The organism is Arthrobacter sp. BK1 (assembly GCF_056680055.1).
This window is the reverse complement of sequence record NZ_CM155263.1, coordinates 57672-170177: the sequence shown is the minus strand read 5'-3', so window position 1 is coordinate 170177 and position 112506 is coordinate 57672. Positions and strand designations below refer to the sequence as shown.

106 protein-coding genes and 5 pseudogenes (2 of these 111 running past the window's edge) are annotated in these 112506 nt (G+C 65.0%); 40 read left to right on the top strand and 71 right to left on the bottom strand.

The window, feature by feature from the left end; genetic code table 11:
- The 4 genes from AC1MCA_RS00770 to AC1MCA_RS00755 form a co-directional block, all read right to left on the bottom strand.
- Positions 1–952 carry the 5' portion of an ABC transporter substrate-binding protein gene (locus AC1MCA_RS00770; RefSeq protein ID WP_479800488.1) on the bottom strand. 368 nt of this gene lie to the left of the window's left edge, so 952 of the gene's 1320 nt are visible here — the first part of the coding sequence; its start codon is at positions 950–952; its stop codon lies off the left edge, out of view.
- Positions 953–1354: 402 nt separating this feature from the next.
- A complete protein-coding gene (locus tag AC1MCA_RS00765; protein ID WP_479800487.1) occupies positions 1355–2122 on the bottom strand; it encodes an SCO1664 family protein in 768 nt (255 codons plus the stop codon).
- Positions 2122–2676, bottom strand: a complete 555-nt coding sequence (locus AC1MCA_RS00760) for a DUF3090 domain-containing protein (RefSeq protein ID WP_479800486.1) — start codon at positions 2674–2676, stop codon at positions 2122–2124. Before AC1MCA_RS00760 ends, AC1MCA_RS00765 begins: the two co-directional genes overlap by 1 nt.
- A gap of 24 nt (positions 2677–2700) precedes the next feature.
- Positions 2701–3393, bottom strand: a complete 693-nt coding sequence (locus tag AC1MCA_RS00755; protein ID WP_479800485.1) for a histidine phosphatase family protein — start codon at positions 3391–3393, stop codon at positions 2701–2703.
- A gap of 166 nt (positions 3394–3559) precedes the next feature.
- Between AC1MCA_RS00755 and AC1MCA_RS00750 the strand changes: the two genes are divergently transcribed.
- The 3 genes from AC1MCA_RS00750 (at position 3560) to AC1MCA_RS00740 (ending at position 9565) form a co-directional block, all read left to right on the top strand.
- Positions 3560–4591, top strand: coding sequence for an NADPH:quinone reductase (locus AC1MCA_RS00750; RefSeq protein ID WP_479800484.1), 1032 nt, complete (start codon positions 3560–3562; stop codon positions 4589–4591).
- A gap of 552 nt (positions 4592–5143) precedes the next feature.
- Positions 5144–9211 (top strand): PKD domain-containing protein, encoded by a 4068-nt coding sequence (locus tag AC1MCA_RS00745; protein ID WP_479800483.1) that lies wholly within the window; start codon positions 5144–5146, stop codon positions 9209–9211.
- A 165-nt stretch (positions 9212–9376) separates the two neighbouring features.
- Complete coding sequence (locus AC1MCA_RS00740) at positions 9377–9565, top strand: hypothetical protein (protein WP_479800482.1); 189 nt, start codon at positions 9377–9379, stop codon at positions 9563–9565.
- A gap of 34 nt (positions 9566–9599) precedes the next feature.
- On the opposite strand, the gene AC1MCA_RS00735 is transcribed toward AC1MCA_RS00740, so the two are convergent.
- The 3 genes from AC1MCA_RS00735 to AC1MCA_RS00725 all read right to left on the bottom strand — a co-directional run bounded on the left by AC1MCA_RS00735 (position 9600) and on the right by AC1MCA_RS00725 (position 11657).
- Positions 9600–9980: a RidA family protein gene (locus AC1MCA_RS00735; RefSeq protein ID WP_479800481.1), complete on the bottom strand. Its 381-nt coding sequence runs from the start codon at positions 9978–9980 to the stop codon at positions 9600–9602.
- Between the two features lie 315 nt (positions 9981–10295).
- On the bottom strand, positions 10296–10811 hold the full coding sequence (locus AC1MCA_RS00730; RefSeq protein WP_479800480.1) for a cyclophilin-like fold protein: 516 nt from the start codon (positions 10809–10811) through the stop codon (positions 10296–10298).
- A gap of 6 nt (positions 10812–10817) precedes the next feature.
- Positions 10818–11657, bottom strand: coding sequence for an SDR family NAD(P)-dependent oxidoreductase (locus AC1MCA_RS00725; RefSeq protein WP_479800478.1), 840 nt, complete (start codon positions 11655–11657; stop codon positions 10818–10820).
- A 149-nt stretch (positions 11658–11806) separates the two neighbouring features.
- Here AC1MCA_RS00725 and AC1MCA_RS00720 point away from each other — a divergent pair, with 149 nt between their 5' ends.
- Positions 11807–12712, top strand: coding sequence for a helix-turn-helix transcriptional regulator (locus AC1MCA_RS00720; protein WP_479800477.1), 906 nt, complete (start codon positions 11807–11809; stop codon positions 12710–12712).
- Positions 12713–12775: 63 nt separating this feature from the next.
- On the opposite strand, the gene AC1MCA_RS00715 is transcribed toward AC1MCA_RS00720, so the two are convergent.
- On the bottom strand, positions 12776–13810 hold the full coding sequence (locus AC1MCA_RS00715; protein ID WP_479800476.1) for an NAD-dependent epimerase/dehydratase family protein: 1035 nt from the start codon (positions 13808–13810) through the stop codon (positions 12776–12778).
- A gap of 117 nt (positions 13811–13927) precedes the next feature.
- Between AC1MCA_RS00715 and AC1MCA_RS00710 the strand changes: the two are divergent.
- The 3 genes and pseudogenes from AC1MCA_RS00710 to AC1MCA_RS00700 form a co-directional block, all read left to right on the top strand.
- Positions 13928–14140 (top strand): annotated as a pseudogene (locus tag AC1MCA_RS00710) (MmyB family transcriptional regulator); the annotation flags it as partial.
- Positions 14137–14340 carry an NAD(P)H-binding protein gene (locus AC1MCA_RS00705; RefSeq protein WP_479800474.1) on the top strand — a complete coding sequence of 68 codons (204 nt, stop codon included), beginning with the start codon at positions 14137–14139 and terminating at the stop codon, positions 14338–14340. The pseudogene AC1MCA_RS00710 and the gene AC1MCA_RS00705, both read left to right, overlap by 4 nt.
- 92 nt (positions 14341–14432) lie before the next feature.
- The gene (locus AC1MCA_RS00700; RefSeq protein ID WP_108600722.1) at positions 14433–14636 is read left to right on the top strand and encodes a hypothetical protein; all 204 of its coding nucleotides are present in this window, start codon (positions 14433–14435) and stop codon (positions 14634–14636) included.
- A 91-nt stretch (positions 14637–14727) separates the two neighbouring features.
- On the opposite strand, the gene AC1MCA_RS00695 is transcribed toward AC1MCA_RS00700, so the two are convergent.
- Positions 14728–15696: a hypothetical protein gene (locus AC1MCA_RS00695; protein ID WP_479800473.1), complete on the bottom strand. Its 969-nt coding sequence runs from the start codon at positions 15694–15696 to the stop codon at positions 14728–14730.
- Between the two features lie 599 nt (positions 15697–16295).
- On the opposite strand from AC1MCA_RS00695, the gene AC1MCA_RS00690 reads away from it, so the two are divergent.
- The 5 genes from AC1MCA_RS00690 to AC1MCA_RS00670 all read left to right on the top strand — a co-directional run bounded on the left by AC1MCA_RS00690 (position 16296) and on the right by AC1MCA_RS00670 (position 22363).
- Positions 16296–16760 carry a phage tail protein gene (locus tag AC1MCA_RS00690; protein ID WP_479800471.1) on the top strand — a complete coding sequence of 155 codons (465 nt, stop codon included), beginning with the start codon at positions 16296–16298 and terminating at the stop codon, positions 16758–16760.
- Positions 16761–16951: 191 nt separating this feature from the next.
- Positions 16952–18577, top strand: a complete 1626-nt coding sequence (locus tag AC1MCA_RS00685; RefSeq protein WP_479800469.1) for a pyridoxal phosphate-dependent decarboxylase family protein — start codon at positions 16952–16954, stop codon at positions 18575–18577.
- The gene (locus tag AC1MCA_RS00680) at positions 18574–19923 is read left to right on the top strand and encodes a lysine N(6)-hydroxylase/L-ornithine N(5)-oxygenase family protein (protein ID WP_479800468.1); all 1350 of its coding nucleotides are present in this window, start codon (positions 18574–18576) and stop codon (positions 19921–19923) included. Before AC1MCA_RS00685 ends, AC1MCA_RS00680 begins: the two co-directional genes overlap by 4 nt.
- Positions 19920–20498: a GNAT family N-acetyltransferase gene (locus AC1MCA_RS00675; protein ID WP_479800467.1), complete on the top strand. Its 579-nt coding sequence runs from the start codon at positions 19920–19922 to the stop codon at positions 20496–20498. The genes AC1MCA_RS00680 and AC1MCA_RS00675 overlap by 4 nt, the downstream gene beginning before the upstream one ends.
- The gene (locus AC1MCA_RS00670; protein ID WP_479800466.1) at positions 20495–22363 is read left to right on the top strand and encodes an IucA/IucC family protein; all 1869 of its coding nucleotides are present in this window, start codon (positions 20495–20497) and stop codon (positions 22361–22363) included. Before AC1MCA_RS00675 ends, AC1MCA_RS00670 begins: the two co-directional genes overlap by 4 nt.
- Here AC1MCA_RS00670 and AC1MCA_RS00665 read toward each other — a convergent pair.
- A complete protein-coding gene (locus AC1MCA_RS00665; RefSeq protein ID WP_479800464.1) occupies positions 22326–22892 on the bottom strand; it encodes a GNAT family N-acetyltransferase in 567 nt (188 codons plus the stop codon). The genes AC1MCA_RS00670 and AC1MCA_RS00665 overlap by 38 nt on opposite strands.
- 242 nt (positions 22893–23134) lie before the next feature.
- On the opposite strand from AC1MCA_RS00665, the gene AC1MCA_RS00660 reads away from it, so the two are divergent.
- The 3 genes from AC1MCA_RS00660 (at position 23135) to AC1MCA_RS00650 (ending at position 25280) form a co-directional block, all read left to right on the top strand.
- On the top strand, positions 23135–23653 hold the full coding sequence (locus tag AC1MCA_RS00660) for a flavin reductase family protein (RefSeq protein ID WP_479800462.1): 519 nt from the start codon (positions 23135–23137) through the stop codon (positions 23651–23653).
- Positions 23654–23719: 66 nt separating this feature from the next.
- A complete protein-coding gene (locus tag AC1MCA_RS00655) occupies positions 23720–24226 on the top strand; it encodes a hypothetical protein (RefSeq protein ID WP_479800461.1) in 507 nt (168 codons plus the stop codon).
- A gap of 76 nt (positions 24227–24302) precedes the next feature.
- On the top strand, positions 24303–25280 hold the full coding sequence (locus tag AC1MCA_RS00650; protein ID WP_479800460.1) for an amidohydrolase family protein: 978 nt from the start codon (positions 24303–24305) through the stop codon (positions 25278–25280).
- A 31-nt stretch (positions 25281–25311) separates the two neighbouring features.
- Here the strand turns inward: AC1MCA_RS00650 and AC1MCA_RS00645 are convergent, their stop codons facing one another.
- The 7 genes from AC1MCA_RS00645 to AC1MCA_RS00615 all read right to left on the bottom strand — a co-directional run bounded on the left by AC1MCA_RS00645 (position 25312) and on the right by AC1MCA_RS00615 (position 30660).
- The gene (locus AC1MCA_RS00645) at positions 25312–26271 is read right to left on the bottom strand and encodes an urease accessory protein UreD (RefSeq protein ID WP_479800458.1); all 960 of its coding nucleotides are present in this window, start codon (positions 26269–26271) and stop codon (positions 25312–25314) included.
- Complete coding sequence (gene ureG, locus AC1MCA_RS00640) at positions 26268–26885, bottom strand: urease accessory protein UreG (RefSeq protein WP_479800456.1); 618 nt, start codon at positions 26883–26885, stop codon at positions 26268–26270. The genes AC1MCA_RS00645 and ureG overlap by 4 nt, the downstream gene beginning before the upstream one ends.
- A 12-nt stretch (positions 26886–26897) precedes the next feature.
- The gene (locus tag AC1MCA_RS00635; RefSeq protein ID WP_479800453.1) at positions 26898–27563 is read right to left on the bottom strand and encodes an urease accessory protein UreF; all 666 of its coding nucleotides are present in this window, start codon (positions 27561–27563) and stop codon (positions 26898–26900) included.
- 207 nt (positions 27564–27770) lie between these two features.
- Positions 27771–28256: an urease accessory protein UreE gene (ureE, locus tag AC1MCA_RS00630; protein WP_479800451.1), complete on the bottom strand. Its 486-nt coding sequence runs from the start codon at positions 28254–28256 to the stop codon at positions 27771–27773.
- Between the two features lie 22 nt (positions 28257–28278).
- Positions 28279–30024 (bottom strand): urease subunit alpha, encoded by a 1746-nt coding sequence (gene ureC / locus AC1MCA_RS00625; RefSeq protein ID WP_479800449.1) that lies wholly within the window; start codon positions 30022–30024, stop codon positions 28279–28281.
- Positions 30021–30350: an urease subunit beta gene (locus AC1MCA_RS00620; RefSeq protein WP_479800447.1), complete on the bottom strand. Its 330-nt coding sequence runs from the start codon at positions 30348–30350 to the stop codon at positions 30021–30023. Before AC1MCA_RS00620 ends, ureC begins: the two co-directional genes overlap by 4 nt.
- 7 nt (positions 30351–30357) lie before the next feature.
- Positions 30358–30660, bottom strand: coding sequence for an urease subunit gamma (locus AC1MCA_RS00615; RefSeq protein WP_479800445.1), 303 nt, complete (start codon positions 30658–30660; stop codon positions 30358–30360).
- A gap of 246 nt (positions 30661–30906) precedes the next feature.
- On the opposite strand from AC1MCA_RS00615, the gene AC1MCA_RS00610 reads away from it, so the two are divergent.
- Positions 30907–32265, top strand: a complete 1359-nt coding sequence (locus AC1MCA_RS00610) for a protein kinase domain-containing protein (protein ID WP_479800443.1) — start codon at positions 30907–30909, stop codon at positions 32263–32265.
- Between the two features lie 24 nt (positions 32266–32289).
- On the opposite strand, the gene AC1MCA_RS00605 is transcribed toward AC1MCA_RS00610, so the two are convergent.
- The 12 genes from AC1MCA_RS00605 to AC1MCA_RS00550 form a co-directional block, all read right to left on the bottom strand.
- Positions 32290–33054 carry an ABC transporter permease gene (locus AC1MCA_RS00605; RefSeq protein ID WP_479800441.1) on the bottom strand — a complete coding sequence of 255 codons (765 nt, stop codon included), beginning with the start codon at positions 33052–33054 and terminating at the stop codon, positions 32290–32292.
- Positions 33051–33827, bottom strand: coding sequence for an ABC transporter ATP-binding protein (locus AC1MCA_RS00600; protein WP_479800439.1), 777 nt, complete (start codon positions 33825–33827; stop codon positions 33051–33053). The genes AC1MCA_RS00605 and AC1MCA_RS00600 overlap by 4 nt, the downstream gene beginning before the upstream one ends.
- 25 nt (positions 33828–33852) lie before the next feature.
- Positions 33853–34218 carry a DUF1048 domain-containing protein gene (locus AC1MCA_RS00595; RefSeq protein WP_479800437.1) on the bottom strand — a complete coding sequence of 122 codons (366 nt, stop codon included), beginning with the start codon at positions 34216–34218 and terminating at the stop codon, positions 33853–33855.
- A 2-nt stretch (positions 34219–34220) separates the two neighbouring features.
- Positions 34221–34571, bottom strand: coding sequence for a PadR family transcriptional regulator (locus AC1MCA_RS00590; RefSeq protein ID WP_479800435.1), 351 nt, complete (start codon positions 34569–34571; stop codon positions 34221–34223).
- Positions 34572–34668: 97 nt separating this feature from the next.
- Positions 34669–36720 (bottom strand): DNA/RNA non-specific endonuclease, encoded by a 2052-nt coding sequence (locus AC1MCA_RS00585; RefSeq protein WP_479800433.1) that lies wholly within the window; start codon positions 36718–36720, stop codon positions 34669–34671.
- A 52-nt stretch (positions 36721–36772) separates the two neighbouring features.
- Positions 36773–37885, bottom strand: coding sequence for an O-antigen ligase family protein (locus AC1MCA_RS00580; RefSeq protein ID WP_479800431.1), 1113 nt, complete (start codon positions 37883–37885; stop codon positions 36773–36775).
- Positions 37885–39018, bottom strand: coding sequence for a hypothetical protein (locus AC1MCA_RS00575; RefSeq protein WP_479800429.1), 1134 nt, complete (start codon positions 39016–39018; stop codon positions 37885–37887). Before AC1MCA_RS00575 ends, AC1MCA_RS00580 begins: the two co-directional genes overlap by 1 nt.
- Entirely contained in the window at positions 39005–40222 is a 1218-nt protein-coding gene (locus AC1MCA_RS00570) for a trypsin-like serine peptidase (protein WP_479800427.1), read from the bottom strand. Before AC1MCA_RS00570 ends, AC1MCA_RS00575 begins: the two co-directional genes overlap by 14 nt.
- Before the next feature lie 21 nt (positions 40223–40243).
- Positions 40244–41473 (bottom strand): S8 family peptidase, encoded by a 1230-nt coding sequence (locus tag AC1MCA_RS00565; RefSeq protein ID WP_479800425.1) that lies wholly within the window; start codon positions 41471–41473, stop codon positions 40244–40246.
- A gap of 218 nt (positions 41474–41691) precedes the next feature.
- Positions 41692–43731 (bottom strand): DUF8189 domain-containing protein, encoded by a 2040-nt coding sequence (locus AC1MCA_RS00560; protein ID WP_479800423.1) that lies wholly within the window; start codon positions 43729–43731, stop codon positions 41692–41694.
- Positions 43724–44107 carry a hypothetical protein gene (locus tag AC1MCA_RS00555; RefSeq protein WP_479800422.1) on the bottom strand — a complete coding sequence of 128 codons (384 nt, stop codon included), beginning with the start codon at positions 44105–44107 and terminating at the stop codon, positions 43724–43726. Before AC1MCA_RS00555 ends, AC1MCA_RS00560 begins: the two co-directional genes overlap by 8 nt.
- Before the next feature lie 127 nt (positions 44108–44234).
- Positions 44235–44621, bottom strand: a complete 387-nt coding sequence (locus AC1MCA_RS00550; protein WP_479800421.1) for a hypothetical protein — start codon at positions 44619–44621, stop codon at positions 44235–44237.
- Positions 44622–44778: 157 nt separating this feature from the next.
- Between AC1MCA_RS00550 and AC1MCA_RS00545 the strand changes: the two genes are divergently transcribed.
- The 3 genes from AC1MCA_RS00545 to AC1MCA_RS00535 all read left to right on the top strand — a co-directional run bounded on the left by AC1MCA_RS00545 (position 44779) and on the right by AC1MCA_RS00535 (position 49618).
- The gene (locus AC1MCA_RS00545) at positions 44779–46431 is read left to right on the top strand and encodes a LuxR C-terminal-related transcriptional regulator (RefSeq protein WP_479800420.1); all 1653 of its coding nucleotides are present in this window, start codon (positions 44779–44781) and stop codon (positions 46429–46431) included.
- 290 nt (positions 46432–46721) lie between these two features.
- On the top strand, positions 46722–47513 hold the full coding sequence (locus AC1MCA_RS00540; RefSeq protein ID WP_479800419.1) for an AfsR/SARP family transcriptional regulator: 792 nt from the start codon (positions 46722–46724) through the stop codon (positions 47511–47513).
- A gap of 521 nt (positions 47514–48034) precedes the next feature.
- Positions 48035–49618 (top strand): esterase/lipase family protein, encoded by a 1584-nt coding sequence (locus tag AC1MCA_RS00535; RefSeq protein WP_479800418.1) that lies wholly within the window; start codon positions 48035–48037, stop codon positions 49616–49618.
- A gap of 42 nt (positions 49619–49660) precedes the next feature.
- On the opposite strand, the gene AC1MCA_RS00530 is transcribed toward AC1MCA_RS00535, so the two are convergent.
- The 3 genes from AC1MCA_RS00530 to AC1MCA_RS00520 form a co-directional block, all read right to left on the bottom strand.
- Positions 49661–50077 (bottom strand): GlcG/HbpS family heme-binding protein, encoded by a 417-nt coding sequence (locus AC1MCA_RS00530; protein ID WP_479800416.1) that lies wholly within the window; start codon positions 50075–50077, stop codon positions 49661–49663.
- Between the two features lie 29 nt (positions 50078–50106).
- A complete protein-coding gene (gene fdhA / locus AC1MCA_RS00525; protein ID WP_479800414.1) occupies positions 50107–51327 on the bottom strand; it encodes a formaldehyde dehydrogenase, glutathione-independent in 1221 nt (406 codons plus the stop codon).
- A 136-nt stretch (positions 51328–51463) separates the two neighbouring features.
- The gene (locus AC1MCA_RS00520; RefSeq protein WP_479800413.1) at positions 51464–52255 is read right to left on the bottom strand and encodes a PIG-L deacetylase family protein; all 792 of its coding nucleotides are present in this window, start codon (positions 52253–52255) and stop codon (positions 51464–51466) included.
- A 90-nt stretch (positions 52256–52345) separates the two neighbouring features.
- On the opposite strand from AC1MCA_RS00520, the gene AC1MCA_RS00515 reads away from it, so the two are divergent.
- Positions 52346–53587, top strand: coding sequence for an NAD(P)/FAD-dependent oxidoreductase (locus tag AC1MCA_RS00515; protein WP_479800411.1), 1242 nt, complete (start codon positions 52346–52348; stop codon positions 53585–53587).
- A 25-nt stretch (positions 53588–53612) separates the two neighbouring features.
- Here AC1MCA_RS00515 and uraH read toward each other — a convergent pair whose 3' ends face one another.
- The 8 genes and pseudogenes from uraH to ligD form a co-directional block, all read right to left on the bottom strand.
- Positions 53613–53951, bottom strand: a complete 339-nt coding sequence (gene uraH, locus AC1MCA_RS00510; RefSeq protein ID WP_479800409.1) for a hydroxyisourate hydrolase — start codon at positions 53949–53951, stop codon at positions 53613–53615.
- Complete coding sequence (uraD, locus tag AC1MCA_RS00505; protein WP_479803500.1) at positions 53948–54445, bottom strand: 2-oxo-4-hydroxy-4-carboxy-5-ureidoimidazoline decarboxylase; 498 nt, start codon at positions 54443–54445, stop codon at positions 53948–53950. Before uraD ends, uraH begins: the two co-directional genes overlap by 4 nt.
- Before the next feature lie 3 nt (positions 54446–54448).
- A pseudogene (gene allB, locus AC1MCA_RS00500) lies at positions 54449–55780 on the bottom strand (allantoinase AllB); the annotation flags it as partial.
- Entirely contained in the window at positions 55781–56611 is an 831-nt protein-coding gene (locus AC1MCA_RS00495; RefSeq protein WP_479800407.1) for a bifunctional allantoicase/(S)-ureidoglycine aminohydrolase, read from the bottom strand.
- The gene (locus AC1MCA_RS00490; RefSeq protein ID WP_479800406.1) at positions 56608–57900 is read right to left on the bottom strand and encodes a DUF6986 family protein; all 1293 of its coding nucleotides are present in this window, start codon (positions 57898–57900) and stop codon (positions 56608–56610) included. The genes AC1MCA_RS00495 and AC1MCA_RS00490 overlap by 4 nt, the downstream gene beginning before the upstream one ends.
- Positions 57901–57903: 3 nt before the next feature.
- Positions 57904–59502: a malate synthase A gene (gene aceB, locus AC1MCA_RS00485; protein ID WP_479800404.1), complete on the bottom strand. Its 1599-nt coding sequence runs from the start codon at positions 59500–59502 to the stop codon at positions 57904–57906.
- 45 nt (positions 59503–59547) lie between these two features.
- Complete coding sequence (pucL, locus tag AC1MCA_RS00480; RefSeq protein ID WP_479800403.1) at positions 59548–60456, bottom strand: factor-independent urate hydroxylase; 909 nt, start codon at positions 60454–60456, stop codon at positions 59548–59550.
- Between the two features lie 79 nt (positions 60457–60535).
- On the bottom strand, positions 60536–61780 hold the full coding sequence (ligD, locus tag AC1MCA_RS00475) for a non-homologous end-joining DNA ligase (RefSeq protein WP_479800401.1): 1245 nt from the start codon (positions 61778–61780) through the stop codon (positions 60536–60538).
- 108 nt (positions 61781–61888) lie between these two features.
- Here ligD and AC1MCA_RS00470 point away from each other — a divergent pair, with 108 nt between their 5' ends.
- The 7 genes from AC1MCA_RS00470 (at position 61889) to AC1MCA_RS00440 (ending at position 69897) form a co-directional block, all read left to right on the top strand.
- Positions 61889–62383 (top strand): hypothetical protein, encoded by a 495-nt coding sequence (locus tag AC1MCA_RS00470; protein WP_479800399.1) that lies wholly within the window; start codon positions 61889–61891, stop codon positions 62381–62383.
- A gap of 200 nt (positions 62384–62583) precedes the next feature.
- A complete protein-coding gene (locus tag AC1MCA_RS00465) occupies positions 62584–63078 on the top strand; it encodes a nucleoside deaminase (protein ID WP_479800398.1) in 495 nt (164 codons plus the stop codon).
- Between the two features lie 95 nt (positions 63079–63173).
- A complete protein-coding gene (locus AC1MCA_RS00460) occupies positions 63174–64430 on the top strand; it encodes an XdhC family protein (protein ID WP_479800396.1) in 1257 nt (418 codons plus the stop codon).
- A complete protein-coding gene (locus AC1MCA_RS00455) occupies positions 64421–65335 on the top strand; it encodes an FAD binding domain-containing protein (protein WP_479800394.1) in 915 nt (304 codons plus the stop codon). Before AC1MCA_RS00460 ends, AC1MCA_RS00455 begins: the two co-directional genes overlap by 10 nt.
- 2 nt (positions 65336–65337) lie before the next feature.
- On the top strand, positions 65338–68184 hold the full coding sequence (locus AC1MCA_RS00450; protein WP_479800392.1) for a molybdopterin-dependent oxidoreductase: 2847 nt from the start codon (positions 65338–65340) through the stop codon (positions 68182–68184).
- A 49-nt stretch (positions 68185–68233) separates the two neighbouring features.
- Positions 68234–69214 carry an aldo/keto reductase gene (locus AC1MCA_RS00445; RefSeq protein ID WP_479800390.1) on the top strand — a complete coding sequence of 327 codons (981 nt, stop codon included), beginning with the start codon at positions 68234–68236 and terminating at the stop codon, positions 69212–69214.
- Between the two features lie 29 nt (positions 69215–69243).
- The gene (locus AC1MCA_RS00440; RefSeq protein WP_479800388.1) at positions 69244–69897 is read left to right on the top strand and encodes a uracil-DNA glycosylase; all 654 of its coding nucleotides are present in this window, start codon (positions 69244–69246) and stop codon (positions 69895–69897) included.
- Here the strand turns inward: AC1MCA_RS00440 and nboR are convergent.
- Positions 69894–70520 (bottom strand): nicotine blue oxidoreductase, encoded by a 627-nt coding sequence (gene nboR, locus AC1MCA_RS00435; RefSeq protein ID WP_479800386.1) that lies wholly within the window; start codon positions 70518–70520, stop codon positions 69894–69896. The genes AC1MCA_RS00440 and nboR overlap by 4 nt on opposite strands.
- Before the next feature lie 141 nt (positions 70521–70661).
- On the opposite strand from nboR, the gene AC1MCA_RS00430 reads away from it, so the two are divergent.
- The gene (locus AC1MCA_RS00430; protein ID WP_479800384.1) at positions 70662–72131 is read left to right on the top strand and encodes a CotH kinase family protein; all 1470 of its coding nucleotides are present in this window, start codon (positions 70662–70664) and stop codon (positions 72129–72131) included.
- 49 nt (positions 72132–72180) lie between these two features.
- Here AC1MCA_RS00430 and AC1MCA_RS00425 read toward each other — a convergent pair whose 3' ends face one another.
- Entirely contained in the window at positions 72181–72582 is a 402-nt protein-coding gene (locus tag AC1MCA_RS00425; RefSeq protein ID WP_479800383.1) for a RidA family protein, read from the bottom strand.
- A gap of 122 nt (positions 72583–72704) precedes the next feature.
- On the opposite strand from AC1MCA_RS00425, the pseudogene AC1MCA_RS00420 reads away from it, so the two are divergent.
- Positions 72705–73315: pseudogene (locus AC1MCA_RS00420) on the top strand (dihydrofolate reductase family protein).
- 32 nt (positions 73316–73347) lie between these two features.
- Here AC1MCA_RS00420 and AC1MCA_RS00415 read toward each other — a convergent pair.
- From AC1MCA_RS00415 to AC1MCA_RS00405, 3 genes are read right to left on the bottom strand one after another with little or no spacing between them, the layout of a single operon-like run.
- Positions 73348–74865 carry a carboxyl transferase domain-containing protein gene (locus AC1MCA_RS00415; protein ID WP_479800382.1) on the bottom strand — a complete coding sequence of 506 codons (1518 nt, stop codon included), beginning with the start codon at positions 74863–74865 and terminating at the stop codon, positions 73348–73350.
- Between the two features lie 2 nt (positions 74866–74867).
- Complete coding sequence (locus AC1MCA_RS00410) at positions 74868–76127, bottom strand: CaiB/BaiF CoA transferase family protein (protein ID WP_479800381.1); 1260 nt, start codon at positions 76125–76127, stop codon at positions 74868–74870.
- A gap of 58 nt (positions 76128–76185) precedes the next feature.
- A complete protein-coding gene (locus tag AC1MCA_RS00405) occupies positions 76186–77586 on the bottom strand; it encodes an SLC13 family permease (protein ID WP_479800379.1) in 1401 nt (466 codons plus the stop codon).
- A gap of 120 nt (positions 77587–77706) precedes the next feature.
- Between AC1MCA_RS00405 and AC1MCA_RS00400 the strand changes: the two genes are divergently transcribed.
- Entirely contained in the window at positions 77707–78414 is a 708-nt protein-coding gene (locus tag AC1MCA_RS00400) for a FadR/GntR family transcriptional regulator (protein WP_479800378.1), read from the top strand.
- Positions 78415–78418: 4 nt separating this feature from the next.
- Here AC1MCA_RS00400 and AC1MCA_RS00395 read toward each other — a convergent pair whose 3' ends face one another.
- The 5 genes from AC1MCA_RS00395 to AC1MCA_RS00375 form a co-directional block, all read right to left on the bottom strand.
- Positions 78419–78811, bottom strand: coding sequence for an NAD-binding protein (locus AC1MCA_RS00395; RefSeq protein WP_479800377.1), 393 nt, complete (start codon positions 78809–78811; stop codon positions 78419–78421).
- Entirely contained in the window at positions 78808–79119 is a 312-nt protein-coding gene (locus tag AC1MCA_RS00390; RefSeq protein WP_479803497.1) for an NAD(P)-binding domain-containing protein, read from the bottom strand. The genes AC1MCA_RS00395 and AC1MCA_RS00390 overlap by 4 nt, the downstream gene beginning before the upstream one ends.
- Before the next feature lie 98 nt (positions 79120–79217).
- Positions 79218–79409, bottom strand: coding sequence for a carboxymuconolactone decarboxylase family protein (locus AC1MCA_RS00385; protein WP_479800376.1), 192 nt, complete (start codon positions 79407–79409; stop codon positions 79218–79220).
- 123 nt (positions 79410–79532) lie between these two features.
- Complete coding sequence (locus AC1MCA_RS00380; RefSeq protein WP_479800375.1) at positions 79533–80732, bottom strand: acyl-CoA dehydrogenase family protein; 1200 nt, start codon at positions 80730–80732, stop codon at positions 79533–79535.
- The gene (locus AC1MCA_RS00375; protein WP_479800374.1) at positions 80732–81985 is read right to left on the bottom strand and encodes a CaiB/BaiF CoA transferase family protein; all 1254 of its coding nucleotides are present in this window, start codon (positions 81983–81985) and stop codon (positions 80732–80734) included. The genes AC1MCA_RS00380 and AC1MCA_RS00375 overlap by 1 nt, the downstream gene beginning before the upstream one ends.
- Positions 81986–82091: 106 nt before the next feature.
- Here AC1MCA_RS00375 and AC1MCA_RS00370 point away from each other — a divergent pair, with 106 nt between their 5' ends.
- Complete coding sequence (locus tag AC1MCA_RS00370) at positions 82092–82988, top strand: LysR family transcriptional regulator (protein WP_479800373.1); 897 nt, start codon at positions 82092–82094, stop codon at positions 82986–82988.
- Here the strand turns inward: AC1MCA_RS00370 and AC1MCA_RS00365 are convergent.
- The 4 genes from AC1MCA_RS00365 to AC1MCA_RS00350 all read right to left on the bottom strand — a co-directional run bounded on the left by AC1MCA_RS00365 (position 82939) and on the right by AC1MCA_RS00350 (position 86087).
- Positions 82939–83718: an alpha/beta fold hydrolase gene (locus AC1MCA_RS00365; protein WP_479800372.1), complete on the bottom strand. Its 780-nt coding sequence runs from the start codon at positions 83716–83718 to the stop codon at positions 82939–82941. The two genes, AC1MCA_RS00370 and AC1MCA_RS00365, sit on opposite strands and share 50 nt — an antisense overlap.
- A gap of 63 nt (positions 83719–83781) precedes the next feature.
- Positions 83782–84441, bottom strand: coding sequence for a dihydrofolate reductase family protein (locus AC1MCA_RS00360; RefSeq protein ID WP_479800371.1), 660 nt, complete (start codon positions 84439–84441; stop codon positions 83782–83784).
- A 90-nt stretch (positions 84442–84531) separates the two neighbouring features.
- Positions 84532–85854: an alpha-amylase family protein gene (locus tag AC1MCA_RS00355; protein WP_479800370.1), complete on the bottom strand. Its 1323-nt coding sequence runs from the start codon at positions 85852–85854 to the stop codon at positions 84532–84534.
- Positions 85851–86087, bottom strand: coding sequence for a hypothetical protein (locus AC1MCA_RS00350; RefSeq protein ID WP_479800369.1), 237 nt, complete (start codon positions 86085–86087; stop codon positions 85851–85853). Before AC1MCA_RS00350 ends, AC1MCA_RS00355 begins: the two co-directional genes overlap by 4 nt.
- Before the next feature lie 86 nt (positions 86088–86173).
- Between AC1MCA_RS00350 and AC1MCA_RS00345 the strand changes: the two genes are divergently transcribed.
- Positions 86174–86611: a VOC family protein gene (locus tag AC1MCA_RS00345; RefSeq protein ID WP_479800368.1), complete on the top strand. Its 438-nt coding sequence runs from the start codon at positions 86174–86176 to the stop codon at positions 86609–86611.
- A 12-nt stretch (positions 86612–86623) separates the two neighbouring features.
- Here AC1MCA_RS00345 and AC1MCA_RS00340 read toward each other — a convergent pair whose 3' ends face one another.
- Together AC1MCA_RS00340 and AC1MCA_RS00335 are read right to left on the bottom strand one after the other, a co-directional pair.
- Positions 86624–87307, bottom strand: coding sequence for a hypothetical protein (locus tag AC1MCA_RS00340; RefSeq protein ID WP_479800367.1), 684 nt, complete (start codon positions 87305–87307; stop codon positions 86624–86626).
- Between the two features lie 304 nt (positions 87308–87611).
- Entirely contained in the window at positions 87612–87944 is a 333-nt protein-coding gene (locus AC1MCA_RS00335) for a hypothetical protein (RefSeq protein WP_479800366.1), read from the bottom strand.
- Between the two features lie 187 nt (positions 87945–88131).
- Here AC1MCA_RS00335 and AC1MCA_RS00330 point away from each other — a divergent pair, with 187 nt between their 5' ends.
- Entirely contained in the window at positions 88132–88851 is a 720-nt protein-coding gene (locus tag AC1MCA_RS00330) for an SDR family NAD(P)-dependent oxidoreductase (RefSeq protein WP_479800365.1), read from the top strand.
- Positions 88852–88971: 120 nt separating this feature from the next.
- Here AC1MCA_RS00330 and AC1MCA_RS00325 read toward each other — a convergent pair whose 3' ends face one another.
- Entirely contained in the window at positions 88972–90045 is a 1074-nt protein-coding gene (locus tag AC1MCA_RS00325; protein ID WP_479800364.1) for a DNA polymerase IV, read from the bottom strand.
- 581 nt (positions 90046–90626) lie between these two features.
- Positions 90627–91697, bottom strand: a complete 1071-nt coding sequence (locus tag AC1MCA_RS00320) for a hypothetical protein (protein WP_479800363.1) — start codon at positions 91695–91697, stop codon at positions 90627–90629.
- A 477-nt stretch (positions 91698–92174) separates the two neighbouring features.
- Between AC1MCA_RS00320 and AC1MCA_RS00315 the strand changes: the two genes are divergently transcribed.
- Positions 92175–93017, top strand: a complete 843-nt coding sequence (locus AC1MCA_RS00315; protein ID WP_479800362.1) for a VOC family protein — start codon at positions 92175–92177, stop codon at positions 93015–93017.
- 49 nt (positions 93018–93066) lie between these two features.
- Here the strand turns inward: AC1MCA_RS00315 and AC1MCA_RS00310 are convergent, their stop codons facing one another.
- The gene (locus AC1MCA_RS00310) at positions 93067–94074 is read right to left on the bottom strand and encodes a helix-turn-helix domain-containing protein (RefSeq protein ID WP_479800360.1); all 1008 of its coding nucleotides are present in this window, start codon (positions 94072–94074) and stop codon (positions 93067–93069) included.
- A 276-nt stretch (positions 94075–94350) separates the two neighbouring features.
- Between AC1MCA_RS00310 and AC1MCA_RS00305 the strand changes: the two genes are divergently transcribed.
- Positions 94351–94617: a hypothetical protein gene (locus AC1MCA_RS00305; protein WP_479800358.1), complete on the top strand. Its 267-nt coding sequence runs from the start codon at positions 94351–94353 to the stop codon at positions 94615–94617.
- Positions 94618–94709: 92 nt separating this feature from the next.
- Here AC1MCA_RS00305 and AC1MCA_RS00300 read toward each other — a convergent pair whose 3' ends face one another.
- Positions 94710–95570, bottom strand: a complete 861-nt coding sequence (locus AC1MCA_RS00300) for a hypothetical protein (RefSeq protein ID WP_479800356.1) — start codon at positions 95568–95570, stop codon at positions 94710–94712.
- Positions 95571–95701: 131 nt separating this feature from the next.
- Positions 95702–95987, bottom strand: a pseudogene (locus tag AC1MCA_RS00295) (3-hydroxyacyl-CoA dehydrogenase family protein); the annotation flags it as partial.
- Here AC1MCA_RS00295 and AC1MCA_RS00290 point away from each other — a divergent pair.
- From AC1MCA_RS00290 to pntB, 3 genes and pseudogenes are all read left to right on the top strand, one after another.
- Positions 95988–96347 (top strand): annotated as a pseudogene (locus tag AC1MCA_RS00290) (3-oxoadipyl-CoA thiolase); the annotation flags it as partial. It abuts the pseudogene before it with no gap.
- Between the two features lie 153 nt (positions 96348–96500).
- Positions 96501–98057 (top strand): Re/Si-specific NAD(P)(+) transhydrogenase subunit alpha, encoded by a 1557-nt coding sequence (locus AC1MCA_RS00285; protein ID WP_479800355.1) that lies wholly within the window; start codon positions 96501–96503, stop codon positions 98055–98057.
- The gene (pntB, locus tag AC1MCA_RS00280) at positions 98054–99526 is read left to right on the top strand and encodes a Re/Si-specific NAD(P)(+) transhydrogenase subunit beta (RefSeq protein WP_479800354.1); all 1473 of its coding nucleotides are present in this window, start codon (positions 98054–98056) and stop codon (positions 99524–99526) included. The genes AC1MCA_RS00285 and pntB overlap by 4 nt, the downstream gene beginning before the upstream one ends.
- A gap of 81 nt (positions 99527–99607) precedes the next feature.
- Here pntB and AC1MCA_RS00275 read toward each other — a convergent pair whose 3' ends face one another.
- The 7 genes from AC1MCA_RS00275 to AC1MCA_RS00245 all read right to left on the bottom strand — a co-directional run bounded on the left by AC1MCA_RS00275 (position 99608) and on the right by AC1MCA_RS00245 (position 108352).
- On the bottom strand, positions 99608–102088 hold the full coding sequence (locus AC1MCA_RS00275; protein WP_479800353.1) for a glycoside hydrolase family 2 TIM barrel-domain containing protein: 2481 nt from the start codon (positions 102086–102088) through the stop codon (positions 99608–99610).
- A gap of 93 nt (positions 102089–102181) precedes the next feature.
- On the bottom strand, positions 102182–103180 hold the full coding sequence (locus tag AC1MCA_RS00270) for a LacI family DNA-binding transcriptional regulator (protein WP_479800352.1): 999 nt from the start codon (positions 103178–103180) through the stop codon (positions 102182–102184).
- Positions 103181–103249: 69 nt separating this feature from the next.
- Positions 103250–104284 (bottom strand): AAA family ATPase, encoded by a 1035-nt coding sequence (locus AC1MCA_RS00265; RefSeq protein ID WP_479800351.1) that lies wholly within the window; start codon positions 104282–104284, stop codon positions 103250–103252.
- Between the two features lie 578 nt (positions 104285–104862).
- Positions 104863–105093 (bottom strand): hypothetical protein, encoded by a 231-nt coding sequence (locus AC1MCA_RS00260; RefSeq protein ID WP_479800350.1) that lies wholly within the window; start codon positions 105091–105093, stop codon positions 104863–104865.
- A 1544-nt stretch (positions 105094–106637) separates the two neighbouring features.
- Positions 106638–107030: a hypothetical protein gene (locus tag AC1MCA_RS00255; protein WP_479800349.1), complete on the bottom strand. Its 393-nt coding sequence runs from the start codon at positions 107028–107030 to the stop codon at positions 106638–106640.
- A 192-nt stretch (positions 107031–107222) separates the two neighbouring features.
- On the bottom strand, positions 107223–107840 hold the full coding sequence (locus AC1MCA_RS00250) for a hypothetical protein (protein ID WP_479800348.1): 618 nt from the start codon (positions 107838–107840) through the stop codon (positions 107223–107225).
- Between the two features lie 269 nt (positions 107841–108109).
- Complete coding sequence (locus AC1MCA_RS00245) at positions 108110–108352, bottom strand: hypothetical protein (protein ID WP_479800346.1); 243 nt, start codon at positions 108350–108352, stop codon at positions 108110–108112.
- A gap of 520 nt (positions 108353–108872) precedes the next feature.
- Here AC1MCA_RS00245 and AC1MCA_RS00240 point away from each other — a divergent pair.
- Complete coding sequence (locus AC1MCA_RS00240) at positions 108873–109463, top strand: hypothetical protein (protein WP_479800344.1); 591 nt, start codon at positions 108873–108875, stop codon at positions 109461–109463.
- An 85-nt stretch (positions 109464–109548) separates the two neighbouring features.
- Here the strand turns inward: AC1MCA_RS00240 and AC1MCA_RS00235 are convergent, their stop codons facing one another.
- The gene (locus AC1MCA_RS00235; protein WP_479800342.1) at positions 109549–109980 is read right to left on the bottom strand and encodes a DUF309 domain-containing protein; all 432 of its coding nucleotides are present in this window, start codon (positions 109978–109980) and stop codon (positions 109549–109551) included.
- A 293-nt stretch (positions 109981–110273) separates the two neighbouring features.
- Here AC1MCA_RS00235 and AC1MCA_RS00230 point away from each other — a divergent pair, with 293 nt between their 5' ends.
- Complete coding sequence (locus AC1MCA_RS00230; RefSeq protein ID WP_479800340.1) at positions 110274–110513, top strand: PLDc N-terminal domain-containing protein; 240 nt, start codon at positions 110274–110276, stop codon at positions 110511–110513.
- A 35-nt stretch (positions 110514–110548) separates the two neighbouring features.
- Here the strand turns inward: AC1MCA_RS00230 and AC1MCA_RS00225 are convergent, their stop codons facing one another.
- Positions 110549–111742: a VWA domain-containing protein gene (locus AC1MCA_RS00225; protein ID WP_479800338.1), complete on the bottom strand. Its 1194-nt coding sequence runs from the start codon at positions 111740–111742 to the stop codon at positions 110549–110551.
- A protein-coding gene (locus AC1MCA_RS00220; RefSeq protein WP_479800336.1) for a DUF5682 family protein crosses the window boundary here: on the bottom strand, positions 111739–112506 show its end. The gene runs 1566 nt beyond the window's last position; the window shows 768 of its 2334 coding nt (coding positions 1567–2334); its start codon lies beyond the right edge, outside the window — the gene reads right to left on this strand; the stop codon is at positions 111739–111741. The genes AC1MCA_RS00225 and AC1MCA_RS00220 overlap by 4 nt, the downstream gene beginning before the upstream one ends.

The following is a 112506-nucleotide window of genomic DNA, read 5'->3' as shown; positions in this document are numbered from 1 at the left end:
CACCGTCGACCTTGGGGAACGGCATGAAGCCGATGTTTTCCTCGCCGATCTTGTTCTGGGCCTTGTCGTTGAAGTTGGAGAGGATCCAGCTGCCCATGTAGAACATGCCGGCCTTGCCGCTGAGGAACTGCGAGGCGGCGGTGTCGTAGTCGATGGAGCCGATGCCCTGGCCGAAGTAGCCCTTGGCGCCGAGGTCAGCGACCGCTTCAGCTGCCTTGACGTATTCGGGGTCCGTCAGCTTTGCCTGGCCGTCGGCGACCTTCTTCAGGGCATCCGGTCCCAGATCACTGAAGAGGTACCCGCTGACGAGGCGGGTCAGAGGCCAGCCCTGCTTACCGGACGCGGAAAGAGGGGTGACTCCGGCGGCCTTAAGCTTTTCACCGGCTGCAACGAAATCGTCCCAGGTCTTCGGTGCCTCGATACCGTTCTCAGCAAAGAGCTTTTTGTTGTACCAGACCCCTTCGACGTTGTACTGGTAAGGCAGGACGTTGAGCTTGCCGCCGTAGAGGGACTTGATGGTGGACGCGGCACCGGGCAGGATGGCGTCGGAAATGTTCAGGTCCTTGAGTGCCTTCTCAAAGTCAAGGATGTTCCCGGACTTGTCCAGGTCCTGCGTCAGTGCGGGAGCGTTGCCGGCAGCGAACTGGGTGGGAAGCGCATTCTGGCCGGCGAGCAACTGCAGCTTCTGGTCCAGGCCGGTCTGGGGGACCGTTTCGATCTTCAGCGGAGCGGCGTCGTTTTCCGCTTTACACTGATCCTTGCTCAGGACTTCGAGCTCACCTCGGATGGTGGTGTTTTCGACGTTTGTCAGGTAAGTGAACTCTTTGGACGCTTGGGCGGATACTCCGCCACCGCCTGCGCCGCATCCCGTCAGGAGCAGGGTCAGGGCACCGACTGAAGCGATGACGGGGGCTATTACGCGGGACTTGGGCCGCGACAGAACAGAAACCACAGTTCCTCCTTGAAGTGTGCTCCGGATTGAAGCGTTTCAAGTTTGAGTATGGGTGCAGGCGGGGGCATGTGTCAAGCGTCACGCAGCAACAAATTTAAGCGCTTCAAGAAGATTCGAGTACCGCTCAGTGTTATTCGAACATGGACATGAACATCCGCGGCTAAGAAGTCGGTGGCCGCCGTCCGGGTTGCGCTTATTGCCGTGGCGCACGGCTCACTTCAATAGCCCGGCGTCGTGGTTCGCAAGGTAGTCCAGGCCAGCGTCGATGCCTGAGACCGTAAAATCGCATGTCGACGGGCCCGGGCGGGTTTGGCTTGGGGGAAGAGGCAACTGATTCAGATGTCACCGAACGGTGACAGCTGAATCTGTGACACCGCCTGCGAGCCGGTAGCCGTCATCCGCTTAGAACAGCGGCCAGGGGACCGCCGGCATCTCACCGCTTGGAGACGGAAACCGCCCCGCCGAGCGCAACCGGGCGCAGCGCGCGGCGAGCGATGCGATTTCTTCCGCGCTGAGCAAGTCTGCCAGCTTTCGGCCCAGCACACCCTGCAGTCCTTCGCTGACACGATCGACGCCGTCGCGCTCCTCTGCGGTCAGTGCGTCTCCCAACCATCCCCACAGCACGGTGCGCAGCTTGTGCTCACGGTGAAAGGTGAGCCCGTGGTCCACGCCGTGCCGGCGTCCGTCGGTGATGGCAAGGATGTGATCGCCTTTACGGTCCGCGTTGTTCACGACGACGTCGAACACCGCCATGCGCCGGAGCGCCGGAGTGTCTTCGTGGACAAGGGCGACCACCCGTCCATTCTCATCCTGGCCCTCGAGGACGTGTTTCCAGCCGTTCTCCGGTAGCTCGTCCGACACAACGAGATCCACCGCGTTCTGGTCGGTGTCTGTCTCCTGCCACAGTTGCACCATCCCTTCACCGAACGGACCATCGCGCAGCCAGGTAGGCGGCACCACATTCCAGCCGAGGGCCTCTGAAACCAGGTAGGCGGCAACCTCCCGGTGGGCTAGGAAGCCATCGGGAAAATCCCACAGCGGTTTCTCTCCGGCTATCGGCTTATAGACGACTTTCGTGTCCCCGATGCTGCCCAGGAAGGTGGCGTTCGACGCTGTCGTTATGCGCCCAGTGAGCGTCAGCTCGGCCGTAAACAGGTCGGGCGCCGGCATCAGACCTCGGGCCGGGTGCAGACGTGCCCGTCGGCGTCTACGGGGTAACCGCAGAGCGGGCACGCGGGACGCCCGGCGCCCACAACCTCACGCGTGCGCTGAGCGAATGCGCGGGCGGAGCCAACCGGCATCCGCACCAGCAGCATTTCGGGCACGTCAGCGCCGTCCAGATCAAGCGATTCGGTGTTGTCATCAGCGTCGACGTCGGTGATCGGGTAGGCCTCTATCACGACCTGCGCCGTCGTCGGGTCCCAACCTAAACTCATGGCACCGGTGCGAAATTGTTCCTGAACGGCCTCGAGCTGGTCATTGTCAACCAATTCAACGGGGGTACTGGTGGGAACGCTATGGGGGTTGCCCTCGACGGTGAGGAGCTGGTCGAGCATTTCGTCGATCTTCTCCGCAAGCAGAGCCGACTGCTGCTTCTCCAGGGCGATACTCACGATCTGCGTCCCTGCGCGCACTTGCAGGTAGAACGTACGCGCCCCCGGAAGGCCAATGGTTCCGACAACGACCCGATCAGGCCAGGCAAACTCGTGAACACGTGTAGGCATGTCAGTATTTTAGGCACAAGAGACTCATGGCGCCTTTTTCCCTGCACCGCCGCCCACCGGCGCATCGTCAGAATGGATGACGTTCGACAGCCACGACAGATCACCCGCGTCGGTGTTGGTTGCGTAGACGCTCGGCCGGCTCGCGCCGTAGCGCACGATCGATACTGAGGCGGGGCCTACGTTAATACGCTGGAACAGGTCAAGGTGCATGCCCAGCGCGTCGGCGAGGATTGACTTGATGATGTCACCGTGACTCACCGCCACCCACACGGCCCCTGGCCCGTACTCGGCTTCGAAGGCTGCATCGTGGCGTCGAATCGCTGCCACCGACCGGGCCTGCATCGCGGCCATGGATTCACCGCCGGGAAAGACGACGGCGGACGGTTGGGACTGCACAACCGGCCACAAATCCTCGGTCGCGAGATCACTCAGCGTGCGGCCCTGCCACCGGCCGTAATCGCACTCGGTGAGATCGGGATCGACCGGCGCGTACGGCATGCCGGCCTGGCGATCGAGGATGAGCTGGGCGGTCTGCTGACAACGCTCAAGAGGGCTCGACACCACCCCGACCAGGGGCACGGCCGCGAGGCGGTCTCCGGCCAGAGCCGCCTGGTTGCGCCCGATCTGGTCCAGGCTGACGCCGACGGCCCGGCCAGCCAGCAGTCCAGTTGCATTGGCTGTGGTGCGGCCGTGCCGCACGAGAATAACTGTCGCCATCCACCCAGCCTAACCACCACTCGATGGGTGTATGAACCGTACCGGGTCGCGCGCACCGGGAGCAGATCCTGAGCTCAGCGCGGCGGATAGCTGATACTGGTCATGCCATTGGGACCCGGGTGCAGGCGGCGGGAATTTTCGGTCCGGTCCGGCGTTAGGTCTGAGTATGAAAGCTATCGTGTACCGTGCCACCGGTGGTCCGTCTGTCCTCGAGCTTATCGACCGTGGCATCCGCGACCCGGGGCCCGGGGAGGTACGCGTGCGGATCATGGTGTCCGCGGTGAACCCCACTGACTGGAAGTCGCGCCGGGGCGCCAAGCCGGGCGAGTCCTTGCCTTTCGCGGAGGTCGTACCCAACCAGGACGGCGCCGGAGTGGTGGATGCCGTCGGATCCGGCGTCGAGAGTCTCCACGTCGGTGACAGGGTTTGGCTGGCCCTGGCCGCCTACCAGCGCGCCGACGGCGGGACAGCCCAGGAGTTCGCCGTCCTGCCGGCCGAGCGGGTCTTCCCGCTGCCGGAGAACGCAGGGTTCGACCTCGGCGCAAGCCTGGGCGTTCCCGCGGTTACCGCCCATCGTGCCCTGACCATTGCCGAGGATGGCCCGCGGCGGCTGCACCCGGGAGCCTTGGATGGCAAAGTGGTTCTCGTCGCGGGAGGAGCCGGCGCCGTGGGTCACGCGGCGATCCAGCTCGCCAAGTGGGCCGGAGCCTCTGTGGTCACGACCGTGAGCGGACCAGCGAAGGCTGCGCTGGTCACGGCCGCCGGCGCCGATCACGTCATCAATTACCGGGAATCCGACGCGGCCGCGGAGATCCGCCGGATCGCTCCCGACGGCGTCGACCAGATCGTAGAGGTCGCACCCGCGCAGAACGCGGAACTCGACCTGGCAGTGATCCGCAACCGCGGCTCCATCGCCGTCTACGCTAACAATGGCGGCGACCTGGTGAGCCTGGACGTGCGAAGGCATTTCAGCCTCAATGTCCGCTACCAGTTCGTGCTGCTCTACACCGTCGGCATGGCGGCGGTGAAAGCCGCAGCCGAGGACATCAATGCGGCCATCGCCGACGGCGCCCTCCCGGTGGGAGAGGCCGCAGGCCTGCCGCTGCATCGCTTTGACCTGGTTGACACGGCCGCGGCCCACCAGGCGGTGGAAGGGAGCATCGTCGGCAAGGTGCTGATCGATGTGTCAGCGGGCTAGCCGATAACGGATCGAGTCCTGGACCTCGGCTCAGTTGCGTCTGTCATGTAGTTCCAGGCCGTCAGGCCATGAAGGATATGTCACTGTAGCTGCAGCTCAGAGGAGTCATCAGCAGACAGGTCCCTGTGCGGGTCGTTGCACCGGTGCCCTGAGCTTCGACTACAGGACTCACGGTTCGAAGACCGAGGTCAGTAATAAAAAAGCGAGTACAGACTACTCGGGTCATGCGAACCTGACCGGCTTACTGTGGGCGGATGAGTATTTTGAGCTGTCCTACTCAGATTTGTTGTCCGGCGGAGCTTCCGCGCTTCGTCGGCTCATTGATCGGTGTACATATTTCAACGTGTGGTGCCGCCACGTTCCGCCGGAATCCGGAAACATCCCTGCGTGCCTTCCGCGCGCTAAGGGGCGGAGACGCGGAGATTAACGGGCTGGCCACCTGCACTGAGGCGCTTTCTCCTTGTTAGAAACTCCCCTGGAGCAACTGTGAAAATGATCGAAAGTGCCCCCACGACAAGTAGCCGAGGTCGCAGGACGTCCTGGCTTGGCGTCATGCGGGGAGCCGGTCGCCCGGCCGGTCCTCGCCTACGGGGGTCGCAGAAGCTGCGGTTCCCTTCACTGCTGACAGCGCTGCTGCTCGCGCTCGGTGTCCTGGTGGCGCCGGTCGCGGCATCGGCTGCACCGGGGGATGTCGGTGTTGAGGGCCCGTCGCATTCGGGGACGGGGTCACCGACCGGCACGAAGCGTGCCACGAGTGCGTTGTGGTTCAACGACGGGTCCTGGTGGGGGAACCTGTGGGACACCGCCAGCTCGGATTTCCATATCTTCCGGTTCAATGCCGCGACAAATTCGTGGGTCGATACGGGTGTGACAACCGAGACGCGCTCGAACACCCATCACGACGTGTTGTGGGACGGGACGACTTTGTATGTGGCGAGTTATCGGTTCCTGAGCGCCGACCCCTCACCGGCTGAGCCGGGTTTCCCGACGACGATGCGGCGTTACAGCTACAACGCCAGCACAAAAACCTACGCGCTGCTGGGTTCTTCACAGATCAACAACTACCGTGTTGAGGCGCTGACCATCGATAAGGACTCCAGAGGCCGGGTGTGGGCCACCTGGCAGCAGGGGAACAAGATTTACCTGAACGTCACTGACCTTGATGGCGCAACCTGGGGGACGCCGTTCCCGCTTCCTGACTCGTTGGGCAACGTGTCTGTGGACGACATTTCGGCTGTGATCGCCTTCGGACCCGGCAAGATGGGTTTAATGTGGAGCCGGCAGGTCGGTGATTCCACCGACGGCATGTATTGGAGCTATCACGTCGACGGAGCGCCGATCACCGACTGGACCGCCCCGGTGGCGGCGGTGTCAGGGCAGCGCACTGGTGATGACCACATGAACCTGAAGTGGCTGGACTCCTCGGGTGGGCGGGTGTTCGCGGCTGTTAAGACGTCGTTCATAGCGGCGTCCCAGCCGCTGATCCAGCTGTTGGCATTGAATGGGACTACGTGGACGCCGCACACCATCGCGACTGTGTCGGAGTGCCCGAACCGGGTGATGCTCCTGATTGATGAGAGCACAGAGATGCTGCGTACCTTCGCCACCTATCCAAAGCCGGGCGGCACAACGAACGCCGGTGCCTGCTCCAACTCCGGGGGCGCTATCTACGAGAAGTCCGTGCCGCTGAGCAATATTGATTTCAGCACTGCGACGAAGACGCTCCGCATCCTGGACGCCGACCAGTATGCCCACAACGTGACGTCGACGAAGCAGAACCTCAACAGTCCGCGGGGCACGGCCAACAGCGGCCTGCTGGTGCTCGCCGACGTGGACGACACAAGCCGTTACTGGCATTACTACGACGCGAGCGGTGGAGATACAACGGCACCGACGGTGACGGTTACGTCTCCAACTTCTGACGCGACTGGTGTGGCGGTGGGCGCGGATGTGACGGGGACCTTCTCGGAAGCGATGACTGCCTTGACGGTCACGTCGGCCGCGTTCACGTTGACGGCAACGACGCCCGGCGCGGCGCCCGTGCCTGCAGCTGTGACCTACAACGGCACAGGCAACGTAGCAACGTTGGACCCCGCAGCGGATCTGGCGGCGGGTACGACGTACACGGCGACGATCAAGGGCGGCGCCAGCGGGGTCAAGGATGCTGCCGGTAACGCGTTGGCGTCGGACAGGACCTGGACGTTCACCACGGCTTACCCGGCGCCGGTTTCCTCGTTCACGGCCACGCCCACTTCGGGGACCGCCCCGCTGGAGGTGTCCTTCACGGATACTTCCACCGGTTCGCCGACGTCGTGGTCCTGGGACTTCGGCGACGGCGGCACGTCCACTGTGCAGAGCCCTGTCCACACGTATTCCGCCGACGGAACCTACACCGCGACCCTGACCGCTACCAATGGCACCGGTTCAAATTCGTCCAGTTCGACCATCACGGTCAGCCCGGTGGCGCCCCCGGCGCCGGTTTCCTCGTTCACGGCCACGCCCACTTCGGGGACCGCCCCGCTGGAGGTGTCCTTCACGGATACTTCCACCGGTTCGCCGACGTCGTGGTCCTGGGACTTCGGCGACGGCGGCACGTCCACTGTGCAGAGCCCTGTCCACACGTATTCCGCCGACGGAACCTACACCGCGACCCTGACCGCTACCAATGGCACCGGTTCAAATTCGTCCAGTTCGACCATCACGGTCAGCCCGGTGGCGCCCCCGGCGCCGGTTTCCTCGTTCACGGCCACGCCCACTTCGGGGACCGCCCCGCTGGAGGTGTCCTTCACGGATACTTCCACCGGTTCGCCGACGTCGTGGTCCTGGGACTTCGGCGACGGCGGCACGTCCACTGTGCAGAGCCCTGTCCACACGTATTCCGCCGACGGAACCTACACCGCGACCCTGACCGCTACCAATGGCACCGGTTCAAATTCGTCCAGTTCGACCATCACGGTCAGCCCGGTGGCGCCCCCGGCGCCGGTTTCCTCGTTCACGGCCACGCCCACTTCGGGGACCGCCCCGCTGGAGGTGTCCTTCACGGATACTTCCACCGGTTCGCCGACGTCGTGGTCCTGGGACTTCGGCGACGGCGGCACGTCCACTGTGCAGAGCCCTGTCCACACGTATTCCGCCGACGGAACCTACACCGCGACCCTGACCGCTACCAATGGCACCGGTTCAAATTCGTCCAGTTCGACCATCACGGTCAGCCCGGCAGTGCCCCCTGATGCACCCACGTTGGACGCACCCCCTGTCGTCAACCTTGCCAACGTCGCCGCCGCGTCCGTCTCCGGCACCGCCGGGGCGGCGAACACCGTGAGTGTCACAGTGTCCGACGGCGCGGGCCATGCCGTGAGCGGAACGGCCACGGCCAGCTCCACCGGAGCCTGGGCCCTACCCACGCTTAACCTCGCGGGCCTCGACGACGGCACCGTGACCCTGACCGCAACCGCGACCGATGCGGCGGGCACTACCAGCCCAACGACGACGGTAACGGTCGCCAAGGACACCGTGCCCCCGGCCGTGCCGTCGCTGACGGTCCCGGCCACGGTCACCGGCGCGACCGTCACGTCCGTGACGGTCAGCGGCAGCGCCGAGGCCGGAGCGACCGTCACTCTCAGGGTCGCGGACGGCGATGCCGTTCACACCGTCACTGCGACCACGGCTGCAGACGCAGCCGGGAACTGGACCACGACGGCGAACCTGACGAGCCTGAGCGACGGCCAGCTCACTTACACGGCCACCGCGACGGACTCCGCGGTCAACACGGGCGCCCCCGCAACGCAGACCGGAACCAAGAAGACAACGGCAACAGCACCGCAGTTCACGGGCCTGCCGTCCTCGATCACCGGCGACACCATCGGTGCCGTCCCACTCACCGGGACCGCTGATCCGGGGGCAACAGTGGCCCTCACGGCCATTGATTCCGCCAGCCACAGCGTATCGGCCACGGTAGCCGCAAATGGCTCCGGTAACTGGTCTGCGACGATGAACCTCAGCACCTTCGACTCAGGATCGGTGGCGTTCTCGGCCCAGGCCACCGACGCCGGTGACAATGTCAGCACAGTGACGACCGGGACCAGTCGTATCGGCCCGAGGGTCGTGTCCGTCACGCTCGTGAACGGCGGAACCGCCGGCACAGCCGACACCAACGACAAGGTGGTGGTGGTGTTCAACGAAGCCATGAGCCCGGGCTCGTTCTGCAGCACCTGGACCAGTCCCGCGGGGCCGTGGACACAGAGGAGCAACAGCGTCAGCGTACTCATCAGCCGCAACACGTCCGCACCCAACGACACCCTGACTCTCTCGTCGGGTTGCACGACCAACAACTTCGGAACGGTCAACCTCGGCGCCCGCTACACCACCAGCACCGGCGGAAACCTCACCTTCAAGGGCACCGGCACCCGCCCACCGTCCTCCGTTTCGCTCAGCGCGGACGGCAAGACCCTCACCATTACCCTCGGAGTCCTCAAGAGCGGCACCCCGGCCGCCGGCGTCACTGCCGGCATCCCCACCTACCAGGGGACCGCGAACGGCCAAACCGGCATCGCAACCGACACGAACGGAGTCCCGCTCGGAACCAAACCCTCCGGCCCGGGCACTGCCTCAGGCCTCTGATCCACACCGGGTGCGGTGAGCAAGCACTGAGAGGCGTATGCACGGGGAAAACGGCAGCGGGTAAACAGGTTGCTGACCGGTACCAAGGGCAGACGTCCAACGGACGCGGCTTTGCCCCACTCATCCCTCTTCTGTTGAGGTGGTGCGAGGGCCATCATTGAGTCAATGAGCGCTGCGATTAAGCCGGAGTTGGCCATGATCCAAACCATGCTGTGCAAGCTGAATCTCCGCCACGATTGGCACGTCGAACACGCCGAGGACGGAGGGCTATACACGCGTTGCCGGCGCTGCGGTAAGGACGGCGACAGCGGGGACGGCGCCAAAAACGGCTGGGCACTGACGAGGTGGTGGTAGCTTCGGTGCCTGGGGCACAGTCTGCCGGGGTGCCTCAGCTGATGAAGGCTGTCATGCGGATTGAAACGAGGATTCCGGGCAGGTCGACGCCGAGCTTGGCAACGTAGCGTGTCGGCGGGTCTTGCGGAAACCACCGTGCGTACTCTTCATTCAATCCCGGAAAGTCCGAAGGCTCGGTCAGCAGCACGCCCACCTCGACGACGTTTTCCAACCCTGCCCCTGATGCTTCAAGGATGGCCTCACAGTTGGCAAGAGCCTGCCGCGTCTGCTCCTGAATGCTGTGGCCCGCGAGCTGGCCGTTGCTCGGATCGGTACCGACGGTCCCCGACACAAAAACGAATGGTCCGGCTTTCACACCCTGGCTGAAGAACGGTGAACCCGGTGCCTTGGCCGACCTAACGATTTCCCTCGCCATGACAGATCCTTTCAGGGAGTTCAGTGGATTGTGGCAGCAGAATGGCAGTCACCGCTGTACAACGCAACCCCTGGCACGTCCGCCGTCGAATACTCACCATAAAATTAGTAAGCAGGAGCGCGGGCCGGAAACGGCAGGGAACAACCTGGATTAGTGCGCTGGCCGTGTTGGGCGCATGGCTTCCTGTAGTCATACCGGTGGTTCAGGTGGCCCGCACTCTTGCGCTGTGGTTCGTCTAAAGGCGGTCCGAACTGCTGGCCGCCAGAGGCCTGGCTTTCCTGCGCGGGGTAACACCGCCTGAACGGGAATGGTGCCCTACCCGAGTTCGATGCGGAGCTCGACGTCGTCGGGGAGGTGCTCGAAAACGCTCAGGTCCGAGGAAGTGATCTCGCCCATTTTTGTGAGGGTAGGGACGGAGCCGGTCTCCTCGTAGATGATGGTGATGCTGTCGAGCGGGTTGTAGTACACGATGTCCCCGGGTTGAACGTCGGTGTAGAACGGGCCTGTCTCGGTCATCGGGGCGGGAAGTTCCGTGATGTACTCGATGCCGGCGTTGCGGAACCAGGGCAGGGTCACCGGGAGGGTGGCGGCGAAATCCTGGGAAACTTGGCTGTCGTTGAGGGTCGCGGTCATGACGACATCTTCGGCAATGATGGTGATCGGGGTTCCATTCGTGGACGCCTCGGCCGGTGCCGCCGGGGACCCGGTGGCGGGTGGGGCGGCGGCTGCCGTCGGGGATGTGGTGCTGTTCCCGGCCAGGGGAGCCGAACATGCGCCGAGGGACATCGCGGCCACAGTACCGAGGGCTGCAAGAGACAGTCCTTTCTTCATCATTTCCTAGGCGTTTTCGAGGGACATGGCGGAGGACAGTTCGCGATGCGCGTTGACCTGGTCGAGGAGCAGTCGGGCCTTGTGTTCGACGCCGGCGACGACGTCTGCTCCGGCGACGAAGCGCAGGGGAGGGGTCTCCAGGGCGGCGATGGTGACAAGGGCTGTGCCGAGCTTTGCAGGGTCGCCGCCCTGCTGGCCGTTCATGCTCTTCCAGGCGGCGATGGTCCCGGTGGTGCGCTCGGCGTAGTCGTCGATGGAGAGTTCGGGCCAGATCGAGGATGCACCCTCGACGAGGAGCTCGGTGCGGAAGAAGCCGGGTTCGACGATGGTGGTGTGGATGCCGTAGGGCTGCACGTCGTACTGGAGGGACTCCATCCAGCCTTCCAGCGCGAACTTTGATGCAGCGTAGGCCGCGCAGAACTCCTGGCCGATGATGCCGGCGGCGGAGGTGATGGTGATGACATGGCCGCTGCGCCGCGTGCGCATGACCGGCAGGATCGCCCGGGTGACGTTCAGCGGGCCGAAGAAGTTGGTCTCCATCTGCGCCCGGAACTGGGCGTCGCTGATCTCCTCGAAGTAGCCGGCGTAGAAGTTACCGGCATTGTTGACGAGCACATCGATGCTTCCGAAACGCCCGACGGCGGCATGTGCGGCGGCTGCTGATGCTGCGGCATCGGTGATATCGAGTGAGAGGGCGAGGAGGTTTTCGTGTTCGCCGAGGGCGGCGGTGACATTGGCGGCGTCGCGGGCGGTGGCGACGACACGGTGGCCGGCGTCCAGGGCGGCCTTGGCCAGGTCGACGCCCATGCCGCGGGCGGCTCCGGTAATGAACCAAACGTTGGTCATGATGATTGCCTTTCAAAAGTGGCGGCCGGCCCGTTCGGGGCGGCTGATGTTTCAAGTCAACAGGTCGGCGCCGGACCCAGCGAGACCCTGCTTAGAGGTTCCCCAGCAGGGCCCCTCTAGGTCGCGCGATCAGGGGTACCGTCGATTCCATGGACAACCAGGACGACCTTAGCCAGTTCCTCAGCTCGCGCCGGGCCAAGCTGACCCTGCAGCAGGTGGGCCTGCCTGACTTCGGCGGACGGCGGCGTGTTCCCGGCCTTCGGCGGGAAGAAGTCGCCCTCCTGGCCGGCATGAGCTCGGAGTACTACAAACGGCTGGAACGGGGCAACGCCAAGGGCGCATCCGAGGCCGTAATTGATGGGGTCAGCCGCGCCCTCCAGCTGGATGAAGCCGAGCACTCACATCTCTACGAGCTCATCCGCTCAGCCAATGCGGGAGCCCATCCACAGCGCAGGCGCCCGGCACGCAAAACGCAGATGAACCCGGCCCTGCAGCGGACGATTGACGCGATGTCGACCGTTCCGGTGTTCGTGCAGAACGGCCGGCTGGACGCAGTTGCAGCCAACCGTCTCGGCCGGGCTCTCTTCTCGGAAATGTTCGACGACGCCCGGCAGCCGGTGAACGCTGCGCGCTTCGTGTTCCTCGATCCCAGGGCGCAGGCCTTCTATCAGGACTGGGAGTCCAACTCCCGCCAGATCGTCGCCCTCCTCCGGGTCGAAGCGGGCCGTTCCCCCTACGACCGGCAGCTCAGCGACCTGGTGGGCGAACTCTCAACCCGGAGCGAGCTCTTCCGTAAACTCTGGGGCGCCCACGACGTCCGCGAACACCGCACAGGTATCAAGAGCATCCACCACCCCATCGTGGGGGACCTCGACCTGACCTTCCTCGGACTGGACCTCGCCACAGACCGCACACTCCAGATGCTGGTATTCTCCGCGGAACCCGGGTCCTCGTCCCACGACGGGCTGCAGCTGCTGGCCAACTGGGCGAGCACGCAGGGCCCGGCGGTGAACGCGCTCGGCCAAGCAACCACTCAGAACACCACCGGGCCCTGATGCTGCTACTTTTGCGGGCTTTGGGGGCTCAATCCTGACTCCGGTACTGAGGCCGCCGAACCGTCAACGCGGGGCAAGCGGGGGAGAGGCGCGCTGGCCAGTGCCCGCGCCAAGACCGTCCAGCATTTCCGTCAGCGACTCAAGCGATGAGCGTTGTGGCGTCCAATCCAGAATCCCTCGCGCCCGGGCGGTGTCCATGATGGGTGCGCCGGCTGCCATATCGATCCACCCGCCGTCGGTCGACTGCAACCGCAGGCGCCAGCTCATTTCGACGACGGCGCGCAGCACCGGCAGCGGCAAAGGCAACAGCCGCTTGGCGTGCAGAACCCAACCCAGCGCATTGGGATCCAGCACGGGCTCGGCTGCGATGTTGAATGCGCCGGCCGCCCGACTATCCAGCACACGCCAGTAGGCGTCTGCCACGTCATCGGCGTGCACGGCCTGGAAGACCAGCTCCGGTGGAATGGGCAGGATGGGAATCGAGGGCTTACGCGGTACGAGCCGTGCCAGAAAATGCCCCAGGAAGTATCGCCCCACCTCACTGCCGGCCTGGGCACTGAACGTCAACGCAGGCCGGAGCCGTGCCACAACGACGTCGGGGTTCTCCCGGGCAAAGGCATCCAGTAGGCGTTCCTGGGCGGCCTTATCCACGCTGTAGTGGGATCCGTCAACGCCCGCCGTTGGCCAATCCTCGTTGGTCCGCTGCTCCTTGGGAGCCGGCGAATAAGCGCCCACCGATGAAGCGCACACAATATGCCCGACGCCGGCTGTCCGGGCTGCCCGGAGAACGTGGTCGGTTCCGGAGACGTTCGTCCGGCGAAGCTGCTCCCGATCATGGTTGGGCTGAATAAGCCAGGCCAGGTGGACCACGGCGTCAGCCCCGGCGAAGGCACTTTCGAGTGCCGGCAGGTTACCCGGATCCCCAACGTCCACGCTGCGCCACATCACATCGCGGTATGGTTCAGCGTCCTGATCCGGTTCGCGGCGGGCAACGCCGACGATCTCCAGATCAGCACCCGCTTCGGAGCGGGCTTGGTGAAGGCGGTTAAGCACTGCCGTGCCAACGTGGCCGGTAGCGCCGGTGAGCACAATCCGCATGGGCTTCTCCTCAGTATGGATCTGTGGCAGTACCCGCCCAGCCTAGGAGCGGGCAGGCTGCGGTGTAAATGAGCAAGTGTATAGCCGCCGTGGCTCCTCCACCCGGAAACGCGGCGAGGACGCACCGGCCGCAAACGGCTCCACCACCCGATAGTGGGTGACCTGGACCTGAGCTTCGAGGCCCTGGAGCTCCCCGCGGATCCGGGACTTCGCATCAACGTGTACACGGCGGATCCCGCGACACCTTCAGAGGACGCACTGAAAGTCCTTGCCAGCTGGGCCGCCACCCAGCGTACCGCCGACGGAATCCCCGTCAAGGAGAAGAAATGAACGGCCGCCCTTCCACTGTCCTGATCATCGGTGCCACCTGCAGCATCGGCCGTCACGCCGTGAACGAGGCGCTGAAGCAGGGCTACCCGGTGCGGGCCCTCGTTCGTGACAGGAACCGCGCTGCCCGCACCCTTCCCGACGGCGTCGAAATCGTCGTCGGTGACCTGACCCGCCCTGACACCCTCGGCCCTGCCGTCTAGGGAGTGCAGGCGTTCCGTCAGGACCTCGCAACGATCTCGGCCGGACACTCTTTTCAGGGGTAGGGTTTGCGTTAGTCGACGAAGGGGTCACCATGAGCTACAAATATCGAACCGTCCGGGTCCGGGGTACCGAGCTGGTTGGAACAATTGCCAGAAAGCACGGGAGTGCGGCTGAGATCTACGAGACATCCAAGGACCCGAGCACATCGGTGGTTCCGGTATTCTTCGAGGCAACGGGCGAGGTCCGTTTTTTCGACAGGTCAGTGCTGGAGGACGTAGTGCCGCCAGCCAGTTGACGGCGCAGGTGTACGAGCCCAGCGGGTGAAACCACGTGCCGCAGCCGGTCCATGTCCAAGCTTCAGTTGCCAATTTTCCTTTTAACAGTCATTAGTTAGCCACTGTGAAGGGAATCACGGTCACCCCGGAGTTTGTCGATCCCAGTTTGTTGTCACGGCATGACGTTCGCAGGTGTAGCTTGTGTACGCCATTGGTCAGAGTCCTGGTGTCGATCGAGATGGGGGCGGACCCGAAGGGCCCGGGTCCGTATGCACCTGCAGCGTCCCAGAGTACGGTTCCGGCGTTGGACGGAACGCCGTGGAAGTCCGGGTCTATCGAGATAAATGAGTGAGTCGCCGGGAGCGAGCCATCGGGGTGGGTGGACAGGCCCACCACGGGAGTCCAGACTCCTGATACCGGACTGTCTGGAAGGGGAACTGCACGGACCGAGGCCTCACAGTACAGGGCGTGGGTGTACCAACCCTTGCCCCGAAGGAAAGCATGCCTCGAAACGTTGGAGAGTGACCTGCCGTTTTCGATGTTGGCCTGCCAGTTGAAGCTGGTTTGCATTTCGTTGCCGTCCGGCTCCGGGACGAAAGCGCGAAAGCGGATTTCCTGCGCGCCTGAATGGTTGAATGCAGAGATTGGCCGCGAGAACGTCAGCCAGCGCTCACAGGTTCCGGAGCACACGAAGTCGCCCTCCCCTGTGCTGGACGGGCCGGGGCAGGTGAAGTCTGCTGCTGTCGCCCGCAGGTAACACTTCTGGACGGTCGTTTCGGTGTCTGAGGTTTTGAACACCATTGCGACGTAGTTGGCCTTGCCCGGGTTGTCGTGGAGGACCACCCGCACATTCACCGTGAGGTTTCCCGAACTGATCGTTTCACCTTCAGGGATGCATGCCCCCAAGTGAACATGGCCGGTATTGGTGGTGGAGTTGTTGGCTTGGTCGGCGTCCGGCATCCACCACGCTTGAGTATCCACGAACTGCCGGGTTTCGGTGTACGTCGTGCTGTCGGCGGCGGGGGCACCTATGCACGGTCCGGTCACAGCCCGGGCAGCACCGGGACTCAGCGCAGTCATCAGAGCACAGGTCATCGCAACACCAATTCCCAGTCCCAGGAATCGTCTCATGGCCGTCCAGCCTTCCAAGTGATTGTTTGCGTCTCTTGGTTGTCCCGCTCGTTGGGGCTTCCTGTATGCCCCCGTTCTTTCCGGGTGGGGGCCTGTGCGGTAATCGTGGCGCGTCGCCGCTGCCTGGCGTGGTGATTGCCGGATTTATTAAGGTTTCGGCGCCTCTCCGGATTCCAGGCCCGGAGGGGGCGGAGTATGCGATTCGGGAAACTGCGCGCTGACGTACTGCCAGTTGCCGGCGTCCCAGCGACGAACCTTGGAATTTTAGGCCAAAGGAGACTCGGCCATTATAGGCCCGGGATAAGAGGCAAACCAGAGTGTCAAGACGCTCCGGTGCTCATTATTTGGGTGGTGAGGCCCGTTGTCACCGACGGACATCGTGGTGTGCACCTGGGTCCTGAATGATGCGGTCTTGATCCTGTTGCGCGGGGGAGCGGCCTCAGGAAGCCTCAGCACCACTGAGCGCTCCAGGTGCCCGCCGCGTGCAGCCGGGGCAGGGGTGGCCGTCACGTTATCGTGGGTCCAACACATCCAGTCAGGAGCCCTGCATGCCGTACGTCGTTGATTTCAAGAACGTTTCTACAGCCGGCCTCGAGTCGTCTCCGGTCGCCGAGGCGCTCGCGGGGTTGCGCGCCAATGAGGCCCGGTATTACAGCACCAAGTACGGCCACGCTTTTACCGTCAACCCTGCCGGCGAGGTCCCTGAAGTGGTGGACCGCGTAAGCCGGATCCTCCAGGGAGAGCGGGACATCGTCTTTGGCTCCCGCCCGCTCGAAGCAGCGGCTTTCGACGTCGAGGGTTTACGGATGAGCTATGTGTTCTACGAGTCGGGGCTGGCTGTCAACGTTATGTACAGCATCGAGGACGGCGGCAAGCGTGCGGTGGGATTCAAACTGGCCGACGGCATGGAGGTGCCGGAGGAGCTGGCATCAAAATTCAAGTTTGCCCGCCAGAAATCAAAGCTCGCAGGTGTCATCCGTGGCTCCTACATCGTGATCAAGGGCGAGTACTGATGTGCACCTCGTGCGGGGGGATGATGATCGCTCCTCTCGGGTGAATCTTCCAGTCAATGACAGGCTCCTGACGCAAAAATAACGACGATCAGACAATTCCCGACAAATACATCACATTAGTTTGACTAAAAGGGTGTCCTAAGTAAGGCTTGCCTTGCTAAAGACCACTTCTGTTGACCTAAGGATGACCTGTGCCACTGCTGCCAACTGTTGACGAGATACGCACGGATCCGAACCGGGTAGACCGTGCCCTCCCCGGCCACGATTTCGGTTCCCGGGTGGAGCTTGCCCTCGCGGCCACCAACCATCTGTTCAACTCACGCAACTCGACCCGCTACGTGGCACAGGTGCTGCAGGGCGTCAACACCGTGGCCACCAAACTGGACCGCACCACACGCCCGTTCACCGGTGTCGGACCGTCCGAGATGAGGGACCGCATCGGCGCGGTCGATCTTGACCGCCCGCTTCCGGACACCGCCGCAGCGCTGGAAGAGCTCGAGTCCGTCTACCTCCGGGATGCCGTCTACTTTTCTGATGCCAAGTACGCCGCCCACCTGAACTGCCCCGTGGTGATTCCGGCGCTCGTGGGGGAGGCCATCCTGTCCGCGGTGAACTCGTCGATGGACACCTGGGACCAGAGCGCGGGCGCCACCATGATCGAGCGCCGGCTGATCGACTGGACCACGGAGCGGCTGCAGCTGGGGCCCGCCGCCGACGGCGTGTTCACCTCCGGGGGAAGCCAGTCCAACCTGCAGGCGCTGCTGATTGCCCGGAACCACGCCGTCGCCGGGCTGCGGCAGGAACCGGCCAGGGCCGGAGACCGGCTGCCCGCCCTGCTGGAAAAGTTGCGGATTTTCACGTCCGCCGACAGCCACTTCAGCATCCAGAAATCGGCCTCCATACTGGGCCTGGGCTTCGATGCCGTGATCTCCGTCCCGTGCACCCCCGAACACAGGATGGATCCCGCCGCCCTCGCGGGGGCCATGGCGGAAGCACACGACGCCGGACTGGTGCCGATGGCGGTGGTGGCCACGGCCGGGACTACCGATTTCGGCGCCATTGATCCCCTCGCCGAACTCGCCGCCCTGGCCCGTGCTTACGGCGCCTGGTTCCACGTTGATGCAGCGTACGGCGGCGGGCTGATGGTCTCCAACCGGTACCGCCACCTGCTGGACGGAACGCGGCTGGCCGATTCCGTCACCGTGGATTTCCACAAAACGTTCTTCCAGCCGGTCAGCTCCAGCGCCCTCCTGGTCCGGGACCGCACCATGCTGGAGCACGTCACCTACTACGCGGACTATCTGAACCCGGAAAGTGCAGCCCTGGCCAGGGTCCCCAACCAGGTGGACAAGAGCATCCAGACCACGCGGCGCTTTGACGCACTCAAGCTCTGGCTGACCCTGCGCATCATGGGCGCTGACGCGATCGGCGCACTGTTTGACGAAGCCATCGATCTCGCCACCCGGGTGGGGTCCCTGCTGGCAGCCGACGACGACTTCGAGCTCGCGGCCGATCCCCAGCTCAGCACCCTGGTCTTCCGCTACAGGCCACGCATCCCCGGTTCCGGTCCCGCCAACCCCGGCCACATGCTCTCCGAGGATGCAGCCGACACCCTCAACCCGGCCATCCGCGCAGCAGTTTTCGCCTCCGGCGAGGCCGTGGTGGCCGGCACCAAAGTGGCCGGCAGGCACTACCTCAAGTTCACCCTCCTCAACGCCGAGGCCAGCCTGGGGGACATCAGCGACATCATCGGACTGCTGCGCCGCACCGGCGCCCAACTGCTTGCCAGCACAGCCACAGCGGAGGCAACCGCATGAGCACCTCCACTGAACCCCACATTTACGATCTGGCCGGCATCGGCGTCGGGCCCTTCAACCTCGGCCTCGCCGCCCTCAGCGAACCGGTGGACGGGCTGGACTGCATTTTCCTGGAACAACGCGGCACCTTTGACTGGCACCCCGGCATGATGCTGGAACCTGCGCACCTGCAGGTGCCGTTCATGGCGGACCTGGTGACGCTCGCGGACCCCACCTCGCGGTACTCGTTCCTGAACTTCCTCAAAGAGACCGGGCGCCTCTACCGCTTCTATATCCGGGAAAACTTCTACCCGCTGCGCGCGGAATACAACCAGTACTGCCAGTGGGTGGCCGGCCAGTTGCGGTCCGTCCGTTTCAGCACCGCCGTGGTTGATGTGGCGTACGACGGCGGCGTGTACCGGCTGTCCGTGGAGGATCCCCGGGGGCCTGAGGTACTGCTGGCGCGGCGGTTGGTGCTGGGCACCGGCACGTCACCGTTCGTCCCGGCGTCCTGTGACGGAATAGTCGATGCCGCGGTGAACGGGGGCGGGGGACTGGTCCTCCACAACACCGACTACCTGTCGAGGAAGAGTGAGCTGCAGGCAAAGCGCAGCATCACCATCGTGGGCAGCGGCCAGAGCGCCGCGGAAATCTACTGTGAGCTCCTGCAGGAGATCGACGTCCACGGCTACCAGCTGAACTGGGTCACCCGGTCCGGGCGTTTCTTTCCGCTGGAGTACACCAAACTAACGCTGGAAATGACGTCGCCGGAATACGTGGATTACTTCCACGGGCTGCCGCAGGACCAGCGCGACGGCCTTATCAGGAGCCAGAAGAACCTGTACAAGGGCATCAACTCCGAGCTGATCGATGCCATTTACGATCTCCTCTACACCAAGAGCCTTTCCGGGCTGGTGGACACACAGCTCCTGACGCACTCGTCGCTGACGGGCGCCAGCTGGAACGCGGCGGGAAGCTCCCACACCCTGCAGCTCCGGCACGAGGAACAGGGCGCCGATTACACGCTGGACACCGAGGCCGTGGTCCTGGCCACCGGCTACACCTACCGCGAGCCGGGCTTCCTCACCGGCATCCGGGACCGCATCGCCCGGGACTCCGCGGGCAGGTTCGCCGTGGCACGCAACTACAGCACCGGCGTCGAACCCGGCGAAATCTTTGTCCAGAACGCCGAGCTGCATACGCACGGCTTTGTCACCCCCGATCTGGGCATGGCCGCCTACCGCAATTCCTGCATCCTCCGGGACATCACCGGCCGCGAGGTCTACCCGGTGGAGCGCAGCATCGCGTTCCAGCACTTCGGCGCACCCCAGCCCGTCCCCACCCGGGCAGTGGAGGTGTCAGCATGAGCTTCACGTTCCGCTGCCTTGACGCGGTCTCTGATGCACCCATCCTCCACAGCTGGGTCACCCAGCCTTACGCCTCGTTCTGGGGAATGCAGTCCGCCACGGTTGAAGGGGTTGTGGAGGAATACTCGCGGATCCAGTCCAGCGGGCATCACCATGCGTTGCTGGGGCTCGACGGCGGAGTCCCCGCCTTCCTGATGGAGGAGTACCTGCCGTCCGCCTCGCCACTTGCCGCTGCTTATGCCGTGCACGACGGCGACATCGGCATGCACCTGCTGGTGGCGCCGCCGTCGGGAGTTCCCACGCCGGGTTACACGGCCGCCGTGATGGATGCAGTGCTGAACCGGCTGTTCCTGAAGCCCGGAGTGGACCGCGTGGTGGTGGAACCCGATGCCCGGAACGCCAGAATCCACGTTCTCAACGGGCGGTTCGGCTTCCAACCGGCAGGGCTGGTAACGCTGCCCGGCAAGGAAGCGCTGCTCAGCTTCTGCACGGGCCAGGACTACCTCGACGCCCGCGCGGCGCTCCACAACACCCATGACCTTTCCACCCCGATCCACCAGGGAGCCACACTGTGAACACCACCGAACTGGACGCGGCCACCACAACCAACGCCGTCCCGCACCTCGCGCCGGAGCGCTGGGCCGCAGCCAACCGCCACCTGGTCCGGAAGGCCCTCGCCGAATTCCTGCACGAACGCATCCTCGTGCCGCAGCGGCTGGGATCCGGGGCCGGCACGGCAGGCCCGGACGAACCGGCAGTCTACGTGGTGCGCAGCGACGATAACTCAGCGGCGTACTCTTTCACGGCGCGGGTCCTGGAACTCGAGCACTGGGCGGTGGACGCCGCCTCCATCCGCTGCACGCGGGGCGGGGAGGACGCCACTCCCGATGCCCTGCGCTTCATCACCGAGTTCAAGGGCACACTGGGCATCCGTGAAGAGATGCTTCCGGTCTACCTCGAGGAAATCAGCAGCACCCTTGCCGGCCACTCCTACAAACAGTGGCTTGCGCAGCCCTCGGCCCGGGAGCTTGCCGCTGGCGTCACCGGCGGAACCGATCCGGCAGCCGACTTCCAGTCCGTCGAGCGCAGCATGACCGAAGGGCATCCCTGCTTCGTAGCCAACAACGGCCGGCTGGGCTTCGGCATCAGCGACTACCGTGCCTTCGCCCCGGAAATCGGTGCGCCCGTCCGGCTGGAATGGATCGGGGTCCACCGAAGCCACGCCGTTTTCACGGCCAGCGCAGGGCTGGACTGCCGCGCCCACCTTGAGGCCGAACTCGGTGCCGGAGTGCTGCGATCGTTTGACGCCGAGTTCACGGCCCAGGGAGTGGAGCCTGCGGATTACTTCCTGATGCCCGTCCATCCCTGGCAGTGGGAGAACAAGCTCACCGTCACATTCGCCGCCGACATCGCACAGCAGCACATCATTCACCTTGGAACGGGCAGCGACGGCTACCAGGCCCAGCAGTCCATCCGCACGTTCTTCAACACCAGCGCCCCTGCCAAGAGCTACGTCAAGACCTCCATGTCGGTCCTGAACATGGGCTTTATGCGGGGACTTTCGCCCGAGTACATGAAGGCCACCCCCGCCATCAATGACTGGCTACAGGACCTGATCCGGGCAGACAGCGCACTGCAGAAGCGCGGCCTGGGGATGATCAGCGAGATCGCGGCCATCGGCTATCACAACAGGTACTACGAGGCCGCCGCCGCCAAGGGCTCGCCGTACCGCAAGATGCTCTCCGCGCTGTGGAGGGAAAGCCCCCTCCCGCTCCTGGCGGAGGGCCAGCAGCTGGCCACCATGGCCTCACTGCTGCACGTCGACCCGGCCGGCAAACCGCTGGTGTCAGCGCTCATGGAGCTGTCCGGACTGGAACCCGCAGAGTGGCTCCGCCGCTACTTCGAGGCGTACCTCGTCCCGCTGGTCCACTGCCTCTACCGTTACGAACTCGCGTTCATGCCGCATGGCGAAAACGTGATCCTGGTTCTGGAGAAGGGAGTGCCTGTCCGGGCGGTCATGAAGGACATTGCCGAGGAAATCGTGGTGATGGGGGACAGGCTGGACCTGCCCGGGGAGGTTGCCCGGATCCGGGTGGAGATTCCCGACGGAGAAAAGGTCCTGGCTATCTTCACGGACGTCTTAGACTGCATTTTCCGCTTCCTTGCCGCGCTGCTGGTCGAGGACGGAAAGCTCAGCCAGACGGAATTCTGGGGTACCGCGGCCGCGGTCATTCTGGAATACCAGGCGGAGCACCCGGAGTTGGCTGACCAGTTCACCCGCCACGATCTGTTCGCTCCTGACTTTGCCCTTTCGTGCCTGAACCGGCTTCAGCTGCGCAACAACCAGGAGATGCTGGACCTTGCGGACCCGTCCGGCGGGCTGCAGATGGCGGGGCGCCTCGTCAATCCGCTCGCACGGTTTGCCCCGGCGGGGAGTTGAGTTCGGACGGGGCGGCGCTGCGGTCACGCTGCTGCAGGTCCAGTGTGTAGACGGCCAGTGGGGCTTTGGGAGGCTGCCGTCGCACGTCCCGTTCGGTCTGGTGCTGGAAGCCAAAACGGAGGTAGAGGCGCTGCGATCGCACGTTGTGCTGCGCGGTATCCAACACCAGGCGTTCGGACCCCATGCCGCAGCAATATCTGCACCTTCTGCCAGGAGCGCTCCGCCAAGACCCTGCTTGCGGGCCTCGGGCAGGACGGCGAGCAGGCGCCTCCGCTTCGCCGTCGCGGGCCTGGCGGGCATAGGGGACTCCTTGGGGAAAGATGCTGGCCGTCCCCAGGAGCGTGCCATCTGTCCCTTCGGCAACCAGCATCACGCCCTGGCGGTCCCGGCCTGCGGCGTCCAGCAGCAAAGCGAGGCGTTCCACCTCCGGCAGCGCGGAGCCTGGTTCCATATGGCCAAAACCGGCCAGCGTCAGTTGGCCAATATGTTGGTATTCGTCCGGGCGTGCCCGGCGGACAAGGAAAGTCATGCGCCTACGATACGGTCCGGAGAATCCGCAGCGGAAAACCATTGAGCGGCGTTTCCCCCGGTTGCGCCGTATGGCCGGTGCGACCATTCCCTCACTAAAGGCGCTGGTCAGGAGCCGTCTTCATTACCTCATGCTTCTGGCTGTGAAGTCAGGTTGCGTTGCGCGTCGGTGCATTTCACACCCGTTAGAAGGCGGCCGGGACGGGTGGTTGGTTGGACGTATCGGCTTTGAAAGGAACGAACATGACGGAATATTTTGATCTCACCCCGCAGCGTCTGCGTCACGTCCTGGGCCACTTTGCCTCCGGGCTGACGGTAGTCACCGCAGCAACGGACAACGGTCCGGCGGGCTTCACCTGCCAGTCGTTCTCCTCCCTCTCCCTGGACCCGGCCCTGGTGACGTTCAGTCCCGCCCGCAGCTCCAGCACCTGGCCTTTGCTGCGCAAGGCCGGGCGCTTCACGGTGAACATCCTCCCGGCCGAGCACCAGCACCTTGCCGGCCAGTTCGCCCGGTCCGGCACCGACAAATTTGCCGGTGTGGATTACAGCGCTTCGCCGCTGGGAAACCCCGTGCTGGACCAGGCACTCGCCTGGGTGGACTGCGAGCTTCATGAGGAGTACGACGGCGGCGACCACACCATTGTGGTGGGGGCAGTCCGGGCACTCGGTTCCAGGGACGGGGCGGAGCCTCTACTGTTCTTCAAGGGCGGATACTTCGCCGGCGTGCCGGCCCGGGCCGCTGTGCTGGAGAGCGTCGCATGACGGCGGTCAGTTGCGAAGCCGCCGTCGGCTATGGCTTCACTATCTACTCCTGAAGGACTTAAGCGCATGATCGGGACACTCACCCACAGGATCCACATGATCTGCGGCGACGAGCTCTCCGTGCTTCGTCGGCAGATGTATGCGCTCGGCCGGCTGGACATCCACGACGGCGGTGTTGAGGGGGCCGCGACGGCCATGGCCCGCAAGCCCTCCTGCGTGAATCACGGCGTCAGCGTTGACATTGTCTGCTTCGCACAGCGTTCCACCACAGACGTAGCCTCGATCATGATCTCCGTGGCCATGCATGTTCACCCCGACCGCCGGCCCGGGGACGTGTACTGGGAGGAAGCCGATGCATGGGCGCAGGCGGTCGCCGGGAGTGACCGTTACGGCGTGGAGCCCCGTGGCGGACTTGAGAAGCCAGGCAGCAGGATCTTCCACTACGCGCTTACTGCTGACGAACCTGCAACCGGAGCTCATCGACTGGGTTTCCCCGCAGTTCGCCAGCGTACGGCACAGCCTTGGATTCCGGAAGTCTGGCCCAAGCGCATCCTGGCGGCGCCGAGCCAGTGAGCTTCGGCTGAGCGGAGCGGGACGTTGTGCCCTGACTGGGGAAGCCGCGGGCGCGTAGATTGAGGCCGGATCAAGGATGGGATTTCGGATGAGCGGGCCGCGGCGCATCGACACGCACCAGCACATCATTCCGCCTGAATATGCGCGCTGGATGCATGAAAAGCGCGTCCGCCCAGGGGGCTTGGGCATGCCTTCATGGTCGCAGCGTTCTGCGCTGAAGTTCATGGACAGCAACGAAATCCAGGCCGGCATCCTGTCCCTGTCCACACCGGGTGTCTACTTCGGGGACGTCCTGGAGGCGCGGCGCTGGGCACGCGAGGTCAATGAGTACAGCGCGCAGGTGGTGGCCGGCAGGCCGGAGCGGTTCGGGTTCTTCGCAACAGTGACTCTGCCGGACGTGGACGGCGCCCTGGCGGAGGCTGAGTACGCCCTGGACACGCTGCATGCTGACGGCATCGCGCTATTGGCCAGCAACGATGGCCGCTACCCGGGCGATCCCGGCTTCGAGCCGCTGCTGGAGTTCCTGGACGGGCGCCATGCCGTGGTGTTCATCCACCCCGGTGAGCTTCCCGCTCCGGCGGTGCCTGGCATCCCCACCTTCGCTGCGGACTTCCTGCTCGACACCACCCGCGCCGCCATCAGCCTGATCCTGTCCGGTGCGATGGACAAGTACACAAGAATTAAGTTCCTGCTGGCCCATGCTGGCGGCTTTGTGCCGTACATAGCTTTCCGGATCCTGCTCACGATGCTCAACAACAGGGAGCTGGCCCTCACAGCGTTGGCGGCGCTGGCGGATGAGAAGCAATCCGTCCTGCGGCGGTTCTACTATGACATCGCCCTGTCTGCCACCCCGTCGGCGCTCCCCAGCCTGCTTGAGGTCGCCGACCCCGGGCGCATCACGTTCGGCTCGGATTTCCCCTTCGCCCCGTCGATGGCGATCGGATTCCTGAATATGCAATATGAGAACTACCCGCTGGACCGATCGTTGCGCACGGCGATAGACCGCGGCAATGCGGAGGCGCTGTTTCCGCGGCTGAGGCAGAGCCGCGGCTGAACCCGCCGGACGCCGTCCGGTCCTGTGCGGGTCAGTACTTCCGTAGGTTGAGGGGTTCTTGTCCGTGCCACCGTTCCCGGAGGAGGGCTGTGCACGCGCCGAGCAGCAGGTTCAGTTCCGCCGTGCTGTTGGAGAGTGAGCGCAGGACCAGTCCGGTGGTTCCGGCCAGTGTGCGGGTGAGCGAGATGCCGGTGTGTGCCTTGTAGCCCGCGGTGAGTGCATGAAGTCCGTCTGCCAGCGACTGGTTAACGCGCGCGTCCACCACCACCAGTGAGCCCAAATGGCTGAAGCCCTCCATAAAGCCCATGCCTGTGACGTCACCGGCGGGCGGCCGGATCAGCAGGTTGTCCAGCGCCAGCAGCCGTCCGCCGTCGTCGGTTTCCACCAGGATTTCATTCCGGAGCCGAAGCTCTTCATACCGGAACGACGCACCGTCCGGCGACCAGCCGGGAGTGATGACCTCAGCCATGACCAGGCTCGACGACGGCCGCACGGTGATGTGCGTGTTCTGCCGGTAGCTGGCCTCCCGGTAGGCGATCAGCTGGTCCGGGGCCAGCTCCAGCCGTGCCCCCTCGCCGAGCCGCAAGGTCATGCGCTGCTCCGCAAAAGACCCCGGAGTCCGGTAAATCTTGGTCGCCGACTGCGTCGTCAAAAGCAGGTCGGCCCCGTCGCCCACCTCCACGTCAACAAGAAAGAGATCGGCCCCGAGATAGGCCCCGCCAGGATTGACGAGCACATAACAAACCTGCCCGGAATCGTCGAGGTAGTGCGGCCGCAAAACCCGAAGGGCGCCTTCATGGTACTGATGCGTGGCAACCGACCGTCCGCTCCGTTCACTAACCACGAGCTCAAGAACACCGCGCGGCGAGCCGTCCCCCGAGGCGGCGGAGCCGGATGTAAGGGGCCGCGGCGTGGTGGGCACCGCGAAGCGGGCACGGCCCCTTACATCCGGTGAAGCCGCCGGTGTCACGTAGGCCGCCGTCGTGCTCATGGCGCGAGGTCGAGCATCAGGACGTCCCTGCGCATCCATTCGATGACGGTGTCGAGCCCTTCGTCGGTTTTCAGGTTGGTGAAGCAGAAGGGCCTGGTTCCGCGGAATTCCTTGGAATCCCGTTCCATGACTGAGAGGTCGGCGCCGACGTGGGGTGCGAGGTCGGTTTTGTTGATGATGAAGAGATCGGACTTGATCATGCCCTGGCCGGCCTTGCGGGGGATCTTTTCACCTTGGGCCACGTCGATGATGTAGATGGAGAAGTCCACGAGTTCGGGGCTGAAGGTGGCGGAGAGGTTGTCGCCGCCGGATTCGACGAAGATCACCTGCAGGTCCGGATGGCGGGCTTTGAGTTCCTCGATGGCGGCGGTGTTCATGGAGGTGTCTTCGCGGATGGCGGTGTGTGGGCAGCCGCCGGTTTCTACCCCGATGATCCGGTCCTCGGGGAGGATGCCGTTGGCGGCCAGGATTTTGGCGTCCTCGATGGTGTAGATGTCGTTGGTGATGGCGGCCATGGAGATTTCGCGGCTCATGTGGCGGGTGAGCCGCTCCACGAGCTGGGTTTTACCGGCGCCTACCGGGCCGCCGATGCCGATCTTGATGGGTTCCGTCATGTGGTCCTCCTGCTAGCTCATGAACATCCGGGCACGTTGACGCTCGTGCCTCATCTGCGAAATTTCCAGTCCGGGACTGACGGCCCCGAAGTCGTCCGGCGTCAGGAGCGCTATCCGCTCGACGGCGGCAGCGACGTCGTCGGCCGCTGTCCGCAGCAGCCGCTGCCCGGCGTTCTGGCCAAGCGGGATGGCGCGGACGGCATTCTGCGTCAGGGACGTGACAGTGGCGAAAAGGTACGCGGAGAGCGCTTCGGTAAGCGGCACGCCGAGGGAACGGGCGACGACGGCGAACGCCAGCGGCTGGTGCCCGGCGGCCGCGCCGGTGCTCACCAGGTCCCGGTACCGTCCCAGCCCGGCTGACGGAAAAACGTCAGTCCCGATTTCCAGCAGCCGGCCACCCATCTTCACGCTCGCCTCCCGAACCTGCCGGGGCAACAAAGAAGCAGAGAGCAGCGAATCCAGCTCCCCAACATCCCACCCCTCATACAAGAACCGAATGGCCAACCCGTCCGAAAAGGTCAACTGCTGCGAGATGAAGGCAGCCAGCCACCGACCAAACCCAGCCTCATCAGCGACCACCCCGGCGTCAACATAGGTCTCGAACCCCAGGGAGTGAGCAAAAGCCCCAGTAGGCAGCGCAGAGTCAACCAACTGCTGCAGGGCAAGCTGATAACTCATGTAAGGCACCTCGACGGAAGGCGACCTTTCGAATCGGCGGAGGCGGGAGATAGGGGCCGCGGCGTGGTGGCACTCGTGGGGGGCCCACTGCCGCGAGGGTCCCGACTCGAGCTTGCGAGAGTTGGGCGCGGCTGGGGACGGGCACGGCCCCTATCTCCCGCCAAAGCCCCCGAGGCGCACACGGTGAAAGGAGCCGAAGGCGATGGATTAATGCGAGTGTTCAGCATGGCGGAAAGGCACAGGCATGACGCGTTCCTGACGGGAGTAGGGCACGGAGGCGTGACGAAGGTAGTCCTCGACGGTGTGGTCGTAGGCGCACACCATGACTTCGGCGCCGTATTCCGAGGACGCGTCGAAGAACTGGGCCTGCAGGTGCCGGTTGCCGAGCGAGTGTGCCACGACGCCCATCTCGTGGACGGAGCGCGGTGCCACCACGAGGACGTCGGTGGGGAGAACTGAGACCACGATCATGTTGGCTTCGGCCACGTGCAGGATGTCGCCGTCGCGCAGGTCGCCGGAGCCGGAGGGCAGCCGGATCCCGATTTCCTTGCCGTGGTCGGTGATGACCCGCTGGATGCGCTTGACCAGCTGGGCGCTGGGAAGCACGACTTTTTCGCGGTGCAGCCCGGTGTAGGCGGCGAGGTCCGTTGCAGGCAGCTCGTGCAGGTTGCCGAGGACTTTTTCGATGATCACGTCAGGCTCCGGATGGTGGGGGTCAGAAGAGGAAGTAGCGCTGGGCCATGGGCAGGACGTCTGAGGGTTCACAGGTGACTTCCTCACCGTCCACGGTCACCTGGTACGTTTCCGGGTCGACCTGGATGTCCGGGGTGGCGTTGTTGTACTTCAGGTCCGCTTTGGTGAGTGTCCGGATGCCGGAAACGGGCCGGATGATCTTCTCGAGCCCGAGTTCCTGGGGGACCCCGGCCTCGATCGCCGCCTGGGACAGGAACGTGATGGAGGACTGCTGCACCGCCTTGCCGAACGCGGCGAACATGGGCCGCATGGTCCGTGGCTGCGGGGTGGGAATGGAGGCGTTGGCGTCACCCATCAACGCGTAGGCGATCTGGCCACCCTTGAGGACCAGTTCAGGTTTGACACCGAAGAACGCCGGGTCCCACAGAACAAGATCGGCAAACTTGCCTTCCTCCACGGACCCGATGGAATCGGCCATGCCCTGCGCGATGGCCGGGTTGATGGTGTACTTCGCCACGTAGCGCTTGATGCGGAAGTTATCGCTCTGCGGACCCAGACCCTCGGCGGAGCCGTGAGTGCCGCCGTCGGGATCTTCCAGGACGCCGCGCTGCTTCTTCATCTTGTCCGCCACCTGCCAGGTGCGGGTGATCACCTCGCCCACGCGGCCCATGGCCTGGGAGTCGGAGGAAGTGATGGAGAAGATCCCGAGGTCCTGCAGGACGTCCTCGGCGGCGATGGTCTCGGCCCGGATGCGGGAATCGGCGAACGCCACGTCCTCCGGGATGTCCGGGTTCAGATGGTGGCAGACCATGAGCATGTCCAGGTGCTCTTCGATGGTGTTCCGCGTGTACGGCAGGGTGGGGTTCGTCGACGCCGGGAGGACGTTGGGCAACCCGGCGATCCTGATGATGTCCGGAGCGTGCCCGCCGCCGGCGCCTTCGGTGTGGAAGGTGTGGATGACCCGGCCGTCGATGGCGCGGATCGTGTCCTCCACGAAGCCGCATTCATTAAGCGTGTCCGTGTGGATGGCCACCTGGACGTCGTACTCGTCGGCCACCTTCAGGGAGGTGTCGATGGAGGACGTCGTGGAACCCCAGTCCTCGTGGACCTTGAGCCCGATGGCGCCGGCGCGGATCTGCTCGGCGAGGGGCTCGACGGCGGAGGCGTGGCCCTTGCCCAACAGACCGATGTTGATGGGCAGTCCCTCGGCGGCCTGCAGCATACGCTGGATGTGCCATTTACCGGGGGTGACGGTGGTGGCCTTGGTGCCTTCGGCCGGCCCCGTTCCACCGCCCACCATGGTGGTCACTCCGCTGGTGAGGGCGGTGGGCACCTGGTCCGGTGAGATGAAGTGGATGTGGCTGTCCACGCCGCCGGCGGTGAGGATCTTCCGCTCGCCCGCGATGATTTCGGTGCTGGCGCCGATGATGATGTCCACGCCGTCGGTGATCTGCGGGTTGCCGGCTTTGCCGATCCTGAAGATGTGTCCGTCCCTGAGTGCGACGTCGGCCTTGTAGATGCCGGTGTAGTCCAGGATGACGGCGTTGGTGATGACAGTGTCCGGGACGTCTTCCTCCCGGGTGGCCTGGCCGTTCTGGCCCATGCCGTCGCGGATCACCTTGCCGCCGCCGAAGACCACTTCCTCGCCGTAGACGGTGAGGTCCTTCTCGATCTCAAGGAACAGTTCGGTGTCCGCCAGGCGGATGGCGTCACCGGTCGTCGGCCCGTAAAGATCCGCGTACTGCCTGCGTGGAAGATCGAAGCTCACTTGCCACCTTCCTTGCCTGCATCAAGGCGGCCGTTCACGGCATTACTGAGCCCGAACACCTCGCGGCGGCCAGCCAGTTCAATGAGCCTGATGGTTTTGCTGTCTCCCGGCTCGAACCTCGCCGCCGTGCCGGCGGGAATATCCAGCCTGCGGCCGTGGGCTGCCCCGCGGTCGAATTTGAGTGCGTTGTTCGCTTCGGCGAAGTGGAAGTGCGAGCCCACCTGCACGGGCCGGTCGCCGGTGTTGGTGACGACGACGTCGATCGCCTGGCGCCCGGCGTTTACCGTTACGGGCGCGGACCTGAGGATGTATTCGCCTGGAATCATGGCCGCCCTATCGGATCGGATCGTGGACGGTGACGAGCTTGGTGCCGTCAGGGAAGGTGGCTTCGATCTGGACGTCGTGGATCATCTCCGGGACGCCTTCCATCACGTCTTCCCGCCTCAGTACGGTGGTGCCGTAGCTCATGAGGTCTGCTACCGTGCGGCCATCCCGGGCGCCCTCGATGAGTTCGTAGCTGATGATGGCCACGGCCTCGGGAAAGTTCAGTCTGAGGCCGCGGGCCTGGCGGCGGCGGGCAAGGTCAGCCGCCACCACAATCATGAGCTTTTCCTGCTCTCGGGGCATCAGGTGCAATGGTTTTCCTTCCGTAGCCTCGCCGGCGTGTAACCAGAGTAAGCCGCCCAGGTTTCGGGGGAGTTTCAGGATATCCGCCGCCACATCGCCGGATCTCGCTTACGATATAGGGCGAGCCGTTATTACCCCCGTTTCCTGCCAGGAGGCGGACGGACGAATGTCTTGGTTTGCGCCCAGCCCGGTAGTGGCATCATTGTCCTGCCGGCGGCGCGGGCCCTGGGTCAGTTAAGGATCACGGGTGTGGGTATGATGCGGCGCGGACACCTCTTGAGCGGGCGCTACAGGATAGAAGAGCTGATCGGCTCCGGCGCGCAATCGAGTGTCTACCGGGCCGTTGACGAGCTGCTCCAGCGGGATGTTGCGCTGAAACTGTTCCGCAGGAACCGGGCCGACGTCGAGCAGATCCGCAGGCAGGAGGCGGAGGTCCGCATCCTCGCGGGCATGAGCCACCCCGCGCTGGTGACGTTGTTCGACGCCGGTGCGGATCTGAGCGATCCGCAGGACCCGCACAGCTACCTGGTGATGGAGCTGGTCCGGGGCCCGGACCTTCGCGAGCGGGGCAGCCTGGGGTCGATGTCGGCGGCCCACGTTGCGCATATCGGGCATGACCTTGCGGACGGTCTGGCCTATATTCACCATCACGGCATTGTCCACCGGGACGTGAAGCCGGCCAACGTCCTACTCGTTGACGACGGGAGCGGGGACAGCAGGCCACGCGCCAAACTCAGTGACTTCGGCGTCGCGACGCTGCTGGCTGAAGGGTTCGACACCTTGTCGGGCGGCTCGTCGGGGACGCCCCACTACCTCAGCCCCGAACAGGCTGCCGGTGAGCCGTCAGGGACGCCCGGTGACGTCTACTCGTTGGGGCTCGTGCTGCTGGAAGCTTTGACGGGTCGCGTTGTCTATCCTGGTGCTCCCATCCAGTCGGCCCTGGCACGGCTGCTGCGCGATCCGCACATTCCGGAGGAGGTAGCGCCCAGATGGGCGAAGCTGTTGACCTTCATGCTCGCCCGGGATCCCGCTGCACGCCCGGACGCCAAGGATGTATCCCTGTCCTTGCGGCAGGAAATCGCAACGGGTGCAGCGAGGCACCGGGGCGGATCACAGGAAACGGGCGGCGCCGAAGACGCCAGAATGCGGGCCGTGCAACGGTACCGGATCCTCGATACCCTCCCGGACGGGACCTTTGACCGCGTGGTGGCTGTCGCGGCCCGGATGTTTGCCGTCCCGGTAGCCATCGTGAGCATTGTGGACCATGACCGTATCTGGTTCAAAGCCCGGTACGGCACCGATATCGAACAGATCGGCAGGGATCCGGGGCTGTGCGCCTCGGCAATCCTTCAGGACGATGCCTGGATTGTGGAGAACGCCGCTACCGATCCCCGCACTCTGGCCAACCCGCTGGTTGCCGGCGACGCCGGGATGCAGTTTTACGCGGGCGTGCCGTTGCGCACGCCCGACGGATACAACCTCGGAACCCTGTGCGTGCTGGACACCCAGCCGAGGCAATTCAGCGAGGACGACACCAAAACCCTCGAGAACCTCGCAGGGATCGTCATGAACGACCTCGAACTAAGGCTCCAGACCAGGCGCAGCCTCGCGTAGTGGGCCCGGCCGGGAATTCACGGGTCAGCGTATCTTGCGGCGGTAGGTGGCGATTGCGAAGGCGTAGGCGACCACAAGGAGGCCGACAAGCCAGGCGAGGGCGGTCCAGATGTCAGTGCCGACCGGTTCCTGGGCAAACAGGTTCCGGATGCTGTTCACCACTGAGGTGACGGGCTGGTTCTCGGCAAACCATGCCACCGGGCCGGGCATCGAGTCGGTGGGCACGAACGCGGAGCTGATGAACGGCAGGAAGATCAGCGGGTAGCTGAACGCGCTGGCGCCGTCGACGGTCTTCGCGGACAACCCTGCTATGACAGCGATCCAGGTCAGGGAGAGGGTGAACAGGATCAGGATGGCGGCGACGGCCAGCCAGGCGCCCACTGATGCGCCGGTCCGGAAGCCCATGATCAGCGCGACGCCGATCACGATTGCCACAGAGACCAGGTTGGCGGCCAGGGAGGTGAGGACGTGCGCCCAGAGCACGCTGGACCGTGCAATGGGCATGGACGCGAAGCGTTCGAAAATGCCGCCCTGCAGGTCCAGGAACAGCCGGTAAGCCGTGTAGGCAACGCCGGAGGCGATGGTGATGAGCAGGATGCCGGGGAGCAAATAGTTGACGTACGACTCGTCGGATCCGGTGTTGATCGCTCCGCCGAACACGTAGACGAACAGCAGCATCATGGCGATCGGGGTGACGGCGGTGGTCATGATCGTGTCCGGGCTGCGGAGGATGTGGCGCAGGGAGCGGGCGGTCAGGACACCGGTGTCGCCGAGGACATGGTTGGTCATCGTGGTTCCTTTCGTGCGACGAGGGCGAGGAAGACGTCCTCAAGGGAGGGCTGTTTCTCGACGTATTCGACCTTGGCCGGCGGGAGGAGTTGCTTGAGTTCGGCCAGGGTCCCGTTCTGGATGATCGTGCCCTCGTGCAGGATCGCGATCCGGTCCGCGAGCTGTTCGGCCTCCTCGAGCTGCTGCGTGGTGAGCAGCACGGTCGTGCCCTGGCCGGCGAGCTGCTTGACGGTCTGCCATACCTCGAGGCGGGCCTCGGGATCGAGGCCGGTGGTTGGTTCGTCGAGGAAGATGATGGGGGGATTCCCGATCAGGCTCATCGCGATGTCGAGCCGGCGCCGCATGCCGCCGGAGTAAGTAGAGGCCTTCCGGTTCCCTGCGTCGGTGAGCGTGAAGCGGGCGAGCAGGCCGTCGGCGATCGCACCCGGGTTCTTCAGGTGACGCAATTTGGCGACCAGCACCAGGTTCTCCCGGCCGGTGAGCACCTCATCGACGGCGGCGAACTGGCCGGTCAGGCTGATCGATTCGCGCACGTCACCGGGCTTTGTCCCGACGTCGAACCCGTGGACCGTGGCGGTGCCGGCGTCGGCCTTCAACAGCGTCGACAGGATCCGCACCAGCGTGGTCTTGCCGGCGCCGTTCGAGCCCAGCAGCGCGAATATGCTCCCCGCCCCCACCTCGAAAGTGACGCCCCTCAGCACGTGCAGGTCCTTGAACGATTTCACAATGCCTTGGACGCGGATCGCGGGTTCCAGGAAATGGTCAGCGGTCATGGCTGGTTCTCCTCAGTTGATGCGTTTACGCATCGTCGCCGGCGGCCTGATCGATGGCATCGGTCAGGCGCTTGCGCTCCTTGTTGATCCACTGGCCGTCCGAGTAATTCCGGATAAAGGTATCGGCGAACTCCACCGGGTCATCGCCGACGATGTCGCGGATCGGGGTGCCGTCCACAGCAGCCCGCTCAATCAGGTCTGCGAGGTCCTCGAGCATCTGCATGAGCACATCGCCTTTGACGATCGAACCCGCGTACATGAAGTATCGTTCGAGTCCGTCGATCGCGGTCCGGTAGCCCGGCGGGAACCCTTCCTTGCGGGCCTTGTACCGACGCCAACGTTTCTTGTCCTCGAATGAGCCAGTAATCGTCTCGATCCATTTTGCGGCCATGATTATTCTCCTTCGCCCTGCGGGCGTTCGATGTGGAGGCGGAGCTGCCCGATCCGGTTTTCCAGGAAGCTCCAGGACCTCCAGAACTCGTCGAGGTACTCGCCGCCCAGCGCGTTCAGCGAATAGACCTTGCGCGGCGGGCCCTTCTCGGACGGGACCTTTTCCACGTCCACGAGGCCGCGCTGTTCGATCCTGACCAGCAACGCGTAGACGGTGCCTTCGACGATGTCAGAGAAGCCCTGGTCACGCAGCCGTGCCGTGATCTCATAGCCGTACGCCGGCTGCACGGCCAAAATGGCGAGGACAATGCCCTCCAGCGTGCCCTTGAGCATCTCGGTCATCTGCTTGCCCATGGATCCAGTCTCCAACTACCTAGTGATGCTTACTACCACTAGATAGTATCGCTGAATAGTGGATTGGCAAGGGCACCCGGCACCACGGACTGACGGCTTAACGTCCGATGAAGCGGATCTGCCGGGCGTCGGTCAGCTCCGAAACCAGACCCTCGGTGTCCTCGATGGGGTCGAGTGCGGCAAGCGGCCCGAACGAGAGTCCGGTGCGTTGCTCGATGGAGGCGATGGATCGCTGCGAGGTTTTGTGCTTGCCGAAAACAAATTCTTCTTCACGCAGGAAGTCCTGCTGGGACATTGTGTAGCCGGTGGCACACAGCTGCCCCGTCTCGTCATGAATGAACGCAATGACCTTCCAGAACTCTGTCGGGATCTGCACACCAAACCTGATGGGGTCCCCGTCCGTCAGGAAGGGACCGGTAAAGACCGAGATCCTCATGTCGTCCTTGCGTGCGTTCTGGAGCGCGTAATTCTCGAGCTCGAGCCAGACTCCACCGTTAAAGGGTTGCATCTGGGGGACGGCGTTGGTGACGTGCATGGAGTCCGCATTCGCCTTCGATGCGCTATCCCCAGGACCCCAGACCGGGTCTTCCCGCCGGGTCATGTGACCCCGCGAGAACTTTGGCTCGGCGCCGTAGCACTCCTTGCGGATCTGGGCTCCGAGCGGAATACGGGGATCCGTGCGCCAGCCAACGCGTGGCATGGAGATGGATTGGAGCCCGTCGATGTTCACCGCGCTGAACAGGCACAGCCTGCGGCTCCTGCTCATCATGACCGCGAAATGTTCGTACCGAAGCACATCGTCGGTGTTACCCTCGACGGCGAAGGTCAGGACATCATCCCGCCTGGTCGTTACCGACGGCATCGGTACGGCAGTGCCGAGAAATGTCTCCTCAAACCCCAGACGGTCCCGGTAGTCCGCCGGAACCGCCTCGGTGAATAGTTCGTCGTCTGTATCGACCGGTGTCGACGACCCATCCGTGACCCGGAGGCGTTGGTCCTCGCCTTCAGCGTAGGGGTTCCCGACCTCCACCGTCACGCGGAGTGGAACCACGAACGAGAATCCTGTCTGGCTCCGTGGAGCTGCGGGTGCCTGCGGATTCATGGGCGCCGGCCGATCCGGAACCGTGTGATGAACAGGGCCCGTCCGGGTCCTGCCGCTCAAGACCTTTTCGAGCCGTTCCCTCACAAGTGTGCCCGGTACTGCGAAATTGCTTCTGAGGAACCGGCCCGCGAAATGCAGACCCACCGCCTCGCCCGTCTTGAGCGACAGCACCACCGACCCGGAATTTCCGCCAAGAGTCGAACAATCGTGGCGGACCGACGTCGAATCCGACCCGGTCAGTTGGCCAGGAGCGAGCCGCTTCTTGTCATAGACGTTCCCGAAGATCTCGTCCATCAGCTGTTGATCCGGGATGCGGCTGTCCCGTGCCGGGTAGCCGATCACCGCCACCATCTCGTTGTCTTCGGAATGGGCGGCCAGGCCGATGGGCGCTGCCAGGGCGTGTTCCCTGGTCGGCGTGACCTGCACAAACGCCACATCAGGTCCGTCTGAATCCTCGATGTGCAGAATTCGGTTCAGCCGAAACGTCCGCTCTTTGGTGCTGCCGATCTCTTCCAGGAAGTCGATCGAGGCATCCATCTGGCTGCCGCCCATTCCCTGCTTGAACACGAATGACGTTCCGTCGCTGCGCCCGAATTCGGCCGCGACGTGTCGATTCGTGACCACGACATCCGGTCTCACGAGCCAACCGGTGCCGAGCCAGGCCACGTCGTGTCCTTCGACCTCGATGCGGCCGACCGCCCGCGCGGCGCTCATCAGATGCTCTGAAGCATCCCGGAGACGCGACGTCCAGACGTTGCTTTCCGGATCGGAAAACACGAGCTGAGCCTCATCGCCGACGACGGCCAGCACGGGCCGCCCTGTCCGCAGGACAATCGTCTCCTGCGCAAATTCAAAACGATCCACCGTTTGGCCACCCACCTCGATCATCGGCCCGTGCCCGCCCTGGGCACCCTCGAGGTCGCGGCCGGCCAGTTCCGGGATCATTTCTGTGGCCGCACGGCGTTCGAGCATTTCCTCACCAAGCAAACGATCCCGGCCTTCGATCTGAGCGTTGGCGGCCTTGAGGCGCCCTATGAGATCCTCCACTTGCTTGCCTTTCGATCGATGGGACGGGACGGCGGGATTGGTTCAACCAGGCTCATCCGGAGGATGCTGATGGTGCCCGCCCGGGTTCACGGGGCCGCGTTGGGATTATCCCGGCGGTCCTGGGTTCCGTCACGGCCAGTGCGCTCAGGGCGGCAGCGGCCAGCGTGAGCGCTGTGATCCGAAGTGTGAAGTCGGTGAGGCTGGACATCAGGAGGGCGAGCGCAGCGAACTGGAACCAGCGGTCGGCCCGGGAGGGTCGGCGGACTGCCCGGAGGGCAAGGACCACCACGACGAGGGCGAGCACGATGCCGACAAGCCCGTACTCGACGCCCCACTGCAGGAACTCGTTGTGGGCATGTGTAGTGATCCGGGCGCCGGGGAAGGCGGGGGTGAAGGCTGCCGGGGCCGGGCCCTCGCCCAGCAGCGGTTGGGCGGCGATGCGCTGCAGGGCTTCCTGCCAGATGCGGGGCCTTTCCGGTTCCCGCTCGGAAGCAGTCCGCCAGGTCACGACGGTCACGGCGGCGCAGAAGCCTGCCGCTGCGAGCAGCCCTCGTCTCCAGCCCGCGTGGGTCGCGACGTATCCGACGAGAAGGGCCGACGCAATCACGATGGCGGTGCGACTGCCGGTTGCCAGGATTGCACAGCCCTGCAGGAGCAGCGCCGCCGCGGGCAGCCAGCCACCGCGGCGATCGACCTCGCGGGCGGTGAGGACGGAGGTTCCGACGAGCAGTATGCCAAGGCCGTTGGGGGAGCCGAGCAGTGCGCCGGCGCGTGGCGGTGCCGGCAGCTCGATCGGGACTGTCACCATCAGCTCCACGAGAGCGATCATGGACTGGAGGCATCCCACGACGATCAGTCCGGTCACCAGTGCGTCCCGGTTCAGGATGCTCATATGGCCCACCGCGAGGGCTGTGAGGGCAGCGATCAGGACGAGCAGCGGCACTCGAACGGTCTCGAGGGTAAGTCCACGGAGCAGGCCGATTGTCAGCAGCCAGCACACGAGCGCTGCGAATGCCACCCACAGGACAACGTCCCGTCGTGGCCATGCCCGGCCCGCGATCACCGCAACGACGAGCAGCCCCACCACGACAGCCACGTCACGCGCGCCGGTCCCACCCCTCGAGGCAACAGTCCATGCGAACGCAGCCAGCAGCAGGTAAGCCATCACGACGCCGGGTCGCCCGAACCCTCGGCGGCCTGCTGGTCGTCCAAGTCCTCTGCCTTCGCCTTCCGCTTCTTCCATGCCGCCGACAGTGCGAGGATGCCGATCGCCAGAGCCACGATCGGTGCGACATATTGCACCGCTTGCGCGAAGATATCCCATGGCGCCGGGCCTCGTTCGGTGGCCCGCGCTGATGCTTTTTTCGGGACTTTCCCGGCCAGGTCCTGTGCCGCAGCATGGCCTTCAATTGTGGCCGTGAAGATGAGGGAAACCTGCCCCGGCTCGTCGGAGATCACGGTCCAGCGTCGGACGATGCTTTCCTCACTGGATACGGCCAGCGCTGCTCCTGCGGCTGAGGGTGCTGCCGACGCCTCGAGGATCGTGACTGCAGCGGAGTCTGCGTCCGGGTTCACATCGATGTCGGCGCTCACTGTGTCGGCGTGACCGGCTGCCAGCGACATCGATGCACTGACGTCGTACTTTTCACCAACAATCATCTCGGTGGGCAGGCTGATATTCATTTCGGCGGCGGCCTTCAAGGCATCGTCGAAGTCGCGCTGGACAGGGTGGACGTCAACCGTCACGGCGATCGGCTTGTTGACGTCGATAAGGCCGGGAACCACTTCGCCTTCGACGACAACAATGGGAAGAATCCTCAGTAAGAGCGTCTGCTGGCCGGAGACGACGGGCGTCACATTCCAGGTCCAGGTGAGCTCATAACCCCCGCCGGGACGGCGGGTTCCGGCGTCGAGGAACTGACGGGACGCGGACGTCGGCACGATGTTGAACGTGTCCTCAGCTTCTGCCGCAAGCTGGGCCTCATTGCTCCACGCAACCTTTACTGTCGGCAGCCCGGGTGAGGACGTGCCGTAGATGACGGTCGCCCTGAAGGTGGTGGTCTCAAATTGTGTGAGCGGCTCGGAATCAAACCCGGCATCGAGCCCGGCGTTGGTGATTGCCTCATTGACAGTGCCGGCGTCCGGCCCCGGGTAGACCTGCGCATAGAGGGGCGCCCCGAGGGGCCACGCCAGCGCCAGAATCGTCACGGCCACGACGACCAGCGCCGCACGGACCCCCGCGTGACGAGGGCCTGATGCGGCAAGGCCCGCCCGTACCGGGCCACTAACCAGTGTCATGCCGTATCTCGCCGACCCGAAGGGTGATGTGCAGGGGAATGGTGAATGCGACGGCGCCGTCTGTCGTCGCGGGAAGTTGCGGGACGGGTTGTGCCGCAAGCCGTGACTGCTGCTGCTCCTCAGCCGGCTGTTGAGGCCCGGCCGGAAGGGACGGTGGATTCAGGGCCTCCTCGAGCAGGATCCTTTCCTGGGCGTTGAGGCCGTCGGCGGCTTGGCCAAGCCAGGTCAGGATGCTGCTGATGCGGATGCCTTCGTTGGCTATCCACTGGATCTTGAGTTCATCCTGGGTCTTGTCCCACACCGTGCCGTCCACGGTCAGGATTTCGCCTGCCTCGTTGCGGGCAGGCACGCCCGAGTGGTGAAGGCCGAGGATCTCCCATTGGTTGTTGAAGAGCGGTGAACCGGAGGAGCCCGGCGACGTGTCGGTGTGGTAGTGCAGGAATTGGTCGAAGCGGTCGATGAGTTCGTTCTGCTGCAGCGCGAGCTGTTTCTCCTGGCCCTCCGGGTGCTGGATGATGTTGATTGACTCGCCCAGCAAGATCTTTCCCTGGTCCTTGGTGGTGCGGTTGAAGCCAAAGCCGGCCAAAGGCACGGAGGCTGTGGTTCCGTCGGGCCGGGACTGCGCAGCGACCGCGACGATGGTGACATCCAGGCCGGCGTCGGTCCGGAAGAAGGTATCCGGTTCCAGGTCGAACTGCGATGCGGTCAATGGAAGTCCGCTGAGACCGTTCTGGAAGTTGAATTCCAGCCGGGAGAATCGGGCGGACGGGGCGTCGGGCAGCACATGGTTGTTCGTCAGGGCCAAGCGCGGCGAGATCATGAACCCAGTGCCGAAGCCGCGGATCTGGAAGCGGTCGCGGACGATGATCCGGCCCACGCTGCGCGAGACCGTTGAACCCAGTTCCAGGAACGCGATGCCGAGCAGGTTGTTTCCGCCAATGATCCGCTCCAGCACATGAACGTCCTGCACCCGGCCCTCCGCTGCCGGGGAGGTGTCGGCGGCTGCCCTGAGCGCGTCCATGACCACGGGCTGACGCAGGACCCTCCGGGATCGCAGCGCCACCCGTTCCGGTGCATCTACGTTAAGGATGCTTCCTTCCGGGGTCTGCGCCTCGGCAATCTTCTCTTCCGTGTCCGCCCGTGGACCGCGCCGCTCCTGGAACCGCGCCTGGGTTGCGGTGAGTACCTCGTCCGGTATCTTCATTTGCCTGTTCTTCGAAAGAGTTCAGTTGTTATTCGTCGGTGCCTGAACCAGGCCCGCGCCCACGTCCACTGGGTCCGTTCCGGATTTGAGGGGCTTGAATGTTCCTGATCCGATCAATTTGGCCTGGAGGAGTACCGGGCTCAGCGGTCCCTGCGCAAGAAGCCGTTCGGCCCAGAGCGCCGTCACGCCGGCGACGTGTGGCGTTGCCATGCTGGTGCCGCTGATGGTTTTGGTGCCGCCGTTGAGCCAGGCGCTGAAAACCCCGACGCCGGGACCGGCGACGGTTGCCATCGTGTTGGAGAAGGGTGCCACGGTGAGTCCGCTGGCGCCGTCGGCCAAGGCCGCCACGGAAGTGACCCCAAACGCCGCGGCCGGCGGGGCAACATTGATCTCGTAGGCGGGATTGCCGGTGCGTTCGCTTTCGTTGCCGGCGGCCGCGACGACGATGGTGGTCTGGGCTACTGAGGCGCGGGCGTTGAGGAGGTTGGCCAACTGTTCGAACAGCCGGACGTTGGCGCGGTAGCCTTCGAGGGCGATCGAGGTGGCGGCCGGGATTGACAGACCGTTCACCCTGACCAGTTCGTCCACCCAGCCGGGGAAGTCCATGCCCAGCGACATGGAGATGACGTGGGCGCCGTTGTCTGCTGCCCACAGCATTGCCGAGGCAAGTGTGTCGCTGCCCCCGCCGTTCGGGCCTCCAAGGACCTTGCCGATCAGGGCTTTCTGGACGCCGCGGGCGACGCCGATCCGCTGGCCTCCCAGGTCGCGGCCAAAAATCGTGCCCGCGCAGTGGGTTCCGTGGCCGTTGTCGTCCTCGGCGCTGCCGGCACCTGTGAAGTCCTTCGTGACCAGGTCGACGCCGGCGAAGGCCGGATGATCGGCGTCGATGCCGGTGTCCAGGACCGAGACGGTCACTCCAGCGCCCGTGAAAGGCGAGGTGTCTGCGCCTACGGCCTTGACGCCCCACGTCACGGGAGCGGCGGCGGGTGCCGCATCCGCCTCGAGGGGTTCGATGAGTTTCATTGGCATCGTAGGCGCGAAGCTGAGGACCGTGGGATCGTTCCGCAGCGCGTTGATCGTTGAGCTTGAGGGGTTCTCGTCCCTCTCCACGGTCATCCCCACTGCGCGTTCAGCGACGCCCTGGACGGCCGATTCGAGCCCGGGGGCGTTCGGACCGTCGAACGGGTCGCGGGTTGCGCGCGGCGCAGGGGCACGCAGAATGACGATGTTCTGGTTGAGTCGTTCAGACATTTCGGGCTCCTTTGGCCTCTACCCGGCTGTGATAAACACCTGTGGCGCGTGGACTGCAGGTTCGACGGGCATCAAAATTCTGCCGACGGACGCATCGACATGGTGCTAGATCTACATCAGGAAGCGTTACGTCGGCGTTACCGTCGACGAGGAATTCTTGACCAGAAGCGTACGACGGCGGTGCGGGCCCGCCGTCGTACGTGCTGCCTTGTGTCTGGTCAGACTGTTGCGTTCATGCCCCCGGCGGGCATTTTCTCGGAAGCCGATTCCCCGGCCTTCGTGGAGCCGTCCATTGTCCCAGAAGGCATGGCAGGCTCTGCCGGGCGTTGTTGGCCGTTTGCCGTCACGCTCCCGCCCATGGCGCCAGCCGGCATGTCGACCGTTCCGGGGGCGCCGCCCTCGGAGGATATGTCCGCCTCCCCGCCCATGGCCGCTGCACCCGAAGCCCCGGTTGACTCCTCTGTCAGGAACGGCATGTTCTGCCACCTGTGCCACAGGGCGTTGTCGGTGCCCCGGACGAAGACCTCCAGGCGGCCATCGGCGTTGCTGCCGATGGTGATGTTGGAGGTGAGGAGGCCGCCCAGGGAGTGCCAGCCGGACCATCCGCTGTTCGGCGCCGTCTGCCACATGTGCCACAGGGCGTTGTCGGTGCCCCGGACAAAGGCTTCAAGCCTGCCGCTCGCGTTCTTGCCGACGGCGATGTCGGAGGTGAGGAGGCCGCCCAGGGAGTGCCAGCCGGACCAGGTGCCGTTTGGTGTCGTTTGCCACTTGTGCCACAGGGCATTGTCGGTGCCACGCACGAAGGCCTCGAGACGGCCATCGGCGTTGCTGCCGATGGTGATGTTGGAGGTGAGGAGGCCGCCCAGTGAGTTCCAGCCGGACCAGGTGCCATTGGGTGCTGTTTGCCACTTGTTCCAGAGGGCGTTGTCCGTGCCGCGGGCGAAAACCTCCAGGCGGCCGTCCTTGTTCTTGCCCACCGTGATCTCCGAGGTGATCACGCCGCCCAGGGAATGCCAGCCGGCCCAGGTGCCGTTCGGTGCGGTCTGCCAGCGGTGCCAGACGGCGCCGTCCGTCCCGCGGGCGAAAACCTCGAGTCTGCCATCGGCGTTGCGCCCGGCAGCGGGCGGTCCGGTGATGACCCCGCCCAGGGAGTTCCAGCCGGACCAGGTGCCGTTCGGTGCTGTTTGCCACTTGTTCCAGAGAGCGTTGTCAGTGCCCCGGGCAAAGATTTCCAGGCGGCCGTCCTGGTTGCTGGCCACGGCGATGTCGGTGGTGATGACCCCGCCGAGGGAGTGCCAGCCGGCCCAGTTGCCGTTGGGTGCCGTCTGCCAGCGGTGCCATACGGCGCCGTCGGTGCCCCGGGCAAATGCCTCCAGCCGGCCGTCCTTGTTGTTGCCGGCAGATACGTCAGAGGTGATGACACCGCCCAGGGAGTTCCAGCCGGACCAGGCCTGCGGGGCGGCCGGGTACAGCGACCGGAATCCGTCGATGTCGTCCTGGGTAAGGACGCGCTTGGTGGAGTTTGACGCCACGGTGGGGGCCATCACGGCGTTCGCCACGCTGGAGTGCGCCAGCCCGACGATATGGCCGAATTCGTGCAGGGCCACCGTCTCGATATCGAAGGCGCTGGCAGCGGCACCCACGCTCCAGACATGCTCGCTGTCGTCAAAGTGGACCGGCTTGGGCAGGGTATTGGTGATGACACTGCACCCGGGAGGGAAATCGGCGTGGGCCAGGACCCCGCCAACCATCGAATGGTCCGGGTCCGCTGCCGGCCGCCACCCGATGCGGATGTCCGGGCTGGAGCCGAGTGCCACCTCCGTGAAGGTCAGTCCGCCCAACGCCTGCCAGCTCTGGATGGCCCGCCTGATGGCGTCGAACTCGGCGGTGCCCGCGACGTCGTCGGTGCCGGTGTCGAAGGCATAAGTCAGTGTCCGGTCCGCCCACGCGCACTGTGTGGCAAAGGCGATGTCACCGGCAAGCATGTCCGGCAGCCCGCAGCGCGGCCGCATCATTGCTTCGCGGGTGGCATCGTCGAATACACCGGTGACGGGCAGATGGAAGAACTCCTGGAAATTCTTGAGGGCCCCTTCGGTGGGATCGTCCAGGACGCCCAGTTCCCTGTGAGTTGATTCCCCCAGATAGCCAAATCGCTCGAGGTAACTTTGCACCTTGCTGAAGCCCGGATTCCGTTCCCCCGGGGCGGTGTTTTCGACGGCGGCGAGGTAAGGGGCCGCGGGGTACTGCTCATCAGTCATTGGACTCTCCTTGATCTGTTCGGATGCTTCGCAGGATCTGCAGGGCGGTGCCCCGTTCGGCGCCGGCGGCTAGATGGACGACGGCGGTGGCGCGGCCGGGGAAAGTGGCGGCGACGGTGCAGATGCCCTCCTCCTCGAACGAGACGAAGTCCGCCGTGTCACTGCCCACGGCTTCCTGCCAGTGCTCGTAGCCGGGTTTGTCCGCGTAGCGGGTGAGGGGGTCGGCGAAGGGGCTCGTGTCCACGGTCAGGCGCATGCCGGCGCCCTCGAGGACGGCAGCACCGCCCTCGATGGCGCGTTCATGTGAGGGTGCAAGCTGCTCCGGGACATCCAGTGCCACACCTGCCACCCGGAGGGAACTCCACGGTTGTCCCATAACACCGTCCTTATATACGAGGGAACACAGGTACCAGTGGATCAGCGGTGCGTTACAGCACCGTTACTGCCGAGGCGCTGTCCTGCTTAACCCCGGCGGCGGAACTGCACCGCGGCGGGCGTCAAGCTCATCCGACGGGTGTCCCCAGCCTGGTGACCCCCGCGACGTGCCGGGGGAACCGGGCCAGTTGCTCGCCGGCCTCCTGATACCACTGCGTCATGACTGCCGGGGCCTCGCCCAGGGCGACCGCATTGCTGAAGGCCTCGAGCCACGACCCCGACCGCGCCAGATGCTCGCTGATCAGAGACATGTGGTTGGCCATGGACTCTGATTCGGCATGGACCTGAAGGCAGGTGATCTGCCGGCCCGATTCGTCGGCGAAGAATTGGAACACCAGCATCCGGGGCTCGCGGCTCTCCACAAGCCGCGCGACGTCGCGGCATGCATCGAGGGCCTCATCAAGGTGTCCTTCGCGCACCGTGTACGTGCTGAAGTAAATAAACGGCTCTGACATGATGACCTCCTGAAACAGGTGATCCACGCTGTGTGGATCACCTTCAGGATCCCTCCGGCGCAGCCCGCGGACATCGGCAGACCGGGCCTTCTTCGGCATCCGCCCCTGGGTAGTTATGCCCATCGCGCCGATGCATACTGGTGGTCAGGAGGTGGACGTGGCCGACGACGCAGGTCACCTGGCGCGGGCCCGGACGTTCCGGGCGGCGTTCGCTTGGCGGCAGGCGTGCGACGAGTTCCGCGCCGCCGGCGGGCTCCCGGCCCTCGAGATTGACGATGTGGAGCGCTACGCCGAGTGCGCCCAGATCGCAGGGCTTACCGACGACGCGATCACCGCGCTCGAGCGTGCTTTCGAGGTTCGGGCCGCTGACGGCCAGGTGCGCGCCGCCCTTGCCTCCGCGTTCTGGCTCTGGGAGGCCCATCACCTTAATAATGAGTTCGCCCAGGCCAACGGCTGGATGGCACGGGCCCGGGAGCTCGGTCCGGACGACGCGGGCGGAGAGCCCGGCTGGCTGCTCATCACCATGGCTTACGGCCGCATCGCCGCCGGAGCGTATGACGAGGCGGGGGCGCTCCTCGCGCGCGCCCGCGAAAGGGCTGCCGCCGTGCACGACGCCGATCAGCTGGCGTTCTCGACGCTCCTCACCGGCCGCGCACTGGTCAAGTCGGGCCGCCTTGCGGACGGACTCGCCTGCCTCGACGATGCGATGCTACGCGTTGTTGCCGGTGAGACGACACCAAGGGCCACGAGCCTGCTCTTCTGCGCGGCGATCGGCACATGCCAGATGGAGGCCCGCGACCTCTCACGGGTCCGCGAGTGGAGCACAGCCCTCGGCTCCTGGCTTGATACCGTTCCTCCGTTCGGGGGACCGTTCTACGGCAACTGCCTGACGTACCGGGCGGTCCACCTCCGGCTCGCGGGGCATTGGGCGGCGGCCCTCGCCGGGCTTCAGGAGGCATGCCAGAGCCTGGCCGAAAATGCAGGCACACGCCTGCTCGGCCATGCGCGCTACGAACTCGGTGAAACGCATCGCCTCCTCGGCGACTTCCCAGCGGCCGAGGAAGCCTTCCGGGCGGCAGCGTTTTCCGGGGGACCTACGCAGCCAGGACTCGCCCTGCTCAGGCTCCGCCTCCAAGACCTGCAGGCCGCGGCAGCGGGAATCCGGCGCGCGCTCGGCGAGGCCGCGGAGCCGGGTGCCCGCGCGGATCTGCTTCCCGCGGCCGTGACCGTCCTCCTCGCAGCGGGTGCCGCGGGGGAAGCTGCGGCCGCTGCCGCCGAGATGGGCAGCCTCGCGGAGCATTTCGCCTCCGACAGCGTGCGCGCCGCCCATGCGCGGGCCCTGGGCGAGCTGGCCCTTGCCGATGGTGAGTGGCAGAAGGCGCTTCCCAAGCTCCGACGGTCAGCTGATCTGTGGCGGTTCTTGGATGTCCCCTACGAGATTGCGCGGTGTTCCGTCCTCCTGGCCACGGCGTACCGGGGCGTGGGCGACCACGAGGCCGCCGGCTTGGAGCTGGAATCGGCTCGGAACGGATTCACGCTGCTCGGCGCCCGCCCAGATGTCCTTGAGGTCAAGGGCATGCTCCTGCCCGCCGGCGCCCCCTCCCAGCATGGCCTCTCGCCACGCGAAATCGAGGTGCTTAGGTTGATCGTGCAGGGCCTGACGAACCGGGCAATCGCGGGTGAGCTCTTCATCAGCGAGCGGACCGTCCACCGCCATGTGGCCAACATTCTCGACAAGCTAGGCGTGAGCTCCCGAACGGAGGCGGCGGCTCGTGCCATCGGCCGCGGGATCGTCAGCATCGGCCCGTGAGACGGCGTCGAGCACACGGATGTCCACTGCCCGAAGCTGAGTGTCCGCACTGTTTCGGGTTCACCCCGTCCTGAAATGTCAATAGTCGGAGGTCCCACGCGCTATTGGGAAGATACTGTTTGGAAGTCCTCGCCGACACACAATAGGGGGGGTGTTACCCGGCGCTTTCGGATAGCCAACTCTCAGCGATGAAAATAGGGACCAAGTGCTTATTGACAATATCCATCGTGTTGAGGATCCTCATTCCTATCTGATCAATACACTTCAGACCGAACCGGAATCAGATTCTTATGGGCGACGACGGCTGTAGAGAATTGCAATTGGATTTGCTCGGGTCGTGGCGGCTGCGCCGGGACACCGCAGTCCTCCATGTTGCAACACGTCAGCAACGCCTTATCGCCGCGCTGGCCATCCGGGGTCCAAACCTTCGGAGCTATCTCGTCGGTCTGTTGTGGCCGGAATATCCTGATGCGCGTGCGCTGGAAAGTCTGCGTGTGAGTGTCCACCTCATTTCACGGCAGGTGCCCGGTTTGATCGTAAATGCCGGGGCAATGTTGTCACTGAACGATCGGGTTGATGTGGACCTGCACCGGATCAGGGCCCGGATCCGCACCCTGAACCACGCCGGACTTGACGGGGAAGTTGGCTCCTCATTGCATGAACTGCGGGATGCGGAGGTGCTGCCGGGCTGGTATGAGGACTGGGTGATGTTTGAACAGAGCAGGCTGCGGCAGGATCGGCTTCGCGCTTTCACGGCCATTTCGCGGCAGTCACTTGCCCGGGGTATTTATGAGGTAGCGGGGGAAGCCGCCGAGGCAGCACTGGAAATTGAGCCGCTTTATGAGAACGCCGTTCGGCTCCTCATTGCTGCGGAGATCCTGCAAAACAACCCGGCCGCTGCCTTGAGGTCCTATGAGCGTTACCGGGTAAAGCTCCATGTAGACATGGGGCTTGTGCCTTCCGAGTCCCTCAAAAACCTCATCACGGAGGCACTCGATCACCATGCCATCGCGAGGATGGAGAACTTACTTCCCGCCGGCAATTCCTGGCTGGCCGGCCAGCCACTCCTGCACCACTCTTAGGACCTCGTAGGGGTCAGCGGTGGATACGGTGCTTCGGGCGGTTCCAGGGGTCTGCCCGTAGGTTATTCGCGCCCGGAAACCCCGGGAGTGACCTGGCTCCTGCCATCTCCTGATGATCATCGTCTCTACCGGCGGGATCTCGCCGTCATCGGCTTTATTCCCACTGCCCGGCCCGGGGTGGTCGTCTCTCGTCATGGCGTTAATCCGCTCCCGGTCTGTGCCTCGGTCCGTTTGGAAGGTTCGGATGTAAATGCACCTTAATCGTCGCCTGCCGGCCTGGGAGATGCCTGCCCGGTTCACGGTGTGCACTTCTTCTGGCTGCTTTTGATTGTGTTGCAGGAGAATCAGGAATTATCGCACCTTTCCGAAATAATGGCTCAAGATTCACCACGTTGCCATTTCGAACTGCGGGGCGCGCAAGGCCGGTAACGCTGCAGTAACGCGCCCGTGGTCGACTTTTCCCATTACCGTGCACTTCATCAGTTCTGAAAAGTGCGCCTGTTTCGGAAGAGGGCTGCGAGATGGTTTTTCCGGGTGACGACGGCAGGCTCCCGGTAATTTATGTCCGGGGCTTTGCCGGCAATGGCTCCGCAATCAACAGCGCAGTGGACGATCCGTTTTATGGCTTCAGCCAGGGGTCGGTGCATGTACGCGCGGACAGTAACGGGAGGGCGAAGTTCCACCAGTTTGAATCTCCAATGCTCCGGCTGGTCACGGACCATAAATACGAGGTGCCGGTTCACGGGGACCAATGGGCTTACCTGAATGGGGTGGACGCCGGCACCGTGAACCCCGCGTCGGTGTGGATCCACCGTTTCTATGACGAATCGGCCGACACGTTTTCTGAGGAGCCGGAGGGTTTTTCGTTCCAGGACGCTGCGCGGGACCTCTTCAAGCTCATCAGGCTTGTCCTGGAAAAGACAGGTGCCCCCAAAGTATTTCTTGTTGCCCACTCCATGGGAGGGCTGATCTGCCGCTCTCTCCTGCAACGCATTATTCCGGAGGCCCTCGCCGGCGCGGACGGGGAGATCGACCCTGCCGCCGGGAACCGGTTTGTGGCGCGGGTATTCACGTATGCCACCCCCCACGGCGGAATCCGCTTCGCGATAGGCTTCGGGCTGCTTGAGCGCATCCGGGACGCCACCGGCATCCAGGGCGCCGACATCTTCGGCCCTGACCGGATGTACGACTACCTGACACCGGAAAAATTAAGGCGGAAAAGAACCCGCGACGACTTCATCCCGGCCGAAATTCCGGATGACGGGTTTCCGGTGGATGAACTGTTCTGCCTGGTCGGTTCCAATCCCGAGGACTACGACGTTGCGTTCGGACTGTCCTCAAAAGCGGTAGGTGCCCGCAGCGACGGCCTCGTCCAGATCGATAACGCCGCGGTCCGGGGGGCTCCGCTGGCCGTGGTGCATCGCAGCCACAGCGGGCGCTACGGGATCGTCAATTCGGAGGAGGGCTACCAGAACCTGCAGCGGTTCCTCTTCGGGGACCTCAAAATCGAAGTGGAGCTGGTGGGCTTCACAGTCGGCAAGGCCGCCCCGCCCGAGGTCGAATTCCAGCTCGACGTCGGGCTGGCCATACGCGGACTGCCCGTCCTGGTCCATGAGCAAAGCGCCGCCCACTTCTGCCCTGTGCAGATAGAGCACTGGCGAGAAGGTGACCCCATAGACTCGCCCGTTCCACTGCTCACGACCTTCCTCTCCTCGAAAGCGCCCCGTCCGCGCGTGGGAGGCAGGGAAGTACCCCGGCTGCGCCACGCCCTCAAACTCCGGCTCATGTCCATCACCGAAAAGGAAGGCCACTTCTTCTTTGACGACCACATGGAACAGACCGAGGACTGGCAGGACACCCTGCTCGTTGACATCGAACCGCCCACTGCGCAGCGGCCGCTGCCCAAGGCATGGGCCGCGTGGAACAGCACCATTCCAACCGCCCTGCGGGACTGGGACCCCGACGATAATGATCAGCTGAAAGACACAGACAGCACGCCTGAACACTGGCAGGGACGGATTGACGTCCCGGAAGTGTCCAGGGCCCTGCTTGGACTGAACGCGGGCATACGGCTCACGGTAACCCCGCGCACGCTCACCTTCTGACCCGCAGATGAGCCCCGGAGGATGCGTTGGAGGGGTTGCCTGTCAGTCGGACCCGCCGGCAAATGCGCTGGCGCCTGCCTCCGCTACGGTCTGGTCCTGTTCACCTGACCCTCCACTGACGCCGATGGCACCGACCACTTTGCCATCACGGGTCAAGGGGATACCGCCGGCGAATATCATGATTCTTCCGTGGTTGCTGGCATGGATTCCATAGAACTGGTTTCCCGGTTGGGAGTTGTCGCCAAGGTCTTTGGTCTGGATATCAAAGGCTCGTGAGGTGAAGGCCTTGTTGATCGAGATGTCGATGCTGCCGATCCAGGCGCCGTCCATACGGACGTGGGAGACGAGGTTGCCGCCGGCATCCACGACGGCGATGTTCATCGGCTGGCCGATTTCCTCGGCGCGCTTTTCAGCGGCGGAGATGATGGTGCGGGCTTCGGCGAGGTTGGGTGACGTCATTGTCTTGCTCCTTGTTCTCGGTGAATTTGTTAAGCGCTGACGTAGCCGTTGGGGTTGAGGACGTATTTGGTGGCTGCGCCGGCATCGAATTCGGCGTAGCCGCGGGGTGCCTCGTCCAGGGTTATCGCTTTGCCGTTGACGGCCTTGGCGATCTGGACTCTGTCGTGGAGGATCGCCATCATCAGCTGCCGGTTGTATTTCATGACGGGGCACTGGCCCGTGGTGAAGGCAAGCGATTTGGCCCAGCCGGTGCCGAGGCTCAGCGACAGCGAACCCTTCTTTGCTGCATCGTCGACGGCGCCAGGGTCACCGGTGACGTACAACCCCGGGATCCCCAGAGCACCACCGGCCGCGGTGATTTCCATCAGCGAGTTCAGCACCGTGGCCGGCGCCTCTTCGGCTTCCCTGCCATGGCCGTGGCCGCGGGCTTCGAAACCCACGGCATCAACTCCGGCGTCGACTTCGCGGACCCCCAGTATCTGTTCGATCTGGTCCGCGGGGTCTCCGTTGGCGACGTTGATGGTTTCGCAGCCGAAGCTGCGCGCCTGCCCGAGCCGTTCCTCGTTCAGGTCCCCAACGATCACCACCGCAGCGCCGAGCAGCTGAGCACCTGCGGCGGCGGCCAGCCCTACCGGGCCTGCACCTGCGACGTACACGGTGGACCCCACCCCAACGCCGGCCGTGACGGCACCGTGGAATCCGGTGGGGAAGATGTCGGAGAGCATGGTCAGGTCCATGATCTTCTCCAGCGCCTGGTCACGGTCCGGGAACTTCAGCAGGTTCCAGTCTGCGTACGGGACCAGGACGTATTCGGCCTGTCCGCCCACCCAGCCGCCCATGTCCACGTAGCCGTAGGCGCTGCCTGGCCGGTCCGGGTTCACGTTCAGGCAGATCCCGGTCTTCCGCTTCTTGCAGTTCCGGCACCGGCCGCAGGAGATATTGAACGGCACCGAAACAATGTCACCGACCTTGATGAACTCAACGTCCGGCCCGGTCTCCACCACCTCGCCGGTGATTTCGTGGCCGAGGACCAGATCGGTGGGGGCTGTGGTCCGGCCCCGGACCATGTGCTGGTCCGATCCGCAGATGTTGGTGGTGACGGTGCGGAGGATTACCCCGTGCGGGATCTTCCGGCCGACGTTGGCCGGGTTGACCCCGGGTCCGTCCTTCAGTTCAAAGGTGGGATATTCGGTGTCAATGACTTCGACCTTGCCGGTTCCCTTGTAGGCAACTGCTCTGTTTCCAGACAACGGGCTCTCTTCTCTTCCGTGGCTGCTGCCCGGCTCAACAGTCCGTGTGGGTATGGTGGCGACATTGAACAACATGTGCGGCCACCTGGACAAGATCCGAAAGTCCCCGGTCCCCGCCGAAAGCGGTGCGGGCCGGTCAAAGGCCTTCGAAGAGGTCGGTCAGCAAAGCACTTCCAGCCGGCCGGCCCGGCCACGCCAGGACAGCCGATTCCCGGGACACGATCCTGGCCCAGCGGCGCGGGTCCACACCCGGATCGATCAGGACGTCCCGCTGGGACTTGTGCTCCAGCAGACCGGCGATGATCCGGGACGCCACCGCGCTCGTGTCCACCTCGATGTCAATCCGATCATCCGCGACCGGACGCAGGTGGTATTCGCGGGTGGGGTCCCAGGGCGTCAGTCCCTGGCGTTGCCGGCTGACGTTCCACCGGTCAAAGGTCGAGGCACGCATGGCACCGTGCACCAGCCGCCGCAAGCCCGGGCCCGGCGTTTCCCTGGCCCGGGCGAACGCTTCGTCGGTTGCCCTGCCCACCGCGATGTGGTCCCGGTGCCCGGTGATTCCGTCAGGCCCGAAGGTGGCTACCACCTGGGGCCGCTCCTGGAGCAGGATCTCCAGGATCCTGCCGACCAGTTCCTCGAAGTCGACTTCCGGCACCCTCCCGTCGGCGTAGTCCAGCCACTCGTGACGGTCGGGGACTCTGCCGTGGGCCTGCCACGCGCTGGCGCTCTCCCGGCGCCGCCAGGCACCCAACTCTTCGGGCGTCGTCGGGACACCTTTGCTGATCTGCCCGGCGCCGCCATCGGTGGCGAGCACCAGGCAGAACCTGAACCCGGGGTCGTCCTCGTGCAGGGCAATCGAGCCCGCGCACCCGTACGCATCGTCATCGGGGTGGGCCACCACAACCGCCAGTGAGTGCGGCTCATTCACAAAACAGACGCTAAACCCAACAGCAGCAGAATCACAAGGCCAAGGTTTGGCACCCTGTTGCACCGGCGCCGGATGGAGTAGGTTGCTCGGATGGAGCAGACGTATCAGGTCATCGTGGTCGGGGCCGGGTTTGCCGGCCTGACAGCTGCCAGGAAACTTGGCCGCAAGGGCGTCAGGGTGTTGCTGATCGACGCCAACAACTATCACCAGTTCCAACCCCTCCTGTACCAGGTGGCGACGTCCCAGATCGGTGTCTCGGCCATTGCCCGGCCCATCCGGTCGGTTTTCCGCCGCCTCAGGTCGGTCAGGGTGCTCACCGCGGAAGTGGCGGCAGTGGATGCAGCCAACCGCACGGTCACTACCTTGGAGGGCGACACGTTCCAGGCGCAGGTCCTCGTCATAGCGGCCGGCGCCGTGCCCAACTTCTTCAACACCCCGGGCGCAGAAGAGCTTGCCTTCCCCTTGTACTCGGTCACCGACGCCACCAAGCTCGGCGCCAGGCTCACCCAACTCCTGGACCAGGCCGACCGGGAGTCCGGCGGCTCCGTGGACGTGGTGGTCATCGGCGGCGGCCCTACGGGCGTGGAGACCGCCGGAGCCATGATGGAAAACGTCAAGTATGTGGTGTCCAAGTACTTCTCGCCAGGGCTTGCCGCCCGGTGCCATGTGCACCTGGTGGACATGATCCCGAACGTGATGAATGCCTTTTCGGCCAAGTCGCAGGAATACACCAAAGAACGCCTCGAGAAGATCGGCGTCCAGCTGCACCTGGGAGTCGGCGTCACGGAGGTCCGGCCAGACGGCGTGACGCTCGCCGACGGGGTATTCATTCCCGGCCGGGTGGTGGTCTGGGCGGGCGGATTGAAGGCCGGCAAGATCATCACAGACTCCGGCATACCGCAGGGCAAAGGCGGACGGATCGATGTGCACCCGGACCTGACCGCGCCGGAATTCGACGGTGTGTACGTCCTGGGCGATGCGGCCAACATCACCGACTCGACGGGAGCCAAACTTCCGCAGCTTGGCTCCGTGGCACAGCAAGCCGGGAAATGGGCGGCGAAGAACATTTACGCCGACCTCACCGGCGGTGTGCGCCAGCCATTCAAGTACTTGGACAAGGGCTACATGGGGATGATCGGCCGGGGCGCTGCGGTCGCCGAAATCGGGCGCCAGCGCGTCCAGCTCCAAGGGCCGCTGGCGTTCGTGGCCTGGCTGCTGGTGCACCTCGCCCTGCTGTCCGGATTCCAGCAGAAGGTCCGCGCATTGTTTTCCTGGCTCAACGGCTACATCACCCACAGCCCCGCCCAGGTGGTGGTGGGCCGTCCCGATTGACCGCCGCCCGCGGACCGGTTACCGGTCAGCTGCCCCGGTACGTTGAGTAGGCGAACGGGCTGAGCAGCAACGGCACGTGGTAGTGCTCGGCGCCTGTCACCGAGAAGACGAGGTCCACTTCCGGGAAGAAGGTGGGTGTCCCGAGGCTTTCGTAGTAGGTGCCGGTGCCGAAGTTGAGGCGGTAGGTTCCCGGCTCCAGCTGTTCGGGGCCGAGGTTTTTCGCCCGTCCGTCGGCGTCTGTGGTGCCGTTGCCCAGGGCAGTCCACCTCCCGCCGTCGCGCCGGTAGAGTCCGACGGCGACGCCCGCGGCGGGGCGCCCGGAGCCGGTGTCCAGGATATGTGTGGTGACCTGTGAGGTGCTCATGGGCTGATGACTCCTTGAAGGCGCAGCAGTGCGATTTCCCTGAGCTGCCCGGCGATGATGGGTACTTCCTGCTCCGGAGTATGCGCCAGCCTTTCCCGGAGGACGGTGAGGATGTCGCCGCCGGTGCGCCCTGCTGCGCGGATCAGGAACACCCGGCCGAACTTGTCCTCATAGGCACGGTTCCCGTCAGCGAGGGCCGCCGCCAGTCTGGCGTCCGCCGGGCCCAGCCCCGCCTGCTCCGAGCGGGACATCACCGCTTCGGTGGTGCGGCCCGTGGGCCTCTCCCCGATGCGCGGGTGGTGGGCCAGTGCGGCCTCGACCTCCTCCGGGGTGAATGGATCTGCGGCGTGCCGGGCGAAGTCCAGCAGGTCCTGCCCGGAGGCGAACGGGCGGGCGCTGACTATCTCTTCCACCCAGCGCTGGACATCGACGCAAGGTCGCAGCAGGGCCTCGGCTTGGGCGGTGGGCGCTGTGTTGAAAGCAGCCAGCCTCACGTCGCGGCGGAGCAGTTTCCCGGTGGGGGTCAGGCCGTCCACCACGCTCCCACGAAGGTAGGTGCGCCGGACCAAGCCGGTGAGGGCCTTGCCGTCGTAGGGGGTGATGGGGTTCTTGTGCTTGAGCTTGGCCACGTCCACCACGAACTCGTCGTCCGGGGCGAAAACGGCGAAGTCCGCATCGAAACCGAGGGCGAGCCGGCCCTTATTGGACACACGGGCCAGTGCGGCAGGCTTTTCAGCCATCCAGGAGACCACCTGTTCCAGGGGAATTCCGCGGCGCCGGGCTTCCGTCCAGATCAGGGACAGGCCCAGCTGCAGCGAGGACACTCCGCCCCAGGCCACCGCAAAGTCGCCGTTTTCCAGGTCCTTGAGGTCCGGGGTGCTGGGGGAGTGGTCCGAGACGATGCAGTCGATGGTCCCGTCCTGCAGGCCTTGCCAAAGCAGCTCGCGGTTGGCGGCTTCGCGGATGGGCGGGCAGCACTTGAAGGCGGTGGCGCCGTCGGGGATTTCCTCGGCCGTCAGGGTCAGGTAGTGCGGGCACGTCTCCACGGTGAGCTTCACGCCGTCGCGCTTTGCTGCGGCGATCATGGGCAGCGCGTCCGACGACGAGAGGTGCACGATGTGCGCACGGGCACCGGTGTGCCGGGCCCGTTCGATGACCTCGGCGATGGCCGTGTTCTCGGCACCGCGTGGGCGGGAGGCCAGGAACGTGGAGTAGTTGCCGCCGCCGGGGTGGGGCGCGTTCTCGATCTCGTGCGGATCCTCCGCGTGGACCAGCATGAGAGAGTCGAAGGACCTGAGCTCAGCCATGTCCTCCTCCAGCTCGTCTGCGCTCAGGTCCGGGAACTCGTCCACGCCCGAATGCAGGAGGAAGCATTTGAAGCCGAATACGCCTTCCTCATGCAGCGGTCGCAGGGCGCCTTTGTTGCCCGGGACGGCGCCGCCCCAGAAGCCGACGTCCACGAAAGCCTGGTCCCCGGCCGCTTCGCGTTTGAGCTTGAGGCCTTCCACGGTGGTGGTGGGCGGGATGGAATTCAGCGGCATGTCGATGATGGTGGTGACGCCGCCGGCGGCCGCCGCCCGGGTGGCGGAGGCGAACCCTTCCCACTCGGTGCGGCCGGGCTCATTGACGTGGACGTGGGTGTCCACCAGGCCCGGGATCAGGATCTCGCCGTCCGCGAGCTCAACCATTTCGGTGCCGGCCAGTCCGGCCCCGAGCGGCGCGAGCGCTGCGATCTTCCCGCCAAGCACGCCCACTTCATGGGGTGCGATGCCGGCGCCGGTGAGGATCTGCTGGCCCCGGATGACCACGTCGTAGTGTTCTTCCGGCATTCAGTGCCGCCCGGTGAGGCGGATCTGGCGGTTGACGTCCTTGTACAGGAGGTACCGGAAGGGGCCGGGGCCGCCGGCGTAGCAGGCCTGCGGGCAGAAGGCGCGGAGCCACATGAAATCGCCGGCTTCCACTTCCACCCAGTCATCGTTCAGGCGGTAGACGGCCTTGCCTTCGAGGACGAACAGGCCGTGCTCCATCACGTGGGTTTCCGCGAACGGGATGGTGCCGCCGGGCTGGAACGTGACGATGTTGACGTGCATGTCGTGGGCGAGGTCGTCCGGGTCCACGAAGCGGGTGGTGGCCCACGCGCCGTTGGTGCCGGGCATGGGACGCGGCTCCACGTCCTGGTCGCGGGTCACGAACGACTTTGCGGTGAAGCCTTCCAGTGGTTCGTAGGCCTTGCGGATCCATTGGAAGGAGGCTGCTTCGCCATCGGCGGGGGCAGGATTCCGGATTTTCCAGTCCGCACCTGCGGCGAGGTAGGCGTAGCCGCCGGCCTCGAGCCGGTGGATGCCGCCGTCGAGCGTCAGGACCAGTTCGCCCTTGGTGAGGAAGATGACGCCTTCGACGCCGGCCTCGGGCTCGGGCTCCTCGCTTCCGCCGCCCGGGGCTACTTCCACGATGAGCTGGCTGAAGGTGGTGGCGAAACCGGCAATGGGACGGGCGATGATCCATGACCGTGTCTTCTCCCAGCCCGGGAGGTTGGAGGTGACAATGTCCCGCAGCACACCCTTGGGGATGACCGTGTAGGCCTCCTTGACCACCGCGCGGTCGGTCAGGAGCTGGGTCTGCGGCGGGAGGCCGCCTTCGGGGGAAAAGTAGGTGCTCAAGAATTTGCTCCTTGGGAGTGTGGGGAGAGGGCCAGCCGGGGGTGCGCCAGGCCGGTCAGCTGGGAAATCCCGACGCCGGACAGGGCCTGGACCTCTTCGGCGCCAACGGCTCCGCACTGGACCCCGCGCAGGACGAAGCCTGCCAGTGCACGGGCGGTGGCGGGCTCGTCCATGACACCGCCTGGTGTCCGCTCGACATAGTTCCGGAGCCTGGCAGCTGCGGCGGGAAGTCCCTGGCGGTAAAAGGCGTAGGTGGCGGCAAACCTGCTGGGCAGCTGGGCCGGGTGCAGGTCCCAGCCCTGGTAGTAGCCGCGTTCCAGGGATCGCCGGACCAGCCGTCCATGCAGCTGCCAGGCGCTCTCCACGTTGCCGCCCACCGGGACGATGTTGGTGGAGCCGTCCGAAAGCCGGATGCCCGTTCCGGCGACGGCGAGCTGCATGACTTCCTTGGCGAAGTCAGCCACCGGGTGCTCCATGGACTGGTACTCCGCGGAGATCTGCAGGGCAGCGGAGTAGTCATACGTCCCGTAATGCAGGCCGCTGATCCGCCCAGGGACCGCATGGGGCAATTGCGCCACCGGCGAGGTGCCGTCCGGGCCGAGGATCAGCTGCGGAGTTTCCACCTGGACCTCGAACCGCAGCCGCCCGGCCGGCAGGCCGTGGATCTCCTCCAGCCGGGACACCGCGTAGTCCATGGCCTGCACCTGCGCCACCGTGGTGACCTTGGGCAGGGTCAGGACCAGTCCCGCAGGGAGTTCGCCGGCGGAGGCCAGCCCGGAGACGAAGAGATCCAGGGTCCGCAGACCGCGGGCCCTGGTGGCGGCTTCGAAGCATTTGAACCGGATCCCGATGAACGGCGGCGCGGAGCCGGCCGCGACGGCGGTGGCCACGGCGGTTGCGGCGCCACCTGCGGCAGTATCCTCGGCGTCGTCGCCCCTGTCCCCGTACCCGTCCTCGAAGTCGAGCCGAAGGTCCTCGATCGGTTCGCTTTCCAGCTTCGCCTGGACCCGCGCCGCCACGGCTTCGGCGAGTCCGGCATCCTGGCCCAGGAGGATGCCCAACCGTTCCAGCCCGCCATGGTCCGCCGCCGCGGCCAGCGCGTCGGATCCCCAGTCAGCGGCGAACGACAGCGTGAACCGGTCGGCGGGGACGTACACGGTGTGGACGGGCTGTCGGGAGCCGTCGTCTCCCGGGTAGTTCCGGTCCAGCAGCCGGTCCGTGGCCGCCAGCTGTGACTCGATGTGGGCGGTGTCCGCCGCGGTGAGGGAAGGCGTGGGGGAGGCGGCCATGCCTCAGTCCAGCAGCTCGTAGGCCGGGGTGGTGAGGAAGTCTGTGTAGTCCTGGGACAGGCAGATGTCCTTGATCAGGTGGCTGGCAGGTTCGTAGTAGCCCATGAACGCCTCCTCGCCGACCTCGCTGCGGAGCCGTTCGGTTTCCTCGGCCAGGATTTGCTCCACCAGTTCCCGGGTGACGGTGTTTCCGGTGTCGGCCAGGACGGATTTGTTGCGGATCTGCTGCCAGACCTGGGAGCGGGAGATCTCTGCGGTGGCGGCGTCTTCCATGAGGTTGTGGATGGCCACGGCGCCGTTGCCGGAGAGCCACACGGCGGTATAGGCGACGGCGACGTACAGGTTCAGGCGCAGCCCGGCTTCGGTGACCTGGCCGCCGGCGGAGGCGATGTCCAGCAGCTGGTCCGCGGTGACCGCAACCTCGGGGCGCTGCTTGCCGAGCTGGTTGGGGTTGTCCCCGAGGACGGCGTCGAAGACTTCCTGGCAGGTCGGGACGAGGTCGGGGTGGGCCACCCAGGAGCCGTCGAAACCGTCGGTGGCTTCCCGGGTTTTGTCCGCGCGGACCTTGGCGAAGGCGGCCTCGGTGACCTCGGGCTGCTTGCGGTTGGGGATCACCGCGGCCATGCCGCCCATGGCGAAGGCGCCGCGGTGGTGGCAGGTTTTGACGAGCAGTTCGGTGTAGGCGCGCATGAAGGGGGCGGTCATGACCACTGAAGCGCGGTCCGGGAGCACAAACTGTTCGCCGGCGTCGCGGAAGTACTTGATGATGCTGAACAGGTAGTCCCAGCGGCCGGCGTTCAGGCCGGAGGCGTGGTCCCGCAGTTCGTACAGAATCTCGTCCATTTCGAACGCGGCGGGGATGGTCTCGATCAGTACCGTGGCGCGGATGGTGCCCTGTGGGATGCCGAGGTGGTCCTGGGCGAAGACAAAGACCTCGTTCCAGAGCCGGGCCTCGAGGTGGCTCTCCATCTTGGGCAGGTAGTAGTACGGGCCGTGGCCGTTCTCTATGAGCGGCCGGGCCACGTGGAAGAAGTGCAGGCCGAAGTCCACCAGCGCGCCGACGGCACGTTCGCCGTCGATCATCACGTGCTTCTCGGGGAAGTGCCAGCCGCGCGGGCGGGCCACCACCACGGCCAGCGGGGCGTCGGTGCGGAGGGTGTATTCCTTGCCCTCGGCCGAGGTGTGGCTCAGGGTTCCGTTCGCGGCGTCGCGGAGGTTCAGGATGGAATCGACGACGTTTCCCCACGTGGGCGTGGACGCGTCCTCAAGATCGGCAAGCCACACTTTAGCCCCGGAGTTCAGGGCGTTGATGGCCATTTTGGCCGGGGAGGCCGGGCCGGTCATCTCAACCCGGCGGTCCTGCAGTGCCGCAGGCGCCTCCGCAACTTTCCAGTCGCCGTCGCGCACTGCCCGTGTCTCCGGGAGGAAGTCCAGCTTGCCGGTCTCCGCGACCCGCTGCCGCTTGACCGCGCGGGCGGCAAGAAGCTCATCGCGGGTGCCGGCGAAGCGGGTGTGGAGCTCTTCGATGAACGCCAGCGCCTCCGGGGTCAGGATCTCCTCCGCGCGGTCGGTCGGCCGGGGGTCTGTAACAGTGATGGCCATTGCTGGTCCTTTCGTTGGCTGCGAAGACGCTGGGGCTAATCTAACTCAGCAGAAGCCGGCGATCCCTGACCAGGCGACGGGCGCCGGGGTGGCGTCGTCGCGCTGGACGGTAGCCTCGATCAGGCCGTAGGGGCGGTCGGCCGCGAAGAAGACCTCGTTGGGGTTGTCGAGGCCGAACGGGGAGAGGTCCACCAGGAAGTGATGTTTGTTGGGCATGGAGAACCTGATCTCCTCGATGCCGCCCTGCGCTTCCAGGACCTTGGTGCCCATGTCGAACAGGGTCTGCTGCAGGGCGCGGGAGTACTTCTCCGTGAAGCCTTCGAGCAGGAGGGCCTTGACGTCGTCGTAGTTTTTGTTGAAGTCCAGCGTGCTGAAGTCGGTCCCGGTCCGGTAGCGCCAGCGGGCGGAAACGTCGGTGGCGAGGATACGGTCGGTGGTTTCCGGGAGGGTGGTGTATATGTCCCTGTCGAACCCGGCGAAGCCGGACTGGGTGGTCTTCAATACTGTCAGGTCTGTCAGCCCGGAGATCAGGTGGCTGGCCGCGCCGTCAAGGACCAGGACGGCGGTCCGGACTTCCTGGCCGTTGCGCACAAAGGAGTGATCGTGTTCGGTGCCATGGGCGTGGATCCGGTCCCAGCTGTAGGACTCGGCTTCCCAGCGGCCGCCGCTGACCCAGTCGAAATTGGAGGTGAAGTGCTCTCCGAGGCGCAGGAGGAAGGCTTCGGGGGAGCCGATGCCCTCGCGGGCGAACGCATAGATGGTGTTCTTCTGGGTGTCTGTGGCCACCACGTGGGCGTTGTCGCCCTCAAGGTGGGCCGCCGCAAAATCGCCGCGCAGCTGCGAGGTGACGTTCAGATCCTCAATCTCGTGGCGTTCCGTATCGCGGGTGATTTTGACGACCCGGACCTCCGCTTTGCCGTACTGGTTCTCTCCGAGGATGATCTTGCTGTTCATGTCTGTTCCCAACTTCCGCTCTGTGGAGCATACGTTCCAGCAGTGACATTAAGGCCGCGTTACCAGTGCGTTTCCGGTGTCAGGACCCAGGGCGGCCCGGCCACTCCTTGCCGGCCCACGGATCGTAGTCGGCGATGAGTTCCTCCTGCGGCGGACGCTCCGGTTCGGGGACGTGCTGCAGGTTCACCCGAACCCGGTACCAGAGCGAACTGGAGCCACGCATGCCGTCGACCATCACGTCTGCGGGGTGCAGGGCCGGGACAACGTCCGCGTGGCTGGACTTCCACTCCTCCAGAGCCGCGAGCGCCTCCGGTTTGGTCTTCGTGCGGGCCACCTCGATCAGCGGCATCACCGACTGCCTGCGGCCGGAGCCGTCGCCGCTGCGCGGCGGTTTCTCGGCGGGGCCAAGTTCGGCCGCCAGGGTCAGGAGCCCGTCGAGTGAGCCGACGGCGTCGTCGATCCCTTCGTGGGGATCGCCTATGTCCGCGAACCGCCCCGGCACCGTAAGAACCGTGAACTGTTCCGGCCGGGCGGAGCGGACCTCCTCCCAGGTCAGCGGCGTCGAGACCCGGGCATCGGGGAGCGGCCTGACCGAGTAGGCCGAGGCCACAGTGCGGTCCTTGGCGTTCTGGTTGAAGTCCACGAACACGCTCTCGCCGCGCTCCTCCTTCCACCACCGGGCGGTGGCAAGGCCGGGCGCGCGGTTTTCGACCTCGCGGGCGAGCGTTTCGGCGGCGAACCGCACGTCGCGGTAGGACCACTGCGGCGCGATCCGCACCAGGATGTGGAGTCCGCGCGACCCACTGGTCTTGGGCCACCCCACCAGCCCGGCGTCGTCGAGCACCTCCCGCGCCACGTAGGCGACGTCCACGATCTGGGACCAGTCCACGCCCGGCATCGGATCCAGGTCCACCCGGAGCTCGTCGGGGTGATCGAGGTCTTCGGCGCGGACCGGATGCGGGTTGAGGTCCAGGCAGCCGAGGTTCACCACCCACGCCAGGCCCGCTGCGTCCCGGATGACCGCCTCTTCGGCTGAGGTCCCGGACGCGTAGTGGAGTGTGGTGGTGTCGATGAAGTCCGGATGGTTCTCGGGCACGCGCTTCTGGAAGAACGGTTCAGCGTCGATGCCCTTCGGGAAGCGCTTGAGCACCATCGGCCGGCCCCCGGCACCGCGCAGCGCACCGTCCGCGACGGCAAGGTAGTAGCGCACCAGGTCAAGCTTCGTCAGCCCGGGTTTGGGGAACACCATCTTGTCCGGGCTCGAGATGCGGACCTCGTTGCCGTCAATGCTGAGGATCTCGGCCGGAGTCTTCGACGGGTTCATGCCGTCACGCTAGCAACGATCGGATGGCTGGGCCAGAGACTCTTGACATTGCCCCCGGTCAGGGAGCTCTTATCGAGTATCGGCCTGATACGAGAGGGAGTGGTGGCCATGCCTGCCGTCCATACCAGCCAGGAGAAACAGTCCCGCCTCCGGACCGGGGCCGCTCTGATGACGATTGCCGGGCTGGCCTTCGTGGGGTACGCCGCAGCCTTCCTGGTCCTCAACTTCTCGGGTGCCTTCCTGGAGCTGGGCATCGGTCCCGACGAAGTGGACAAGGGGAAGGCCGAGGTCGAGGCATTCAGCCCGGAACTGTCCCACTACATCAGCCATCTGCACATTGCGCTCAGCGGCTTCATCGCCGCCACCGGGCTGGCCATCGCAGGCCTGTCCTGGTTCGGGGTCCGCCGGGGAGAACGGTGGGCCTTCGCCACGGCGGTGACCGTTCCGGTAGTCGGACTCGCAGTGTCCGTCCCCGCGCATTACCCCTGGGGCCTGGCCACGCTGGGGCACCTCGGCCCGGTCTACGTCGCGGTGGCCATTTTCCTGGCAGGGGTGGCGGTTGCCTACAGCGGACTGCGGAGGCCAGGGATGGAACACGGCTGACCACGCGTGGGTGCGGCGTCGTGGCGGAGCCCACATCCCGGTGCTAATCTCGGAATTGCCAAAGGCGGGCACCCGGACTCCGGGCAGCTATCTACCAGGCGCAACATCACCTCGCAGCAGACGCTGAAGCCTGGTAACCGTCGCATCTGGTCCTACTGGTACCGCAACGGGATACAGGCTTCCTCGCATAGGGAGCCACCATGAGTACCACCCTCACCGCCGAACAGTATCTGGCCCGGTCCATCCAGCTGGCTACGGCAAACGTGCACAACAGCGGCGGGCCCTTCGGAGCCATGATCGTGACCGCTGATGGCCGGACATTCGACGGCGTCAATCGCGTCACGGCAGACCACGATCCCACCGCCCACGCCGAGGTCACCGCGATCCGCGCAGCCTGCCGTGCACTGGGGACCCACGATCTCACCGGCGCGGTCCTGTACACCAGCTGCGAACCGTGCCCCATGTGCCTGGCCTCCGCGCTGTGGGCCCGCATCGAGCGGGTCGTCTTCGCCGCGGACCGGCATGACGCGGCCTCCGTCGGCTTCGATGACGCCGTTTTCTACGAATACTTCGAGAACCGGGACAGGGACGCATTGTTGACGGTGGCCAAGCTTGAGCTGAACGATCCCCAGGCTCCGGCCCCGCTGGAGCCGTTCACCACCTGGAACACCCTCACCTCAAGGATCGACTACTAGGGAGCAGGCGTTCCCCTGATCACCTTCGGGGGTACGACAATATGGGAACCACCGCATTCCCGGAGAAATGCAGTTCCGGAAGAAGGAGCGCCGCCATGCTGGACCTGATACCTTCGCTCAGTTCGTGGCCGCCTGCTGTGGCCGGCCGGCCCTACGCCGTGGCCACGATTGTTGCGGCGAGAGGCTCGGTGCCGCTGCCAGTGGGGACATCGATGCTGGTCGCCGGGCCGGGGGATGTCCTGGGCAGCCTGTCCGGCGGGTGTGTGGAAGGCGCCGTGGTGGCGCTCGCGCTGGAGGCAATGGACGACGGCGGCACCCGCCACGGGACGTTCGGCTACAGTGCCGCTGATGCCTTCGCCGCCGGACTCACCTGCGGCGGCGAGCTGGAGATCCACATCGAGCCCGCCTGCGGCGGCCGCGGCCGCCAGCTGCGGCAGGCCCTGGAGCAGCTCGCATCCGTCCGCCCGGGGGACCCCGTGGCCCTGGTGCGCCGGCTGGACACCGGCGGCGGCGCCGTCGTGATCCTGGACCCTGACGCGTTCACTGTGGGCGGGTCGCCGGAAGTCGCCGCGCTGCTGGGCCTGACAGGCGGCGCAGACCAATCCCGTGCGGCGCGGGTCGAAGCCCTGCTCCGAGCCGGCGGGGCCGGTCTCCTGCACCTGGGAACAGCGGACACCTGCCCAGTGGACCCGGCGGCGCCGTTAGCCGCGCTAGGACCGGTCACCCTTCTGGTCGAGAGCCGGCTCGCCCCGCCCCGCATGCTGGTGTTCGGCGCCAACGACTTCGGCGCGGCCCTGATCCCCGCCGGCAAACTCCTGGGCTACCGCGTGACCCTGGTGGATGCCCGCCCCGCGTTCGCAGCCCAGGCCCGGTTCGGCTGTGCCGACGACGTGGTGACGGACTGGCCGCACCGGTACCTCGCGGCGGAAGCGGCGGCAGGCCGGCTCGACCGGCGTACCGTGGCCTGCGTCCTGAGCCACGATCCCAAGTTCGACATTCCGTTGCTGGAGACCGCCCTGGATTTGGACCTTGCCTACGTAGGTGCCATGGGGTCCCGCCGCAGCCACCTCCAGCGCATTGATGACCTCCTCATCGCTGGGGTGCCGCCGAAGCGGATCGCGCAGCTGCACTCGCCGATCGGGCTGGACCTCGGTGCCGTCACCCCTGCCGAGGTTGCCGTCTCAGTCACCGCGGAGCTCATCGCATCCCGCAGCGGAACGCCGGCGTGCTCACCGCTCCGCGACACCTCCGGCCCCATCCACCAGTCCACGGCGCTCCCGGCGACTGGTATTGCTGGCACTGCCGCCGAAGGCACCCCCGCCAGCGCCAGGGAGGAGATCGCATGGACATGAACAGCATCGAGGCGGTGGTCCGCACCACTGATCCCGCAGACTGGCGTGACGGCGACGCCTGGCTTGCCGGCGGCACCGTCCTGTTCTCCTACGGCAGCTACGCCTTCGGGCCCGAACCGCTCAAACGCCTCCTGGACCTCGGCGCGGCCGGCTGGACATCCGTCACAGTCACGGACGCGGGCCTCGAGCTGGCGGCCACCTGCACCGTGGCCGAGCTGTCTGCCCTGCCGGAGTCACAGGAGGTGGCCGGGCGCGGCTGGCCCGCCCTGGCCCTCTTCCGGCCGTGCTGCGACTCGTTCGTGGCATCGTTCAAGGTCTGGAACATGTCCACCGTGGGCGGGAATATCTGCACCGCACTGCCCGCAGGGCCCATGACCTCCCTCTGCGCCGCGCTCGACGGTGTGGCGACAGTCCACGGCCCTGGCGGCACCAGCCGCACCCTCCCGGTGGCCAGCCTCGTCACCGGGGACGGAACAACCTCGCTGGCACCCGGCGAGCTGCTGCGCAGCGTCCACCTCCCGGCGTCGGCCCTCGTCTCCCGGGTGGCGTTCCGCCGGCTGTCGCTGAGCAATCTGGGACGCTCAGGCGTGCTGCTGATCGGACGGCTCGACGGCGGGACGGCCCTGGTGCTGACCGTCACCGCCGCCACAAAACGGCCCGTGCAACTGCGCTTCAGGCACCTGCCGGAACCTGCCGAGCTCGCGGCGGCGTTGGACGACGCGGTCTCCGACGAGATGTACCACGACGACGTCCACGGGCTGCCTGCCTGGCGGAAGGACATGACGCACCGCCTCGCCGAGGAGATCCGCGCCGAGCTCGCTGCGCCCGAGGGTGCGCCGGACATGCACATATCCGGCGATTTCTGGCCACCACGCATTCCCCGCAGCCGGCAGGAAGGGGCCTGAGCATGGCTATCGAGATCAACGGCATTCCCGCAGAAACCGGGCCGCGCCCCGGGCAGTGCCTGCGGACGTACCTTCGGGAGCAGGGCAACCTGGGGGTTAAAAAGGGCTGCGACGGGGGTGACTGCGGTGCCTGCACCGTGCACGTTGACGGCACCCCGGTCCACAGCTGCATCTACCCGGCCGTCCGGGCCGAAGGTCACGCCGTTACCACCATTGAAGGACTGGCCGGAACGGTGGGCGCCGCTGGCGGGGGGCTGCATCCTGTCCAGCAGCAGTTCCTGGAACGGCAGGGCTTCCAGTGCGGCTTCTGCACTGCAGGCATGCTGATGACCGCGGCGACGTTCACGGAGGAACAGAAGCAGGACCTGCCCCGCAACCTGAAGGGCAACCTCTGCCGCTGCACCGGTTACGGGGCCATCGAGGACGCCGTCTGCGGGCACGCAGGGCATCCAAGTCAGGTAGGTCAGGGCTCGGGAGTCGCGGGGGAGGGACAGCCCGGACCCCGGCCCGGCGGGATGGGTGACGACGTCCCGGCCCCCGCCAGCCTCGGGGTGGTCACCGGCGCCGCGCGCTACACCCTGGATGTCCCTGCAGACCAGCTGCCGGGGCTGCTGCATCTGAAACTCCTGCGCTCGCCGCACGCCCACGCCCGCATCATCGGCATCAACACCGAGGCGGCGCTGGACGTGCCGGGGGTGGTGGCGGTCTTCACCCACCAGGACGCACCAACGCAGATGTTCTCCACTGCCCAGCACGAGCTCTTCACCGACGACCCGGACGATACCCGGGTGCTCGATGACGTGGTGAGGTTCATCGGGCAGCGGGTCGCCGCTGTCGTGGCAGAGTCGGTCCAGGCCGCCGAAGCGGGGGTCCGGGCGCTCGCCGTCGAGTACGACATTCTCGACGCTGTGTTCACCCCGCAGGAGGCCATCCGCCCCAGCGCTCCGCTGGTGCACGGGGAGAAGGACGGCCCCACTGCCCGGATCGCCCGGCCCGGCCAGAATGTGGTGGCCGAACTCCATTCCGAACTGGGCAACGTGGAGGACGGCTTCGCGGCCGCCGGCTTCATTTACGAACAGACCTATCAGACGCAGCGGGTCCAGCACGTGGCACTGGAAACCCACGCTGCCATCGCCTCCGTGGACAGCGACGGCCGGCTTCAGGTCCGAACCTCCAGCCAGGTCCCCTTCCTGGTCCGCCGCACTTTGTGCCGGGTCTTTGGGCTGCCCGAGGAACAGGTCCACGTGGTGGCAGGACGCGTGGGCGGCGGGTTCGGCGGCAAACAGGAAGTGCTGACCGAGGACATCGTGGCCCTCGCTGCCCTGAAGCTGGGCCGGCCCGTCCAGCTCGAACTGACCCGGACGGAGCAGTTCACCGCCACCACCACCCGGCATCCGTTCACCATCAGGCTCAAGGCCGGTGCCAGCGCGGACGGTGAGTTGACCGCGCTGAAGCTGGAGGTCCTGACCAACACCGGCGCGTACGGGAACCACGCCCCCGGAGTGATGTTCCACGGCTGCGGGGAGTCCCTGGGCGTGTACAAATGCGGGAACAAGAAAGTGGATGCGCAGGCGGTCTACACGAACACGGTCCCGTCAGGCGCTTTCCGGGGCTACGGGCTGAGCCAGATGATTTTCGCGATCGAGTCCGCCATGGATGAGCTCGCCATAGGCATCGGGATGGACCCGCTGGAGTTCCGCCGCCGGAACATGGTGCGCGAAGGCGATCACATGCTGTCCACGCATCCCGAGCCGGTGGAGGACGTCCACTACGGCAGCTACGGCCTGGACCAGTGCCTCGATCTGGTCCGCGATGCCCTGGACCGTGGCCTGGAACGGGACCGCGCCGCGGGCGTCGACCAGCCGGGCCCGGGCTGGGTCACCGGGGAAGGCGCCGCGCTGTCCATGATCGACACCGTGCCGCCGCGCGGGCACTTCGCCCATTCGAAGCTCCGGCTCCTGCCGGACGGAACGTACCAGGCCGACGTCGGGACCGCCGAATTCGGCAACGGCACCACCACCGTGCACGCCCAACTGGCCGCCACCGCGCTGTCCACCAACGCTGCCCGGGTGGCCATCCGGCAGTCCGACACGGACCTGATCGAACACGACACCGGAGCATTCGGGTCCGCCGGCACCGTCGTCGCCGGCAAGGCGACGCTCGCCGCCGCGGAGGAACTCGCCGTCCGGATCCGGGCCTTCGCCGCCGGGATCCGCCAGGTTCAGTCCTCCGGGTGCATCCTCGACGGCGACACGGTGGTGTGCGAGGGAACCCCCGTGCCGCTGGCGGAACTGGCGCACGCGGCTGCGGAAGCCGGCGTCGAACTCGCTGCCGAAGGCCGCTGGGGCGGAACGCCGCGCTCGGTGGCGTTCAACGTCCACGGTTTCCGCGTCGCGGTGAACCGCGGTACGGGGGAGCTGCGGATCCTGCAGAGCGTGCAGGCCGCCGACGCCGGCGTGGTGGTCAATCCCCGGCAGTGCCGGGGCCAGATTGAGGGCGGGATCGCGCAGGCGCTGGGTGCCGCGCTGTACGAGGAAGTGGTGGTGGACGACGCCGGCCGGGTCACCACGGACATCCTGCGGCAGTACCACATCCCCACGTTCGCCGACGTGCCGCGGAGCGAGGTGTACTTCGCCGACACGAATGACAAGCTGGGCCCGCTGGGCGCGAAGTCCATGAGTGAAAGCCCGTTCAACCCCGTGGCGCCGGCCCTCGCCAACGCCATCCGGAATGCGACCGGTGTAAGGTTCGCCTCGCTGCCCATTGCCCGGGACAGGATCTACCTTGGCCTGAAAGATGCCGCGCTCCGGGTCTCCCAGAGCAACGCGGGGTCACTTAACGCCCAATAACGCGGCTCAATTGGGCCGGATCTGACCCCGCGTTGCATATAGTCGGGGGATGGAACAGCGCATATTGGGCAAGACCGGCCGGAACGTCTCGATCGTGGGGCTCGGCACCTGGCAGCTTGGCGCTGACTGGGGCAACGTGGACCAGGCACAGGCGCAGGCCATCCTGGCTGCCTCCGTGGAAGCAGGCGTCACGCTCTTCGACACGGCTGACGTCTACGGCGACGGCAAGAGTGAACAGGCCATCGGCACGTTCCTCAAGGACAATCCCGGGCTGGACATCACCGTGGCCACCAAGATGGGCCGCCGCATGGACCAGCTGCCGGAGAACTACACCCTGGCCAACTTCCGCCAGTGGGTAGACCGGTCGCGGAAGAACCTGGGCACGGACAGACTGGACCTCGTCCAGCTGCACTGCCCGCCCACTGCCGTGTACAGCAATGCCGAGGTCTATGACGCCCTGGATACCCTGGTCTCCGAAGGGGCCATCCGCAACTACGGAGTCAGCGTTGAACGCACCGATGAAGCCCTCGAGGCGATCAGGCACGAAGGCACCGCGTCCGTCCAGATCATCCTGAACGCCTTCCGCCTCAAGCCGCTGGACGAGGTCCTGCCCGCGGCGAAAGCTGCAGGCGTGGGCATCATCGCCCGGGTCCCGCTCGCCTCGGGCCTGCTCTCGGGCAAGTACACCAAGGACACCTCCTTCGCGGAGAATGACCACCGCAATTACAACCGCACGGGCGGATCGTTCGACGTCGGCGAGACCTTCTCCGGGGTGGACTACGAGCTGGGGCTCAAGGCCGTGGCCGAGTTCGAGCAGCTGGTCCCCGAAGGTGTTGGCACGGCCCAGGCGGCCATCGCCTGGATTGCCGCGCAGGATGGCGTCACCACAGTGATTCCCGGCGCTCGCAACGTGGAGCAGGCCACTGCAAACGCCGCCGCGGCTGATGTTTCCCTTAACGGCGAATTCGACGAGGGTGTGCGCTGGATCTACGATCACTACTTCCGCGAGGCAATCCACCCGCGCTGGTAGGCTGCTTTTCCTTCATGATCGGGGGATAAGTGACTCAATCCTCGGTCAGCGCGTTCGTGGAGCGGCTCGCGGCTGCACCCTCAGCCCCGGGGCGCACCAACTTCTTCGATCACACCATCCCGGAAAATGCCGTGCGCCGCCGGAATCTGGAGATCTATCTGCGGGAGATGCTGGACCGGACGCCACGCGTGCTTCTGCTGGGCGAGGCCCCGGGTTTCCGGGGCATGAGGATCACCGGGGTCCCCTTCACCAACCGCACCATGCTCGCGGGGCCTGCCAACAGTTTTGGCCTGTTCGGGCCCGGAAAAGGCTATGAGCTTCCGGCCGAAGCGGTGGAGGTGGCGGCCGAGCCGACGGCAACCGTGATGTGGGACGTCCTGGCGGAGCTGCAGTTCCTTCCGTTGTTGTGGAGCGCCTGTCCGTGGCACACGCACGTGCCGGGCCGGCCTCTGTCCAACCGCACGCCGACGGCTCTGGAAGCGGGCCTCGGAACTTCTTTCTGGCAGGAGCTGGCGGGGCTTTTTGGTATTGACACCATCGTGGCCGTCGGCAATGTTGCGCACCGCAGCCTGGTGCGAAACGGGCTGGACGCACCGAAAGTCAGGCATCCTGCGCACGGCGGGCGGTCCGGCTTCAAGCAGGGGCTTGAGGGGCTGCTCCTGTGCGGAATTGGAAGTGACTAACCCAGCAGGCGAAGCTGCTCCGGAGTGTCAATGTCCTCGCCCGTTGACTCATCACCGCAGTCCACGTCGTTCACCAGCTCCGGGTGGGAACGCAGGAAGCCGCGTGCGCCGGCGTCGCCCGTCACGGTGGCCGCCACAGCGGGCCGGAGTCCGACGTCGATGAGCAGCGGATGCCCGCGGGGGACGGTTCCGCCCGCACTTCCTTCAGCGACCCGGCCGCTGTAGGCGGCTGCGGTGATCCGGCCCGGACGGTGGGCGGCCAGCAGGCGCCCCACCGTTCGGGAAGTGACACCGGGTTGGTCCACCAGGGCAATCATCAGGTGGTTCGTCGGGTCAGCGGTGGCGTTGCCCAGCAGAAACGAGCTGCCCATTCCGGACGGCCAGTCCTCATTCACCACTGTCCGGTAGCGGTCCAGCCTGGCGAGGGAGGCGACGTCCTGGGCGCCGGCGCCGAGCACCACCACCACCTCTTTGCAGCCGCCGTCGAGCAGGGCCGCAGCGACTGATTCCACGAGCGGACGGCCCCGGTAGGGCAGAAGCGCCTTAGGGCCCATCCCCAGCCGCGTTCCGGCGCCGGCCGCCAGGACTACACCGGTGGTGCTGATCTCGGCCGTGTTCCCCATAACCACACCTTAATGCCCGCTGTCGGTTGATTAGCGGATGCTCCAAACCTCACACTGCCCGCTGAGGTCCGGCACAGCAACTGCACAGGTGCGGCCGGAAAGGTGGAGTTGACCAACTCCGAGCTTGAAAGCAGCAGATCAATGCGACTCACCCCCCGTACCGTTCTCTCGTCCTCCCTAATCGCGTTCGCGCTTGCCCTGACCGGCTGCGGCGCGGGCACGGCCACGGACCCGTCGGCCGCGGGGACCTCCGCCGCGCCCACGGGCGCGCCGGCGGTCGCAGCCATGGAAGAAACCACGACGGCAGAAACCACGGCGGCGGAGTCCACCCTCTTCGCTCCGGATGCCTCCCATACGGTCAGCATTGCGTGGGACGAGGCGGATTATGCCGGCATCATCGCAGCCTACGAAGCGGACGGGTCCAAGGAGTGGAGCCGGGCGGACATCACCATCGACGGAACTCTCGTCGCCGATATCGGCGTGCGGCTCAAAGGCAACTCGACCCTGCGCAGCCTCAGTGGTGACGGCAACGGAGCCCGGGGTGGCGGGGCGGCGGTTTCATCCGGCATCTCCTCCGATGTTCCGGAGTCGCTGCCGCTGCTGATCGACTTCGACAAGTACGTTGATGGCCAGGCCTACGAAGGGCTCACCCAGATATCGCTGCGGCCCGGCTCGCCCGTACTGAACGAGGCCCTCGCCCTGGCTCTCACGGAGGCGAGCGGCCAGGCCACACAGCGCTACGCCTACACCACCTACTCCGTGAACGGCAGTTCCACTCAGACCAGGCTGCTGGTTGAGAACCCGGACGAGGCCTACGCTGATTCGCTCTTCGACACGGCCGCAGTTCTGTACAAGTCCGACGCCGAGTCCAGCTTCACGTACCAGGGCGAAGACCTGGCCACCTACGGGGAGCAGTTCAAGCAGCTCAATGCGGAGGACACCGAGGACCTCCAGCCCATCGTCGATTTCCTCAAGTGGCTTTCCGAAGCCAACGACGAGGAGTTTGACGCCGAACTGGCCAATTGGGTGGATGTGGAATCGTTCGCCCGCTATGCCGCCACCATGAACCTGCTGGTTAACGGCGACGATATGGCCGGCCCCGGGCGGAATTACTACCTTTGGTACGACCTCGAAACCAAGAAGATCTCCGTCATTTCCTGGGACCTGAACCTGGCAATGACAGGCAATGCGGCGGCGTCCCCTGATGAGGAGGTCTCCATCGGCGGGGGAGGCGGCGGAATGCAGCGGCCCCAGGGCGAAAACGACGACGCCGGGGCGCCGCCGGCGGGTGCCCGTGCGGATGCCACCGAAGCCGGAGTGGAAGCAGGAACCGGTACTGGCGCCGGGGGAGGCGGGGGCAGAGGCGGCAACGAACTTAAGGAACGGTTCTTGGCGTCCGAAACCTTCCAGTCCGCGTACGACGCAGCCTACGCGGACCTCTACGGTGAACTGTATGGCAGCGGCACCGCCGCCGGCCTCCTGGACCGGATCGCCGCCGTCGTACCTTCCAGCGATGACCTCACCGAAGCCGAACTGGCGCAGCAGACAGACACGCTCCGTACGTTCATCCAGGAGCGCACCGACGCCTTGCGGGACCAGGTGCAAGGCTGACCACGTGAAGAACCGTTCCGATGCAGCGGCCCTCGGCCAAGCAGGGGCATTAGCGCAGAACGGCGGCGACCGCGCTGATCTCCACGAGCGCGCCAGGCACACCCAGTCCGGTGACCCGGGCTGCGGTCACCAGGGCCGGTTCATCGGAGGCGAGTTCCGCGGCGATCGCACCGTACCCCGCTGCGAGATCGGCGCTGTCGACGAAAAGCACAGTCCACTGAACGACGTCGGCGAGGGTCGCCCCAGCCGCGGCAAGCGCCGTTTTAGCGTTCTGGAGGGCGCGGGCGGACTGCACCGCTACGTCGCCCGGGCCGACGAGTGCGCCATCGGCATCCACGGCGTTCTGGCCGCCGACGTAGATGGTGGTCGCGCCGGGCGGCACGATGGCGACGTGACTGAAGGCGGGGCTGGAGACGAGCCCCGCGGGGCGGATGCGCTGGATGGGTGCCATGCCTGTAGTCCCACCACGCGGCGTCCGTGGCGACCTGCTTCTGTTTTTCCTGTGGCGCTCACGCGTGGACCGGCGATAACATTGCCCGCACACTGACGTCTGTCAACGGCGAGGAGGCTGTCATGGGCGACGCATCGGCGGACCTGATGATCGATCTGATCATCTCCCTTGACGGGTACGCCTCAGCCGAGGGGTGGCCTGGCTGGAGGGACCCGAATACCTGGCATGGCTGGAGCAGGAGGGGGAGAAGGGCTACACCTTCCTTCTCGGGGCGAACACGTACCGGCTGATGTCCGGCATGTCAGAGGAGGCTGCGGCCGGAGGGCCGGGATTTTCGGAGGAGGAAGGTGCCAGCCTGACCGGCCTGGCCGCTGTGCCCAAGGTTGTCTTCTCCTCCACCCTGCAAGGGCCGCTGACCTGGCCCAACTCGAGACTGGTCAGCGGGGACGCCGTTGCGGCCGTGGCGGAGTTGAAACGGACCGCCACCGCGCCCTTGAGCACCCTCGGCAGCCTTAGCCTCTGCCGTTCGCTACTGACCGCCGGCCTGGTTGACCGGTTCCGGTTGGTAGTCTTCCCTGTCATCACCGGCCGTACCGGGCGGGAACGGATCTACGACGGCTATCCGGACGTTGCGCTCAAGATGGTGGACAGCAGGACGTTCGACGGCCGGCTCCAGCTCCTCGAATACGTCCCCACCGTGCTCAGCGGCCCGCCGGGCAGCGGTCCGGCGTAACGACATGCGCCGGGGCGCAGCGCACCCCGACGCTAGGCCAAACCCTGGCTGCCAAGGCTCCGGTACTTGGCCAGCCGTTGCGGCAGCAGCTCGTCGATCCCGGCGCTGGACAAGGTGGCCAGCTCGTACTCAATGGCCTGCCCCATCCGTTGGCAGAACGCCTTCGGCTCCCGGGAAGCGTCCGGCCGTTCATCCACGATGTGCTCAACCAGTCCGTTGGCATGGAGGGACGCGACGTTGACGCCCTGGGACTCGGACATGGCCGGCGCGAACCCGGTGTTCCGGTGGACAATGGCGCTGGCACCTTCAGGGGGCAGCGGTGACAGCCACGCATGCTGGGCTGCGATGGTGCGGTCCGCGGGCAGCAGCGCCAGTGCGCCCCCGCCGGCACCCTGGCCCAGGAGGACGGAGAGTGTGGGGGAACTGAGTCCGATGAGATCGTGCAGGGACCGCGCGATTTCTCCCGCGAGCCCTCCTTCTTCGGCTTCCTTGGAAAGGGCTGCGCCGCTGGTGTCGATCACCGTGAGCAGCGGCAGCCCCAGTTCCCCGGCCAGGCGCATCCCGCGGCGGGCCTCGCGGAGGGAAGCAGGTCCCATCGCAGTCTGCTGCGAGGGCCGGGGCCGGGTGTGGCCGATCACCACGCAGGACTCTTGGCCGAAGCGGGCCAGGGCCAGCTGGAGGCCCGGGTCCTTTTCGCCCTGCCCGGTGCCGTTGAGCGGCAGCACATCCCTGGCGCCGTAGGCGAGGAGCTGCCGCAGGTCCGGACGCCGCGGATTACGGGAGATCACGATCGATTCCCACGCGCCGGCGTCGGACGCTTTCACCGCAAGACTCTTCGGCGGCGCGGGCGTCCGGTGCGGCCCGGTGACCAGAATGCTCAAGGCGCGGTCCACGACGTCGGACAGCTGGCCGGGCGCGACCACCGCATCGATGAGGCCCTTGTCGAAGAGGTTCTCGGCGACCTGGACGTTTGCCGGGAACGGAGTTCCGTTAATGGCCTCGTAGACGCGGGGACCGAGGAAACCGAGCAGGGCACCGGGTTCGGCGACCGTGATGTGCCCCAGGGATCCCCAGGACGCCATGACTCCGCCCGTGGTGGGGTGCCGGAGATAGACCAGATAGGGAAGTCCAGCCTGGCGGTGGGCGCGGACAGCAGCGCTGATTTTCACCATGGACAGGAAGGCGATGGTTCCTTCCTGCATGCGGGTACCGCCCGACGCCGGCCCTGCGAGGAGCGGCAGGCCCTCCCGGGTTGCCCGTTCGACGGCGGTGACGATCCGTTCGGCAGCTGCCAGCCCGATGGAGCCGGCCAGGAAGCGGAATTCGCTGACGATCACGGCGACGCGGCGGCCGCGGATATGCCCTTCGCCGGTCAGGACGGACTCGTCGACGCCGGTTTTCGCGCGGGCGGTCGCCAGTTCCCCGCGGTATTCGGGGCCGGGATCGGGATCCACCACGGGAGCGTCCCAGCTCCGGTATGTGTCCGGATCGAGCACTGTGGTGATGAGTCCGGCGGCGTCCAAAGGCCGGGCTTTTTGCTCTGTCAGCATGGTCAGCGGCCTTCCTGTTCAGGTGCGGGTGCGGCGGAGCGGGCTTCTGCACTGCCGATTCCTGCCGGCACCAGCCCGAGCCACTGCCGGATCCGGTCTCCGTCCTGGTCCAGAAGCGGTGGTGCGGTGTGCGTCTTGAGTGTGGTTTCCGCCGTGTCTGCGTTGCTGAAGAACCGGAGCGGCGGGCCGGGCAGGCTGACGTTGCCCAGGATTTTGTGGTCGACGTCGATCAGGAGACCTTGGGAGTGGACCTGGTCCCAGGCGTAGACCTCCTCCAGGGTGCGGACTTTTCCGGCCGGGATGCCGGCCTCATTGAGCTTGGCCAGCAGCGGCTCGGCTTCGAATTCGGAGAAAGCCTGCTCCACGACCTCGATGACTTTGGCACGGTGTCGGACCCGGTCTGCGTTCGTAGCGAACTCGGGCTGCGCGGCGTCGATCCCGAAGGTGGAGGCGAAGGTGCGCCAGAGCTTCTCGCTGCCGACACTGATCTGGACGCTGCCCTGCCTGCAGCGGAACAGCCCGTACGGGGCGATGGAGGGGTGATGGTTGCCTTGGGCTTGGGGTACCTCGCCGGCGACCGTGGTCCTGGTGCCCTGGAAGGCGTGCACCCCGATGAGTGCCGCGAGCAGTGATGTGCGGACGATCTGGCCCTTCCCGGTCCGCTCGCGCTGGAGCAGGGCCGCGAGGGTGCCGAACGCGCCGTACATGCCGGAGAGCAGATCGGCGATGGGGACACCCACACGCTGCGGGTCATCCGGCCCCGAACCGGTCAGGGACATCAGCCCGGCCTCGCCCTGCAGGATCTGGTCGTAGCCGCTGCGCCGCGATTCGGGACCGTCGTGCCCGAAGCCGGTGATGGAGAGGATGACCAGTGCCGGGTTCAGCGCGTGCATTTCCGCAGTGGAGAAGCCGAGCCGGTCCAGGACGCCCGGGCGGAAGTTCTCGATCACGACGTCTGCGCGTTCCAGCAGTTCGCGCAATACTGACCGGCCGTCGTCGCTCTTCAGGTCCAGGGCGATGGATTCCTTGTTGCGGTTGCAGGACAGGAAATAGGTGGCCTGCGGGTCATCTTCGGGACCCACAAACGGCGGACCCCAGCCGCGGGTGTCATCCCCGGTGCCGGGGTTTTCCACCTTGATGACCCGGGCGCCCAGATCGGCCAGCATCATCCCGGCGTGCGGACCGGCCAGGGCACGGCTCAGGTCAACCACGAGGTAGCCGGACAGCGGGCCTTCGGTATGCGTTGTTGCTTCGGTGCTCATAGCGGTAGTCCTCTGTTTCAAAGAGTCGGGCACGGGCTGAAGTTTTTTTGGGGGGCTGTTACATCCAGCCCGGGACCACCATGACGAGCCAGGCGATAGCGGGTCCGACCGCGACGACGATGCCGCTGTAGGCCAGGATCTGCTTATAGAACTTGTCCTTGTCCACGTCTTCGGGGGCGTTGGCCAGCACCAGGGCGCCGTTGGTGGAGAACGGGGACACATCAACGATCGTGGAGGCGACGGCGAGGGCGGCGATGACGCCCACCGCACCGATTTCACCCGAGGCCAGGAACGGGACGGCCAGCGGGATGAGTGCTGCGAGGATGGCGGTGGAGGAGGCGAAGGCGGAAACCACTGCACCGATGTAGCAGATCAGGAGAGCGGCCACGAGGGGCATGCCGAGCTGGGTTACGCCGTCGGAGACGAACTTGATGGTGCCGGCTTCTTCGAGGACCCCCACGAACGTGAGCATGCCGCAGATGAGCAGGACCGTGGACCAGCTGATCTTGTTTACGGCACCCTTTTGGGCAGCGGGGGAGACCAGGGCAAGGACGATGGCGATGGTGATGGAGACGAATCCGACGTCCACTTTGAAGCCCAGCGAGATGACGGCGAGGGCGATCAGGCCCAGGATGGTGACCAGCTGCGGTATGGAGGCGCGGGCGCCGTTGGCCGTAGCCGCGGTGTCTCCCGTTGCAGGTGCGCTGGTTCCGCCCGAGGTGCCCTTCGCTGAGACGCCGGCGGAGGAGATGTCGGAGCCGGAGCCCTGCAGGGTCACTCCTGCAGCGCGGACACCCAGGCTGACGGACATGCGTGATTCAGCGGCCTGTTCCACCATCCGGCCCGCCTTGGTGGAGCGGAACCTGTTGCCGCCGAGGACGAGGAACAGGATCACCGCGATGGCGAGGTTGAAAAGGAGGCTGGCCAGGAAGATTGCCAGGGGGCTGGCTTCCAGATCCGTCTTGGCAATGATGCCGTTGACCGTCACACCGTAGACCGCGATGGGGGAAAAGCCGCCGGCCTGCGCTCCGTGGATGACCATCATGCCCATCATGAGGGGATTGATCTTGTGTTTGGCCGCAAAGCTCAGGGCGATGGGGGCAATGATCGCGACGGCGGCGGGAGACAGTGCGCCCACCGCGGTGATGACTGCGGTGATGGCGAACATGACCCAGGGGATGAGCGCCACTTTGTTGCCCACCAGCCGGACGGCGCCGCGGACCAGGAGGTCAATGGTGCCGTTGTTCTGGGCGATGGCGAAGAGGTACGTGACCCCGACGATGGTCAGGAACAGGCCGCCGGGAAAGTTTGCCAGGATGTCGTTGGTGGACATGCCGAGCACAACGGACCCCAGCAGGAACGCCCCCACGAAGGCCAGGGCGCCCATATTCAGGGGCAGCACCGTGGCCAGCAGGAACATCGCCGCCAGGATGATGATGGACAGTACGGGAGCGGACATCTTTGTGCCTCCGGGTCGGAACGGGTGTGAAGTGGATCACTGGCCTAGCCTCCTAGACACTGGGTGTCTTTGTCAATAGTCGTCCGGTAGTCTGGGAATGTAAAACCCGAAAGGACGCGCATGGCAAAGCAGGCAGCGACGCAACAGATCTCCCGCGTCTCACGGCCCCGGCTCTACGAGCAGCTCGTTGAGCAGATCATGGACTATATCGAGGCTGCCCAGCTGGCTCCCGGGGATACGCTGCCGCCTGAGCGCGAACTGGCCGAACGGCTGGGGGTTTCGCGGGCTACTCTGGCCCAAGCGCTGGTGGCGCTGGAGGTGCTTGGTGTGATCGACGTCCAGCACGGCACCGGTGCCGTACTGGTCTACCGCCCCAACGTCCCGTCGGTGATCAAGGGCCTGCGCGAGCACCGCAGCAGGCTGCCCGAGATCGTGGAGGCGCGAAGCACACTCGAGGTAAAACTCGCCGAGCTTGCAGCCACGAGGCGCAGCGATGGGGACATGGATGCCATTGACGCGGCGCTTGAGGCGATGGCCGAAGAGGTGGCCTCGGGCGCAAAGGGCGCCCGCGGTGACGAGTTGTTCCATCAGGCCGTGACCTCCGCCGCTCATTCTGCGGTGCTGGCCCAGTTGATGACCTTCATTGCCGGAATGGTGCTGGAAACCCGCCTCGAGTCGCTGGGCCAGCCCGGCCGCCCGGAGCAGTCGCTCGCCTCGCACCGCAGGATCGCCGACGCCATCCGGGCCCAAGACCCGGCTGGTGCGGCCGCGGCAATGCTGGAGCACATCGAACTGGTATCCGACGTCGCCCTGCTGAAGAGCAGCTGACGGGCTAGGTTGTCAGGAACGCCCGCGCCTGGAGGATGGCGTGTTCGACGTCGTCGTTGAGGTCTCCGGTGGGAAGGGAGCCGAGCTCGCCACGGAGCAGGCCCACGTCCTTGAGCAACAGATCGTACTGCACGTCGACGAGGTTATCGCTCATCCAGCTCTGACCCGTTGATACGCCCACCACTTCGAAGAGGTCCTTTGCCTGCACTCCGTGTTCGGCAGCCAGACTCAGCATCCGTGCGGTGGCGGCCAGGTTGTAGGTATCCAGCGTGTTGTTAAGGAGCTTCACCAGGGCCGGCTGGCCGTAGGACTCCATCCCGAAGATGCGGCCTGAGATGTCAGCCAGGAGTCTGTCCTCAGACCCGGTGGGCGTGGGCCCTGCAAGGAAGATGGTCATGGAGCCCTGCCGCGCTCCCTGCGGGCGTCCGCCGGTGCGAGTGTGGTGTGAACAAAAACAGTCAGCGGTTCTTCAGTGTGTGCCGTGAGTGCGTCGAAGACGGCTGAGACCTGGTCTGCCAGCCGCACCGCTATGTGGACGTTGGTTACTGATGGCCAGTCAACCGCCGCCATGTCGCTACCGGCGGGCGATGTGGTCTCCTCCGACCACTCGCGGAGGCGGTCCTGGTTGAAGTCGTAGCCATACACCGCCTGTCCCTGCTCAGCGAGATGTGCGCCGATGTTGCCACCGATGGGTCCGAGTCCTATGACGAGACTGCATGAGAATTCCTTCAGTATTGAGTCGGGGGTCTAGGCAGTGGGTTCCGGGGTGAGTCCGCGCTCGGCCATGACCTCTTTGAGCAGGGTCAGGGCGTTGAGGACGCGGGGAACCCGATGTAGGGGATGCACTGGATCAGTGCTCCGACAATTTTTTCCTTGGTCAGGCCCACGTTGAAGCCGACATTCATGTGCAGCTTCAGCTGGGGCTCGGCGCCCAAGGCGACCAGCGTGGAGAGGGTCTGCTCCTGCTGGGTCAGGCCCGGAGGTCCTGCTTCCACAGTAGGGGCGTGATCCAGGCCACAGGTGTTCCGATGTGAAACACTTCATGATCCCCGTGGATGGGCATCAAGAAGCCCGGCCACCCCTTGGGGCGGCCGGGCTGGCAGGGGAATCTGCGCAGGTCAGGCGAAGGCTGAGATGCCTGTGATCTCGCGTCCGAGGATGAGGGACTGGATGGAGTCGGTGCCCTCGTACGTGTGGACCACTTCCATGTCGGTCAGGTGGCGGGCCACGTGGTGTTCGAGCAGGATTCCGTTGCCGCCGAACATGTCGCGGGCATCCCGGCACAGCGTCCTGGCTTTGTCCCCGGTGAACATCTTGGCCAGGGAGGCCTGTTCGTTGCTGAGCACGCCCTTATCCTGCAGCGCTGCGGTGCGGAAGCAGATCAGTTGCATGGCGGTCAGGTCCGCGAGCATGTTGGCGAGCTTGTTCTGCACCAGCTGGTAGCTGGCAATCGGCTTGCCGAACTGGACTCGTTCCCGGGCGTACTTGACGGCCATCTCGTAGGCTGCGGTGGCGTGGCCGAGCGATTCCCACGCCACGGTGCTGCGGGTGGTGTTCAGGACGGCCCCGACATCGCGGAAGGAACTGGACTTGGCCAGCTTGTTCGCGGCCGGAATCCGCAGGCCTTCGATTTCAATCTGCGCCTGCTGGATGGCGCGCTTGGCCATCTTCCCTGTGATGGCTTCGGCGTGGTACCCCGCGGGGTACGTGCCGTCGTCGTTCTTTTCCAGAACGAACGCCTTGACCTTCTGGTCGGCGGTGTCACGCGCCCAGATGATGACCAGGTCAGCCACATGGCCCAGCCCGATCCAGCGCTTCGACCCGTTGATGACGTAATGGTCGCCGTCGAGCCGTGCGGAGGTCTCCAGCGCCACGGAATCGGAGCCGTGCTCCGGTTCGGTCAGAGCGAAGGCGCCCAGCTTTTCCAGCCTGGCCATGGCCGGAAGCCAGCGCTCCTTCTGCTCGTCGCTGCCAAGCAGGTTGATGCTGCCCATCGCCAGCCCGGAATGGACGGCGTTGAAGGTGTTGATGCTGCCGTCGCCGCGGGAGAGTTCCATGGCCACGAGGCCGGTCTGCAGCCGGGTCAGTCCCGGGCAGCCGTAGCCCTTGATGGCTGTGCCGATGATTCCCAGCTCGGCGAACCTGGGCACCAGCTGGTAGGGGAAATCCGCTTTCTCCCAGTATTCGTTGATGATCGGGGTGACATCCTGTTCAACGAAGGAACGGACCCGGGCTATCAGTGCCCGGTCGTCGTCGTTGAGGTAATCGTCCAGTACGTAGAAGTCGGAATTGACGGACAGGTCCGTTGCGGTGGTCATCAGTGCTCCTCGCGGTGTGAAGGTGTGGAAGTGCCGGCCATGGCGGCGGCCAGAAGCTGTTCATCGGCACCCAGCCAGGCGCGCACCAGTTCGGCGCCGCTGTCCAGGTCCGGTGGGGTGAGGTCGTAGCTGACCGGGGTTTTGGAGAGCCGGATGGGGTTGCGTACGCCGGGCTGGGAATCTTCGCCCTGCCCGACGGTCACCACCGGCTCGAGGCCGATCTTCTCCGCAAATTCGATCCCGGCGCGCAGGTCCTGGATCGGGGCGCAGGGAAGTTTCGCTTCGGTGAGGATGTCGAACCACTCCTTCGCTGTCCGGGTGGCGAGGCATTCCAGCAGAAGGGGCCGCAGTTCCGTGCGGTTGGCACTGCGTAGCGGCGCCTTGTCGAAGCGCGGATCCACGGCCAGGTCCGGCCGGCCGATCGCGGCACAGAGGGTGCGGTACTGGGAGTCGTTGCCGATCGCAATGACCAGCTTGCCGTCGCCGGTGTCGAAGGGTTCGTAGGGGTAAATACTCGGGTGCTCGTTGCCCAGCCGCTTCGGGACCACGCCGCCCAGCACTACGGCTGCGGTCTGGTTCACCATGCCGGAGAGCGCGGAGGACATGAGGTTCATCTCCACGAGCTGGCCTTCGCCGATCCGGTCCCGGTGCCGCAGTGCGGCGAGGATGCCGATGCACGCGTGAAGGCCGGTGATGACGTCGAACACGGCAATGCCGGAACGGAAGGGGCCCGTGTCCGCGGCACCCGTAAGGTCCATCAGTCCGGACAGCGCCTGGATCAGCAGGTCATAGCCGGGAAGCTGGGCGCCGCCGGTGGTTCCGAAACCGGTGATCGAGGCGTAGATAACATCCTTGTTGGTGGCCGAGACGGTGTCGTAGTCCAGGCCGTAACGCACCAGATCGCCGGGCTTGAAATTTTCGACGACGACGTCGGCCCGTTCGGCGATCCGCTGGGCCGTCCGGCGGTCGTCCGGGTCACGGAGATCGAGCTTGATCGAGGTCTTGTTGCGGTTGATCGACAGGAAGTAGGTGGAGTCATCGCCCCGCGTGGGCGGGCGCCACGCCCGGGTCTCGTCACCGGCCGGGCTTTCGATCTTGATCACAGTTGCCCCGAGATCGGCCAGCAGCATGGTGCAGTACGGACCGGCCAGCACGCGGCCGAAATCGGCGATCAGGATGCCGCTGAGGGGTCCGGCTGAGCTGCGGCCGAATGCCGAAGTCTCAGGGGCGGCGGAGTGTTGGCTGTCCATCATTGGGCTCCTTGCTAAGTTTCTCTCCATCCACCATGACGGACGCCATTGCTATCCGTCCAATACTTATTGATGGCCCTTTTGTTGCGTCAGGTGCATAATTACCAGAATGGAAATCCAACAGATCCGAGCGTTCCTGGCCGTGGCAGAGGAGCTGCACTTCGGCCGCGCCGCAGAAAAGCTGCACATGGCCCAGCCACCGGTCAGCCGCAGCATCCAGCAGCTGGAACGGGAACTGGGAACCCGGCTTTTTGACCGGAGCACCCGCAGCGTCAAGCTCACCGGGGCCGGAGAGGCATTCATCGGACCGGCGACCGACATCATCGACGCCACACGCCGGGCCAGCATTGCCGTCCTCGCCGCGGACAAGGGGGAGGTTGGCCGCGTCAGGGTGGCCTACGCGGGCGCCTCAACCCATGCTTTGGTGGGCCGCCTCGCCCGGGAGGTCCGCCGCGACCATCCGGGAATCAAGATCGAACTCTTCAGCCAGAACTTTGCCCAGCCGGCCATAGACCGCGTCCTGAGCGGGGACGTTGACATTGCCCTGGGTCGCTGGGACTACATTGCCGCTGGCATTGAAACGCGGCTATTGGCGGCGGAGGACCTGGTGGTGGCAGTACCGGCAAGCCACCGCCTGGCGGATGCGGGCGAGGCCCGCATGGCCGAGTTCAAAGGCGACGTGTTCGTCTCCCTGCCGCCCCACGCCGGCGCTGTGCTGAACGACAGGCTTCGCCGGCTGACCCACGCTGCCGGGTTCGAGCTCGACATCGTCCAGATCGTTCCGGACTCGTTGACTGCGGTCTCACTGGTGGCGGCAGAGGTGGGCTGCACGCTCACCCTGTCTTCCGTGGCAGCGACCGTCACCGATCCCCACGTGCGGTTTGTGCGGCTCCTGGACAAGACCCTTCCGGTGGAGCTGCGCATGGCATGGCGCCGGGACCATACCAGCCCGGCCCTCAAAGCGGTCCTGGAGCTGGCCGAACGGATCCTGCCGGGCGAAGCGTAGGGCGTGGATGACTTCGATCGAGCCAGTCGCCTAACAACGCGGCCAGCAGTTCGGGACGCTCGTGCATCAGCGCATGGCCGGCGTCGTCGACGACCGCCAGGGTGGCCCGGGGGTAGTGTTCGAGCAGGTCGGCCGCGTCGGCAAACCCGGCGACCGAATCGCGTCGCCCCGCCACAACCAAGGTCGGCGCAGAGAATGTGGCCGAGCCGACGTCGACCGTCCACCCCGTGAAGATGCGTCCCAGCGCAGCCTCGTCCACAAGCGCCATGCCCGGCGCAACGTGGTCTCGGTACCGGCGGGCCGTGGCCTGTGTGCGCACGACAAAGTAGTCCTCGAACCCCGCCCGGAGTGCAGGTTCGAGTTCGTCGTACGCGTCGGCGTCCTGACGCACCACGTCGTGGTCAGGCACGCTTCGCGCCCGTTCGGCGACAGGGCACAACAACGCCAGACCGAGCACGCTGGCCGGTCTCCGTGCAGCCACACCACGAGCCAGGTAGGCGCCGTACGAGTGTCCGAGCAGCACCACCGGTCCCGCGCCCAGGTGATCAATGAAATCGCCGAGCAGTGCCACTACATCGTCGTTGCAGGTCAAGCCGCCGGCCGTCGAGTGGCCCATCCCCGGCAGATCCGGGTAGATCCGCCGGTACGGCGAGCCCGGAAGGATGGCCTCGATCGCCGCCTCGAGCTCTCGATGATCAACCCCGGCGCCATGCAACGCAACGAGCGGCACACCCTCGCCATGCTCGGCGTAGTGGACCAGGACTTCGTTGATCCGGCACGCTGGCAAGCTGGGCTACCGGACCGTGCGACGGGTGAAGACCAGATGCACAACTCCGGCCGGAGAAGGGGTCGCCGCAATGTCAAAGCGTTGCTCGAGTCCTTCGAGTCCATCCCACAGGCGCTCGCCCCGGCCCAGGACGATCGGCACGAGGACAAGGTGCATATGGTCGATCAGGTCGGCCTCGAGGAACTGTCGGATCGTGCTGACGCCGCCGCCGATCCGGACATCGAGGTCGCCGGCCAGGGCCCGGGCCTGCTCGAGCGCGGAGACAGGATCGGTGTCAAGGAAATGGAAGGTTGTCCCGCCTTTCATCTCGAGTACCGGCCGGGGATGGTGTGTCAGAACAACCACCGGGGTGTGGAAGACCGGGTTATCGCCCCACCATCCCTTCCACTCCTCGTCCTCCCACGGGCCGCGTTGAGGGCCGAACTTGTTGCGCCCCATGATCTCCACGCCGATCCCGGGCCCCCACTGGCTGGCGAATGACTCGTCAACGCCGAAGGATCCCTCCGATTCCCCGTGGAAGCCCATCGCGCGGAAGGTCCGCGTCTCGAAAGCCCACTCCATGAGCAGTGAGCCGGCGTGACCGAACGGAGCCTCGAATTGCTGGCCCTCGCCGGTTCCGAATCCGTCAAGGGAGACCGAGAAGTTATGCACGCGGACTAGGGACATGTCATCTCCTGAAGCGCTCGTCGTAGGCAATCACTTTAGGGTGATCAAACCCCGGCGCTCAAGACCGACGGCGGGAGAAGCGCGGCTGCCTCAGCCGAGGACGGCCCATCCCCGCGGCGGCAACACGACGGCGTTCGCGCCGACGTCGACGGTCGCGTGTCCGGCGACGACGGCGGTGGCGCCCGCCGCGCTGATCTGCTGCGCTTCGTGCGAGAGATTCAACGCGACGACGAGCGCATCGGCGTCGACCGCGACGCGGTACCCAAGCACCTCGTTGGAGAGCTGGAAGACGTCTGTGGTGGCGCGGTGCAGCCAGGGGTTCCGGCGCCGCAGCCCAATGAGTTCCTGGTGCACGGCGAAGACGGGGCTTCCCAGCGCCGACAGCTGGTCGGGGGAGGGTGGGAAGAGCGGCCTGACGTCGTCGTCACCCCCTGCCCTGTCCTCCTTGACGCCCCGGTAGCCCTGCTCGTCCCCGTAGTAGATGGACGGCGTTCCGCCGACTGTCATCAGGACGACGACGGCGTGCGGCACGAGCGCGGCGTCGTTGAGTTTGCTCGCGATCCGGGTGACGTCATGGTTGCCGATGAAGGTGAGCGGCGCGTATGAGCCCAGGAGCACGTTGTGCCGTTCGAACGCGGCCGCGAGTTCGAAGAAGTTCGCGTCGTTGAGCGAACTCCAGACAGCCTTCCAGAGCTCGTACTGCGTGGCTGAATCGAGTCCGCCGGACCGGACCTCGGCCGCGTAGTCGCCGTGGATGTACTCGCCAACGAAGTAGGCGTTTGGATGGGATGATCGGACGCGCGCGGTGACACGAGCCCAGAACGTCGCCGGGACGGCATAGGCGGCGTCGAGTCGCCAGCCGTCCGCACCCCGGCGCAGCCAGTGATCCATGACCTCGACGACGAAATCGGCGACGGCCGGCTCATCATGGTTGAGGGCCACGAGGTGGTGGTGGCCCTCGAAATCGCGGTACTCGGGTTCGACGCCGGGAGCGGCCCCGTCGGGCCACTCCAGCGAGAACCAGGAGGCCGTGTCCGCCGCCGGCCCGTGGGCCAGGACGTTCTGGAACGGCGCGAAGGAGCGGCCGGTGTGGTTGAAGACGCCGTCGAGCAGTATGCGCAGACCACGGCCGTGTGCCTCGGCCACCAGCGTGTCGAAGTCCTCCTCGGATCCGAGCCGGGGATCGATCCGGAAGTAATCGGTGGTGTCATACCCGTGCGTCTCTGACTCGAAGATGGGGCCAAGTGCCAGCCCCGACGCGCCGAGTTCGACGGCGTAGTCCAGCCACGGGACAAGGTCCAGTAACCGGTGTTCAGCGGCGGGATCCGGCGTCGCGCTTTTCTCCGCGCCGACGAAGCCGAGAGGATAGACCTGCCACCAGATGGCGTGCTGGACCCAGTCAGGTTCGTTCATGGCCGCTTCTTGCCCCCAACACCTGGCACGGTGCCGCGCTTCACGGAGCGCCGGAGGTCCGGCAGTGTCTGCGCCGCCAGCGCATCGACCGCTTCGGCGACGCCCCGCTGCGGCTGCGGCAGGCTGGCGATGTATGCGAAGACCGGCTTGTCACCGACTGCCGCCTTCGCGGGGCTCGCCATGCCGGTCATTGCTTCCGGAAGTGAGGTGTTGTCGATCTCCCTGCTGGTCATGGCTAGTATTATCCACGTGAGTGGGCGGTTGGGCTCGGACCTGCAACTACTGGAGCTATGCGGCCCGGCTCGGTAACGTGCAGCGCATGGCCATCAAATTTGAGAACGTCGGCATCGCCGTTCGCGACCTCGGAGCAGCGATCTCCTTTTTCACCGACCTCGGTCTCACCGTCGTGGGCCGTGACACGGTCAGTGGCGAGTGGACCGACACAGCCGTCGGCCTTGACGGCAACCACGCCAAGATAGCGATGCTGCAAACGCCAGACGGTCACGGCCGCCTTGAGCTCTTCGAGTACATTCACCCCGAAGCGATCGAGTCGGAGCCCACCCGTCCCAACGAGATTGGCATGCACCGCGTCGCGTTCTCCGTCGACAGCATCGACAAAGCCTTGGAGATAGCCGCGAAGCACGGCTGCCGTCCGCTTCGGGGCGTTGCGACTTATAAGGACGTCTACAAGCTGACCTACGTCCGCGGCCCCAGCGGCATCCTCGTGATGCTCGCCGAGGAACTCAAGAAAAGCTGATCGTTGTGGTCCTCATCTCCGGGTCATGAACTGAATCTGGATGAAACTGAGTTCGGCGCGTGGAAGGACAGCGGTAACGGTTCCGCCGTTCGGTAGCCCTGCGCCGATGCCGTAGACGAATGGGCTTGTATCGACCTCCACAGCGGGCACCTCCAGCCCATCTACGAAGACAACGGCCTGGTCATTGGTCGTTAGGCCGGTCATAGTGGACGGTGGCTGGTCCCATGGGTTGCCCAGTCCAAGCTCCTGCCGATACTGGTTCAGGAGAATGTGGTTGACGTGGTCCAGCAATACGTTCCCGACAGAACTACGCGCGGAACGGTTTCGGTGCCAGGTAGTGCGCACGGCCTCCATCAGCTGCGGGTATCGCAGTCGCTCCACATGCTCGACCAGCCAAGCGGGCCGAGGCCGGGGCGGGACATCTTCGATCGACCTCCGTGTCTGCTCGTCGAGGTCCGCGAGGTTGATCGGGTCTGAACGGTCAAGCGGGTTCCGCCACAATGTATAGGTGACGCTGGCTGTCATTTCGCTAAATCCTCGAGCGTCCTGACCGTACGTGAGGCCCACGCTGTCCGTGTCTTCCAGCGAAGGCTGGGACACGAGACCCATGACAGGGATGGGCATGAGTTTCAGGCGCTCAGCATGCTCAACACGGGGGTCGGGCGCATCCTCCGGGAGAATACCGGTCACTCTCATGCCCCATTATGAACCAAAAGCGCTACAGGAGGCTTTTGCTCCAGGAGACCTGACTGACGTCCCGCAAGAATTCCCAAAACCGGGTGTCGGCACAAACCCGAGAATAGCAATTTGGCTGTCGGAAAGCAGGGACGGGCCGCTTAGGGTGTGGGCTAGGCACAACTATTGGGGGGAATTTTCTGTGACTCAAGTATTCGGCATCGGGGCCGTGCTTTATGTGAGACGCCGCTGCGCTGCCTCGATCCACGATCTGCTGTCGAAAGCTGACTGGGAAGACCGCCTCGCCGAAGGGCTCCGTGAGTTATCACAGCAATTCCAGGCCGATAATCTTGGTTGTTTGTTCCTCGCCCGCCGGACCTCCGAAAAGCAGCGCGTAGCGAAAACGAGGTACCAGCCGGCCATTCTTGTCAGAGTGGTGATCCTCCCAACGAACAAAAACCTCATAGGGGTTGTCCCCGGCCAAGTCCGCGGCCCAGTCAATAACGTCCGTGACCTGCTCCGCGTCAGTGACGTCCCATTCATCAACCGCCCAGGCGAAACGGGGTTCAGGCGGCGGCCCCCAGATACGCACCCGGTACACAGGGGCGGAATCGCCATCCCCAACGGGGTCGTTCGGATCAGCCCGGGTGCTTCGCATTGGCCGAGCCTACCGCCCAGCGTGGATTGAGGAATCCCTGGAGGGGCGGAGGAGGGATATGGTGAGACGGCCCACATTGGTTGACTTTTCAAGTATTGGTGCAAGGATAGATGCATACGCATATAAATGCGCATGCGGGACCGTCGATACGGCTATGACCGCAAAACGTTTACAGATTGGATGGGTAATGCAACTCGAGAACAAGGTCGCGTTCATCACCGGCGGCGGATCGGGGCTCGGTCTTGCGACCGCAAAGACTTTCATTGCCGAGGGCGCGAAGGTCATGATCTTCGACTTCAATCCCAAATCGCGGGAAGTCGCCAGCGAGATCGGTGCGAAGTTTGTGCAGGGTGATGTCTCCAGTGCCGAGAGCGTCCAGGCCGCCGTCGCGAAGACGGTCGAGGAGTTTGGCAGCCTTGACATTGCCGTAGCCTCGGCGGGGGTCGGCGGCGAGGGTGACGTGGTTACTTCCACCATCGAAAACTGGGAGCGTACCAACGGCATCGACTACTCGGGTGTTTTCTACACCAACAAGTACGTTATCGAGCAGCTTCTCAAGCAGGGCCGGGGCGGCGTTGTTGTCAACCTCGCCTCGATGTTCGGCCTTGTGGCCGTCTCCAACAACATCGCCTATTCGGCCTCAAAGGGCGGCGTTGTGAACATGACCCGCGCCGCCGGGACGATGTACGCGAAGGAGGGCATCCGTGTGAACGCGGTGGCCCCGGGCGTCATCCGCACTCCGCTCATCGACGAGCCCACCCTCGAGCAGTATGCGACACTGCATCCGGCAGGTCGCGTCGGCGAGGCGCAGGAAGTTGCCGATCTCATCACCTTCCTCGCGAGCGACAAGGCAAAGTTCATCACCGGCGCGACCATTCCCATTGACGGCGGCTATACGGCTGTCTAGCCAAACCCGGCAGGACACAACGCGGGGTCACTCCGCGCCCGATAACCACGGCTAATCGGGCGCGGAGTGACCCCGCGTTGCTCCATTCTGGGCCTCCCCGGCGTCGGAACGACGACGGCGTCACCAACCACCGCGCGTCGGCGTATGTCCCGTGCGGGCATCGTCAGGCATTGCCATTTCGGCCCGGAGGCCGAGCAGCCGGATGGGACGGCCCGCCTCGATGACGGCTGCGAGGTCCAGGGCACGCGTGAGGATTTCGTTCCGGTCGAATGTCTCAGGAATCTTCTTCGCGTGGGTCTTGGTGATGAACGGCGCGTACCGAACCTTAAGGGTCAGCCCAATCACTGGCCGTCCCTCGGCTACAACATCCTCAAGGACACGTGCTGTCAGCTCCCTTACGGCTACGTCCACCTGGGCGGGCTCGGTCAGGTCGGCCTGGAAGGTGGTTTCCCGGCTGTGCCCGCGGGCAACCCACGGGGTGTCGTCCACCACGCTGGCGCCGTCCCCGCGTCCGAGCTCCGCGTACCAAGGACCCATCCGGGGGCCGAACTCCGGAACCAGGTCTTGCGGGTCCGAGGCGGCGAGATCGGCCACCGTGTCGATGCCGAGTTTGGCCAGCCGGCCCGAGACTTTGCTTCCGACGCCCCAAAGGTCCTTGGTGGGCCGGCTACCCATGACCTCGAGCCAGTTCCCGGCGGTGAGGCGAAAGACGCCGGCCGGCTTTCCGAAACCTGTGGCGACCTTGGCTCTGACCAGGGTGTCGCCGATGCCCACGCTGCAGTGCAGCCGCGTCCTCTCCAGGACGGCTGCCTGCAGCTGCCGTGCGTAGGCTTCCGGATTATCTGTCTCGGTGCCAACAAATGCTTCATCCCAGCCCAACACCTGGACAGTGGCGCCATGCTGCGCGCGCAAGGTAGCCATCACCGCCTCAGAGGCCTCGAGGTACGCCTCGTGATCAACCGGAAGGATCACAGCGTCCGGTACTTTCCGGGCCGCGATCCGTAACGGCATTCCGGAACCGACGCCGAACGCCCGGGCTTCGTAGGATGCCGTGGACACCACAGCCCGTTCCGTGGGGTCGCCACGGCCGCCCACAATGATGGGCTTGCCTGCAAGCTCCGGCCGTCGAAGTACTTCGACTGCAGCGATGAACTGGTCGAGATCGACGTGCAGCACCCACCGGATTCCGCTCACGCCACCAGTCTGCCCTAAACGTTGCCCGCAGGCACCGGATCCTGACCAGGCCCCGCCGCTGAGCCTTCGGCCGCCGCTTCCCTCAGAAGAGCTCTTCGCCGCATGGCACTTTTTCCAGGTCCTCGGTGTTCAGGCCTGCTGCTCCCGCAATCCACTTTGTCGCGTAGCCGGCCTAGCTGGATGTTCGGACAGCAGAACCAAGATCGATAGCCGCGATTCGGCAGGCGTCCATGGTCTGGCGCAGTTCATCCGCCGCTTGCCGGACCGGCAGGCTTACGTCATCGGGCGGCACAGTCAGCCGTGCGCTGGTTTCGTCAATGTTGAAAGTCCAGTCGGAGTCCAATTTTTCCCGTTACTTGTGACTCGTAATAGTGACAGGACATGTCGCGAAGTGGGCTCAAGCGCCGGGCCGTGAATCGCAATATCTTGCGGTTCGTGCTGCCTCCAGTGGTGTTTTGACTTGCATCTCCCTGGCGTCCAGGCGGAATGCTGCGCAAGGGCCCGGCCACTCTGCCCAGGCCCTTGGACATGCATGGCTGCCTGACGTCAACGCTTTGGGGAGGGATGGTTAGGCCGGTCCCTTAGTTGAGTGGAAGTCCGAAGTGGTAGGTGTCGTCCGCCGTGTTCATGGACTTGAAGGGTCCCTCGCATTTTCCCGATACCGCCGAGCAAACTGAGATACCTGGACCGATCAGGGTCAACTCTTCAGGGCCGGCCCAGCCGTAGCGCTGCTGGAAACCGCGCCCGATCTTGACTGCTGCCCCGGTCGCCGTCTCGACAATCAGGTCATGGGCCGGGGCATACCAAAACCGGCCACCAGGGCTGAGGCCACTGCCGAAAGCCGTCCGGTCTCCATAGGAAGAGTGGACAGAGGACAAAACGGTTCCGTCAGCGTTCTCGAAATCGATGCGATCCTCCCTCTCCACCGCCCAAATGTCCCCACTGACATCGGCGACAGGCCGGTCGCTCAGTTGGGGGGCTTCGCCCGCGGCCCACCGCCAAACCCACACCTCCCCGGTGGCCCCTCCACCGGGCGAGATTGCGTAGTAGACGGCGGCATCATCGATTGATCCGTAAACCACACTTTTTTCGGCGGCTAGAGACGGGATCACTGCATGGGCGAGCGCCTCCCCGGTGCTTGGACGCACGACGACGATGTCCCCGCCGTATGCGCCCCTATGGACCCAAGAGACCAGGTCATGGCTGGGGTTACCGACTATGTCCCGAATGTCCTGAAACTCACCCCATTGACGGCTGAGGCGGGTTTCCTTGGGTTCCAGCCAGTCGAGCTCCCTGATGCTGTGTTCCCAGTCTGCCCAAACAAGCCTCGACGTCTCGGCATCCACATAGACCACACCAGTGGAAGTCGTTGTGAATGACGCCACGCGAGCCGGTGGCCATCTGTTTTCCCCGACATATAGGTCTCCCCCATCCGTGTAGAACAGGGCATCAGGGCCCCAGCCTTCGCGTGCGGCAACAGATACTTCAGATTCCGAAGTCGAAGGCACCGAAAAGGCCGGACCGGGAAGCGGTCGCTCCCCATCCGGCTCCTCATAGGTGCAGCCGCCGACCCAAAACGCCAATCCCAGGCTGACAATCAGCGCCGCTACCCGCTGACGCCCTGATTTACCACTCCACACCCCGCTGCTCACTTCCACACCTTCTGCTCATCTTCGAGGGGTGTCATGGAGCTCATGGATCCACCAAGCCGCTACAGGGTACTGTGAGGCCCCGCAGCCGGGTGGCCCCGCAGCCGGGTGGCCCCGCGGGCGCCCCGGGGTGGGATGCCGTCGCCTCAAGTCTCCTCCGGCACCGTACCCGTGACAATGAAGAGTTGTACGGCGCCAAATTTGGGAGGGTCACAGATATCGTATTTGAGGCAGAAGGCAAGTTTGCGGAGTCCCCGCAGCATCTTTGGGCTGATGCTGCGGCGCAGTGGTTCCCTGCGAATCCATACCGTTGGGCACCAGGGCCACAAATGCTGAGCGTCCAACCTGAACCGGACGGTTCCCAAGGCCGGGGACAGTTATGGATTCCCATCGAACCGGAACCCGCCAGATAGTACCTGCCTTTGCGGGCCCACAATTCAGGTATTTCCTGCCGGAACCCGGCTCGCTAGGCTGTGTCCCATGAACGGGAAAGAGGCCATAAACGGGCGCTCCTATCCAGAGGGCGTGCCGAGTTGGATCGACACAGAGCAGCCTGACATTGAAGCGGCCGTTGAGTTCTATTCCGGACTTTTTGGCTGGACTTTCGAGGATGTTATGCCGCCCGGAGCGCCAGGCCGTTATCTGATAGCAAAGCTTGATGGCCAGGATGTTGCCGGGCTGGCGGGCGGCGGCGGTGGCGGAACCCCGCGGTGGAGCACCTATGTCGCCGTCGATGATGCGGATGCCGCCATGCAGCGGCTGACCGCGGCGGGCGCCACGGTGCTCGAGGCGCCGGCGGACGCGGGGGAGGGAGGGCGCAGCGCGGCGCTGACCGATCCCGAAGGTGTTGAGTTCCGCCTCTGGCAGGCCAAACGGCGGTTAGGCGCGCAGGCGGTCAACCAGCCGGGATCCTGGAACTTCAGCGATCTCCACACGGAGAACCCCAGCGCAGCCATTGCGTTTTATGGAGGAGTATTCGGCTGGCAGGTCGACGACGTCGGTTTCGGCATGATGGTCCGCCGGCCGGGTTATGGTGACCATCTTGCGGCTACATCCGATCCCGAGATCAGGGAGCGGCAGGCAGAATTTTCCGCCCCGCCAGGCTTCGAGGACGCCATCGCGTGGGTGGTGCCGGCTGCCCCGGGGGAACCGCCGCACTGGCACGTCACGTTCGCGGTTGCCGACCGTGATCAGACGGTCGAGGACGCGAAACGCCTTGGCGCCGAAGTCCTCACGCAGCGCGAGACCGAGTGGACACGCGATGCCCTGATCCGCGACCCGCAAGGAGCCGAATTTACCGCAAGCCAGTTCACGGCCGGCTAGATAGGACGGACGCTTCCTCAGGGTAGAAAGGCCTGATCCCGGGACCAGGTCAGGGCGCCATCGACTCCGGTGTTTCGATCCCCAGGGAGCGCAGTTTCCGGTAGAGAGTGGTCCGGCCCATGCCGAGGGAGTCCGCGGCGACCGAGCGGTTGCCTCCACTCTGTTCAAGCGCGGCCACGATGGCATCCCGTTCCAGGGACTCGAGTTTGGAGAGTCTGCGCCGGCTGGTGCTCTGGAGATGCTCGGGGAGATCATTGGCCTGCAGCACACGGCCCGGATGTTCCCGGCCCAACGACTCGAGGGTGGCGCGCAGTTCGGCTACGTTTCCTGGCCAATGCCAACGCATCAGTCCTTGCAGGGCAACTGCGGAGAGCGTGGACCGGTCGGCCGGTGCGGCCGCGTCCAGGAAGAGGGCTGCCAGGACCGGGATGCGCTCCTTGGTCTCGGAGAGGCTGGGCACAGTCACCCGTGTGGCAATCTGGGACACCGCTTCGGAGACAAAGTCCGGGCACGCTTCCGGATTCATCGTCAGAACCAGCCGGGCGGGGGCCCGGCCGGCCGAATATAGATCGGCAGGGGAGGGCGCAGCCTGCTGCCGGACCGCTGCATCCAGTGCCTTGAGCCTGTTCAGTTCGGTCCGCGGCAGATCCTCGAGATGCCGCAGGACAACGCTGCGGCCTTCTTCGATGGCCCCGCGTGAAGCCGTGAACCAGGACGCGTCCCCTTCCCCGGGCAACAGGCAGGCATCGAGAATCAGGGGATTCGGGCCAGAGTCCTGCCCGTTGAGCCACGCAAGGGTGTGGTGCAGCTTCCCCGAGCCGCCGGGGCCGCAGACAGCAATCGTTCCCGGCCCCTGGCCTGCCCTGTCAAAGGCGCTTCGCACAATGTGCGGGAACGCTGTGCCGCGGAGGTCGATCCGGGTGTAGTTGCCGTCCACGGCGTCGAGGCCGGTGGCGAAGATCAGGACGTCGATCACGTGCTCCACGCCGTCCGAGGTCCTGATGCCCCGGGGCGTGAGTTCGACGATGGGAGTTTCCTTGACGGATACCAGCTCCACGTTGTCCCGGTTGAAGGTTTGCCGAGATCGAGCAGGCGCTTCTCGATCTGGCTGCTCGCCTCCCGTGACATGTTCCCACGCCTGTTGTGTCGCCGTCCGGGTTTTCCGCTGCCTTACGCGGTGAGGCGGGTGAGTCAGGAATGCTGGACGGCTCCAAGGCGAAGGCTGAACTCCCGCCGGAATCTTGCGTGGCCATCACAGCCTGGGCGTCAAGCATGATCACCGGAGCCTTCGAGGAGCTCAGCCTCAACTGCGACATCCCCAGGGCGAGCCCGGTTGCGCTTTGCAGAGGCCGGCAACGTGGCGTCGCTGGAGCCGACGGCAGAAGCCGAAGAGGCCTGGACCCGGACCTGCCAGGAGATCGCCGACTTGACGCTCTTCCCGAAGGCTGACTCCTGGATCTTCGGCGCCAACATCCCGGGCAAGAAGAAGACGGTCATGTTCTACCTCGGGGGCCTCGGCAACTACCGGAACAAGCTCGCCGAAGTCCGCGAAGCGGGCTGCGAAGGCTTCGAACTGAAGGTACTCGCCCCGGCGGAGTAGCAAAAACGCGGACGACGGCGGCTGCCGCACCTTGGGGGTGTGGCAGCCGCCGTCGCTGTTCCTGGTTCCGGACGGTCCAACCGATAGCCGGGTCAGTCTCCGTGTTCCGTATGTTGACTGGCCGGCACGGCCCAGGCCTCGCGCGGGTCTGTGGCCAGATATAGGGGAAGTCCCCAGCCCGCGAAGAACCCCAGCGCTTCAACCCAGGACGTGTTTTCTTCAGCCCCCGCCTGCCTCCCCTGATCCGTCATCGAAATCGTGAGTTGCCGCAGCCGGCTCCTGACCTCGCCCAGCCGCGCTGCCACCTGGGTCCGCAGCTGCTGACGGACCGGGCGGTGGTGAGCCAGGTGGTAACGGCACAACAGCGCCGGGTCGCCGGCACCCTGCGGTATGGCGGGGTCACATTCCGGACAGACCCGGTCACGCCAGATCCCCACCGTCTCAAAGGACCAGGTTGTGGTATGGATCAGCGCATTGGCTTCAGCGGTCAGGTCTTCGGTGTTGGCGTTGGCGAAGCCCATCCTCAGGGCGGACGGCTCGCTCGACGAGCTGTCCAGGCAGATCCGGCACGGCCCGACAGGAGTCAGCACGTCGTCCGGATGACGATGAAGCAGGGACCTCCTGCGGTCCAGGCCGTCCGCGACGTGGGCCAGCAGATCCTCGTACAGGATGCTCACGTCGAACGGCTGATGGCCGCCCCGGGATCCGGCACCGGCCTGCCACAGTTCGATCTCCACCGCCGCGTACGCCCAGGAGTGCCGCGGGCACAACCCGAGTGAGGCCCGCAGCAAACGCCGGATACTCCCGTGCATGATGTCCCCATGAATGAAGGACCACAGCTGCCGCACTTCCTCCACGGACAGCTGCAGCGGGCCGGCCGGCACCAGGACGCCGGTGAGCCTGTCCCGCAACGGCACGCCTGATCGGCCGGGAGCGTGTGGATTACCAGCCATGGGGACCATCCGTGCCTTCGTGGGAAACCGTCGACATAACAAGGCTAGTCCCGCCTTAACGAATACTGGACCCGCTGACGTCGTTGTCAGCGGGTCCAGATTAGTTGCGGCCGGTGAGCCGGCTCCAGAGATCAGGAGTAATCGTAGAAGCCCTTGCCGGACTTGCGTCCGAGCTCGCCCCTGACCACCATGTCGCGGAGGATCTGCGGCGGGGCGAAGCGGTCGCCGAGGGGTTCATGCAGGTAGTCGGCGATGCCCAGGCGGACGTCCAGCCCCACGATGTCTGTGGTGCGAAGGGGGGCCGGAGGCGTGCCGGTAGCCCAGTTCCATGGCAGCATCGATGTCCCGGGCGCTGGCGACGCCTTCTTCCAGCATCCGCGTGGCCTCCAGTGCGATGGCTAAACCAAGCCGCGAGCTATCGCCGGCCGCGGTGCGCACGCCAATGACCCGCAGTTCTTCGGCTACGCGCCGGTGGAGGCGGCGAACAAGGCCCTCGCGAAGGCGGGGATCGGCTGGGACCAGGTGGGCGCCGTCGAACTTAACGAGGCGTTCGCCGCGCAGTCCCTGGCGTGCATCAACGCCTGGGGCATCGTCCCGGCCATCGTGAACCGGCACGGCGGTGCGATCGCGATGGGCCACTCCTTGGGCGCGTCCGGCACCCGGATCCTGGGCACCCTCGCCCGGTCACTCCAGGCCTCCGGGCAACGCTGGGGCGTCGCCGCGATCTGCATCGGCGTCGGCCAGGGACTCGCCGTCGTCATGGAAAACGTCACATAAACCGCACTAAGGCATACTGAACAGGAGCTTTAGGGACCCGTCAGCTTTTGGCTGACGGGTCCCCGCAATGTCCTTGAAGAAACGAACCAACGTGGGTTTGCCTGGCGGCGGTTACGCGCGCCGGGCTTTTTGTATGGATAAAGGAGAGTGAACGTGACACGTATTGGCATTGTGGCCGAGTTGGGTCGCGAGAGCCGGGTGGCGGCGACGCCCACCACGGTCAAGCAGTTGTTGGGGTTGGGCTACGACGTTGTGGTCGAGAAGGGCGCGGGGGAGTCCGCGTCGTTCCGTGATGAGGCCTATATTGAGGCGGGCGCCCTGATTGTGGGCGCCGATGAGGCGTGGGGGTCTGAGGTGGTGCTGCGGGTCAATCCGCCCACCGAGGAGGAGATTGACCGGCTGGCTCCCGGTGCGACGCTGATCGGGTCGTTGAGCCCGGGTTTGCGCCCGGAGCTGGTGGAGGCGTTGGCTGCCCGTCCGATTACAGCGTTGGCATTGGATGCTGTGCCGCGTATTTCGCGGGCGCAGTCGATGGATGTGCTGAGTTCGATGGCGAACATCGCCGGGTACCGTGCGGTGATTGAGGCCGCGCATGAGTTCGGCAGGTTTTTCACCGGTCAGGTGACCGCTGCGGGGAAGGTCCCGCCGGCGAAGGTCCTGGTGGCCGGCGCGGGTGTTGCCGGGTTGGCGGCGATCGGGGCTGCGTCCAGCTTGGGTGCTATTGTGCGGGCGACGGATCCGCGCCCTGAGGTCGCTGACCAGGTGAAGTCGATCGGCGGGACCTACCTCAAGGTTGAGGTGGAGGAGGAGATGAAGTCCTCTGACGGGTACGCGAAGGCCACGTCCGAGGCGTACAACGCCCGCGCAGCGGAGATCTACACCGAGCAGGCAGCGGATGTGGACATCATCATCACCACGGCCCTGATCCCGGGCCGTCCGGCGCCGAAGCTGCTCACCGCGGACGATGTGGCCGGGATGAAGTCCGGCAGCGTGATTGTTGACATGGCCGCGGGCCAGGGCGGGAACGTGGAAGGCTCGGTCGCCGGGGAACGGATCGTGACGGAGAACGGTGTGGTGATCCTGGGCTACACGGATCTGCCGGCGCGTCTTCCGGCGCAGGCGTCCCAGCTGTACGGGACGAACATGCTGAACCTCCTCAAGCTCCTGACCAAGGACAAGGACGGGGTCCTGAGGATCGACTTTGATGACGTGGTCCAGCGATCGGTGACGGTGGTCCGCGACGGTGAGAAGACGTGGCCGCCGCCCCCTGTCCAGGTCTCCGCCGCCCCCGCGGCCACGGCCCAGGCCCCGGCTGCAGACGCCGCTGCGCCGAAGAAGAAGCAGGGCCTCAGCACCGGCGCCAAGGCCGGGCTATTTGCGGCCGGCATCGCTGCGCTGTTCCTGGTCAACGCGGTGGCTCCGGCGCCGCTGCCGCAGCACTTCACCGTGCTGATGCTCTCGGTCGTGGTCGGCTTCTACGTGATCGGGAAAGTCCACCACGCCCTGCACACCCCGCTGATGTCCGTGACGAACGCGATCTCCGGGATCATCGTCGTCGGTGCCCTCCTGCAGGTCACCTCGGACAACCCGGTGATGCAGGTCCTCGCCGCCGTCGCGGTGCTGCTGGCCAGCATCAACATCTTCGGCGGGTTCGCCGTCACCCGCCGCATGCTCGCCATGTTCTCCCGTGGAGACGGGGCCCGTAAATGAGCGCCGTCACCGAAGCAGCAGCAACACTTTCGAGGAGCCTTACCGTGTCTGACACCGTCTCCGGTCCGTTGACCGCCGACACCATCGCGGGAGCTGCGTACATTGTCGCGGCCCTGCTGTTCATCCTCAGCCTCGCCGGGCTGAGCAAGCACGAAAACGCCCGGGCCGGCGTCGTCTACGGCATCACCGGCATGGTCATCGCCCTCGCCGCCACGGTCTGGCTGACCGTGCAGGGCGCCTGGGGCACCGGCCACGGACTCACCGGCCTGGTCCTGCTCCTGGCCGCGGTGATCGTCGGCGGCGCCATCGGCCTCTGGCGCGCCCGCGTTGTGGAAATGACCGGGATGCCCGAACTGATCGCGCTGCTGCACAGCTTCGTGGGCCTCGCCGCGGTCCTGGTGGGCTGGAACGGCCACCTCGAGGCCCCGGCCCTGTCCGCGGACCTGATGGCCGTCCACCACGCCGAGGTGTTCATCGGTGTGTTCATCGGCGCGGTGACCTTCACCGGCTCGATCGTGGCGTTCCTGAAACTTTCAGCCCGGATGAAATCCTCACCCCTGATGCTGCCGGGCAAGAACGCGATCAACCTCGGGGCGCTGGCCGCGTTCATCGCCCTGACCGTTTGGTACGTCAACGACTCCCAGCTCTGGCTCCTCGTCGTCGTCACCATCCTGGCGCTCGGGCTGGGCTGGCACCTGGTGGCCTCCATCGGCGGCGGCGACATGCCAGTGGTCGTGTCCATGCTCAACAGCTACTCCGGCTGGGCTGCGGCCGCGGCAGGTTTCCTGCTGAACAACGACCTGCTCATCATCACCGGCGCCCTCGTGGGCTCCTCCGGTGCGTACCTGTCTTACATCATGTGCAAGGCCATGAACCGGTCCTTCATCTCCGTGATCGCCGGCGGCTTCGGCATCGCAGCCCCTGCCGCGGCGGACGCCGAGTACGGCGAGCACCGCGAAATCACCGCCCAGGCCACCGCCGAAATGCTGGCCAACGCCTCCAGTGTGGTCATTACCCCGGGCTACGGCATGGCAGTGGCCCAGGCCCAGTACCCCGTCGCGGAACTCGCGCACCAGCTCCGCGAGAAGGGCGTGAATGTCAGGTTCGGCATCCACCCCGTCGCCGGGCGGCTGCCCGGACACATGAACGTGCTCCTCGCCGAAGCCAAGGTCCCGTACGACATCGTCCTGGAAATGGACGAAATCAACGACGACCTCGGCGACACCTCCGTGGTCCTGGTCATCGGCGCGAACGACACCGTCAACCCCTCCGCCGCTGAAGACCCCGGAAGCCCCATCGCGGGCATGCCCGTCCTGCGCGTCTGGGAAGCCGAGAACGTCATCGTGTTCAAACGCTCCATGGCCGCCGGCTACGCCGGCGTCCAGAACCCCCTGTTCTACCGCGACAACTCCCAAATGCTCTTCGGCGACGCCAAAACCCGCGTCGAAGACATCCTCAAAGCGTTCTGACTGACACTGCGCTGAAGGCAGCGGGCGACGGCGGGAGATTCCCGCCGTCGCCCGCTGTTCTTTTTATGGGGGTGCTGGAGGTCAGGCGGGGACGGTGACTTCGTCCCGCTTTTCGGAGGCTGCGGGGGCGGAAGCCGTCAGGCTGACGGTGACGGGTTCGAAACCGTCGGCGCTGACGTGCACGGTAATGTCCCCTTCTGTGACGGGCCTGATGACGGCGAGCAGGCGCCCGTCGAACGAGGTGTGGCTGTCTTCCGTGTACAGCTCATCCGTGTCGGGGCGGGCGCTGCCCAGGCCTTGCAGCACGCCGGCTCCTTCGACCGTCACCGTGACGGTGTGTTCAACGTTTGTGGCGAGGTTGCCTTGGGCGTCGCGGAACTCGATGGCCACATAGCTGAGGTCTGAGTGGTCGGCGCGTAGTTCGGTGCGGTCGGCGGCGGCAGTGAGGCGGATATCTCCCGTTGCTGTGCGGAGTGTGGTGCGGGCCTGCTCCACCCCGTTGATGTAACCGACGGCCACCAGCTCGCCGGGCTGATAGGTGAGCTCGAAGTGGGCGCGGAACCGGTGGTTCGGTCCGGCCGGGACCCTGCCCACGGCGGAGCCGTTGAGGAGCAGTTCCACCTCGTCCGCGTCGCTGTAGACCTCAACCCTGACCGGGGAACCTTCGGCGACGTCCCAGCTCCAGCTGGAGATGGAGTCAGTCCAGGTCCACGGCCCCATCCCGTGTTCGCGGGCGTAGTTCTGCGGGCGCTGGACGGCGATGTAGGGCTCATGGCGGAGCCCGAAGACCGTCTCGCGGTAGTAGGAGGCGGGCCGGCGGTAGCCGGTGATGTCGATGTCGCCGCACCAGGCGAGCCGCCACGGGTACGGCGCACCAAGAGCGGGTTTGCCCTCGGTCCCATCCGTGTACTGCACGCGGCCGATGCCCGCTTCGCCCAGGTAGTCCCAGCCGGTCCAGGTGTAATCGCCGATCACGTGCGGGTTTTCCTCCACCAGCTTCCAGAGGACATCGATCCGGTCCGGGAACGTTTCGGTTCCCACGATGATCCTGTGGGGGAAGAGTTCCCTGTCCATCACATAGCGGCCGTCACCGTAGTTGATGCCGGCCACGTCCACGGCTGCGTGGGATTCGGCCGTCCGTTCCGAGACAAGCGGGGATGCGCTGATGCGGCCCATTGCCTCACCGGCCCCGCTCATCATGGCGTTGACACCCTGGCTGTCATCGCCGGCGCCGGCCTCTTTCATCATGGCCGCGGCGTCCGCGATGACCGAGACGAAGCCGTTGATCCCGTTGGTGGTGTAGCGGGTGGAATCCAGGGACCTGATCTTCTCGGCGATCTGCCGGCCCCAGCCGGAGCCGAGTCCGCTGCCGGTTTCCGGGATCTCGTTGCCGATGGAGTACAGCACCACGGACGGGTGGTTGAAGTCTTTCGCCACCATCGCCTCGACGTCGCGTTCCCACCATTCGGGGAAGGACAGGGAGTAGTCGAACGCGGATTTCCCTTCGGTCCACACATCGAAGGTTTCGTCCATGACCAGCATGCCGTGCTTGTCGCAGGCGTCCAGCATGGCCTGGCTGACCGGGTTGTGCGCGCTGCGGATGGAGTTGAAACCGGCTTCCTTCAGCAGCTGCACCCGGCGCTCGTCCGCGCGGGCAATGGTGGCCGCGCCGAGGATGCCGTTGTCGTGGTGGCTGCAGGCGCCGCGGAGCTTGACGGTCTGGCCGTTGATCTGAAGGCCGTTGAAGGGGTCCAGCTGGAGGGACCGGATGCCGAAGGTGGTGCTGTCCGCCTGCAGCACCTCCAGGTCGTCGCGGAGCTCAGTCCGCGCCGAATACACGTGCGGGCTGTCCAGTCCCCACAGCAGCGGTTCGGTGACGTAGAGGCGCTGGCGGACGACGGCGGTGCTGCCCGCCTTGAGTGTTACGGGGGCGGAGCCGACGGCGACTACCGCGCCGTCGCCGTCGTACAGTTCCGTTCCCACGGTCACCGTGGCAGTGGACAGGCCCTCGTTCTCCACCGTGGTGGCGACGTCAACGACGGCGCGGCCGGCGGTGATGTCCGGCGTCGAGATCCGGACGCCATTCGAGGCCAGGTGTACCGGCTCCGTGACGGTCAGGAACGTATCGCGGTAGATGCCGGCTCCCGAGTACCAGCGGGAATCCTGGTGGACGCGCGCATCAACGCGGATGGTGTTGGCCTGGCCGTACTTCAGGAAAGGATCCAGCCGGATGGTGAATGTGGAGTAGCCGAAGGGGCGTTGGCCGGCGAAGTCCCCGTTGATGAAGACCATGGCATCCCGGTACACGCCCTGGAACTCGAGGGAGACGCGCTTGCCCCGGAAGTCCTCAGGCACCTCGAACGTTTTTGAGTATTCGAATGCGCCGTCGGGGGAGTAGCCGGCGTGTGAGCCCTGGGCTGAACCGGCAGATCGGGGGAGGCCGATCAGTGCATCGTGCGGCAGGGTGACGGGCTGCGGCGGGGCAACCGGCCCGTCGAACTCGGCGAAGAGGCTGACCTTCGGGCGTACTGCCCATCCGGCATTGAAAGAGGTGCGCGTCATCGAGGTTCTCCCTGGATTCGGTATCACGTGTCACCACTAAGAGATCACTTTGCGGTGACACGTGTCAATAAACCGTTGGGTCCGGCCGAAATGCTAGGCCGTTTCTCCCGGCAGGACCGTGACCTCGGGAAGGGAAGCGGGCTGCGGCGCGGGGGCCTCAGTGCGGCTAAGAGCGGCAAGCTCAGCGGCGATCCGCTCCATGAGCGGTGCGTTGTGGATCCGGATGGTGGTGAGCCGGGGCGAGACAAGCTGCCCGATGGCCGTGGCATCGACACCTAGCACTGAAAGATCATCAGGGATCCTCAGCCCAAGCGCCCTGCCGGCGGCCACAACGGCAAGGGCGACATCGTCGTTGTAGCAGCCCACAGCAAGCGGGGAGTTTTTGGCTTTGACGGCAGCGAGGGCGGCGCTGGCCCGTCCGAGCTCAAGGGGGATTTCAATGCGTTCGGGTTCCGGCAGGCCCTCAGCGCGGGCACCTGCTTTCATCCCCTCGTAGCGCCCTGGCCCGAAGGGATCGAGCCGCTCATCCAGCAGGGCTGCATAGGCCAGCTGTCTCGGACCGTTCCGCAGCAGCGCCTTTGCCATGGTCCGCCCGATGACGTGGTTGATGTCGTGGGTGGGGTCCTCGGGCGTATGGATCCGGGGAATGACTGCCGCCCCGGAATGATGCAGGACCTCACGTTCGTCTGCCCCGAGTATTCCCATGTCCACCACAGCAACGGGCCGGAAGTGCAGGATGGCAGCGAGTGTTTCGCGGGGGTTGCTGCCGGCGAAGCGGACCACCACGCTCAGGCCGTGCGCGGCTGCGTGGCTTGTGACGTTGTCAACGAGATCCTGGAGGTTGCTTCCGAACGTGGTGTTGGGGACGAGGATCACCAGAATGTCACTCCGGCCAGTCACCAGCGCGCGGCCGGCGGGGGACGGCTGATAGTTCAGTTCCTCGGCCGCTTTCAGGACTTTGGCACGGGTCTCCTCGGGAAAGCGGGAACCTTGGCCGTTCAGGACATGGCTGACGGTTGCGCGGGATACACCAGCCCTCTTGGCAACATCAAAGCTGGTGGGGCGCCTGGTCGGTTTCGATTCCGGGGTCACCTTTTGATCATCGCACAGGGTGGGTTGACACGTGATACTCACGCTGTGAACCGCCAGCAGGTGTCCCGGTCAGGCGAGCCAGCGCCACCAGCGTGGCCGCTCCGGTTGCGGCATCGGTTCCGGCTCCGGCTCCTCGCCCAAGGCCAGCGCGGCCTCGACGATGTCGTCCGCTGTGAGCGTCATGACGGCCTCACGATCGAGCGCGTCGAGACTTTGTTTTTCGTCGAGCGACAGCCGCAGCGCCTGACGGTTGAGCGCCTGCTCGAACAGCGTGCGGGCGAACCGTGCGTTGCCGGAGTCCTCGCCCGCGTGGAGCCCGGTGAAGATGCGGCGCAGCATCTGGTCTGCACCCGGCTCCAGCCTGTACCCGTGCTGGGCCAGCATCCGGTGGAAGATCGTCTGGAGTGCGTCGACGGAGTAGTCAGGGAACGTGATCTCGCGGGCGAAACGGGAGCGCAGTCCGGGGTTCGAGAGCAAGAAGGACTCCATCAGCCGCGGGTACCCGGCCACGATCACGACCAGGCGGTGGCGGTGGTCCTCCATCCGCTTGAGCAGGACCTCGATCGCCTCGGGGCCGAAGTCCATCCGGCCGTCCTCCGGGGCCAGCGCATACGCCTCGTCGATGAACAGGACGCCGTCCAGCGCACGCCGGATCACCCGGTCCGTCTTGATGGCGGTGGTGCCGACGTACTGCCCCACCAGCCCCGAACGGTCCACCTCGACCAGGTGGCCTTTCTGCAGCAGACCGACCGCGCGGTACATCTCGGCCAGGAGCCGCGCCACGGTGGTCTTGCCCGTGCCAGGGTTTCCGAGGAACACCAGGTGCTGCGACGTTGCCACCTCCGGCAGGCCGTGCGCCTTACGGCGGGCCTGGACCTGGAGCAGTGCGACGAGCGCCCGCACCTGTTCCTTCACTGTCTCCAGTCCGACCAGCGCGTCGAGCTCGGCCTGGACCTCAGACAGCGGCCGGGCTGGCCCGGGCCTCGCACCGGTGAGATCACTGACCAGGTCGTCAACGCGCTCCGAACCGGGCAGCTTGAGCTGATCGGCCAGTCGGCCGATCGTTTCGCGCAGGTCGTCAAGCGGATTGCGGCTGGCAGCCATGCATCCACTGTAGTACTCGATTCCCGACAGGTATGGGGTTGGCCGCACCAGCATAAACTCCCTTTTGGGAGTAGTACTCACGCAATGGCCGGGATAGCCACAGGTATCCTGGCCACACCGATCGGTGCCAGCACCAATACCGCCACGACACCGAGGACTAGCCCCAACACATAGTCCTGCTCATTCATGTCCCACTGCACCCTGTGCGAACTACAACCCGTACAGCGGAAAACAGCCGCTCCCCGGACGTCGGAGCTCAGTCACACTGAAGCGCATCCCCCGGCTGCAGCATGCGCCAGGCGAGCGGTAATGACACCAACCATGGGAGCAGCGGATGACCTACACCTGACTTGGGCGTCTCGAAACCTCTGCGCCTCGAAACCCAAGGGTTTTGAGACGCTTGCGGCGTGTAGCGTTTATGGCCCCTTCACCGGGCAGTTTTGCGGGCGGGGTATACGGGACATCTCAAACTCCACCCCTGTAAAACCGAACGTCAAATGCGGGTTGTCGCGCTAAGGGACCGTCTAACGGGACGGCTTAGACACTGGACCCTTGCGGGACGCCGCCGGTTTGCTTCCTTATCGGATGATCGGCGCGCCTATAGCGATAGAAACACCTATGACGATGACAAGCGCTCCGAACATGGCCAAACCTATTGCCCAGAAGCGCCTCAAACCCTCAGAAGTAATATCCTTTTTGAAACCACGCAACTGCTCCATCATCGAACGGGCAAACCGGTTTCGAGCCAGGATAATCAACACACCGAAAACGACTACCACTCCGCCATGTACCAAGGTCTCGAGAGTCACGTTGCTGTCCCTGCTCCCCAGAAAAAGTCATAGATCAGCACGGCTGCTCCTCCGACTATCGCGAAACCCGCCAACAAATTTTTATAGAGCAACTTTCGACGCATGTATCGGTGAACGTCCCCATCAGGGTGGCTCCGCAGATATGATCGGGCTGCCCACCCCTGTAGGAGGCGCCCCAATACAAGCATGGCAAATCCGCAAGCGAGCCAGCCTAAACCAACCACCGTTGCTTTAGACATCTGATCCTCCGGTAATTAGAGAACATGCTTGAGCACTAAAGTAGCCCAGTCCATCTCTGTGCGGTCGAAATGACGAAACACCCGTTCAGGGCTTTGGATGCCGAGCTTGACCTTATTCTCCCTCTGGAGGCAGACAAAGAATCCAGAAGCTTGTAAGGAAAAAATTGTACCGGTAGAGTTCCCTAACGGGCGGCCTGCATAACGGTCCACCGCGGCCCGTCAGACGGGGAATCGCACAGTGGCCAGCGGGCTTCCCATCCCGTATCGTCACGTTCAACTGTTACTGCCGCCGGCTGGGCCTAGTTCAGCTTGAACATGGAGTGGGGATGTTTGGAGTAGGACCGTTTTCTCCTTCGCAAAAGCTGATCCTGACCGTCGGCACGTCAATCCTCACAGTCCTAGCGCTCATCAGATGCATCACCTTTGTGGCCACGGGCAACAGCGAGTGGCCATGGACAGCATGGACGGTTCTGGTGGGAGTACTCATGCTTGTGTGGATCCGTAAGGTCCCCACAAAAGAGCCTCGCCAATGACGCCAGTCGGGCTAGCGCTTTTCGGTTTGGGATTTGTCGGCCTACTCGTTGCCGTCATGTACGCGTTCATAGACAAGGAACGAACCGGTGAGCTGTTTAGACGAAAAAGGATCCTTGTTCCTTTGATGATCACCTCAGGGGTATTAGGTTTCGCGGGAATGCTCGTCGTCTACCTATCCCAGTCGTCGTAACCTCGGCCGGCTCAAATCTGGAGCACATTGACCTGTCCCACTTGCGGTTCCGCCTGTGACCTGCAGAATCCTCTGCGGCGATCAGTTAGGGCGGGCTTGAAGTCTTGGGTGGTTTTCCATCGAGAAAACAACGGCTGCTACTGCGGCGGCCAGAGCTGGGACGTAGAACCAGCCGATGCTTGCGGAGCCGATGACTACGAAGACAACAAGAGCGACAGTAGTGGCGACCGACACTGGAGTCCGTGCGCGTCCACGTATCAGGAGAGGTAGCGCGGTCAGGGCGACGGGGATGAGTAATGGCACGAAGATGGAGGGCCTATTTGTTTCAAGCAGGGTCGGATGGCTAACCTGCTGTGGCCCACCAGGCGTTAAATTTACCTGGGTGTACATGGGAACCACTAAGAGAACCAAGGAAGCAACTATCGCGAGTGAGACAGCCAGGAGCTGGCGAACATTCTTAGAATCCAGATGACGTTTCATATGACTCCCGCCCTGAAGCTGTGTAAACCAACGAAAGCACTGTTGGAGTGATTCCGCTAGAGGACAGCGGGGCTCGAACAGAACGTCCCTGTAAGGCTTCCTCAAACGGACGGGTTTGTGGCTCCCTTGTTCCTTATTGAGAAGAGAGCTAAGGCAATTCCTGCCACGGCGATCGGCAGAGCAGCTATGTACGCTCCGCCGCCCAGGTATGTAAGGATCCCACCCAGAGGGTAGGTCGCACCAAGCCACCCGACCGCCACCAACGTGGCCCTTCCGACTATGGAACGGGGGTGGCCCAGCAACGCGATAGTACTCGCCGAGAGGCACCAAGTCCCGGCTAGAAGGAAAATGAACGCACCGACAAACGCCATTCGGTCTGCGGTAAATGCGCCAACAAAATTGATGAAGCCAACGGTCGTTAGGACAAATCCAAGAAGCAGCAACCCCAGTTCCGACGTTAAGAGGGCCGGTCGTTCGATCAGCGACTTGAGCATGCAACGACCCTAATTGGAACGGCTACGACTGGCCATACCAACAGTGAACCGCTGACAACGCTGAGGCTGTCCCATGGAGGGTTCCCCCACTGGGACGGTTGAGGCTCTATACGGCCCCTCCGGGCCGGTGACTCAACCCCCAGAACTGCCATCGGCAGGGGTGCTCTTGGTAGTAAGACTTACCCGACTAGCTCAGGAGCCAGCTGTTCGGAGGAACGCACCGGTTTGATGAAACTGGCGAACCGTAAAACCAAAAAGAACCACCATGGCCAGCAGCAGCACGATCATTACGACATCCATGACGGATGTTATTTCCCTTGACGCTGCTTGCCCGCAGAAGAAAACGACTAAACCAGGCGCCACGAGCAATTGCTTGGCCAGACCCTCCCGGATTTGAACTGCGGCCCCTCTGAGCACTGGGAGCTCATCGACAGCGACAGGCCCTTTGGCTAGGACCTGACGTCGGACGTGCTTCACCTCATCAGCTGTTAGGCCCACCGTGACGCCGATCCGCTGGGGCTGGACTAAAGGGCGAACTTTCTTGTTCCCGTAGATTAGACCAACAACCAAGATGCCGAGCCCGGCCAGTAGCAGACCGATGTATATCCCTGAGCGAAAGAAATCCCCTCCGCGCTCCGGCCAAATCGACGCAAGCGCCAAACCTATTCCAAGCCCACCTAGAACTATCAAAGGGAAATGCACCGAAAAGTACCTTCGGACAGCAACCCCGACACCCAAGTCCGTTATGCCCTCTGCCCTCGAGGCCGCCTTAGCCCAGCGAGCCTCTGCTCCCGCATTCGCTTCACGCATTCGGCCCCCTAGTCTTCGCTTTGGTGCGATGATAGGCGCGCCTCACGGGACATGCCCGATGGGAAAGCAAAATGGTAGGAACTTCAGCGGATTAAGCGGTGCCCGTATGACTTCTGAGCACCAGCAAGCCCCGTTCGTCCCGTAGAGGGTTCGGCTTTCGGGCCGTGCGGTGAGACATTTCCTTTCGTGTAGGAGAATTTCCTGTGAGGGGCAGGGGTGTTGAGGGCGTATGTGGGCGGCGATGGGGACAGCCCAGATCCAGGTCGCCGCTACCAAGCACCAGTACTCAAGCCAATGAGCCCGACCACGATGAAGATGCCTCCAGCGACGAGAAACGCTTTCGCAACCCGCCGTATCCCGCGATTCTTCTTATTTCTGTATGCCTCGCGAAGGTCTGTGTCCTGGCGAATGAAGAGATTCCCGTTGGTCACCAGTTTGGCTAGGGGCTTGGAAATTGCCAGGCAAAATAAGCCCCCGAGCAGAACGACCAGACCAAACAACAGCGCCGACATGCTCTTCCTCCTGTCTCCGCCTCGCGGATCGCCGCATTGCTAGGCAATTGCCCTCAGCATTCCATCCGTGCATGCCCCTGTGAAGATGTGCGACACCCACTCCAGAGGTCGGCCCAGGAAGCCCGGTGAAGATCGGCAAACGGAACGGTAACCTTTGAGGCGCTCGCCTGGCAATAGCCACGTTTGATAGCAGTCCGAACGCGGTGGCTGCGGGATCCCTCGCAGGTACGATCGGGACATGTCGTCAAGCACTTCCCTTCCGAGTGGCGGGTCTGGATACAGGATTCAAGCGGAGGGGTTGGGTCCTCATGATTCTGAATTGACGCTGGCCTTCCCTGCGCCCTATTCCGAACTGTCGCGGAGCCCAGAAGTGTTTCAACGACAGTGGAAGCAGCTGAACTACGCCTTTGGGCTACCAGACCCTTCCACTTTTCCTGCCTTGCGTCTCCCCTTACCGAATGAGGATCTGGCCGCCATCAGGCGGTACATCCTCACTTGCCGTGAGCTTGCAGGATTCTCCATGCTTACAGAAGCTCGGAGGCTCCAGTTGAGTGGCGGGGTGGGCAAGGAAACCGAGGTGTCCCACACTATGCCTTCGAGGGAAGTAATTCTTGGGTTTGCCGTGCGCTTTCGCCAGCTTCACTCCGACGACCCCGCAGGCTGGACAGTAGTGAAGAACATCGCCAGCCGTGCCATTGGCCGCGAAGGGCAGCCGGTCTCTACAACCGGGGGCGGCCAAATCAGGCAATGGAAGCGTGCCCGGGCTCAGTTACTAAAGTTCTCGCTCGATGAAATCGTTCAAATGAAAGTCATGAAGGCCGAATGGCCCCCGGGTTCAACAATTCCCGAGCCCGATAACCTCTTTACTCCTTCTGAATTGATTGAACTCTTTCAGTACGGGGAGTACATCCACTGGGGAGACCATAGAGATCTTCATTCGGCGATTCAACGGAATCCTATGCTCAGTGCCATCCTCGAATTCAGATTCCACACCATCCAGATCGGCCTTACCCATCTCTACTTTGGCTTTGCCAAGCTCGCCGAGGCTGCCTTGGCAAACTGGGGAGTAAACGATACAAGGGCGCGAATGTCGTCCCCGATCGTCCCGTAGAGGGTTCCCTAATGGTCAAGCAAGCTCTCAGCAGTCTCCCGGAGATAGTGCCTCCGCCGCCTGCTGCGAGGATGCTGCCGAGAGTTCAGCGGCCGGTGCCCATCCGATCACGCGCGCAACTTACAAGGGCGGATAAATCGAGCCCGTAGGTCGGCCCGTCGCCTGAACCGTACTCCTCGAGTAGGGCTGCACCGCGCTCGAAGAGCCGGAGCGCGCCAACGCTGTTCCCCCGGGCGGCGTGTGTGAGCCCGACGCAGATTTGGGCGAGACCTTGCCAAAGGTTGCGTTCTTGGGACGGCCCAGCTTTCCATCGGGCCTCAAGTACCTCATGTGCAGCGAAGGGCCGGCCCGCTTCGACCAGGCTCCTGGCCGAGACCAAAGTCTCCGCCGGCGGCAGCGGCTCCTCGGAGACCGGCTCCACGCCGGCGCTTCCGTACGGCAGCGGCCGTCCAAGAGCGTCACGTGGCCGGGCCTGCCGCGGGCGCTTTGAAGCATCCCGATCCCGGTCGCCGATCATTGCAGTTTCCGCTCTGAGCGTCCGTGGACCTTAGCAACCTTCATCCGCCCAATGCTATAGCTCGGCCCTTCCGAGCCATGCACTTCGGCCGGGGCCGCATGCTTTGAATTCTTGGTGTGCGTTCAAGGATCCCCTTACGGGCAGCTGAATCCCTGTGTCTCATAACCTCCGTGCCTCAAAACCCTAGGGATACGAGACGAGTCTCCGCTTGTGCATGATTTCCAGCCAGCGCCGAAACCCTGACGATATTGTTGAGCATCACTGGCAGCAACTTCTTGGGGGAAGCAATGATCATGGCACTCTCGACGTCCGACGCAAATCCACTGATCCCGTCCTGGGGCATCTTGGGATTCATGCTTGCCCTGAATGCAGTCCTGTTCATTGCCGCGCTGGTGAGCATTGCCCGCAATAGGATTCACACCACCGGCGGCACCATCGTTTGGGCTCTCATTGTCCTTTCGGTGCCAGTACTCGGTTCGATCCTGTGGTTCTTAGTGGGGCGCAGGCGGTCAGCTTTGCGCCAGGACGGCTGATTCTCTTTGGTCAGGTTCCTCGGGGTCTGCCGTAGCTACCCTTCGTGGGTTGTCGGAATGTCCTGGGACGCCGCCCATTCGCCCACGTCGCGGCGTTCGATGGCGGCGGCCATCAGGTCCGGGAACAGGTCCGGTGTGCAGGCGAACGCCGGGACGCCGATTCCGGCCAGCGCCGCAGCATGGTTCGCATCGAACGACGGATGGCCGCTGTCGCTGAGCGCGAGGAGCGCGATCATGGTGGTTCCCGCCCCGACGATCGAGGCCGCGCGCCGCAGCATCTCCTCGGCGATCCCGCCCTCGTAGAGGTCGCTGATCAGCACCAGGATGGTCTCGGTGGGCTGGGTGATCTGGTCCTGGCAGTATGCCAGGGCGCGGTTGATGTCCGTGCCGCCGCCCAGCTGCACACCGAACAGCACGTCAACGGGATCGTCCAGCTCGTCCGTCAGGTCAACCACCGCGGTGTCGAAGACCACCAGCCGTGTGCGCACGGACCGCAACGAGCTGAGGACCGCCCCGAACACGCTGGAATACACCACGGACTCGGCCATCGAGCCGGACTGGTCAATGCACAGGATGATTTCCCGCTGGATCTCGGTGCTGCGCCTGGCGTGGCCCACCAGGCGTTCGGGCACGATGGTCCGGTACCCCGGCTGGTAGTGCTTGAGGTTGGCGGCGATGGTCCTGTTCCAGTCGATGTCCCGGTGCCGCGGCCTTCGTGTCCGCGCCGCCCGGTTCAGCGCTCCGGAGACGGCCTGGACCGTCCGCGCCCTCAGCCGCTCTTCGAGCTCATTGGTCACCTGCCGGATGACGGCCCTGGCCGTCTCGCGTGAATGCTCGGGGATCACCCGGCCCAGGCCTATCAGCGTGCTGACAAGGCCGACGTCGGGCTGTACCGTGCGCAGCATCTCCGGCTCGAGCAGCAATTGCCGCAGTCCGAGCCGGTCCATGGCGTCGGCCTGCATCACCTGCACCACCGTGGAGGGGAAATAGCCGCGGATGTCCCCGAGCCAGCGGGCCACGCGCGGACTCGAGGCGCCCAGGCCGCCGCGACCGTTCGTGTCCGCCCCGTACAGCTCCTCCAACGCCTGGTCACGGCGGGCATCGGCGGCGGAGAGCTCAACGTTGTTCCCATCCGCCGTGATGCCGTCGGCCTCATTCCCGCCGAGCACCAGGCGCCAGCGGCCCAGCCGGCCGCGGCCGTTACCGCCATCGGGGTCCGCAGCACTCACGCGACCGCCTCCCATCCGAGGTACCGGGCCATGGTCCGGATGGCGGGACCGGCGGCCGCCAGATCCAGGGTGGTCTCGCCGGCCACTGGGGAGTCATCGCCGATGCGGCTGACCTGTTCGCCGATCTCCCGCCTCTCCGGCCGGCTGAACGCCGAAAAGGTCCTGCGCAGAAGCGGCAGGACGTCGTCGAAAATCTCTCCATCCACGCCCGCGACCCAGTCGTCGACGATCTCCAGGAGCCTCCGGTCGTAGACCAGCAGCGTGGCGTCGCCGGAGAGAAGTCCGTCCAGCCAGGCAGCGGCTTCCCGCGCCGGGGTCGCGATCGAGAGCCGGCGGCTGAGGCTGGCCGCGACGTCGTCCCCGTTAACCAGGCCGGCGTCCAGCAGCAGCCGGGTTGCCCGCCCAGCCACCGAGCCGTGGATCCGGTCCGAACCGGCGACGGCGGCGAGGGCACGGTGCCAGTCGTCCAGCGGCAGGTCAGGCAACAGGGACAGCCCCTGCTGGGCCGAGTCAACGGCGCGCCGCATCGCCTCTGCGGTGTCATCGTCCAGTCCGGCGCAGGCCGTGGGCAGTCCCACGCACGCCCGCACCACCGTGGTGTCCAGGATCTTCCGCACCCCCGTGACATCGACGCCGCGCACGTTGCCGTACCGGCAGGTCCGGGCCAGAGGCGCAATGGTTTCCAGCAGCGGCGCGACGTCCTGCTGCAGCGCGGTGCGCTCGGCGAGGACGGAGACGACGGCGCCGATGCCGTCCGGCAGATC

Excerpts from the sequence above, each read along its gene's own strand:
- AC1MCA_RS00765 (WP_479800487.1), bottom strand. The coding sequence starts at position 2,122 with ATGCCGGCGCCCGACCTGTTTACGGCCGAGCTGACGCTCACTGGGCGC.
- AC1MCA_RS00760 (WP_479800486.1), bottom strand. The coding sequence starts at position 2,676 with ATGCCTACACGTGTTCACGAGTTTGCCTGGCCTGATCGGGTCGTTGTC.
- AC1MCA_RS00755 (WP_479800485.1), bottom strand. The coding sequence starts at position 3,393 with ATGGCGACAGTTATTCTCGTGCGGCACGGCCGCACCACAGCCAATGCA.
- AC1MCA_RS00750 (WP_479800484.1), top strand. The coding sequence starts at position 3,560 with ATGAAAGCTATCGTGTACCGTGCCACCGGTGGTCCGTCTGTCCTCGAG.
- AC1MCA_RS00745 (WP_479800483.1), top strand. The coding sequence starts at position 5,144 with ATGCGGGGAGCCGGTCGCCCGGCCGGTCCTCGCCTACGGGGGTCGCAG.
- AC1MCA_RS00740 (WP_479800482.1), top strand. The coding sequence starts at position 9,377 with ATGAGCGCTGCGATTAAGCCGGAGTTGGCCATGATCCAAACCATGCTG.
- AC1MCA_RS00735 (WP_479800481.1), bottom strand. The coding sequence starts at position 9,980 with ATGGCGAGGGAAATCGTTAGGTCGGCCAAGGCACCGGGTTCACCGTTC.
- AC1MCA_RS00730 (WP_479800480.1), bottom strand. The coding sequence starts at position 10,811 with ATGAAGAAAGGACTGTCTCTTGCAGCCCTCGGTACTGTGGCCGCGATG.
- AC1MCA_RS00725 (WP_479800478.1), bottom strand. The coding sequence starts at position 11,657 with ATGACCAACGTTTGGTTCATTACCGGAGCCGCCCGCGGCATGGGCGTC.
- AC1MCA_RS00720 (WP_479800477.1), top strand. The coding sequence starts at position 11,807 with ATGGACAACCAGGACGACCTTAGCCAGTTCCTCAGCTCGCGCCGGGCC.
- AC1MCA_RS00715 (WP_479800476.1), bottom strand. The coding sequence starts at position 13,810 with ATGCGGATTGTGCTCACCGGCGCTACCGGCCACGTTGGCACGGCAGTG.
- AC1MCA_RS00705 (WP_479800474.1), top strand. The coding sequence starts at position 14,137 with ATGAACGGCCGCCCTTCCACTGTCCTGATCATCGGTGCCACCTGCAGC.
- AC1MCA_RS00700 (WP_108600722.1), top strand. The coding sequence starts at position 14,433 with ATGAGCTACAAATATCGAACCGTCCGGGTCCGGGGTACCGAGCTGGTT.
- AC1MCA_RS00695 (WP_479800473.1), bottom strand. The coding sequence starts at position 15,696 with ATGACTGCGCTGAGTCCCGGTGCTGCCCGGGCTGTGACCGGACCGTGC.
- AC1MCA_RS00690 (WP_479800471.1), top strand. The coding sequence starts at position 16,296 with ATGCCGTACGTCGTTGATTTCAAGAACGTTTCTACAGCCGGCCTCGAG.
- AC1MCA_RS00680 (WP_479800468.1), top strand. The coding sequence starts at position 18,574 with ATGAGCACCTCCACTGAACCCCACATTTACGATCTGGCCGGCATCGGC.
- AC1MCA_RS00675 (WP_479800467.1), top strand. The coding sequence starts at position 19,920 with ATGAGCTTCACGTTCCGCTGCCTTGACGCGGTCTCTGATGCACCCATC.
- AC1MCA_RS00665 (WP_479800464.1), bottom strand. The coding sequence starts at position 22,892 with ATGACTTTCCTTGTCCGCCGGGCACGCCCGGACGAATACCAACATATT.
- AC1MCA_RS00660 (WP_479800462.1), top strand. The coding sequence starts at position 23,135 with ATGACGGAATATTTTGATCTCACCCCGCAGCGTCTGCGTCACGTCCTG.
- AC1MCA_RS00655 (WP_479800461.1), top strand. The coding sequence starts at position 23,720 with ATGATCGGGACACTCACCCACAGGATCCACATGATCTGCGGCGACGAG.
- AC1MCA_RS00650 (WP_479800460.1), top strand. The coding sequence starts at position 24,303 with ATGGGATTTCGGATGAGCGGGCCGCGGCGCATCGACACGCACCAGCAC.
- AC1MCA_RS00645 (WP_479800458.1), bottom strand. The coding sequence starts at position 26,271 with ATGAGCACGACGGCGGCCTACGTGACACCGGCGGCTTCACCGGATGTA.
- ureG (WP_479800456.1), bottom strand. The coding sequence starts at position 26,885 with ATGACGGAACCCATCAAGATCGGCATCGGCGGCCCGGTAGGCGCCGGT.
- AC1MCA_RS00635 (WP_479800453.1), bottom strand. The coding sequence starts at position 27,563 with ATGAGTTATCAGCTTGCCCTGCAGCAGTTGGTTGACTCTGCGCTGCCT.
- AC1MCA_RS00620 (WP_479800447.1), bottom strand. The coding sequence starts at position 30,350 with ATGATTCCAGGCGAATACATCCTCAGGTCCGCGCCCGTAACGGTAAAC.
- AC1MCA_RS00610 (WP_479800443.1), top strand. The coding sequence starts at position 30,907 with ATGATGCGGCGCGGACACCTCTTGAGCGGGCGCTACAGGATAGAAGAG.
- AC1MCA_RS00605 (WP_479800441.1), bottom strand. The coding sequence starts at position 33,054 with ATGACCAACCATGTCCTCGGCGACACCGGTGTCCTGACCGCCCGCTCC.
- AC1MCA_RS00600 (WP_479800439.1), bottom strand. The coding sequence starts at position 33,827 with ATGACCGCTGACCATTTCCTGGAACCCGCGATCCGCGTCCAAGGCATT.
- AC1MCA_RS00595 (WP_479800437.1), bottom strand. The coding sequence starts at position 34,218 with ATGGCCGCAAAATGGATCGAGACGATTACTGGCTCATTCGAGGACAAG.
- AC1MCA_RS00590 (WP_479800435.1), bottom strand. The coding sequence starts at position 34,571 with ATGGGCAAGCAGATGACCGAGATGCTCAAGGGCACGCTGGAGGGCATT.
- AC1MCA_RS00580 (WP_479800431.1), bottom strand. The coding sequence starts at position 37,885 with ATGGCTTACCTGCTGCTGGCTGCGTTCGCATGGACTGTTGCCTCGAGG.
- AC1MCA_RS00575 (WP_479800429.1), bottom strand. The coding sequence starts at position 39,018 with ATGACACTGGTTAGTGGCCCGGTACGGGCGGGCCTTGCCGCATCAGGC.
- AC1MCA_RS00570 (WP_479800427.1), bottom strand. The coding sequence starts at position 40,222 with ATGAAGATACCGGACGAGGTACTCACCGCAACCCAGGCGCGGTTCCAG.
- AC1MCA_RS00565 (WP_479800425.1), bottom strand. The coding sequence starts at position 41,473 with ATGTCTGAACGACTCAACCAGAACATCGTCATTCTGCGTGCCCCTGCG.
- AC1MCA_RS00560 (WP_479800423.1), bottom strand. The coding sequence starts at position 43,731 with ATGACTGATGAGCAGTACCCCGCGGCCCCTTACCTCGCCGCCGTCGAA.
- AC1MCA_RS00555 (WP_479800422.1), bottom strand. The coding sequence starts at position 44,107 with ATGGGACAACCGTGGAGTTCCCTCCGGGTGGCAGGTGTGGCACTGGAT.
- AC1MCA_RS00550 (WP_479800421.1), bottom strand. The coding sequence starts at position 44,621 with ATGTCAGAGCCGTTTATTTACTTCAGCACGTACACGGTGCGCGAAGGA.
- AC1MCA_RS00540 (WP_479800419.1), top strand. The coding sequence starts at position 46,722 with ATGGGCGACGACGGCTGTAGAGAATTGCAATTGGATTTGCTCGGGTCG.
- AC1MCA_RS00535 (WP_479800418.1), top strand. The coding sequence starts at position 48,035 with ATGGTTTTTCCGGGTGACGACGGCAGGCTCCCGGTAATTTATGTCCGG.
- AC1MCA_RS00530 (WP_479800416.1), bottom strand. The coding sequence starts at position 50,077 with ATGACGTCACCCAACCTCGCCGAAGCCCGCACCATCATCTCCGCCGCT.
- AC1MCA_RS00515 (WP_479800411.1), top strand. The coding sequence starts at position 52,346 with ATGGAGCAGACGTATCAGGTCATCGTGGTCGGGGCCGGGTTTGCCGGC.
- uraH (WP_479800409.1), bottom strand. The coding sequence starts at position 53,951 with ATGAGCACCTCACAGGTCACCACACATATCCTGGACACCGGCTCCGGG.
- AC1MCA_RS00490 (WP_479800406.1), bottom strand. The coding sequence starts at position 57,900 with ATGGCCGCCTCCCCCACGCCTTCCCTCACCGCGGCGGACACCGCCCAC.
- aceB (WP_479800404.1), bottom strand. The coding sequence starts at position 59,502 with ATGGCCATCACTGTTACAGACCCCCGGCCGACCGACCGCGCGGAGGAG.
- pucL (WP_479800403.1), bottom strand. The coding sequence starts at position 60,456 with ATGAACAGCAAGATCATCCTCGGAGAGAACCAGTACGGCAAAGCGGAG.
- ligD (WP_479800401.1), bottom strand. The coding sequence starts at position 61,780 with ATGAACCCGTCGAAGACTCCGGCCGAGATCCTCAGCATTGACGGCAAC.
- AC1MCA_RS00470 (WP_479800399.1), top strand. The coding sequence starts at position 61,889 with ATGCCTGCCGTCCATACCAGCCAGGAGAAACAGTCCCGCCTCCGGACC.
- AC1MCA_RS00465 (WP_479800398.1), top strand. The coding sequence starts at position 62,584 with ATGAGTACCACCCTCACCGCCGAACAGTATCTGGCCCGGTCCATCCAG.
- AC1MCA_RS00460 (WP_479800396.1), top strand. The coding sequence starts at position 63,174 with ATGCTGGACCTGATACCTTCGCTCAGTTCGTGGCCGCCTGCTGTGGCC.
- AC1MCA_RS00455 (WP_479800394.1), top strand. The coding sequence starts at position 64,421 with ATGGACATGAACAGCATCGAGGCGGTGGTCCGCACCACTGATCCCGCA.
- AC1MCA_RS00450 (WP_479800392.1), top strand. The coding sequence starts at position 65,338 with ATGGCTATCGAGATCAACGGCATTCCCGCAGAAACCGGGCCGCGCCCC.
- AC1MCA_RS00445 (WP_479800390.1), top strand. The coding sequence starts at position 68,234 with ATGGAACAGCGCATATTGGGCAAGACCGGCCGGAACGTCTCGATCGTG.
- nboR (WP_479800386.1), bottom strand. The coding sequence starts at position 70,520 with ATGGGGAACACGGCCGAGATCAGCACCACCGGTGTAGTCCTGGCGGCC.
- AC1MCA_RS00430 (WP_479800384.1), top strand. The coding sequence starts at position 70,662 with ATGCGACTCACCCCCCGTACCGTTCTCTCGTCCTCCCTAATCGCGTTC.
- AC1MCA_RS00425 (WP_479800383.1), bottom strand. The coding sequence starts at position 72,582 with ATGGCACCCATCCAGCGCATCCGCCCCGCGGGGCTCGTCTCCAGCCCC.
- AC1MCA_RS00415 (WP_479800382.1), bottom strand. The coding sequence starts at position 74,865 with ATGCTGACAGAGCAAAAAGCCCGGCCTTTGGACGCCGCCGGACTCATC.
- AC1MCA_RS00410 (WP_479800381.1), bottom strand. The coding sequence starts at position 76,127 with ATGAGCACCGAAGCAACAACGCATACCGAAGGCCCGCTGTCCGGCTAC.
- AC1MCA_RS00405 (WP_479800379.1), bottom strand. The coding sequence starts at position 77,586 with ATGTCCGCTCCCGTACTGTCCATCATCATCCTGGCGGCGATGTTCCTG.
- AC1MCA_RS00400 (WP_479800378.1), top strand. The coding sequence starts at position 77,707 with ATGGCAAAGCAGGCAGCGACGCAACAGATCTCCCGCGTCTCACGGCCC.
- AC1MCA_RS00395 (WP_479800377.1), bottom strand. The coding sequence starts at position 78,811 with ATGACCATCTTCCTTGCAGGGCCCACGCCCACCGGGTCTGAGGACAGA.
- AC1MCA_RS00380 (WP_479800375.1), bottom strand. The coding sequence starts at position 80,732 with ATGACCACCGCAACGGACCTGTCCGTCAATTCCGACTTCTACGTACTG.
- AC1MCA_RS00375 (WP_479800374.1), bottom strand. The coding sequence starts at position 81,985 with ATGATGGACAGCCAACACTCCGCCGCCCCTGAGACTTCGGCATTCGGC.
- AC1MCA_RS00370 (WP_479800373.1), top strand. The coding sequence starts at position 82,092 with ATGGAAATCCAACAGATCCGAGCGTTCCTGGCCGTGGCAGAGGAGCTG.
- AC1MCA_RS00360 (WP_479800371.1), bottom strand. The coding sequence starts at position 84,441 with ATGTCCCTAGTCCGCGTGCATAACTTCTCGGTCTCCCTTGACGGATTC.
- AC1MCA_RS00355 (WP_479800370.1), bottom strand. The coding sequence starts at position 85,854 with ATGAACGAACCTGACTGGGTCCAGCACGCCATCTGGTGGCAGGTCTAT.
- AC1MCA_RS00350 (WP_479800369.1), bottom strand. The coding sequence starts at position 86,087 with ATGACCAGCAGGGAGATCGACAACACCTCACTTCCGGAAGCAATGACC.
- AC1MCA_RS00345 (WP_479800368.1), top strand. The coding sequence starts at position 86,174 with ATGGCCATCAAATTTGAGAACGTCGGCATCGCCGTTCGCGACCTCGGA.
- AC1MCA_RS00340 (WP_479800367.1), bottom strand. The coding sequence starts at position 87,307 with ATGAGAGTGACCGGTATTCTCCCGGAGGATGCGCCCGACCCCCGTGTT.
- AC1MCA_RS00335 (WP_479800366.1), bottom strand. The coding sequence starts at position 87,944 with ATGCGAAGCACCCGGGCTGATCCGAACGACCCCGTTGGGGATGGCGAT.
- AC1MCA_RS00330 (WP_479800365.1), top strand. The coding sequence starts at position 88,132 with ATGCAACTCGAGAACAAGGTCGCGTTCATCACCGGCGGCGGATCGGGG.
- AC1MCA_RS00315 (WP_479800362.1), top strand. The coding sequence starts at position 92,175 with ATGAACGGGAAAGAGGCCATAAACGGGCGCTCCTATCCAGAGGGCGTG.
- AC1MCA_RS00300 (WP_479800356.1), bottom strand. The coding sequence starts at position 95,570 with ATGGCTGGTAATCCACACGCTCCCGGCCGATCAGGCGTGCCGTTGCGG.
- pntB (WP_479800354.1), top strand. The coding sequence starts at position 98,054 with ATGAGCGCCGTCACCGAAGCAGCAGCAACACTTTCGAGGAGCCTTACC.
- AC1MCA_RS00275 (WP_479800353.1), bottom strand. The coding sequence starts at position 102,088 with ATGACGCGCACCTCTTTCAATGCCGGATGGGCAGTACGCCCGAAGGTC.
- AC1MCA_RS00265 (WP_479800351.1), bottom strand. The coding sequence starts at position 104,284 with ATGGCTGCCAGCCGCAATCCGCTTGACGACCTGCGCGAAACGATCGGC.
- AC1MCA_RS00255 (WP_479800349.1), bottom strand. The coding sequence starts at position 107,030 with ATGCTCAAGTCGCTGATCGAACGACCGGCCCTCTTAACGTCGGAACTG.
- AC1MCA_RS00250 (WP_479800348.1), bottom strand. The coding sequence starts at position 107,840 with ATGCGTGAAGCGAATGCGGGAGCAGAGGCTCGCTGGGCTAAGGCGGCC.
- AC1MCA_RS00245 (WP_479800346.1), bottom strand. The coding sequence starts at position 108,352 with ATGTCGGCGCTGTTGTTTGGTCTGGTCGTTCTGCTCGGGGGCTTATTT.
- AC1MCA_RS00240 (WP_479800344.1), top strand. The coding sequence starts at position 108,873 with ATGCTTACAGAAGCTCGGAGGCTCCAGTTGAGTGGCGGGGTGGGCAAG.
- AC1MCA_RS00235 (WP_479800342.1), bottom strand. The coding sequence starts at position 109,980 with ATGATCGGCGACCGGGATCGGGATGCTTCAAAGCGCCCGCGGCAGGCC.
- AC1MCA_RS00230 (WP_479800340.1), top strand. The coding sequence starts at position 110,274 with ATGGCACTCTCGACGTCCGACGCAAATCCACTGATCCCGTCCTGGGGC.